This is a genomic window from Haloimpatiens lingqiaonensis (assembly GCF_901447495.1).
GTDB classification, from domain to species: domain Bacteria; phylum Bacillota; class Clostridia; order Clostridiales; family Clostridiaceae; genus Haloimpatiens; species Haloimpatiens lingqiaonensis.
Map to the genome: position 1 here is coordinate 1 of NZ_CABDWS010000002.1, position 103,880 is coordinate 103,880.

The 103,880-nt window shown below is 36.1% G+C and carries 100 protein-coding genes, 1 other RNA gene, 1 pseudogene and 1 riboswitch; of the genes and pseudogenes, 92 read left to right on the plus strand and 10 right to left on the minus strand.

Annotation, left to right across the window (positions count from 1 at the left end; translation table 11 throughout):
• Window positions 1-181 precede the first annotated feature (181 nt).
• The 4 genes from rnpB to FGK85_RS00555 all read left to right on the plus strand — a co-directional run bounded on the left by rnpB (window position 182) and on the right by FGK85_RS00555 (window position 5,198).
• Window positions 182-552: RNase P RNA component class A (gene rnpB / locus FGK85_RS00540), an RNA gene on the plus strand.
• 108 nt (window positions 553-660) lie between these two features.
• Window positions 661-2,439 (plus strand): MutS-related protein, encoded by a 1,779-nt coding sequence (locus tag FGK85_RS00545; protein ID WP_138202782.1) that lies wholly within the window; start codon window positions 661-663, stop codon window positions 2,437-2,439.
• Between the two features lie 20 nt (window positions 2,440-2,459).
• Window positions 2,460-4,727: a type IA DNA topoisomerase gene (locus FGK85_RS00550; protein ID WP_138202784.1), complete on the plus strand. Its 2,268-nt coding sequence runs from the start codon at window positions 2,460-2,462 to the stop codon at window positions 4,725-4,727.
• 84 nt (window positions 4,728-4,811) lie between these two features.
• Window positions 4,812-5,198 carry a DUF6762 family protein gene (locus FGK85_RS00555; RefSeq protein WP_138202786.1) on the plus strand — a complete coding sequence of 129 codons (387 nt, stop codon included), beginning with the start codon at window positions 4,812-4,814 and terminating at the stop codon, window positions 5,196-5,198.
• 222 nt (window positions 5,199-5,420) lie between these two features.
• Here the strand turns inward: FGK85_RS00555 and FGK85_RS00560 are convergent, their stop codons facing one another.
• Window positions 5,421-7,409: a fructose-1,6-bisphosphatase gene (locus FGK85_RS00560; protein WP_138202788.1), complete on the minus strand. Its 1,989-nt coding sequence runs from the start codon at window positions 7,407-7,409 to the stop codon at window positions 5,421-5,423.
• A gap of 219 nt (window positions 7,410-7,628) precedes the next feature.
• Entirely contained in the window at window positions 7,629-8,648 is a 1,020-nt protein-coding gene (locus tag FGK85_RS00565; RefSeq protein ID WP_138202790.1) for a PTS sugar transporter subunit IIC, read from the minus strand.
• A 383-nt stretch (window positions 8,649-9,031) separates the two neighbouring features.
• Here FGK85_RS00565 and FGK85_RS15220 point away from each other — a divergent pair, with 383 nt between their 5' ends.
• Both FGK85_RS15220 and FGK85_RS00570 read left to right on the plus strand, forming a co-directional pair.
• Window positions 9,032-9,208, plus strand: a complete 177-nt coding sequence (locus FGK85_RS15220; protein ID WP_171011286.1) for a hypothetical protein — start codon at window positions 9,032-9,034, stop codon at window positions 9,206-9,208.
• A gap of 444 nt (window positions 9,209-9,652) precedes the next feature.
• On the plus strand, window positions 9,653-10,198 hold the full coding sequence (locus FGK85_RS00570; RefSeq protein WP_171011287.1) for a 50S ribosomal protein L25: 546 nt from the start codon (window positions 9,653-9,655) through the stop codon (window positions 10,196-10,198).
• A 274-nt stretch (window positions 10,199-10,472) separates the two neighbouring features.
• Here FGK85_RS00570 and FGK85_RS00575 read toward each other — a convergent pair whose 3' ends face one another.
• A complete protein-coding gene (locus tag FGK85_RS00575; RefSeq protein WP_138202794.1) occupies window positions 10,473-11,540 on the minus strand; it encodes an NAD(P)H-dependent flavin oxidoreductase in 1,068 nt (355 codons plus the stop codon).
• Window positions 11,541-11,849: 309 nt separating this feature from the next.
• Here FGK85_RS00575 and FGK85_RS00580 point away from each other — a divergent pair, with 309 nt between their 5' ends.
• The 3 genes from FGK85_RS00580 to FGK85_RS00590 all read left to right on the plus strand — a co-directional run bounded on the left by FGK85_RS00580 (window position 11,850) and on the right by FGK85_RS00590 (window position 18,819).
• On the plus strand, window positions 11,850-12,323 hold the full coding sequence (locus tag FGK85_RS00580) for a hypothetical protein (protein ID WP_138202796.1): 474 nt from the start codon (window positions 11,850-11,852) through the stop codon (window positions 12,321-12,323).
• A gap of 533 nt (window positions 12,324-12,856) precedes the next feature.
• On the plus strand, window positions 12,857-14,191 hold the full coding sequence (locus tag FGK85_RS00585) for an alanine/glycine:cation symporter family protein (RefSeq protein WP_138202798.1): 1,335 nt from the start codon (window positions 12,857-12,859) through the stop codon (window positions 14,189-14,191).
• Between the two features lie 836 nt (window positions 14,192-15,027).
• Window positions 15,028-18,819, plus strand: a complete 3,792-nt coding sequence (locus tag FGK85_RS00590; protein ID WP_138202800.1) for a phosphoribosylformylglycinamidine synthase — start codon at window positions 15,028-15,030, stop codon at window positions 18,817-18,819.
• Here FGK85_RS00590 and FGK85_RS00595 read toward each other — a convergent pair.
• Window positions 18,812-19,123, minus strand: coding sequence for a hypothetical protein (locus tag FGK85_RS00595; RefSeq protein ID WP_138202802.1), 312 nt, complete (start codon window positions 19,121-19,123; stop codon window positions 18,812-18,814). The two genes, FGK85_RS00590 and FGK85_RS00595, sit on opposite strands and share 8 nt — an antisense overlap.
• A gap of 648 nt (window positions 19,124-19,771) precedes the next feature.
• Window positions 19,772-19,873, plus strand: a riboswitch (purine riboswitch).
• Between the two features lie 197 nt (window positions 19,874-20,070).
• Between FGK85_RS00595 and purE the strand changes: the two genes are divergently transcribed.
• The 13 genes from purE (at window position 20,071) to FGK85_RS00660 (ending at window position 34,080) form a co-directional block, all read left to right on the plus strand.
• A complete protein-coding gene (gene purE, locus FGK85_RS00600) occupies window positions 20,071-20,550 on the plus strand; it encodes a 5-(carboxyamino)imidazole ribonucleotide mutase (protein WP_138202804.1) in 480 nt (159 codons plus the stop codon).
• The gene (gene purC / locus FGK85_RS00605) at window positions 20,550-21,266 is read left to right on the plus strand and encodes a phosphoribosylaminoimidazolesuccinocarboxamide synthase (RefSeq protein WP_138202805.1); all 717 of its coding nucleotides are present in this window, start codon (window positions 20,550-20,552) and stop codon (window positions 21,264-21,266) included. The genes purE and purC overlap by 1 nt, the downstream gene beginning before the upstream one ends.
• Window positions 21,267-21,330: 64 nt before the next feature.
• A complete protein-coding gene (gene purF, locus FGK85_RS00610) occupies window positions 21,331-22,731 on the plus strand; it encodes an amidophosphoribosyltransferase (RefSeq protein WP_138202806.1) in 1,401 nt (466 codons plus the stop codon).
• A gap of 141 nt (window positions 22,732-22,872) precedes the next feature.
• Window positions 22,873-23,871 carry a phosphoribosylformylglycinamidine cyclo-ligase gene (purM, locus tag FGK85_RS00615; protein WP_138202807.1) on the plus strand — a complete coding sequence of 333 codons (999 nt, stop codon included), beginning with the start codon at window positions 22,873-22,875 and terminating at the stop codon, window positions 23,869-23,871.
• Window positions 23,859-24,449, plus strand: a complete 591-nt coding sequence (gene purN, locus FGK85_RS00620) for a phosphoribosylglycinamide formyltransferase (RefSeq protein ID WP_138202808.1) — start codon at window positions 23,859-23,861, stop codon at window positions 24,447-24,449. The genes purM and purN overlap by 13 nt, the downstream gene beginning before the upstream one ends.
• Before the next feature lie 18 nt (window positions 24,450-24,467).
• Window positions 24,468-25,967, plus strand: a complete 1,500-nt coding sequence (gene purH / locus FGK85_RS00625; RefSeq protein WP_138202809.1) for a bifunctional phosphoribosylaminoimidazolecarboxamide formyltransferase/IMP cyclohydrolase — start codon at window positions 24,468-24,470, stop codon at window positions 25,965-25,967.
• Window positions 25,968-26,166: 199 nt separating this feature from the next.
• The gene (gene purD, locus FGK85_RS00630; RefSeq protein ID WP_138202810.1) at window positions 26,167-27,423 is read left to right on the plus strand and encodes a phosphoribosylamine--glycine ligase; all 1,257 of its coding nucleotides are present in this window, start codon (window positions 26,167-26,169) and stop codon (window positions 27,421-27,423) included.
• A 281-nt stretch (window positions 27,424-27,704) separates the two neighbouring features.
• Window positions 27,705-29,003 carry an ATP-binding protein gene (locus FGK85_RS00635; protein WP_138202811.1) on the plus strand — a complete coding sequence of 433 codons (1,299 nt, stop codon included), beginning with the start codon at window positions 27,705-27,707 and terminating at the stop codon, window positions 29,001-29,003.
• Window position 29,004: 1 nt separating this feature from the next.
• A complete protein-coding gene (locus FGK85_RS00640) occupies window positions 29,005-29,868 on the plus strand; it encodes a response regulator (RefSeq protein WP_138202812.1) in 864 nt (287 codons plus the stop codon).
• A 407-nt stretch (window positions 29,869-30,275) separates the two neighbouring features.
• Complete coding sequence (locus FGK85_RS00645) at window positions 30,276-31,343, plus strand: PTS sugar transporter subunit IIC (protein WP_243122767.1); 1,068 nt, start codon at window positions 30,276-30,278, stop codon at window positions 31,341-31,343.
• A 298-nt stretch (window positions 31,344-31,641) separates the two neighbouring features.
• Window positions 31,642-33,219 carry a hypothetical protein gene (locus FGK85_RS00650; protein WP_138202814.1) on the plus strand — a complete coding sequence of 526 codons (1,578 nt, stop codon included), beginning with the start codon at window positions 31,642-31,644 and terminating at the stop codon, window positions 33,217-33,219.
• Window positions 33,220-33,467: 248 nt separating this feature from the next.
• Window positions 33,468-33,713, plus strand: a complete 246-nt coding sequence (locus FGK85_RS00655; protein WP_138202816.1) for a hypothetical protein — start codon at window positions 33,468-33,470, stop codon at window positions 33,711-33,713.
• A gap of 109 nt (window positions 33,714-33,822) precedes the next feature.
• Window positions 33,823-34,080, plus strand: a complete 258-nt coding sequence (locus tag FGK85_RS00660; protein WP_138202818.1) for an ATP cone domain-containing protein — start codon at window positions 33,823-33,825, stop codon at window positions 34,078-34,080.
• A 264-nt stretch (window positions 34,081-34,344) separates the two neighbouring features.
• On the opposite strand, the gene FGK85_RS00665 is transcribed toward FGK85_RS00660, so the two are convergent.
• Together FGK85_RS00665 and FGK85_RS00670 are read right to left on the minus strand one after the other, a co-directional pair.
• Window positions 34,345-35,097, minus strand: a complete 753-nt coding sequence (locus FGK85_RS00665) for a TSUP family transporter (protein ID WP_138202820.1) — start codon at window positions 35,095-35,097, stop codon at window positions 34,345-34,347.
• A 237-nt stretch (window positions 35,098-35,334) separates the two neighbouring features.
• Window positions 35,335-37,224 carry an LTA synthase family protein gene (locus FGK85_RS00670; RefSeq protein WP_138202822.1) on the minus strand — a complete coding sequence of 630 codons (1,890 nt, stop codon included), beginning with the start codon at window positions 37,222-37,224 and terminating at the stop codon, window positions 35,335-35,337.
• A gap of 536 nt (window positions 37,225-37,760) precedes the next feature.
• Between FGK85_RS00670 and rlmD the strand changes: the two genes are divergently transcribed.
• From rlmD to FGK85_RS00690, 4 genes are all read left to right on the plus strand, one after another.
• The gene (rlmD, locus tag FGK85_RS00675; RefSeq protein ID WP_138202824.1) at window positions 37,761-39,122 is read left to right on the plus strand and encodes a 23S rRNA (uracil(1939)-C(5))-methyltransferase RlmD; all 1,362 of its coding nucleotides are present in this window, start codon (window positions 37,761-37,763) and stop codon (window positions 39,120-39,122) included.
• A 286-nt stretch (window positions 39,123-39,408) separates the two neighbouring features.
• Entirely contained in the window at window positions 39,409-39,585 is a 177-nt protein-coding gene (locus FGK85_RS00680; RefSeq protein ID WP_138202826.1) for a sucrose-6-phosphate hydrolase, read from the plus strand.
• 13 nt (window positions 39,586-39,598) lie between these two features.
• Complete coding sequence (locus FGK85_RS00685; protein ID WP_138202828.1) at window positions 39,599-40,687, plus strand: DNA adenine methylase; 1,089 nt, start codon at window positions 39,599-39,601, stop codon at window positions 40,685-40,687.
• Window positions 40,677-41,516: a DNA-methyltransferase gene (locus FGK85_RS00690; RefSeq protein ID WP_138202830.1), complete on the plus strand. Its 840-nt coding sequence runs from the start codon at window positions 40,677-40,679 to the stop codon at window positions 41,514-41,516. Before FGK85_RS00685 ends, FGK85_RS00690 begins: the two co-directional genes overlap by 11 nt.
• A gap of 72 nt (window positions 41,517-41,588) precedes the next feature.
• Here FGK85_RS00690 and FGK85_RS00695 read toward each other — a convergent pair whose 3' ends face one another.
• Genes FGK85_RS00695 through FGK85_RS00710 form a run of 4 tightly spaced genes read right to left on the minus strand, consistent with a single transcriptional unit; the run spans window position 41,589 to window position 44,568 of the window.
• Window positions 41,589-42,476 (minus strand): hypothetical protein, encoded by an 888-nt coding sequence (locus FGK85_RS00695; protein WP_138202832.1) that lies wholly within the window; start codon window positions 42,474-42,476, stop codon window positions 41,589-41,591.
• A complete protein-coding gene (locus FGK85_RS00700; protein ID WP_138202834.1) occupies window positions 42,476-43,678 on the minus strand; it encodes a hypothetical protein in 1,203 nt (400 codons plus the stop codon). The genes FGK85_RS00695 and FGK85_RS00700 overlap by 1 nt, the downstream gene beginning before the upstream one ends.
• Window positions 43,678-44,328, minus strand: coding sequence for a hypothetical protein (locus tag FGK85_RS00705; RefSeq protein WP_138202836.1), 651 nt, complete (start codon window positions 44,326-44,328; stop codon window positions 43,678-43,680). The genes FGK85_RS00700 and FGK85_RS00705 overlap by 1 nt, the downstream gene beginning before the upstream one ends.
• Before the next feature lie 30 nt (window positions 44,329-44,358).
• Window positions 44,359-44,568 carry a helix-turn-helix domain-containing protein gene (locus FGK85_RS00710; RefSeq protein WP_138202908.1) on the minus strand — a complete coding sequence of 70 codons (210 nt, stop codon included), beginning with the start codon at window positions 44,566-44,568 and terminating at the stop codon, window positions 44,359-44,361.
• A 195-nt stretch (window positions 44,569-44,763) separates the two neighbouring features.
• Between FGK85_RS00710 and FGK85_RS00715 the strand changes: the two genes are divergently transcribed.
• The 66 genes and pseudogenes from FGK85_RS00715 to FGK85_RS01035 all read left to right on the plus strand — a co-directional run bounded on the left by FGK85_RS00715 (window position 44,764) and on the right by FGK85_RS01035 (window position 103,767).
• Window positions 44,764-46,635 (plus strand): helix-turn-helix domain-containing protein, encoded by a 1,872-nt coding sequence (locus FGK85_RS00715; protein ID WP_138202838.1) that lies wholly within the window; start codon window positions 44,764-44,766, stop codon window positions 46,633-46,635.
• A gap of 470 nt (window positions 46,636-47,105) precedes the next feature.
• Window positions 47,106-47,639: an ECF-type sigma factor gene (locus FGK85_RS00720; RefSeq protein ID WP_243122768.1), complete on the plus strand. Its 534-nt coding sequence runs from the start codon at window positions 47,106-47,108 to the stop codon at window positions 47,637-47,639.
• 45 nt (window positions 47,640-47,684) lie between these two features.
• Window positions 47,685-47,903 (plus strand): hypothetical protein, encoded by a 219-nt coding sequence (locus FGK85_RS00725; protein ID WP_138202840.1) that lies wholly within the window; start codon window positions 47,685-47,687, stop codon window positions 47,901-47,903.
• The gene (locus FGK85_RS00730) at window positions 47,878-48,201 is read left to right on the plus strand and encodes an rRNA biogenesis protein rrp5 (RefSeq protein WP_050355253.1); all 324 of its coding nucleotides are present in this window, start codon (window positions 47,878-47,880) and stop codon (window positions 48,199-48,201) included. The genes FGK85_RS00725 and FGK85_RS00730 overlap by 26 nt, the downstream gene beginning before the upstream one ends.
• Window positions 48,194-49,342 carry a DUF2800 domain-containing protein gene (locus tag FGK85_RS00735; protein ID WP_138202842.1) on the plus strand — a complete coding sequence of 383 codons (1,149 nt, stop codon included), beginning with the start codon at window positions 48,194-48,196 and terminating at the stop codon, window positions 49,340-49,342. The genes FGK85_RS00730 and FGK85_RS00735 overlap by 8 nt, the downstream gene beginning before the upstream one ends.
• Window positions 49,335-49,883 carry a DUF2815 family protein gene (locus FGK85_RS00740; RefSeq protein WP_138202844.1) on the plus strand — a complete coding sequence of 183 codons (549 nt, stop codon included), beginning with the start codon at window positions 49,335-49,337 and terminating at the stop codon, window positions 49,881-49,883. The genes FGK85_RS00735 and FGK85_RS00740 overlap by 8 nt, the downstream gene beginning before the upstream one ends.
• 78 nt (window positions 49,884-49,961) lie before the next feature.
• Window positions 49,962-51,896 (plus strand): DNA polymerase, encoded by a 1,935-nt coding sequence (locus FGK85_RS00745; protein ID WP_138202846.1) that lies wholly within the window; start codon window positions 49,962-49,964, stop codon window positions 51,894-51,896.
• A gap of 93 nt (window positions 51,897-51,989) precedes the next feature.
• Window positions 51,990-52,742, plus strand: coding sequence for a phage antirepressor KilAC domain-containing protein (locus FGK85_RS00750; protein ID WP_079413288.1), 753 nt, complete (start codon window positions 51,990-51,992; stop codon window positions 52,740-52,742).
• Window positions 52,742-53,176, plus strand: a complete 435-nt coding sequence (locus tag FGK85_RS00755) for a DUF7768 domain-containing protein (protein WP_138202848.1) — start codon at window positions 52,742-52,744, stop codon at window positions 53,174-53,176. The genes FGK85_RS00750 and FGK85_RS00755 overlap by 1 nt, the downstream gene beginning before the upstream one ends.
• A complete protein-coding gene (locus tag FGK85_RS00760) occupies window positions 53,173-55,539 on the plus strand; it encodes a virulence-associated E family protein (protein WP_138202850.1) in 2,367 nt (788 codons plus the stop codon). Before FGK85_RS00755 ends, FGK85_RS00760 begins: the two co-directional genes overlap by 4 nt.
• A 219-nt stretch (window positions 55,540-55,758) precedes the next feature.
• Entirely contained in the window at window positions 55,759-56,040 is a 282-nt protein-coding gene (locus tag FGK85_RS00765) for a VRR-NUC domain-containing protein (RefSeq protein ID WP_138202852.1), read from the plus strand.
• Entirely contained in the window at window positions 56,021-57,382 is a 1,362-nt protein-coding gene (locus FGK85_RS00770) for a DEAD/DEAH box helicase (protein ID WP_035150319.1), read from the plus strand. Before FGK85_RS00765 ends, FGK85_RS00770 begins: the two co-directional genes overlap by 20 nt.
• The gene (locus tag FGK85_RS00775; RefSeq protein ID WP_171011288.1) at window positions 57,379-57,600 is read left to right on the plus strand and encodes a hypothetical protein; all 222 of its coding nucleotides are present in this window, start codon (window positions 57,379-57,381) and stop codon (window positions 57,598-57,600) included. Before FGK85_RS00770 ends, FGK85_RS00775 begins: the two co-directional genes overlap by 4 nt.
• Window positions 57,597-58,007, plus strand: a complete 411-nt coding sequence (locus FGK85_RS00780; RefSeq protein ID WP_035150326.1) for a DUF1492 domain-containing protein — start codon at window positions 57,597-57,599, stop codon at window positions 58,005-58,007. The genes FGK85_RS00775 and FGK85_RS00780 overlap by 4 nt, the downstream gene beginning before the upstream one ends.
• Before the next feature lie 154 nt (window positions 58,008-58,161).
• Window positions 58,162-58,521, plus strand: coding sequence for an HNH endonuclease (locus FGK85_RS00785; RefSeq protein ID WP_048718009.1), 360 nt, complete (start codon window positions 58,162-58,164; stop codon window positions 58,519-58,521).
• A gap of 111 nt (window positions 58,522-58,632) precedes the next feature.
• Complete coding sequence (locus FGK85_RS00790; RefSeq protein ID WP_035150331.1) at window positions 58,633-59,184, plus strand: P27 family phage terminase small subunit; 552 nt, start codon at window positions 58,633-58,635, stop codon at window positions 59,182-59,184.
• Between the two features lie 2 nt (window positions 59,185-59,186).
• Window positions 59,187-60,380 carry a methionine adenosyltransferase gene (gene metK / locus FGK85_RS00795; RefSeq protein ID WP_243122769.1) on the plus strand — a complete coding sequence of 398 codons (1,194 nt, stop codon included), beginning with the start codon at window positions 59,187-59,189 and terminating at the stop codon, window positions 60,378-60,380.
• A gap of 165 nt (window positions 60,381-60,545) precedes the next feature.
• Window positions 60,546-61,139, plus strand: a complete 594-nt coding sequence (locus tag FGK85_RS00800) for a hypothetical protein (RefSeq protein WP_113802185.1) — start codon at window positions 60,546-60,548, stop codon at window positions 61,137-61,139.
• Window positions 61,140-61,218: 79 nt separating this feature from the next.
• Window positions 61,219-62,460 carry a site-specific DNA-methyltransferase gene (locus tag FGK85_RS00805; RefSeq protein ID WP_138202853.1) on the plus strand — a complete coding sequence of 414 codons (1,242 nt, stop codon included), beginning with the start codon at window positions 61,219-61,221 and terminating at the stop codon, window positions 62,458-62,460.
• Window positions 62,461-62,561: 101 nt separating this feature from the next.
• Window positions 62,562-63,350, plus strand: coding sequence for a virulence protein (locus FGK85_RS00810; RefSeq protein WP_138202855.1), 789 nt, complete (start codon window positions 62,562-62,564; stop codon window positions 63,348-63,350).
• Entirely contained in the window at window positions 63,350-63,577 is a 228-nt protein-coding gene (locus FGK85_RS00815; RefSeq protein WP_019155121.1) for a DUF4314 domain-containing protein, read from the plus strand. Before FGK85_RS00810 ends, FGK85_RS00815 begins: the two co-directional genes overlap by 1 nt.
• A 135-nt stretch (window positions 63,578-63,712) precedes the next feature.
• Window positions 63,713-64,612 carry an amidoligase family protein gene (locus FGK85_RS00820; RefSeq protein WP_138202857.1) on the plus strand — a complete coding sequence of 300 codons (900 nt, stop codon included), beginning with the start codon at window positions 63,713-63,715 and terminating at the stop codon, window positions 64,610-64,612.
• A gap of 38 nt (window positions 64,613-64,650) precedes the next feature.
• On the plus strand, window positions 64,651-65,109 hold the full coding sequence (locus tag FGK85_RS00825; RefSeq protein ID WP_018664387.1) for a gamma-glutamylcyclotransferase family protein: 459 nt from the start codon (window positions 64,651-64,653) through the stop codon (window positions 65,107-65,109).
• The gene (locus FGK85_RS00830; RefSeq protein WP_018664388.1) at window positions 65,102-65,290 is read left to right on the plus strand and encodes a DUF5049 domain-containing protein; all 189 of its coding nucleotides are present in this window, start codon (window positions 65,102-65,104) and stop codon (window positions 65,288-65,290) included. The genes FGK85_RS00825 and FGK85_RS00830 overlap by 8 nt, the downstream gene beginning before the upstream one ends.
• Before the next feature lie 88 nt (window positions 65,291-65,378).
• Complete coding sequence (locus FGK85_RS00835) at window positions 65,379-66,983, plus strand: terminase large subunit (protein WP_041700827.1); 1,605 nt, start codon at window positions 65,379-65,381, stop codon at window positions 66,981-66,983.
• A 50-nt stretch (window positions 66,984-67,033) separates the two neighbouring features.
• The gene (locus tag FGK85_RS00840; protein WP_138202859.1) at window positions 67,034-68,278 is read left to right on the plus strand and encodes a phage portal protein; all 1,245 of its coding nucleotides are present in this window, start codon (window positions 67,034-67,036) and stop codon (window positions 68,276-68,278) included.
• Window positions 68,279-68,968, plus strand: coding sequence for a head maturation protease, ClpP-related (locus FGK85_RS00845; RefSeq protein ID WP_067839158.1), 690 nt, complete (start codon window positions 68,279-68,281; stop codon window positions 68,966-68,968).
• Between the two features lie 19 nt (window positions 68,969-68,987).
• On the plus strand, window positions 68,988-70,193 hold the full coding sequence (locus FGK85_RS00850; RefSeq protein ID WP_106062426.1) for a phage major capsid protein: 1,206 nt from the start codon (window positions 68,988-68,990) through the stop codon (window positions 70,191-70,193).
• Between the two features lie 12 nt (window positions 70,194-70,205).
• A complete protein-coding gene (locus FGK85_RS15685; protein WP_092561614.1) occupies window positions 70,206-70,586 on the plus strand; it encodes a head fiber protein in 381 nt (126 codons plus the stop codon).
• Between the two features lie 19 nt (window positions 70,587-70,605).
• Window positions 70,606-70,923, plus strand: coding sequence for a head-tail connector protein (locus FGK85_RS00860; protein ID WP_012102982.1), 318 nt, complete (start codon window positions 70,606-70,608; stop codon window positions 70,921-70,923).
• Window positions 70,924-70,926: 3 nt separating this feature from the next.
• Window positions 70,927-71,262, plus strand: coding sequence for a head-tail adaptor protein (locus FGK85_RS00865; RefSeq protein ID WP_012102981.1), 336 nt, complete (start codon window positions 70,927-70,929; stop codon window positions 71,260-71,262).
• A 5-nt stretch (window positions 71,263-71,267) separates the two neighbouring features.
• Window positions 71,268-71,699 carry an HK97 gp10 family phage protein gene (locus tag FGK85_RS00870; RefSeq protein ID WP_035150353.1) on the plus strand — a complete coding sequence of 144 codons (432 nt, stop codon included), beginning with the start codon at window positions 71,268-71,270 and terminating at the stop codon, window positions 71,697-71,699.
• A complete protein-coding gene (locus FGK85_RS00875; RefSeq protein WP_035150356.1) occupies window positions 71,696-72,037 on the plus strand; it encodes a hypothetical protein in 342 nt (113 codons plus the stop codon). Before FGK85_RS00870 ends, FGK85_RS00875 begins: the two co-directional genes overlap by 4 nt.
• A gap of 3 nt (window positions 72,038-72,040) precedes the next feature.
• Window positions 72,041-72,631 carry a major tail protein gene (locus FGK85_RS00880; RefSeq protein ID WP_012102978.1) on the plus strand — a complete coding sequence of 197 codons (591 nt, stop codon included), beginning with the start codon at window positions 72,041-72,043 and terminating at the stop codon, window positions 72,629-72,631.
• An 11-nt stretch (window positions 72,632-72,642) separates the two neighbouring features.
• Window positions 72,643-73,029, plus strand: coding sequence for a hypothetical protein (locus FGK85_RS00885; protein ID WP_012102977.1), 387 nt, complete (start codon window positions 72,643-72,645; stop codon window positions 73,027-73,029).
• Between the two features lie 202 nt (window positions 73,030-73,231).
• Entirely contained in the window at window positions 73,232-75,652 is a 2,421-nt protein-coding gene (locus FGK85_RS00890; protein ID WP_138202861.1) for a phage tail protein, read from the plus strand.
• Between the two features lie 13 nt (window positions 75,653-75,665).
• A complete protein-coding gene (locus FGK85_RS00895) occupies window positions 75,666-76,517 on the plus strand; it encodes a phage tail family protein (RefSeq protein ID WP_138202863.1) in 852 nt (283 codons plus the stop codon).
• A 2-nt stretch (window positions 76,518-76,519) separates the two neighbouring features.
• Window positions 76,520-78,436 (plus strand): siphovirus ReqiPepy6 Gp37-like family protein, encoded by a 1,917-nt coding sequence (locus FGK85_RS00900; RefSeq protein ID WP_012102973.1) that lies wholly within the window; start codon window positions 76,520-76,522, stop codon window positions 78,434-78,436.
• Window positions 78,437-78,453: 17 nt separating this feature from the next.
• The gene (locus tag FGK85_RS00905; protein ID WP_012102972.1) at window positions 78,454-78,957 is read left to right on the plus strand and encodes a hypothetical protein; all 504 of its coding nucleotides are present in this window, start codon (window positions 78,454-78,456) and stop codon (window positions 78,955-78,957) included.
• Window positions 78,958-78,968: 11 nt separating this feature from the next.
• Window positions 78,969-81,440: a phage tail protein gene (locus FGK85_RS00910; RefSeq protein WP_138202865.1), complete on the plus strand. Its 2,472-nt coding sequence runs from the start codon at window positions 78,969-78,971 to the stop codon at window positions 81,438-81,440.
• An 84-nt stretch (window positions 81,441-81,524) separates the two neighbouring features.
• Window positions 81,525-81,965 (plus strand): phage holin family protein, encoded by a 441-nt coding sequence (locus FGK85_RS00915; RefSeq protein ID WP_035150373.1) that lies wholly within the window; start codon window positions 81,525-81,527, stop codon window positions 81,963-81,965.
• Window positions 81,962-83,356: a hypothetical protein gene (locus FGK85_RS00920; RefSeq protein WP_138202867.1), complete on the plus strand. Its 1,395-nt coding sequence runs from the start codon at window positions 81,962-81,964 to the stop codon at window positions 83,354-83,356. Before FGK85_RS00915 ends, FGK85_RS00920 begins: the two co-directional genes overlap by 4 nt.
• Window positions 83,357-83,373: 17 nt before the next feature.
• Window positions 83,374-84,075, plus strand: a complete 702-nt coding sequence (locus FGK85_RS00925) for an N-acetylmuramoyl-L-alanine amidase (protein ID WP_138202869.1) — start codon at window positions 83,374-83,376, stop codon at window positions 84,073-84,075.
• A gap of 184 nt (window positions 84,076-84,259) precedes the next feature.
• A complete protein-coding gene (locus FGK85_RS00930; RefSeq protein ID WP_138202871.1) occupies window positions 84,260-84,496 on the plus strand; it encodes an SHOCT domain-containing protein in 237 nt (78 codons plus the stop codon).
• Between the two features lie 61 nt (window positions 84,497-84,557).
• A complete protein-coding gene (locus tag FGK85_RS00935) occupies window positions 84,558-86,123 on the plus strand; it encodes a recombinase family protein (RefSeq protein WP_138202873.1) in 1,566 nt (521 codons plus the stop codon).
• Window positions 86,124-86,537, plus strand: a complete 414-nt coding sequence (locus FGK85_RS00940; RefSeq protein ID WP_000510187.1) for a recombinase family protein — start codon at window positions 86,124-86,126, stop codon at window positions 86,535-86,537.
• Between the two features lie 3 nt (window positions 86,538-86,540).
• On the plus strand, window positions 86,541-88,112 hold the full coding sequence (locus FGK85_RS00945) for a recombinase family protein (protein ID WP_138202875.1): 1,572 nt from the start codon (window positions 86,541-86,543) through the stop codon (window positions 88,110-88,112).
• Between the two features lie 429 nt (window positions 88,113-88,541).
• Window positions 88,542-89,771, plus strand: coding sequence for a macrolide efflux MFS transporter Mef(A) (mef(A), locus tag FGK85_RS00950; RefSeq protein WP_138202877.1), 1,230 nt, complete (start codon window positions 88,542-88,544; stop codon window positions 89,769-89,771).
• Window positions 89,772-89,884: 113 nt separating this feature from the next.
• Window positions 89,885-91,348 carry an ABC-F type ribosomal protection protein Msr(D) gene (gene msr(D) / locus FGK85_RS00955; RefSeq protein ID WP_138202879.1) on the plus strand — a complete coding sequence of 488 codons (1,464 nt, stop codon included), beginning with the start codon at window positions 89,885-89,887 and terminating at the stop codon, window positions 91,346-91,348.
• 231 nt (window positions 91,349-91,579) lie between these two features.
• Window positions 91,580-92,419 carry a nucleotidyltransferase domain-containing protein gene (locus FGK85_RS00960; protein WP_138202881.1) on the plus strand — a complete coding sequence of 280 codons (840 nt, stop codon included), beginning with the start codon at window positions 91,580-91,582 and terminating at the stop codon, window positions 92,417-92,419.
• Window positions 92,416-93,054: a Vat family streptogramin A O-acetyltransferase gene (locus FGK85_RS00965; RefSeq protein WP_138202883.1), complete on the plus strand. Its 639-nt coding sequence runs from the start codon at window positions 92,416-92,418 to the stop codon at window positions 93,052-93,054. The genes FGK85_RS00960 and FGK85_RS00965 overlap by 4 nt, the downstream gene beginning before the upstream one ends.
• A gap of 198 nt (window positions 93,055-93,252) precedes the next feature.
• Window positions 93,253-93,747, plus strand: coding sequence for a nucleotidyltransferase domain-containing protein (locus FGK85_RS00970; RefSeq protein ID WP_123779059.1), 495 nt, complete (start codon window positions 93,253-93,255; stop codon window positions 93,745-93,747).
• A gap of 62 nt (window positions 93,748-93,809) precedes the next feature.
• Complete coding sequence (locus FGK85_RS00975) at window positions 93,810-94,067, plus strand: cell division protein MraZ (RefSeq protein WP_138202885.1); 258 nt, start codon at window positions 93,810-93,812, stop codon at window positions 94,065-94,067.
• Between the two features lie 143 nt (window positions 94,068-94,210).
• On the plus strand, window positions 94,211-95,089 hold the full coding sequence (locus FGK85_RS00980; RefSeq protein WP_138202887.1) for an AraC family transcriptional regulator: 879 nt from the start codon (window positions 94,211-94,213) through the stop codon (window positions 95,087-95,089).
• Between the two features lie 725 nt (window positions 95,090-95,814).
• Window positions 95,815-96,228 carry an NAD(+)--rifampin ADP-ribosyltransferase gene (gene arr, locus FGK85_RS15795; protein WP_341472458.1) on the plus strand — a complete coding sequence of 138 codons (414 nt, stop codon included), beginning with the start codon at window positions 95,815-95,817 and terminating at the stop codon, window positions 96,226-96,228.
• 639 nt (window positions 96,229-96,867) lie between these two features.
• Window positions 96,868-97,413, plus strand: coding sequence for a toll/interleukin-1 receptor domain-containing protein (locus FGK85_RS00990; protein WP_138202891.1), 546 nt, complete (start codon window positions 96,868-96,870; stop codon window positions 97,411-97,413).
• 1 nt (window position 97,414) lies between these two features.
• Window positions 97,415-97,612: a hypothetical protein gene (locus FGK85_RS00995; protein ID WP_138202893.1), complete on the plus strand. Its 198-nt coding sequence runs from the start codon at window positions 97,415-97,417 to the stop codon at window positions 97,610-97,612.
• Between the two features lie 199 nt (window positions 97,613-97,811).
• Complete coding sequence (locus FGK85_RS01000; protein WP_138202895.1) at window positions 97,812-98,432, plus strand: nuclear transport factor 2 family protein; 621 nt, start codon at window positions 97,812-97,814, stop codon at window positions 98,430-98,432.
• Window positions 98,433-98,987: 555 nt separating this feature from the next.
• Window positions 98,988-99,602, plus strand: a complete 615-nt coding sequence (locus tag FGK85_RS01005; protein WP_207670507.1) for a nucleotidyltransferase family protein — start codon at window positions 98,988-98,990, stop codon at window positions 99,600-99,602.
• Complete coding sequence (locus FGK85_RS01010; RefSeq protein WP_138202897.1) at window positions 99,574-99,798, plus strand: DUF6718 family protein; 225 nt, start codon at window positions 99,574-99,576, stop codon at window positions 99,796-99,798. Before FGK85_RS01005 ends, FGK85_RS01010 begins: the two co-directional genes overlap by 29 nt.
• A gap of 251 nt (window positions 99,799-100,049) precedes the next feature.
• A complete protein-coding gene (locus FGK85_RS01015) occupies window positions 100,050-100,445 on the plus strand; it encodes a recombinase family protein (RefSeq protein ID WP_138202898.1) in 396 nt (131 codons plus the stop codon).
• A 101-nt stretch (window positions 100,446-100,546) separates the two neighbouring features.
• Complete coding sequence (locus FGK85_RS15225; protein ID WP_171011289.1) at window positions 100,547-100,711, plus strand: hypothetical protein; 165 nt, start codon at window positions 100,547-100,549, stop codon at window positions 100,709-100,711.
• 1 nt (window position 100,712) lies between these two features.
• Window positions 100,713-101,291, plus strand: coding sequence for an ATPase (locus FGK85_RS01020; RefSeq protein ID WP_138202900.1), 579 nt, complete (start codon window positions 100,713-100,715; stop codon window positions 101,289-101,291).
• Window positions 101,292-101,653: 362 nt separating this feature from the next.
• Window positions 101,654-102,247 (plus strand): helix-turn-helix domain-containing protein, encoded by a 594-nt coding sequence (locus FGK85_RS01025; RefSeq protein WP_138202902.1) that lies wholly within the window; start codon window positions 101,654-101,656, stop codon window positions 102,245-102,247.
• Between the two features lie 13 nt (window positions 102,248-102,260).
• Window positions 102,261-103,364: pseudogene (locus FGK85_RS01030) on the plus strand (N-6 DNA methylase).
• Window positions 103,354-103,767, plus strand: coding sequence for a DUF1016 N-terminal domain-containing protein (locus FGK85_RS01035; RefSeq protein WP_171011290.1), 414 nt, complete (start codon window positions 103,354-103,356; stop codon window positions 103,765-103,767). The pseudogene FGK85_RS01030 and the gene FGK85_RS01035 overlap by 11 nt, the downstream one beginning before the upstream one ends.
• The last annotated feature ends 113 nt before the right edge of the window (window positions 103,768-103,880 follow it).

Sequence of the window (103,880 nt, forward strand, 5' to 3'; positions counted from 1 at the left end):
TAGGGGTAAGTGTATCTATTTTTGCGACCTATCGGTCTGCGGGCTTACCAGCCCTTTAAGTAAATGTAAAAAGATACAATTCCAGTAAAAATAAAATTTTTACTGGAATTTAGGTGCTAAATCTCTGATACATTTAAAAATAACTTGATTTAATTTTTTTACTGTGATAATATAATATTTGCGAGTAAGCTAGACAGTCGCTGCCAGATAGTATCTGGGAGAGGAAAGTCCGGGCTCCGTAGGGCAGGGTGCTGGGTAACCCCCAGTCAGGGTGACCTGAAGGAAAGTGCAACAGAGATATACCGCCAGAATGAAGTTTACTTCATGAGTGCAGCTTAGCTGCCTGGCAAGGGTGGAAAGGCGAGGTAAGAGCTCACCAGCGCAATGGCGACTTTGCGGCTATGTAAACCCCACTTGGAGCAAGATCGAATAGAGAGACATATGGAGTTGCCCGCTCTGTCTCCGGGTAAGATCGCTTGAGCCTATTGGTAACAATAGGCCTAGATAGATGACTGTTCACGACAGAACTCGGCTTATCGGTTTAGTCGCACATTTGAAACACTAGGTTTTGAACTTGGTGTTTTTTATTTTGCCACCGTTTCGCCACAAACAAGTGATTTTGATATATAATATATATTATATACATTGGGGAGGTGCTTTATGGTAAACGGTACTAATAAAGGAACAAAGGAAAATGTATTTAGATTACTTTCAATGATTTCAATAATTTTGGGAATTGTAATAGGATACACTTCAATAATAAATATAGGAATTAATAAATTGTATGCTATTGGAATAATTTTATCGGTGGTATTAATATGTTTAGGTATTTATTTTTGTTTAAAAATGAAAAGTTATAAAAGAATAAGAGAATTAAGTAATAACTGGGGAAATGAAGTTAATAAGAAAAGAAAATTTGAACATATTAGGAAATTACATGATGTATTAAAAAGTAAAGAAGAATTTTATGTGGATGAGCAAACTTGGTTAGATTTAGATATGGATAAGGTATTTTTAAAATTGGACAGGACTCTGTCTACTCCAGGGGAGCAATATCTTTATCATATGCTTAGAAAGCCATGTTTTAGCCAGGATAAACTTAAAAGAACTGGGGAAAAAATAGAGTATTTTACAACAAATAAGGATACAAGGGATAAAATAAGATTTTTCCTAGATAAATTAGGCAGGGATAGAAAGGCTACCCTTGTTGAATTTTTAAATGGTGAATTTCAATATTCAAAAGTTCTAAAGGTAGTATTGAATTTGCTTGCCCTATTAGCATTAATAGCGGTTATATATGCTGTGGAGAAAAATCCTTCTATAGGTGTTTTGGAAGTATTTGGTATATATTTTATAAATTTGTCTATTCACTCAAGGGTTAAAAGAAGGATAGGAGCAGATACCTCTTGTATAAAGTATATGTACAGGGTTTTAGCTGCTGCAAAAAATATATCCTCATTAAATAATTGTAGTAAAAATATTGAAGAGATAAATGTTCTAAAGGAAGAGATGGGCAAATGTAATAAACTTATAAAGAGTTCTGCCTCTATTGCAATGGCTGGAACTGAAGGAGTAGATGTATTTTTAGATTACATAAATATATTCTTTTTAATGGAAATTAGATCATATTTCTCCGTAGTTAAGGAAGTAGAAAAACAAAGGGAAAGTATAAAAAGAATATATGAAAATATAGGTAAAATAGATGCTTTAATTTCTGTAGCATCTTATAGAGAAGGTTTGAAAGAATATACAGAACCTGTTTTTGTAAATAATGATAATAAGCTTTTATTAAAGGAGGTTAGTCACCCATTAATAGAAAATCCTGTATGTAATTCTTTGAATATGGACAATAATATAATAATAACAGGATCAAATATGTCTGGTAAATCTACATTTTTGAGAACTGTAGGAATAAATGCTCTCTTTGCTCAAACAATATATACTTGTATTTGTAAGGAATATAGGGGAAGCTTCTTTAGAGTTATAACCTCTATAAGTGTAAATGACAATATAACTGAAGGAAAAAGTTATTATTTAGGTGAAGCAGAAGCTCTTCAAAGAATAATAAACTCTTCTGGTTTTGATAAATATCCTATACTTACATTAATAGATGAGATATTTAGAGGCACAAATCCTGTGGAGAGAGTAAATGCAGCTGCAGAGATTTTAGATTATTTAGCTAAAAATAATTGTTTGGTTATGGTGGCTACTCATGATTTGGAAATAACCAATATGGTAAAGGAAACCTATTACAACTATTACTTTACTGAAAATGTAACTAAAGAAGGGTTGAATTTTGAATATAAAATAAGAGAAGGGATATCACCTACTAGAAATGCAATTAAGATACTTGAGTATTTAGGATATCCAGATGAAATAATAAATAATATAAATAAGAGAATAGAACATAAGGAAGATAATATAAATTTGGGACTTTAATTAGATTGCGAGGATTTTTAATGGGTAAATCGTTATTTGTAGCAGAAAAGCCTTCTGTGGCCATGGAGTTTGTAAAACTTTTAAATGTAAAAGGAAATAAGAGAGATGGATACTGGGAAGGTGATAAGGCAGTTTTCACCTGGTGTGTAGGTCATATGGTTACCATGAGTTATCCAGAAGTCTATAATCCAGAGCTTAAAAGATGGTCTTTGAATACATTGCCTTTTTTACCTGAGGAATACAAATACGAAATAATTCCTGCGGTGGCAAAACAATTTGAGATAGTTAAGGAACTTATTTTAAGAGAAGATATAGAAAAAATATATGTGTGTACAGACTCAGGAAGAGAAGGAGAATACATATATAGGCTAGTGGACATGATGGTTGGAAATCCTAAAAAGGAAAAGAAGAGGGTTTGGATAGACTCTCAAACAGAAGAAGAAATAAAAAGAGGAATAAAAGAAGCAAAGCCTTTAGAGGAATATGATGCATTGGCGGACTCAGCTTATTTAAGGGCTAAAGAGGATTACTTACTTGGAATTAATTTTTCAAGGCTTTTGACAATTATATATGGAAAAACCCTTTCCAATTCTATAAATGCAGATAATTCAGTAGTGGCAGTGGGAAGAGTAATGTCTTGTGTTTTAGGCATGGTAGTAGATAGAGAGAGAGAAGTTAGAGAATTTAAGGAAACACCCTTTTACAGAATAATAGCTTCATTAAATATAATTAAAGATGAAAATTCAAATTACGAAGGTGAATGGAAAGCAGTAGAGGGATCTAAATATTATAGTTCCCCTAAGCTATACAGTGAAGTTGGTTTTAGAGAAAAGGAAGAAGCAGAAAAATTCATAAAGGAAATTTTAAATAGTTTAGAGGAAGGTAAAAAGGCATTTATTGAAAATGTTGAGAAGAAGGTTGAAAATAAGAATCCACCTCTTTTATTTAACTTAGCAGAACTTCAAAATGAATGTTCTAAAAGGTTTAAAATAGATCCGGACAAGACTCTTAGCACAGTTCAAAGCTTGTATGAAAAGAAGCTTCTAACCTATCCTAGAACCGATGCTAGGGTTTTATCTACTGCAGTGGCAAAGGAAATTCATAAAAACCTAAAAAAGCTTACTTTATTTAAATGGGATGAAGAGGCAGCGGGATTTTCAAAGAAGATTTTGGAAGAAAAGTGGAATAGCAAGATTATAAAGAGTAAATATGTAAATGATAAGAAAATTACAGATCACTATGCTATTATTCCTACAGGAGAAGGTTTTGAAAACTATAATACATTAAAACCTTTAGAGAAGGATGTTTATAAATTAGTACTTAGAAGATTTTTAGCCATATTTTATCCTAATGCCAAGTATACAAAGTTTTCTCTTACAACTAAAGTAGGAGATGAGAGGTTTTTTACCAATGCAAAAACCTGTACTTCTAAGGGATACTTAGAGGTTTTAGGGGAAGAAAAAGAAAATAAAAATACTATTTCCCCGGAGTTTTTTAAAAACTTAAAAAAAGGTGAAGAAGTAACTGTAGATGCCATGGATATTAAAGAGGGAAAAACCTCTCCGCCTAAAAGATATACATCAGGAACCATGATAATAGCCATGGAGAATGCAGGTAAACTAATAGAAGATGAAGAACTTAGAGAGCAGATAAAGGGCAGTGGTATAGGTACCAGTGCCACTAGAGCTGAAATACTGAAAAAGCTAAATAGAATAGAATATATAAGAACCAATAATAAGACCCAGGTGGTAACTCCAACAGTTAAGGGAGAAATGATATACGAAGTTATAAAAAAATCCATTCCATCCTTATTGAACCCTAAGCTTACTGCTAGTTGGGAAAAGGGGTTAGGTATGGTGGCAGAAAAAGAAATTCAGCCAAAGGAATTTATGGATAAATTAGAGAACTACATACGAGGCAATGTAGAAAAGGTATTAAAGGGAAGTAGAGTAATAGAAGGCGAAAGGCTCTTTGGGAGAGTTTTACAGGACAATGATTTAAAATTAGATAAAGAAAAAGTTCAACAGGTATTGGGTATATGCCCCTTTTGTCACAATGGACATATAGTTAGAAATAAAAAGGGTTATGGATGCAATAAATGGCAAGAGGGCTGTAACTTTTTTATAGGAGAAATTTGTGGGGTTAAAATACCTAGGCAGCAGGTTCAAAAGCTTATACAAACTGGCAGCACAGATGTAATTTCGGGATTTAAATCTAAAAAAGGAAATATATTCAGTGCCAAATTAATATTGGAAGGTAACAAAATAAATTTTAGTTTTGAAAAATAATAAGAATAATGTTAAATATGGAAATATAGCCATCACAAGGGGCTCATTACCTTGTATACTAGATATAAAAGGAGAGAAAATTTTATGGAAGAAACTACTATAATTTTAATGGAAAGAAACAGTGAAACAGGATATTTAGAAAGAGAAGTAAATAGCTATACTCTTGAGGAAAATGGAAATTTAATAGAGGGTATTTACTTAGTAAAGGAAGAGGATGGGGAAGTAGTAAATTTAAAGTTAACTACAGATAGAGATGTGGAAGACGATGAATTTGATTCTATATATGATAATTACAATATGGAAGAGTTTGGAGAAATGATAAATTCTATAGAAGAAGTAGATGACACATATAATCCTACTTGGGAAATTAAATTACCCTTTATAGAAAATAGAGATATGTTTCAAGATAAGCTTCAACAGCTAGTAAACAAACATAAAGAAATTTTAGATAAAGCAGAAAAATCCATATAATAATATAAATAATAATATAAATAATAATATAAATAGTAATCCCCAATACATAAGTAACAGCTAATTAGTAGTAACCATAGGTTCCTTATGAGGCATATGAGTGAGATACCTACAACAGGTATAAAATGGTTCACTAAAATTAGTTTTACTCTATATTGGGGATTAATGTTTTGAAATTTATGCTTTAAAGTTTAGAATATTTTCTTAAATTTGCAAGTTGCATTATTTCTTTTCTTTTATAAGACCTTTTCTATAAGCAATTAATAACATTTCTAAATCTTTAATTTGTTTTTTTAATTCATTTCCTATGTCCGTATCCGCAACTCTCTTTCTGCTATTTACATGTTCTAATATTATAGTAGAAGAAAGAATATCTTTATTTTCCTTTATAGCCTTTTGAGTAGATTCAAAAGGTTCGTGTGACGTAAGTAGTAAGCCATAAGAATTATATATTAATGTGTAACCAGCTATACCAGTTTGAGGTTGATAAGCTCTACAAAAACCTCCATCAATTACAAAAAGCTTGCCGCAAGCCTTTATAGGACTTTCACCTTCCTTAGATTTCACTGGAATGTGTCCATTGATTATATGAGATGAATCTGGTTCTAAATCAAATTCTTTTAATATATAACTACAGATTTCTTCGCTATCTCTATATTTATAGTAACTATCTTTTTTCTCTTTATGAGTGCTCTTATCATCTATAAAGTATCTTTCAAAAGTAGTCATTTTCTCTTTGCCAAACAATGGAGAATCAGGACCACACCATAAATACCATAATATATCCATACCATAGGCTTTAGACTTTTTATCGTTTTTAAAGAAATAAGCTTCTCTTGCGTATCTATCTAAAGTGTCTAATAAATCCTTACCTTTATGTTTACCATGGGCAATTTCTACTTCCTTGAAAGAACCATCTTCATTAAGAGGTATGCATCCATGGTACAATAAGTTGGAATTATAAACTGTATACATGCTTCCTTTGCTATACATAAATCTTATATGTCTTTCTAGTTTTTCACTATTTACAAAGGAATTAGTCAACTTATTTATCAAACATTCTTCTTCTTTAGTTAGTTTATAAGGATCCTTCCAGTTTACTGTAGGGAAATTAGTATCATTAATTTTATAGTTTTTTCCATACAAGTTGATGGTTCCCTTTTCAATATCTATTTTATCCAAAAGCAATCGATCATCCATTAAAAATTCAGGATGAGATTTTATTAATTGACCTTCTAGTTTAAATTGTATTATAGATATAGCTTTATGCATTCTAGAAAATAAAATAGTATCCGTTTCTGTAAGAAGCTTGTCTAAAGTTTTAGGTTTGAAGCCTTTGCAATCATCTTTTTCATATTGGTTCATGGCAAAGGTAGCTAGTGGAAGAAGATTTATTCCATAGCCATCTTCTATGGTAGCTAAATTAGCATATCTTAAAGAAATTCTAAGCACATTAGCAATACAACATTTTGAACCTGCAGCAGCACCCATCCAAAGAATATCGTGATTTCCCCACTGAATATCTAAAGAATGATGTTTCATAAGTTTATCCATGATTATATCTGCTCCAGGACCTCTATCATAAATGTCACCTACAATGTGAAGTCTATCTACTACCAACTTTTGAATTACCTTTGAAATAGCTGTGATAAATTCATCTGCTCTATCTATATCGATTATAGTTTCTATGATTCCATTATAGTATTCTAGTTTGTTTACCTTTTTATTTCCCTCGTGTAATAACTCTTCTATTATATATGCAAAGTCTTGAGGTAATGATTTTCTTACCTTGGAACGAGTATATTTTGAACAAACCTCTCTGCAAAGCTCTATAAGTCTATAAAGAGTTATTTTGTACCAATCTTTTAAATTGGTTTCATCTTTTTTTATAAGCTCTAATTTTTGTTCTGGATAGTAAACTAAAGTTGCTAGGCTTTCCTTTTCTTTTTCTCTTAAGGAATTGCCGAATACATCATTTATTTTTCTTTTAGTAACACCAGAAGCATTTTTTAAAACATGAATAAAAGATTCATATTCACCATGTATATCACTTATAAAATGTTCTGTTCCCTTTGGTAAATTTAAAATAGCTTGTAGATTTATGATTTCTGTACTAGCAGCACATATGGATGGATATTGTTTTGCTAGTAATTCTAAGTATCTTAATTCTTCTTTTATTAAATCTATGTTATTTTCGTCACAGAAGGTCATGACTTTTCCCCCTCAAAATATTATTAAAATAGCACATAATAATTATACCATTTAATTATATTTTGTACACTATTTATGCTAAAAAAATTAATAAGTAGACATATATAACATATAGTATACAATTTATAATGGGTAATTTTAATATATAATATGAGACTTTGGGAAAAAAGTTCTAAATATAATAATAAAATATTTAGTTAAAAAGTATTTTTATAAAAATTAAAGATTTAACTTCATGTCATTTTCCTTTATTAAACCTTTTTTTCTCATAAAAGTAGAGAAAACAATAGTAAGTATTGCCGGTGCTATAAATTGAAGAAGTGCTATGTATATTATCAATGTAATTGGGGATTTGTAGGAATTCATAGTGGCAAAGGTTCCAATAGGACCTACTAGTCCGCTAGTACCCATACCAGCCCCCAAAGGATTATTTTCTAATTTAAATATTGTTGTGGAGAGTGGTCCTAATATAGCACCTGCTAAAGTAGGTGGTATAAGTATTAAAGGATTTTTCATAATGTTAGATATTTGTAACATGGATGTACCAAGCCCCTGGGATATTAAGCCACCAATTTTATTTTCTCTATAACTAGCTACTGCGAAACCAATCATCTGAGCACAACAGCCTACGGTAGCGGCACCAGCTGCCAGACCCGACATGTTTAAGGAAATAGCAATGGCTGCACTGCTAATAGGAGCTGTAAGAGCAAGACCCATGAGTGTTGATACAGCTATGCCCATAGGAATAGGGTGAAGTGTAGTGGCCAAATTTATCACATGACCTAAATCGCCCATAAAATTAGATATATATGGACCCACAAATTTGCCTGCAATACATCCAAAGATAATAGTAACAAAAGGAGAAACTATTATATCTACTTTTGTTTTACCGGAAACTAGATTACCCATTTCTGATCCAATTACGCCAGCTATGTAAGCACCAACAGGACCGCCTAAAGTGTAGCCAAAAGCACCAGTAGCTGCAGAAGAAAATACCACAAGAGGACTGCATTTAAAACCCCAAGCTATGGCAACAGCTATAGCAGAACCAACTACAGGGGATTTAGCAGATATAACTGTGGTAAATTCACCTATAAAATTTAAACCAGGAATTTTAGAAATTTGAGATAGTATAAGTCCTATTATTAATGAAGAAAATAACCCTAAAGCCATGAAACTTAATGCATCAATAAAATATCTTTTTAGAAGCTTTTTTAATGAGATTTTTAAATTGTTCATTTTTATTCCTCCATACACTAGTAAAATAATTTAATTTTAGTTTTAAATCTGCAAAAGTTAAATAAAATAATTAATTATAAATGTATAGCATAATACCATAAAACATATATTTATTTATGAAAATTCATATAATTATGATATATAGTTTAGCATAATTATATTGCTTCGTAAATCACAACTAATAATTATTATTGAAAGTATGGAAGGGAAGAACTTATGGCCTTTATATATAGATAATAAGCTAGAAATATGATATAATAATCCCATGTTAGTGATAATAATTATTTTTTACAGAAATTAAGGGTAAAATAAAATTATTAAAAGAGATGATGAAAATATTTAAAAAAACAGGAACAAATTTAAAAAAGAGGAGAAGTAAAATTATGAATGAAAAATACTCAAAAGTAAAAGACATGATAAAAGATACTATTGATAAAATAGAACACATAATAGATGAGGAAAGTCCAACAGGCTTAGAAGCAGGCATAACTTGTAATGAAATTGATGAACTTATAGCTGCTTTAGATAAGATTTCTGAAATAATAAATAAGTACGAATAATAATTACAATAACTTCTGATTTTCAATATATTTTTAGTTATCAAATTTGAATATATAAAAGTGATTTGAATATATAAATTAAATACAGTTGGGAAATGGGCTGTGGCACTAAGAATAAATACTACCATATATTGTACTAGATTTAAATTTTTAGAACAATATAGCGTATGTAAATTCTTTAATGCCACAGTCCTATTTTTTGTAATTTGAGCCCGTAAAACCTCTTACCCTTATGGTTGGGTAAGTTCACAAGAAATTTAGTATTAAAAAAAGTTCACATTATTTATGTGCATATTATAATCAAGATAGGTAATTCATTTACAAATAGTTCATAAAGTTATAGGTGATTGACATAAAAGTAATGCATTGACAAAAATGTATCCCATTGATACAATGAATTCAAAGGATAATTACATATTGATAATTATGGGGAGGTATGTGGACATGAATAGTGTTACTGCTTTAAAAAGAAATGAAAAGGGTATAAAGTCAAGAAAGGCTGGATACATACCAGGAGTTTTGTATGGTACAGAGGTTAAAGAATCTTGCCCAGTAAAATTTCAAAAATCTGAAATGATGAAAATACTTAAAAATAGTGGAGATAGTGCAAAATTAATTGTAAAATTGGAAGATGAAAAAAAATATGGAGTTATAAAAAATATTCAAAGAAATTCAATGAATGTGGAAGAAATATATAACGTGGATGTACAATTAGTAACAAAGGACGAAGAAATAAAACAAGCTGTTCCTATTATATTTGAAGGGAGAGCTAGTATAGAAAATAGGGGGCTTACTATACAAACTCAACTTACAGAAGTGGATGTAATAGCTAAAGCTGTTGATATTCCAGAAAGTTTCATCATAGATATAAAAGATAAAAAAAATGGTGATGTAATTACTGTAAAACAAATAGAAGAAAATGAAAAGTTTAAAATAGTTAACGATCCTGATGGAGTTATAGGATCAGTGTTTTATGTAACAAAGGAATAAATGTATCTATGTGAGCTTTAATTGTAAAGTATTCAACTTTCGCAGTTATAGAATACAAATATAAAATTTACAGGCAAATAATACTTAGTTAGGTATTAAATGTTAGGTACTAAGTGCTAGGTGCTGGAATTAAAAATTTCTAGGTAAGTAATACTCTTTACTTTCTTACCTTGTATAATGTAGAACTTAAAATTTATATGCGAAAGTTTAGTAAAGTATTAATATAGAGATTGAAAAGTGTAGAGATTAAAGGGGGCTGAATTTTATCAGCCTCTTAATTTTCTTCTGCTTCTATTAATAAAGTTTGTATAAGATCTTTAACTGGCACTATTTCCTTTAATCTATAAGCATTTTCACCGCAAAATATAAGTCCTTCATCTAAATTCCCATTAGCAGAGTTAATAAGTGCTTTAGATATACAATAAGGGGCAGTTTTAGGATTGCAGTGACTTAAACATCTGTAACATTTATCAATAGGTAAATTTTCATTTTTAATTGAATTTATAAATGAATTTTTAATAGCTCTTCCTGGCATACCTACAGGGCTTATTACGATATCTAGGTCTTCTTTTTTTGAATTTATATATGCTCTTTTGAATTTTATATGAGCATCGCACTCTTCTGTTGCTACAAATCTAGTTCCCATCTGAACTCCCGAAGCTCCTAACTTTAGAAATTTAGGAATATCACTTCCGTGAAATATACCTCCAGCAGCTATTATTGGTATACTTCTCTTAGCTTCCTCTTCAAAAGGTTTAATAGCCTTAATTACTTCTTCTAATATATTTTCTAATTTTTTATCTTCTCTAAATAAATCCTCTTTAGAAAACCCTAAGTGACCTCCAGCCTTAGGACCCTCTACTATTAAAGCATCTGGTATATAGTTGTATTTTCTTTTCCAAAGTTTAGTTATTATCGAAGCGGCTTTTCCAGAGGAAACAATAGGTATTAATTTAGTTATTTTATTTTTCACCAATGCAGGTAAATTTGTTGGAAGTCCAGCACCACAAATTATTAAGTCAGCCTCACACTGGGAAGCGGTAGTAACTAATTCTTCATATTCATTTGAGGCAGTTAAAATGTTAACACCTATAATTCCATTGGAGCTTAAAGTTTTAGCTTTTACAATTTCTTTTTTTAATGCTCTTATATTTGCTTCTTTAGAATTAACAGAAAAATCACTTTCTCTAAAGCCTATACCTACACCAGAAATTATTCCAATGCCGCCTTCCCTGGCAACAGCAGAAGCTAGGCCGGATAGTGATATTCCTATGCCCATACCGCCTTGAATTATTGGCAATTTAGCTTTTAAGTTTCCTATAATTAAACTAGGTAATTTCATATTAAAATCTCCTTTTATTTGGATTATCAAATATTTTGATTCTCAAAGTATTTTATAAACAAAGTATAAATAAATATTATTTTCATGTCAAGGGAAATATATAGTTATTAACTCAACTTTCGCATGTGAATTTTAATTTCTACATTAACTCTTACTTCTTAGCTCTTACCTATTATTTACCTATAAATTTTATAACTGCCAAATTTGAATTATTAAATAATAATGTTAATATTCAGATTAATTCAGTATTTTATACATTAAGTGATATTATATTTAGGTGATTTTATTACATCAATACAGGAGGAAATTATGTTTAAAGGATATAAAGCAGAAAGCAGTTTAAGTTATTTAATAGCGATAATTTTTATAATAATAATTTTTACAACTATAGGAACCAATGTTTCATCAATGATAGAAAAAAATAAAGAGAGAAAATATGTATCAGTATCAGTAAAAGATATATCAGCTAATGAAGGGAAAAATATTTCTGAAGCTCAATTAAAAAGAAATATGGTAAAATTTTATGAAATAAATAATGGTAAATATGTTAAATGGACACTAAAGGTAGCAGAGGTAAATGAATTTTTTGATACAGTTAAATGCCCTGTAAATATAGATGGGGTGGTATATAATGAGCTTTTTATAAAGTGCAAGTTTGAAAAAGGAATTGCAGGTAAAATAAAAAAAGGTGATGAGATAACAGTATCTGGTCAAGTAATAGGATATTCAGAATTCTATAAGGCTATAGAATTAAAGCACTGTAGAGTAGAAAATATAAAGTAAATTTCAAAATTTAAAATGTAGAATTAAAAATGGAGGAAAAAACTCTTTTGGAAGTTTTAAAATTAAAAAATATTGTAGATATTGAAGTTTATTTATGAAAATTAATTGATGTAGAAAAGCATTTATAATATGAAATAAAGAGAAATAGTTATGCAAAAGAAGCTATTTCTCTTTATTTTTTTATAGAAAATGCCCTAAAACCTCCGTTGTTTATATGGCAGGTGGTTCACATATAAATGGGAAAAACAATTTACAATAAATATTTTTATATTTTAAATGGTAATTGAATATTTAGGTTAAATTACCAAAAAATTATTGATATAACTATAATTAAATAAAAATAAACTAGGAAACAATGTAAGTGGCATGTGAAAAAGTTCATTAAAAGAATAATAAATGTCAAAAAAGTTTAAAAAAAATTAAAAAGTATCAAAAAGTAAGGAAAAGGAGAAGGAAAAAGTAAGTGGGTATAGAATATATAAATATAGGTAGAATGTACTATTATTATTACAAATAATAAGGAGGTAGTTTTTATGCTAGAATTTGTACAAAATATTAACAAAGTGCTTTGGAATTATATTTTAATATTCCTGTTATGTGGAACAGGTATAGCATTTACTTTTGGATTAAAATTTGTTCAAGTAAGAAAGTTTGGCGCTGCATTTAAAAAAGCATTTGGCGGTATATCTTTAAGGGGTAAAAAAGCAGGTGAGGACGGTATGTCTTCATTCCAAGCATTAGCAACAGCAATAGCTGCTCAAGTGGGAACTGGTAACTTAGCAGGTGCAGCAACAGCTATAGCAGCAGGTGGACCAGGAGCAATATTCTGGATGTGGCTAAGTGCCTTCTTTGGAATGGGTACAATATTTGGAGAAGCTGTTTTGGCTCAAGTTTATAAAGAAAAAGTTGATGGCCAAATAACAGGTGGACCAGCGTACTATATAAGAAAAGGTTTAAATAGTAAATTTTTAGCAGGTTTTTTCTCTATTAGTATAATAATAGCATTAGGTTTTATAGGAAATATGGTACAAGCAAACTCAATTGGAACAGCTTTTTCAAAAGCATTTAGTATTCCAACTTTAGTAGTGGGTATAATTACTGCAGCTTTGGCAGGACTTATATTTGTAGGTGGTATAAGTAGAATAGCAGCTGTTACTGAAAAAATAGTTCCTTTAATGGCTCTTCTATACATAATAGGAAGTTTATTTATCGTAATAGCTAATTGGGCACATATTATTCCAGCTTTCAAAATGATATTTGTGGGTGCATTTAATCCTAAAGCTGCTACTGGCGGACTTATAGGTGTAGGTGTAAAGGAAGCTGTAAGATATGGTGTAGCTAGAGGATTATTTTCAAATGAAGCTGGTATGGGTTCAACTCCTCATGCACATGCTGTAGCAAAGGTTAAACATCCAGAAGATCAAGGTTTAATGGCAATAGTTGGAGTATTTATAGATACTTTTGTAATATTAACTTTAACAGCACTTGTAATACTTACTACTGGTGCATTGGATGGAAAGACTACAGGAATAGAATTAACTCAAAAGGCTTTTGAATTAGGTTTAGGTAACTTCGGAAACATATTCATTGCAGTATCATTATTCTTCTTTGCCTTCTCAACTATAATTGGATGGTATTTCTTTGGAGAATCTAATATTAGATATTTATTTGGAAATAAAGGATTGCCTGTATATAGACTGCTTGTTTTAGCATTTATTGTTGTAGGTACTACTATGGAAGTTAAATTAGTTTGGGAATTAGCAGACACATTTAATGGTTTAATGGTTATACCAAACGTAATTGCATTATTAGGATTAATGGGAGTTGTTAAGAAATCCCTTAAAAAGTACGAAGAACTAGAATCTTAAAGCATAAATTGCGATGCAATTTATGGCTTTAGTGGGCTAGGGTGCCAGTGGGCTAGAGGGCTAGTGAAGGATAACATAATTTCACAATGTGAAATTATGTTATCTTTTTTTGGGGGGTAATTTATTTTGATACTATATAGACATTATATAGGTACTAGGTACTAGGTGCTAGGTACTAGGAAGGATAAAACGCTTGAGGAGTTTTGAGAAATAACTATAAAATATATAAATTTAAGAAGTTTCATATGGGGATTAGGGATTGGTAACTAAACCAACGGCTACGCCTAAAAAATATTATGAGCGTTCTCTTTTTATAAATTAAAGATTTTCCGTAACGTAGTGGAGGAAAATCATCCTTTAGTAGGCTGCTCTCTCCCAGTGATGATTTGCGCATGAACTGAAAAATCTGCTTTTAAGGGAACAATAAATATATTTTTTAGACTATTGAGCTAGCTTTAGAAATTCTTTGTTTTTAAATTTGAAGACCCGTTAAGAAGCTTTCACTGCTTGAGCGAGGAACGAGTGAGTTTGAAAGCTTTAGGGTATTTAAATTTAAAAACATTAGAATTTCTTAGCGTATTGCGAACAGTCTAAAAAATATATTTATTGTGGACTTAAAAGCAGATTTTTCCTATACAGCCTACATCACAATTTTTTTCCGAATAAAAAACTTTCAAAATTCTTTAAAGTGTATTATAATTATAAATATAACGTATAATTTTGATTTGAAATATAAAAATATTCGTTAGTTGACAGTTAGTTGTTTTAATTTAATAAAGTTAGTTAGTTTTTCAGTTAGTTGTGTTAGTTTCATAATTTGAAAAGGGGATGAAGGCATGATTAATGAAGTTTTTAGAATCTATGTTGAAAAGAAAAAAGGTTTTGATGATGAGGCTAAAAAATTATTAACAAATATTATTAATGACTTAAATTTAAAAGAAATAGAAGGTTTAAGGATATTAAATAGATATGATGTATGTGGCATAGATAAAGAACAGCTTAAGAAATCTATAGACACTGTATTCTCTGAACCACCAGTAGATAATGTTTATGAGGAAGAAATAGAAGTGGCAGAGGGAAGTAAGGTTTTTGGGATACAATATTTAGATGGACAGTATGATCAAAGGGCAGACTCTGCAGCGCAATGTGTTCAGCTTATTACTGAGGGAGAAAGACCTATAGTAAAAACAGCTAAAATTATAGTTATAGAAGGAAATATAAGCCAGGGGGAATTTGATAAAATAAAAAATTACTGTATAAACCCTGTGGATTCCTGTGAAGCTAAATTAGAAAAACCTTCATCTTTAGAAATGCAAGTAACTGAACCTAAAGATATAGAAAAAATAGAAACATTCATAGACATGAATGAAAAGGAATTAGAAGGCTTAATAGAAAAATTAGGTTTAGCTATGAATTTAGATGACATGCTTTGCTGTCAAAAATATTTTTCAAGTGAAAAGAGAAATCCTACACTTACAGAAATAAAGGTATTAGATACTTATTGGTCAGATCATTGTAGACATACTACTTTTAACACTATTATAAAAAATGTAGAAATTAAAGATGGAAAATACAAAGATGTATTGGAAGAAGCTTTTGAAGAATATAAAAAATCAAGAGAGCTTTTATATAAAGAAAAAAATAAAGAAATGTGCTTAATGGATATGGCGTGTATAATAGCTAAGGAACTTAGAAAAAAGGGAATGCTTGATGATCTTGAAGTTTCAGAAGAGATAAATGCTTGTAGCGTAGAAATAGATGTGGATGTAGATGGAAAAGATGAAAAATGGCTTTTAATGTTTAAAAATGAAACTCACAATCACCCTACAGAAATTGAGCCTTTTGGGGGAGCAGCTACTTGTCTTGGAGGAGCTATTAGGGATCCACTATCAGGAAGAGCTTATGTATACCAAGCTATGAGAGTTACAGGTTCAGGTGACCCAACAGTGCCTATAAGCAGTACACTGCCATCAAAACTTCCTCAAAGAAAGATAACCACAGAGGCGGCTAATGGATATAGCTCTTATGGAAATCAAATAGGACTTTCTACAGGTCAGGTAACAGAAGTTTACCATGAGGATTTTAGGGCAAAGAGAATGGAAGTAGGGGCAGTAATAGCAGCAGCACCTAAGAAGAATGTAAAAAGATTAGAACCTGAAGAGGGAGACGTAATAATACTTTTAGGTGGAAGGACCGGAAGAGATGGATGTGGAGGAGCCACAGGATCCTCTAAAGAACATGATGAAAATTCCATATACACTTGTGGAGCAGAAGTTCAAAAGGGAAATCCTGTTGAAGAAAGAAAAATTCAAAGATTATTTAGAAAAGAAGAAGTGGCATCGCTAATTAAAAGATGTAATGACTTTGGCGCTGGCGGTGTTTCAGTGGCTATAGGAGAACTGGCAGATGGGTTATATATAGATTTAGACAAGGTGCCTAAAAAATATGAAGGATTAGATGGAACAGAGCTTTCTATATCAGAGTCTCAAGAAAGAATGGCAGTGGTGATTTCAAAGGAACACCAGGATGAATTCATACAATATGCAAATAAGGAAAATATAGAAGCTGTTGTAGTAGCTAAGGTAACTTCTAACAATAGATTGACTATGAATTGGAGAGGAAAAAACATAGTGGATATAGATAGAGATTTCTTAAACTCCAACGGAGCTTCTAGATACACAGATATAGTTGTAAATGAGCCAGAAGAAAGCGAATTCTTAGATAATTTCAACTGGGATTTATATAAGAATTTATCTTTAGAAGATGCATGGATTAAAAACCTTCAAAATTTAAATGTATGTAGTCAAAGGGGGCTTACAGAGAAGTTTGACTCAACTATAGGTGCGGGCACAGTTCTTATGCCTTTAGGTGGTAAATATCAATCTACACCAATAGAAGCTATGGTAGCAAAAATACCTGTGCTTAAGGGAGAAACAGAAACTGCCAGCATAATGAGCTTTGGATACAACCCATATATTGCTAAATGGAGTCCTTTCCATGGAGCTATTTATGCACAACTAGAAGCTATAACTAAAATAGTTGTAACAGGAGGAGAATACAATAAAATAAGATTAACTCTTCAAGAATACTTTGAAAAACTAGGAGAAGATAAGGAAAAATGGGGCAAGCCATTTTCAGCTTTACTAGGAGCTTTATATATTCAAAAGAAATTAAATATACCAGCTATAGGTGGTAAGGACAGTATGTCAGGAAGCTTTAAGGATTTAAATGTACCACCTACACTTGTGGCTTTTGCTGTGGGAACTTCTAAAATTAATAATATAGTTTCTCCAGAATTTAAAAAGGCAGGAAGTAAAGTTATTATTTTAGATTTACCTATAGATGATAAGGGCATGCCAAACTTAGAAATATTAAAGGAAAATTATAATATAGTTACAAGCCTTATAAATAAGGGTAGTGTACTAGCTGCATCTTCTGTAAAATTTGGCGGCATAAGTGAAACTATATCTAAGATGTGCTTTGGAAATAAAATTGGATTTAAATTTAATGATAATGTAGAAAAAGAAGAATTATTTAAATTTAAATATGGCTCTATAATATTGGAATTAAAGGATGAAAGCCTTTTAGAAGGAGTAAATTCAGAAAGATACAGAGTTTTAGGTAATACTATAGAAGAAGAAAAAATAGAAATAAAAGAAACTCATATAAATTTAGCAGAAGCATTAAAGGCTTGGGGAGAAACTTTAGAAAAAGTATTCCCAACTAAAACAAATAAAGCTGAGGATATAAGTGGAAAGATAATAGAAACATTGTACAAGGATGGAAGTAAAAACACATTAGATAAAACAATATATTTAGGTAAAAATATAAAACCTACAGTGCTTGTACCTGCTTTCCCAGGAACTAACTGTGAATATGACAGCCAAAGGGCATTTGAAAAGGCTGGAGCTAATGTAGAAACCTTTGTATTTAGAAATTTAACTCCTGCATATATTAAAGAATCTGTACAGGAACTATCAAAAGCTATAGATAATAGCCAAATAATAATGCTTCCAGGAGGATTCAGCTCAGGAGATGAGCCAGATGGTTCAGGAAAATTCATAGCTAATATATTTAGAAATCCTTTAGTTAAGGAATCTGTAATGAATCTTATAAAAAATAGAGATGGACTTATGATTGGAATCTGTAATGGCTTCCAAGTGCTTATAAAGCTAGGTTTGGTGCCTTTTGGAGAAATAAAGCACATAGATGAGGAATGTCCAACACTTACTTACAATAAAATAGGAAGACATATGTCTAGAATAGTAAGCACTAAGGTAGTATCTAATCTATCTCCATGGTTTAGCAATGTAAATGTGGGAGATGTTCACAGCATACCTGTTTCCCATGGGGAAGGAAGAATTGTTATTAAAGAAGATTTGGCTAAGAAGCTTTTTGAAAATGGTCAAATAGCTACTCAATACGTAGACTTTAATGGAAACCCTACTTATGACATAGAATTTAACCCTAACGGTTCAGCTTATGCCATAGAGGGTATCACAAGTCCTGATGGAAGAATTCTTGGTAAAATGGGCCACAGCGAAAGAAGAGGCAATGGCGTTATTAAGAATATTTTAGGAGAAAAGGATCAAAAGATATTTAAAGCTGGAGTAGAATACTTTAAATAAATTTTTTAAGCCTTGAAGCTATCTCCTGCTGCTTCATCATTCTCTGTTGTATAGTCCAAGTATTTTGGGGCATTTTAGAAGGAGTCTTTAGGATTTCATTATCAAAAAATAAATATAAATCTTTTTCTAGGGAAGATATGAAGAGCTTTTTCTGTTGATCGTTTAGCTTTTCATATCTTTCTTTTAATGTTTCATTAAAAGCATTAAAATTATCAGAAAGATAGTTTGTTCTATTAATATAATTTTTTCTAGAAACTATAAACACTAATATAAAAATAAAAGCAATTATAATTATTGGCCACATTTTTTAACATCCTCTCTGTAAATAAAGTTATTTTAATTAATAGTCACCAATTCTAAGTCCCTAATCACCAATTTCCAGTCATTAATTTATAGTAATAGTTATGGTTAGGCGTATTTACTAGGTACTAGGTGCTAGGCGTATTTAGGTACTAGGTACTAGGTGCTAGGTACTAGGAAAGAGAGCATAATATTTTTTAGAGGGAGACTTTGTTTAGTCATTAATGGTCAAGCTTCAGTCTCTAATTCCAGTTTGTACTTATAAATATATTCAATTATACAACAAAAATAAATATATTATAAGGTGGATTTAAGGAGGGCGTTGTATTTAAGGGATATTAAGAATTGAGAATTGAGAATTAAGTATTCAACTTTCGCAGTTATAAAATAAAAATATAAAATTTGCAGATAAGTAATGGGATTAGCTAAGAAGTAAGTGTGAAAGATAAAACTCTTAAAGGAGTTTTTTAAAAAATGGCACATAACTTGAAAGCTATGTACAAAAGTTTAATTGTTTACTAAGAAAACACGAATGATACAACTATAAAATCGAAGTAACATACAGTATTAATACGAATAATTAAAAATAAATTTCATAAATTGTATTGATTTTTATAAAACATAGTGTTATTATTTAAATATGATAAAAAACTAAAACTAACACTAACTAACTCATATATGCTTGATGATATGGATCAAGTGTTTCTACCGGAAAACCGTAAATTTTCTGACTATGGGTAAGTTTTATAGGGATAACTATCTTTTAATAGAGTATATTTCATCCGTTATAGAGCTTACTTATGGCTGTATAACGGATTTTTATATGTAAAAACAAATCTTAATAAAATTTAGAAAATAATTTATAGAATGAACTTTTAGAAAAGCTTCTTAATTAAATTTTTGCTTAATGCTAAGCATGGAAGTCAATTAAAAAAAGAGAGGAGAATAAAAGTGAAAGTAGCTATAATATTTGGAAGTAAGTCAGATATGGAAGTTATGAAAAAAGCTTCTGAAATTCTAAAGGAATTTGGAATAGAACATAAAGGATATATATTGTCAGCTCATAGAGTGCCGGAAAAACTTTCAGAAACCTTAAAGGAATTAGAAGCACAGGGAGTTGAGTGCATAATAGCAGGAGCAGGTCTTGCAGCACATCTTCCAGGGGTTATTGCCTCTCAAACAATCCTACCAGTAATAGGGGTGCCTATAAATGCCGCAATAGGTGGCATGGATGCACTTTTATCTATAGTACAAATGCCAAAATCAATTCCAGTAGCAACTGTAGGTATGAACAATAGCTTTAATGCAGGAATGCTTGCGGTGGAAATATTATCTTTGAAATACCCAGAATTAAGAGTAAAACTTTTAAAATATAGAAAAGACATGAAGGAAAAATTTATAAGAGAAAATGAGCAGGGGGTAGAATTCTAATGGAAAACTTAAAATTTGAAAAAAAGGAACTTATGTATGAAGGAAAGGCTAAAAAAGTATACAAAACAGAAAATGATGATTACGTAATAGTACATTATAAGGATGATGCCACAGCTTTTAATGGGGAGAAAAAAGGAACTATAGAAGATAAGGGAATTTTAAATAACAGTATAAGTTGTGCACTTTTTAATATGTTAGAGAAAAATGGAGTTGAAACTCACTTAGTTGAAAAGTTAAATGAAAGAGATCAGTTATGTAAGAAAGTAAGCATAGTTCCTCTAGAAGTAATAGTTAGAAATGTGGCAGCAGGAAGCATGGCAAAGAGATTAGGTGTTGAAGAGGGAACAGAATTAAAAACTACAATTTATGAAATATGCTATAAAAATGATGACCTAGGAGATCCACTTATAAATGACTACCATGCAGTGGCATTAGGATTAACTACTTTTGAAGAATTAGATAAAATATATAAAGCTACAGAAAAAATAAACAACTTGTTAAAAGAATTTTTCATAGAAAGAGGAATAAAACTAATAGATTTTAAAATAGAGTTCGGAAGATTCCATGATGAGGTATTATTAGCAGATGAAATTTCACCAGATACCTGCAGATTCTGGGATGCTAAAACTAATGAAAAGCTAGATAAAGACAGATTTAGAAGAGATTTGGGCAATGTAAAAGGTGCTTATGAAGAAATAATGAGCAGAATAAAATAGGCAACAGTGCTTGGTGATTATTAACCAGTAGCTGTTACCCATTAAGGAGGGGAACAACTTGCATATGGAAGGCTTTAACTTAGAGGAAGACAAACTAAAAGAAGAGTGCGGTGTATTTGGTATATATTCAAATGAAATAGATGAGGAAATAAGCCATTTAACTTATTATGGATTATATGCTCTTCAACATAGAGGTCAAGAGAGCTGTGGTATATCAGTAAAAAATGGAGAAGAAATTAAATGTCATAAAGATATTGGTCTTGTAAGTGATGTTTTTAGTAAAGAAAATTTACAAGATTTGAAAGGGAATATATCCATAGGACATGTGAGATATTCTACAGCAGGAGGCGCAGGAAGAGTAAATGCTCAGCCACTTGTAAGTACATTTAAATTGGGCTCTATTTCTATAGCTCATAACGGAAACCTTGTAAATGCAGATGTGGTAAGAGAACTTTTAGAAGAAACAGGATGTATTTTTCAAACATCCGTAGATACAGAGGTTATAATAAACCTTATTGCCAGAAGCTATAAAAAAGGCGTAGAGAGATCTATAGTGGATGCATTAAAGTTTGTGAAAGGATCCTATGCTATGCTTTTAATGGCAGAAAACAAGCTTATTGGAGCTAGGGATCCAAATGGTATAAGACCTCTTTGCCTTGGTAGGATGGGAGAAAAATATATATTGAGCTCTGAAAGCTGTGCATTAGATTCTATTGGAGCTGAATTTATAAGGGATGTAGAACCAGGGGAAATAGTCATAATAGATGAAGAAGGCGTAAGAACCATAAAGTTTGCAGAAAAGACAGGCTGTGCCACTTGCTCTTTTGAATATATTTATTTTGCAAGACCAGATAGTGTAATTGACGGGGTTAATGTATATGAATCAAGAATTAAAGCTGGAGAAATACTTTATAAGGAAAGTCCAGTGGAGGCGGATGTGGTAATTGGTGTACCGGATTCAGGAGTGCCAGCAGCTATAGGATATTCCAAGGCTTCAGGCATACCATATGCCATGGGAATAATTAAAAATAAATATATAGGAAGAACATTTATATCGCCTACTCAGGAAATGAGAGAAAGAGATGTTTCCGTTAAATTAAATGTACTTAAGGTGAATGTAGAGGGAAAAAGAGTTATTATAATAGATGATTCAATAGTTAGGGGAACTACTAGTAAGAGATTAGTAAATATACTTAGAAAAGCAGGAGCAAAGGAAGTTCACTTTAGAGTTTCATCTCCTCCAGTAAAGTTTCCATGCTATTTTGGAATTGATACCCCTTACAGAAATGAGCTTATAGGAGCTTTTAGTAGCTTAGAAGATGTAAGGGAAAGAATAGGTGCAGACACTTTAGAGTATTTAAGTATAAATGGACTTTTAAAATCTTTAGGAAAAGATAAGGGCTATTGCTTAGGGTGTTTTTCAGGAGAATATCCAGTGTCAACACCAAGTGAAGACTTTAGATAAAACCTTAGTTCACAGCACATAATTTTTAGTGCAGGTTGGAATTGGATTTTAAAATAGTTATAGTGGAGTTATGTGCTGTATTAAGGATTGGGGATTAGAAAATAAGGATAAATACAGGTGGAAATATAGGAGGGAATATAAATGATAGATTATAAATCATCAGGAGTAAACATAAAAGAGGGATATAAGACTGTAAGCTTAATTAAGGAATACACTAAAAGAACTCAAAACTCAAATGTTTTAAATGGCATAGGAAGCTTTGCAGGAATGTTTCAATTAAATGGAGAATACAAAAATCCAGTTTTAGTTTCTGGCACAGATGGAGTAGGTACAAAGCTTGACATAGCTTTTAAAATGAACAAATACGACACCGTGGGTATTGACTGTGTAGCCATGAGTGTAAATGACATATTGTGTCATGGAGCAAAACCATTATTTTTCCTAGACTATATAGCTTGTGGAAGATTAGAAGCAGAGGTGGCAGCTGGCCTTGTTAAAGGGGTTTCTGAGGGATGTCTGCAATCAGAATGTGCTTTAATTGGCGGAGAAACTGCTGAAATGCCTGGATTTTATGATGATGGAAAATATGATATAGCAGGTTTTGCTGTGGGAATAGTGGACAGAGATAAAATAATAGATGGCAGCAGCATAAATGAGGGAGATATATTAATTGGAATAGAATCTTCAGGAGTTCACAGTAATGGATATTCTTTAGTTAGAAAGGCAATCAAGGACTTAAATGAAGATTTTCAAGGTAAGAAAATAGGAGAAGTTTTATTGACTCCTACTAATATATATGTAAAAACTATTTTAGGCCTTTTAAAGGAATTTAATATAAAAGGAATGAGTCATATAACTGGTGGCGGTTTCTATGAAAATATTCCTAGAATGTTTAAAGATGATTTTACAGCAGTAGTGGATAAAAATAGCTTCAATGTACCTGATATATTTAAGCATTTAATGAGTCTTGGAGTGGATGAAAAAGAAATGTTCAACACATTTAACATGGGAATAGGTTTTGTATTATGTGTAAATAAAGAGGATGAGCATAAAATTATAAATAAAATAAATAATTTTGGATTTAAAGCATATAAAATAGGTCATGTAGAACGTGGAGGCAAAGAAGTATGTTTAAAATAGCAGTACTTATATCCGGAGGAGGAACAAATCTTCAATCTATAATTGACAATATAGAAAATGGATATTTAGAAAACTGTGCTATAGAAATGATCATAAGCGACAGAGAGGGTGCTTATGGTTTAGAAAGAGGGAAAAAAAGTGGTATAAAAACCTACTGTGTGGATAGAAAAAAACATAAGGGAAATTTATCAGAAGAAATATTAAAAATAGTAGATGGTAAGGTTGATTTAATAGTTTTGGCAGGGTATCTTTCAATACTAAAAGGGGATATAATTAAAAAGTTTAAAAACAAAATAATAAATATACATCCATCTTTAATACCAGCCTTTTGTGGAAATGATATGTACGGAATTAAAGTTCATGAAAGGGCTTTAGAGTATGGAGTTAAAGTTTCTGGATGTACTGTCCATTTTGTAGATGAGGGTACAGATACAGGTTCTATAATAATTCAAAAGACAGTGCCAGTATACGTAGAGGATACTCCAGAAGAACTTCAAAAGAGAGTGCTAGTGCAGGAACACAAAGCATTATCAGAGGCAATTAAGTTGATTTCACAAGGAAAGATATCTATTAAATAAAAAAGGGGAGGAATAATAATGTTAAAAAGAGCTTTAATAAGTGTATTTGACAAAAATGGGGTACTAGATTTAGCTAAATTCTTAGTGAACAGAGGCGTAGAAATAATATCCACTGGGGGAACATATAGATACCTAAAAGAAAATGGCATAGATGTAATAGAAGTTAATCAAGTTACAGGCTTTGATGAAATACTAGATGGAAGAGTTAAAACATTAAATCCATATATTCATGGTGGAATACTTGCCATAAGAGATAAAGAAAGTCATATGGAAACAATAAAAGAAAAAGGCATAACTCCAATAGACATGATAGTTGTAAACTTATATCCATTCTTCAATAAGGTTCAAGAAGATTTAGCTTTTGAGGAAAAAGTAGAATTTATAGATATCGGCGGACCTACTATGCTAAGATCTGCAGCTAAAAACTTTAAAGATGTTATAGTATTAACTAAAGTAGAGGATTACGAAAAAATAATAAGTCAAATAGAAGAAAATGGAGATGTTTCTTTCAAAACTAGAAAAGAATTAGCAGGAAAAGTATTTAATTTAACATCTGCTTATGATGCAGCTATAAGCAATTTCTTATTAGATGAGGAATACCCAGAGTATTTATCTCTATCTTACAAAAAAATGATGGATTTAAGATATGGAGAAAATCCACATCAAACCTCGGCTTACTACGTGTCTACTTATGAAAGAGGCGCTATGAAAAACTTCCAACAATTAAACGGAAAAGAATTGTCTTATAACAATATAAAAGATATGGATATAGCTTGGAAAACTGTATGGGAATTTGATGAAATTGCCTGCTGCGGTTTAAAGCATAACTCACCTTGTGGAGTGGCTATAGGGGAAACTGTTTGCGATGCATATAAAAAAGCTTATTCCTGTGACCCAGTATCTATTTTTGGTGGTATAATAGCAGTTAACAGAACTTTAGATAAGGAAACTGCTGAAGAAATTGTGAAGATATTCTCAGAAATAGTAATAGCACCAGACTTTACTGAAGAAGCACTTGAAGTTCTTAAAACTAAAAAGAATTTAAGAGTTATAAAGGGAGAACAAGTTCCTAAGGATAAAGTTGAGTTAGTAAAAGTAGATGGAGGAATTTTAGTTCAAAGTGCTGACGATAAATTATTAAATGAAACTAAAGTTGTTACAGAAAAAGCTCCTACTGAAGAGGAAATGAAGGATTTAATATTTGGAATGAAAGTTGTTAAATATGTTAAATCTAATGCAATAGTAGTAGTTAAGGATGGAAAAGCTGTAGGAATAGCTGGAGGCCAAGTAAACAGAATATGGGCAGCTACACAGGCTTTAGAAAGAGGAGAAGAAGGAGTTATATTAGCATCAGATGCATTCTTCCCATTTGGCGATGTAGTGGAAGAAGCGGCTAAACACAATATAAAAGCTATAATTCAACCAGGCGGATCTCTAAAGGATCAAGAGTCTATAGATGAATGCAACAAAAATGGAATATCCATGGTATTTACAGGAATGAGACACTTTAAACACTAAACGAGGAGAATATTAGTGTACTAGATGTTAGTGTGCTAGTTGGCTAGTGTGCTAGTGAAGGAGGATTTTCCTTCGCGATGCTACGGAAAATCTTTAAATTAAAAGTTTTTGAGAGTGAAGCGAACAAAAACAACTTTATCTAGCCCTCTAGCCCTCTGACACCCTAGCCCACTAAATTAAATCGGGGGGGGGGATATAAATGAAGCTATTAGTTATTGGTAGCGGTGGAAGGGAACATGCTATAGCATGGAAGCTTTCAAAAAGTAATAAGGTAGATGAGATTTATTGTGCTCCTGGTAATGGAGGAACGGCTTTAGAAGAAAAATGTATCAATGTAAATTTAAACAGTATAGATGAGTATCTTTCCTTTGCAAAGGAAAATAAAATAGATGTAACAGTGGTTGGGCCAGAAGCACCATTGGTTGAAGGCATAGTTGATACATTTAAAAAAGAAGGACTAAAAATATTTGGACCAGATAAAAAAGGCGCTCTTTTAGAAGGAAGCAAGGCCTTTGCTAAAGAATTCATGAAAAAGTATGGAGTTAAAACTGCTGAATACGAAACATTTACTGATTTTGAAAAGGCAAAGGAATATATAAGAAACTGTGCTTACCCTGTAGTTGTAAAGGCAGATGGCCTTGCAGCTGGAAAAGGCGTAGTTATTTGTGAAGAAGAAGCAGATGCTCAAAAGGCTTTAGAAGATTTTATGGTTAAGGATGTATTTAATGGTTCTGGTAAAAAGATAGTAATAGAGGAGTTTTTAAATGGAGTAGAAGCTTCCATACTTTCTATAACAGATGGGGAAACCATAATACCATTTATATCTTCTAAGGATCATAAGCAAATTTATGATGGAAATAAGGGACCAAACACTGGAGGAATGGGTGTTATAGCACCTAATCCATATTGCAGTGATGAGGTAATAAAGGAGTTTAAAGAGAATATATTAGAGCCAACGCTTAAAGGAATAAAAAATGAAGCTATGGACTATATTGGGGTTATATTCTTTGGAATAATGATAACAGAAAAGGGAGTTTATCTTTTAGAATACAACGTTAGAATGGGAGATCCAGAAACCCAAGCAGTGCTTTACTTAATGGAATCGGATTTGATGGATATAATAATGGGGGCTTTAAATAAGGATTTAGCTAATATAAATATTAAATGGGAAAATAAGCATAGTTGCTGCGTAGTAGTTGCTTCAGAAGGCTATCCTTCCTCATACAAAAAAGGTTATCCTATAGAAATAGAAGATAATTTAGAAAGCAAGGTAATAGCAGCAGGTGCAAAACTTGAGGAGGGCAAATTAGTAACTAACGGAGGAAGAGTTCTTTGTGTAGTTGCTAAAGGAGACAGCTTAGATAGTGCTAGAGAAAAGGCTTATAGAGATGTGGAAAAGGTTAAATTTCAGGGAAATTATTATAGAAAAGACATTGGGGAATTAATTAACAATTAACAATTAATAATTAAGAATTAATAATTAAGAATTGAAAAGTAAGAGCTAAGGAGTAAGTAAGAAGTAAGTTAACTTTTGTAGTCATAGAATAAAAATGTGTGCTTTGTGTTATTGATACTTTGTAAAATTTGGGTATTGATAGTGCAAGGCACTTTTTTCGGTGTAGGAATTTGTTAGAAAAGGATGTTGATAATGTTTACTTTTTATTGGATAATGTGTTTTAATATAAATGAAAAAGTAAAAAATAAAATTCTAAATTACTATAGAAAGGGGATATTTTCTTGGAGCAGATTAAAAGGGCAAAAAATAGGGATATGTTTAAAAAGATGATATTTGTAGTTTTAATAGTTTCTCTTTCTTCACAAATTTATTTGGATTTATTTATAGCAAACTTTAGAATCTCCTTTGCTATAATATTATTTGGGGTGTTTATGTATTCCTTTGAGGAATTAAACTCCGTAATAACAGGGGCATATACATCCATAGGAGTTTATATCCTTAGAGTATTTGTACACACTACAAGAGGGGGTAAGATGGTAGATGGAATGCAATTTTACTTCCCAGAAATATTTTTCTACTTTTCTTACGCAGTATTTTTTTATTTAGTACTTAAAAAAGTTTCTAGAAGAAATATAAATAGGATGTTTATTTATATAGTATTCAGTGATTTTTTCGCAAACTTTATAGAATTACTTATAAGGGATATAAACAATATTAAACCCTTATATAATTATCATATTAAATGGACTTTATTTATAGTGGCCATAGTTAGAACGGTAATTTTGTGGCTTAGCTTAAATTTTATTAAATATTATAAAATGCTATTATTAAAGGAAGAACACGAAAATAGATATAGAAAGCTATTACTTATGACTGCAAGACTGAAAACTGAAACCTATTGGATGAAGAAAACCATGGATAGTCTTGAAAAAGTAATGGCAGAGGCCTATGATTTATTTGAAAAAATAACTTTAGACAAGGAAAGAGAGCTTTGGGCTTCAAGAGCAGTGAATATAGCAAAGAACGTTCATGAAATAAAAAAAGAATATGGCATAGTAGTAAGAGGCGTTGAGGAAGTTACAAGTTCTCCAGATGAAGGAAGGGGAATGTATTTTAAAGACTTAATAAACATATTAGAAATAAGTATGAAAAATGAGATAAAGTATAAAGAAAAAGATATAGGTGTGGAATTTAAAATAAGAAATAATTTTTATACTGAAAAGCACTACTTTTTAATGTCTATATTTAGAAATTTACTTATGAATGCCATAGAAGCTTTAGAGGGCAAAGAAAAGGGATTTATATACTTTCATCAGGACAAAGAAGGAGAAAATTATATATTTATTATAGAAGATAATGGATGTGGTATAAAAGAAATAGATAAGGAATACATATTTTCTCCTGGATACTCTACCAAGATAAACTACGGCACTGGAGAAATAAACAGGGGTCTTGGACTTAGTATAGTAAAGCACATAATTGAAGGTGAATTAAAAGGTAAAATAACCATAAGTTCTGGAGAAAATAAGGGAACAACTTTCAATATAGCCATACCTAAAAAAGTATTGGAGGAAGAATAAAATGAGAATTATTATAGTAGAAGACGATATAAGCGTAATTAAAATATTAGAAAAAATAGTATATGATAGAGAATTAGGAGAAATTGTGGATTATGCCATGGACGGCCAGGAGGGTGTTGAAAAAATAAACAAATACAAACCAGATATAGTTTTGGTGGATCTTTTGATGCCGGAAAAGGATGGTTTGTCACTGGTAAGAGAGGTTACAAAGTATAATAGTAAAGTTAATTTTATTATGATATCTCAGGTTATGTCTAAGGAAATGATAGGAAAGGCCTATGAATACGGAGTGGAGTACTACATAAACAAGCCTATAAATGCAGTAGAAGTGGAAAATGTAATTAAAAAGGTACAAGAAAAAATTAAATTAAATAAAACCTTAGAACAAATACAGCATATATTTTCAGAAAATATTTCAATAAATCCTGTTAAGAATGATATTACTGCAGAGATACAAAATAAACCTTTGGAAAACTATGAAGAAAAAATAAGAGAGGTAATGAGTAAAATAGGAATAATGGGGGAAGTGGGCAGTGAGGATATAGTAAAGATAGTTTCATTTTTAATAAAATCCAAAAAAACTATGAATGAATACAGCATTAAAGATTTATGCAGCAAGTTCACAAATAATCCTAAATCCATGGAGCAAAGAATAAGAAGAACTGCCACAGTAGGAATGGTAAACTTGGCTAACATAGGCATAGAAGACTATATGAATGATGTGTTTGTGGATTATTCTAATGGCATATATAATTTTGAACAAATAAAGAAAGAAATGGACTTTATAAGAGGTAAAAGCAATGAACGTGGAAAAGTGAGTTTGAAAAAATTCATACAGGGAATGGCCTTTTATTGTGAGAAATAATAAAATAGTTAAAAAATTAAAAAAATAAAAAATATATTTTGATACTTTCCTAAGTTTTTAGAAACTTAGGATTTATTATTATATACAAGAAGAAAATAGTGGTATCTCCATTTTAAATGTAAACGAATTGAATGTTAAAACTTTATCTTATAGAAATGTAAATATTAATTTTAAAAGATATATTAAGGTAATTGTTTTATTGATAGGTTTAACGGAATATTAAAATTTATCAATTGGGTGGGACTGTTGGTAAATTTTATTATATAAATTAAAAGATTCTATTAGCTAATGTGGGAAAAGGTTAATGGAATTGTCAACCAGTTTGTTAATAAAATATATTTTAAATTGTGGGAATTTAAATTTATTTTATTGATGGACTTATAAAATTGAAAAATGGAGGGATAAATTTGTTTGTTATTGTTAAGGGATTAGGTTTATTGATTTTTGCATTGGTATTATTTTCAATTTTTAGCCTTAAGGCTCCAAAGGGAGATAAAGCCATGTCTGGGTTAGCTAATGCAGCAGTGGCAAGTTTTCTTGTAGAAGCTATTCATAAGTATATTGGTGGAAATTTCCTTGGACTAAAGTTTATAGGAGAAGTGGGAGCCACAGCAGGAAGCTTAAGTGGTCCTGCAGCAGCTATACTTGTGGCATTAAATATGGGAGTAAATCCAGTGTATGCAGTAGTTATGGGTGTTGCAGTGGGTGGTCTTGGAATATTGCCAGGATTTATAGCTGGATACCTAGTAAGTTTAATAGCACCAAAGGTAGAAGAAAAATTACCAGAAGGATTGAATATAATTTTTGGAGCACTACTTTTAGCTCCTTTGGCTAGATTTATAGCTGTGGGAGTTAATCCAATAGTAAATTCAACTTTACTTACAGTTGGAGACGTAATTTCTGTGGCAGCTAACCAATCTCCAATAGTTATGGGATTCCTTTTAGGTGGAATAATGAAGATAATATGTACATCACCATTGAGCTCTATGGCAATAACTGCCATGTTAGGACTTAAGGGACTTGCTATGGGTATAGCAGGTATTGCCTGTGTAGGTGGAGCATTTGCCAATGGAGTTACATTTAAGAGACTAAAATTAGGTGAAAAAAGTAAAGTAATAGCAGTTATGTTAGAGCCACTTACTCAGGCAGATATTGTAACAGCAAATCCATTGCCTATATATGGTGGAAGCTTCTTAGGAGGAGCATTGGCAGGTTTATCTGCAGCATACTTTAAAATAGTAAACAATGCACCAGGAACAGCATCACCAATACCAGGTTTTTTAGCATCCTTTGGATTTAACAAGCCATTGACAGTTCTTATGGCAGCTGCACTTGCAATAGTTGGAGGAATAATAGGTGGCCTTGTGGTATCACAGATATTTAAGATGATGGGATACCAAAAGAGAACTCATGCTACAGCAAAACCAGTAGCAAATGAAGAGATTAAAGAAGGAAAAGTTCAAGAAGCTATTTAATAAAAATTTAATTTGATCACAAGATGGTAATTAATTTTGCCATCTTTTTTTACTTTATTATCATTATTAATAGAGGAATTATGACTTTTGTATTGAATTCATATAGAATAACTTTAAACAAATTTTTAAGTTTATCCGATGACTACCTGCCGTAAAACCCTACTTCTAACAAAGTGGGAGATAACGGCAGCTACGTCCCTGGATAACGATCTCTAACCTTCAGTTGGAGTAAAAAAAACTCCATCTGAAGCTAAGAGCTCTGTTTATAAAATTTAATTTAGTATAGGGGGCTTTCAAAATGACAAAAAAAGTGAGACGTATTTTTCTATTAGTTACAGTAGTGTTAGCAGTGGCTATATTAGCAGTGCAATATAAAATAAATTATGATATAAATAAAGAACCGCCTTCACAAAAGTGGGGAAAGGGGAAATTCTTAGGTCAATATAAAGTGAATTCATATCCTAAGATACAAATAGAAGGAGATAAATATCTTTTAGCTATAGGAGATAAGAGCAAAGTAAGAGTAATAAAAATAGATAATATGGGTAATAAGGTAGGAGAAAAGGAAATACCAGTTAAGGATGAAATCATAAATAACGTTACTTTTCTAAAAGCTAAGGGAGATAATTATTTCCTAAGCTGGGACTCTAGAAAGTTAGAAGCAAATGAAGAGGGCTATGTTATTTTGGATAAGGATTTAAATAAAGTAAAGGATGGAAAAATTTCAGGGGTAAACCAAACGGTTCAACTGGATGACAGTACTTTGATAAGAGCTTACGATGGATGGATAGAGGTTGAAGATTTATTAACTGGAGATAGACAAAAATCAAACATAGCTAAATCAGACTTTATAAGTGGTGCAAAAATATCTAAAGATAATTATTTAATTATGAGTGTAACAAAAGACGGCATGATTAAATATTGTACTTCCAAGGGAGGAAATTTAGGAGAACCTAAGGTAGCAGCAAGCTTAAATTTATCCACAGGGCAAGCTATATTAAATACAACTGTGGGAATAGATAATAAGTATGCATATTTGATACTACACAAGAAAACAAAGTTTGGTTTTGAAGCTGAAAAATACAACTTCCCATTGGAGGACATGGCAAAGTATTCTAGAGGAAAAATGGAGTTACCAGGAATAGATGAAGTAAGAGATGTAACATATGTTTCCACAGAAAATGGCACAGCTAAATTTTTAGCTGGAGTATCAAGATATTTTGGAATAAAGAAGCAATATGAAGATATAGCAGAGTTTTATATAAAAGAAAACAAAATAACCATGGGGGATTTCGTAAGTAAATCTAGAAATGTATCTTCCTACGGTTCTTCCAAGGGGGACGTAGCTGTATATTGTGATTACATGCCTAAAAATGAAGACTATAAGGTATACGTCACATCCTTAAAGGATGCATTTAAAAATGAAAATAATGGTTTAAAACGAGAAGAAAAAGATATAGCTTTCCAAGATACACTACAGGGCTTTGTTTATAGCTTTGTTTATATAATCGTTTTGGGAATAAAATGGATTTTGCCAGCATTGATGTTAATAGGCTTAATAAGCTTTCTAGAATATAAATTCAGTAAAAAAACTAAGAAATTGCTTTATATAGGTACAGCTATTATCACATTTTTGATTAAATATGAAGCTATATATTCAACAAATTATAAAAAATATGCTTACTACTTACCTGAGAAGTTTTCATCTGTCACACTAGGATTTTTCATATGTTTAATTCTAAGTGTTACATTCTATTCATTTGGATATTTAAGTTATAAGGATGATTTAGATGCTATGCCAGTAGCTAAATTCATACCATATTTACTTTTAGATTCTATTTTTACATTGATGGTGTTTGCACCATTTATGCTTTAATATAAAGTAGGGCTGTTGAATTAAAGGGCTGTGGTACTAAAAATAAATAATACGATATATTGTGCTAGATTTAAAAATTCATGACAATATATCGTATTATTTATTTTTTATTGCAACAGTTATTTGGTTTAACAGTCTTATTTCAAAGTTTAAATATTCTAAATTTTTTGAGAATGAGAAGGAAATAGCAATATATTATAGAAATATTAATATAAATAAACATTGAGTATTTGAGAGGGGGAAAAAATTTGAGTAAATTGTATTATTGTAATGATTGTAAAAGGGTGTTTAAAAATGCGGATAAGTGTGATTTCTGCAATAGTTTTTATGTAAAAGAATTAAAGGTGGGTAAATCTGTAAATGTAATAGGTACTAAACAAAAGGGCAAGGTTTTGAAGATTAAGGGAGATGATGTTACACTAATATTAATAGATGAAATGAACAATAAATATACAAAGGATTATAAAGTAGAGGAACTTAGGAAAGTACTATAGTTAAAGGAGTTTACTTAAAATATAGTTTTTAGTGGTGCAATAGCCTTTAATAAATAAAATTTAGGTAGACTTTAATTTAAAATAATATACTAATGAACGGAGGGATAAAATGAAGGTAGTTAAGAGAGATGGGAGATTACAGGAATTCGATATAAACAAGATAATGATTTCCATAGAGAGGTCTTCTGATGATGCAGGAAATCCTATGAACTCTTCAGACATACTGAACTTATCAGGGGATATTAAGAATAAGTTATGGAAGGATTTTAATGAAAGCGTAAGCTATAAGGACATAAGAAAAACTGTTATAGAAGTGTTACAGGATGCTGGTTTTAAAAGTGTTGCAAAGGCTTACGAATCACAATAATATTTTTGTTTAGTGATAAAAGATTATGGAAGTAAAAGGTAAGAAGTAAGAAGTAATAGGTAAAAAGTAAGAAGTAAAAGTGGGGCTGTGGCATTAAGAATAAATACTACTGACTACCTGCCGTAACACTCCCACTTCTAACAAAGTGGGAGATAACGGCAGCTACGTCCCTGGATAACGACATCTAACCTTCAGTTGGAGTAAAAACTCCATCTGAAGGTTAGATGTCTGTTTATTTTAATGTATTTACTTTGAAGTTTTAGTCTATGTAAATAATTTGAAAACCATTTTTCCCGCAACAGCTAAAGACATGGTTATAAAAATAGGTTTTATGAGCTTAGAGCCTTTTTTTAAGGCTACCTTTGTTCCAAACTGAGCACCCAATATCATAAATATTGCCACAGGTATTGCATAGGCATAAAAAATCCTTCCATGTATTGCAAATAGAACTAAGGAAGATATATTGCTCACAAAATTTAAAATTCTAGCATTTCCACTGGCATTTACAAAATCATATCCAAATATGTTTATAAATCCAAATATTAAAAATGAACCAGTGCCGGGACCAAAAAATCCATCATAAAAGCCTAAAGAAAAAGCCAGAAGTATTCCAAGAGACATATTCTTTTTATTTATGCCTTTAAAATTATTAGTAAGTCCTAAAGACTTAGAAAATAAGCTATATATACCTATAAATAATATAAGGACTAAAACTAAAACATTTAGTATTGCTTCATCAATAGAAAGTACCGTATTTACCCCTAAATAAGCACCTATTAAAGTAAAAGGTATAAGGAATTTTAATATTTTAAAGTTTACTTTTTTAGAAGTAATAAATTTAATGGAGCTGGTAAGTGATGCAGTGGTGGCAGAAAATTTATTTGTTCCAAGTACATAAGTAGGTGAAAGGCCTGCTAACATAAAGGCAGGAACACTAATAAGTCCTCCTCCGCCTGCAATGGAATCCACAAAGGCAGCTAAAAATCCCGCTACACATAAAAACACAATATTAAACATAAAAGATCTCCCCCAAATAAAAAGTATAATACTCACGTTTTTATTATACATCATAAACCATTTAAAACATAGTGCATTTAACACTTATGTGAAATTAAAATATTTAATAAGAAAAAAGGGGCTGTGGCACTAAAAATAAATACTACGATATATTGTGCTAGATTTAAATCTTTATAATAATATATCGTATGTAAATTTTTTAATGGGACAGTCCCTTTTTACCTATTTATTGATTTTTTATTTGCTCATTTCATTATTTTCCGTAAATTTTTTGATTAAGTTGTGGTCTAATAGGGTATCACTGTAATCCAATTGCTTTAAAGCTTCTTCCTTTTTCTTTTTTAAAGCATCGGTTTCTGCTACTTCTTCGCCGGTTTTTAAATCATAGTATTTTTTAGAGGAAGAGGAGTAGAAAACTTTATTATCCATAAAGGAACCAGTTCTAAATACTACTAGCCTATCCTTAACATTAAACAGATCTCGTCCAAACTTATATGGAGTTTTAAGGTCAAACATATTACATAAAGTAGGGAATATATCCATTTGACCAGAAACTACACTATTAACTCCCTTATGGGCATCCTTAGGGAAGTGCATTATTAGTGGAACCTTTTGATGTCTCATCCATGCAAATTCATCATTACCGGTTTCTCCTACAAAGGAAAACAGTTCTTCAGAGTGATTTCTTGGTATTGCAAAGTGGTCACCATATAAAACTATTATGGAATTGTCCATTGTGCCGTCTTTTTCTAATTGGTCTAAAAACATTCCCAATTGTTTATCAGTATAATGTATGGATTTTAGGTAATTTCCCATAAAGGTTCCTTCTAAATTTCCAACATTAAAATCTCCATATTTATCCGTAGCTTCAAAAGGAAAATGGCTAGTTAGGGTTACTAAGAATGAATAATATGGTTCTTTAAAGGATTTAATCTGTTCTAAAGATTGTTTAAAGAAGGATTCATCACTTAGTCCAAGCCCTATTTGCTCATCTAAATTAAAGCTTTTTTCACCATAAAATTTATCAAAGCCTTCTTTTACATACATAGCATTTCTATTCCAAAAGCCCTCTTTATATCCGTGGAAAGCAGCAGAATAGTAACCTTTTTTATCTAAAAGTTTTGGAAGAGAATTAAATTCGTCTCCACTGTATATGTAGTAGGCAGCTCCTGAAGATGCAGGATAAAGTGAGTTATTGGACATAAACTCCGCATCAGAAGTATTTCCGCCAGCTACTTGATAATAGTAGTTATCAAAATACAAGCTTTTCTTCAACCATCTATTTAAGTTAGGGGTAATTTCTTCACCTTCAACCTTTTTGTTTATTACAAAGCTTTGAAGGGCTTCAACTTGTATCATTATTAGGTTTTTGTCTTTACCTATATTCTTAAATTTACTGCCAGAAGTCTTTGTATTTTCAGTTAAATAAGTTTTTATTTCATTAGCCTTTTCATCATCCAAAGATTTTTTATCAAAAAGGCTTTTTTTAGCAAAGTTATACACGTCTAAGGCATGACAGTTTAAATTCCCAAGGGCATTGGTTATATAAATTTTATTATACATACCCTCAATAAGTCTTGGCTGTTCTACATTTAGTTTATGTATGAAGTATCCGTCATAAGAAACGGATAAAGCTAAAACTAATGCAAAACTTAAGGCTCTTAATTTAAACGGCATAGAAACATTTTTTATTTCCATATAGTTAGAGTATATATTATTAAACTTAAGCTTTAATATTTTCTTGATTATAGGAATTAGAAGTATATCTATAAGTAATAATAAATCATGAGGCTGTAATATACTTTTTACCGCTTGGTTTACAGCTCCTAATAAGAGACCATTTTTAATAACTGGTATAGATATAATATCTTTATAATACCTAAAATAGTTTATATCAGCTATAAGAATGCAAGTAATTACTATATTACATATATATAAGTATCTGCTTCTTCCCTTAGGCTTAAATAAAAGGGATATAGATGCAAGCACCAACAAAGAGGCTATAGTAGGGTATAGGATACCTTTAAGAGTAAAATATGGATTAACCATATCGCCATAAACTACTAGCTTTACAGTGACTAAAACTAAAAAGAGAACTAGGTCTAAATAACCCAATAGTTTTTTCATTGTCTTCAATCCTTTCAACAATATTTTTTATTAGACAAAAGAAAATTTATTTGATAACATTATAGTCGATAATTTATATTTTTATGCCTATAAAAGTATATCACACTGAGGCATTTTTTCAATAAATATAGAGGAAAATTAATTGGAAATTAACAAAAAGTACAGAAAAAAATTACAATATAAGGATTAAACTACAAAGGGGACGATGTGGTAGAATTATGAAATTTCTCTTCCATGACTTGCATAAAAGCTCAGAACAATAAATTTAATTTAAGAAATTCTAATCTTTTAGCCAGATAAAATTATCTAACGCTCACATTCAGCGTCCTGCCTCAGGTTCACTAGCCTGGCGTCCTTGCCAGACTTACGATAATTTTATCTGTCTAAAAGAAGAATTTCTAAAATTAAATTTAAATAGTTCCTTCGCTTTTTATGCAAGTCATTTCAGAGAAATTTCATAATTTAGGTACTTTCATGATTTTGCAGGTTAATCATTGTAATACATTAAAATAAAACATAAGTAGAGGAGATTTTTTATGAGAAAAGGAAAAGAATACATATTCGATATAGTGGATACAGAATTTCCAGGCATGGGTGTTGCTGAGTATGAGGGAGAAAAGGTATATGTAAAAGGCACTCTTCCAGGACAAAAGATACTTGCCCAAATAACTAAGAAAAAAGGCGGCAAAATAGAAGGAAGATTAAAAGAAATAATAGAGGATGTGGACTACAAAATAGATGCAAAATGCCCACACTTTAATTACTGCGGCGGCTGCTCTCACCAATTCATATCCTACGAAAAGCAGCTAGAATTTAAAAAGGATCAGGTGTTAAAGCTTTTTAAGGATGCAGGAATAGAAAACTTTGAATTTCTAGGTATAGAGGGAAGTCCAGAGATTTGGGAATACAGAAACAAAATGGAGTTTACTTTTGGAGACCTAGAAAAAGGCGGAGAGTTAAACCTAGGAATGCACAAAAAAGCCTCAGCTTTTGGCATAATCAACACAAATAGCTGCCAAATAGTAGATGAAGACTTTAGAATGGCTCTAGATGCGGTGGTAAATTACTTTAGGGGAAAGGATTTTCCTCACTACAGAATAATGAGTCACCAAGGCTATTTAAGAAATCTAGTTATAAGAAAAGGAAAAAATACAGGGGAAATACTTATAAATTTAGTAACAACCTCTCAAATAGATTTCAATTTAGGGGAAATAACGGAAATATTAAAGGCACTGCCATACGAAGGCAAGCTTAAGGGAATAGTTCACACTATAAATGACTCTCTTTCCGATGTGGTTCAAGCGGACTCCATGGAAACACTATATGGTGAAGATTACATAATAGAGGAACTTTTAGGCCTTAAGTTTAAGATAAGCCCGTTTTCATTTTTTCAAACTAATTCTAAGGGTGCAGAAAAACTATATTCAATTGTAAAAGATTTCCTGGGAAATGCTGAAAATAAAACTGTTTTTGATTTATACTGCGGCACCGGCACTATAGGCCAAATAGTAGCCCCTAGTGCCCAAAAGGTAATAGGCGTTGAACTTATCGAGGAAGCCGTGGAAGCTGCCAAGGAAAACGCCAAACTAAACGGTCTAGACAACTGCCAGTTTATTGCCGGCGATGTGGCCAAGGTGATCCAGGATATAAAGGATAAACCAGACATAATAATCCTAGATCCACCAAGACCAGGAGTGCACCCAAAAGCCATGGAATACGTAATCAAATTCAATGCCCCAGAGATCGTCTACGTATCCTGCAACCCTAAGACATTGGTCAATGACTTGAGGGTATTGGAGGAGAATGGGTATGTGGTTGAGAGGGTGAAGGTGAAGGACATGTTTGCGCATACGCCACATGTTGAGACGGTCGTATTGATGTCAAGGGTTGAGAAATAGGAGTATTCAAAATACTGATAAATAAAGGGTTTTCAAGGTTGGAAGATTTTATGCCTGATGTCTGGCAGTGCCTTTTAACCTCGGAAATCCTTGTTTTTGTTTATGAGGAAATAGGTCAACTATAAAAAATGTGTGTAGGGTTGAGTTGACAGGTTAGATATTTTTGCGGGGTTGTGGAGACAGGCTGGATGCGAAATAATGTTATGCATTTATCACGTTGATATTGACATCAGACTAAAAAAATGCTAAAATTAGTCTAAATACAGACTGATTTAAGGAGTAAAAAATGCCAAATAAAAAGTGCATCTATTTAGATACTTATGTTCTTCAAAAAGATATGCGTATACGTTTACCCAAGCAGATACTTACTAATCTTGATGTTAAGAAGGGGGAAACGTTATTTGATGTTTATGTTGATACAAAAACCAAAGAAATAATTTTACGTATTTCTAATAAAAACTAGGAAGGAAATAGAGATGAAAGCAAGGAATCCAATTATACATTTTGAAAAGATAGACAGTGTTAATAATCCAAATTCAATGCATGGGATTTATCCATATAGAGGGAAAATTTCTGCTATAGATGCGCAGAATATAATTAGACAATTACCATCAAAAGGAACTATTTTGGACCCGTTTTGTGGTTCAGGGACTATAGTGTATGAGGGACAAAGGCATGGCTTGAAGGCTATAGGAGTTGATAACAATCCGCTTGCAGTTCAGTTGTCTAAAGCCAAAATACATAAAGAAGTAGGAAATAGTATCGAAGAATGTAAGTATTTGATCGAAATGGCTAAGAAAGATTTTGACTCTAAAAATTACGAGAAAATGCCAGAAGGACCTTTAAAATCTTTTCATGAGCAAACAGCTTCAGAAATTATGTGCATGAAAAACTATTATGAATCCATGAACGATTACCTTAAAGGTGTCTTTTTTGGTGCTATTGCACTAGCTGCAAGAGGTTGTAATGGATATGTTTGGACTTCAAGTACAGTAGGAAAAAATATTGAACCAAAACGATATATTAATTTCTTTGAGAAAATGTTATCAAAGGCAAAGAAACACTCTAAGTATTTTAATCCTCTTGAATGCGAAGCTGCTAGAATTATTCAGGGTGATAGTAGAAAATTATCAGAAATGATAGAACCACATAGTATCGACTTTGTTTTTACAAGTCCACCATATTTTGATGGATTAGACTATACAGCATATTATGGAAAGCTTGTGTATGAAATTTTTGGAATAGATAGAGTTGAGGTAAAGAAAAATCTAATTCAATATGTTGATACATATGAAGCTGATATGAGAGCTGTTATTGAAGAACTAGAGAAAGTTACAACTGAGAATGCGTTAATCATATTTGTAGTTGGCGATAAAAAGGTTAAAGGTGGAGTTATTAATGGTGGAGACTTTTTTAGAAATATAAGAGAGGCTTCATATGTTGAAGAACGAAGTTATAGTGGTAGTTCAAGTCAAGTATTTGATGTTTTAAATAGAACTAAAAGGAAAGAGCAAATTGTTGTTTGGGATAAATATAAAGGAGAAGTAATTAAACATGAATTTTAAACCGAAAGCTGATATATATATAGGTGATAGTAGAAATATGAAAGAAGTTGCGGATGGAAGTGTACAATTAATTATTACAAGTCCTCCGTACGGTGATTTGAAAGATTATGATAATGAAGGCCAGATTGGTCTAAACCAATCATATGAAGATTATATTAATGACCTTAATGAAGTTTGGAAAGAGTGCATAAGAGTCCTTGGGCCAGATGGAAAGTTATGTATAAATATTATGCCTTTATTTGAATCTGGGAAAGCAACCCCTTTTAATAGAAGAGTTACGCATACAGTAATCTCAGATATTGAAAAGTTCATGGATTCAACAGGTGAAATGTTCACATTAGCTCTTTATATATGGGATAAGAGAAAGATTGCAAGATTTAGCTCTTTTGGAAGTTACCCATATCCGACTAACATTTTTTCAACATTCCCATATGAATGGATTATTGTATTTTGTAAAAAGGGGAAAAGGGCTAAAGTAAGTGAAGAAATTAAAGAAAAATCAAAGTTAACACAGAAGGAATGGGCCGATTGGGCAGTTAATTCATTTTGGGAAATGCAACCAGCAAAAGCAAAGTCAGAAGGACATCCAGCTCCATTTCCGAAAGAACTTCCATATAGGTTAATCAAATTGTACAGTTTTTATGGAGATACTGTGTTAGATCCATTTATGGGAACTGGTACAACAGCAGAGGCAGCATTAGAATTAGGTAGAAATGCTATAGGATATGAAATAAATCCTGAATATAAACATCTTATTGAAGCAAAATTAGACAGAGTAAGGAATGAATGTCAACAAGTGTCGCTTTCAGAAATGCTTACTGAAGATTGAAGCGGTCAGATTATATAATATAATAAAAAACTAGGATTGTAAGTATATTCTAATACTTGCAATCCTAGTTTGCTAGAAAGACTCAATGGAGATGATGTCATTACGATTAACAACTTTTCCAGCAGATAGTAATCCTATACAGTGAGATTCAGAAAATAATTTACTAATAAAGATATCCCAAGAATATTTATCACCATGTTCAAGATACCGGCAACATAAGCACCAAAGAGCGTTTGCAGAAATGAACTTAATATTATTCGTAGTAACAATTTCGTAAAAACGTTCTGATTTTGAACCAATTTTTCCTGTACAATATGGGCTTGTAGGGGGATATAAATCAGTCTCTTTACCACCAAAAAGTGTGATATAGTTATAATCTGTTATCGACTTTTCAATTTCTGTTGTGTATTTATAATGTTGTTCAATAAATCGTTCATCTTTTAACGCATCATCTAATGAGATTTTTGTTTCAATTGCAAGTAATTTATCTGAAGTCATAGAACACACATCTAAACGGCCATTGCGATCATAATCGTTGTTATAAATTGGAACTTCCATACCGACTCTATTAGAAGTTGAACACATGTGATTAATTATGCCTGAAGTCCATGGTTGTATATTTGAAGTTTCATCGACTCCTGTAAATTCTTCAAGGTTTTTTATTGGGTTTTTTAAGGATTTTTTTGCAGTTGGCATAGTTACAGGTTTACCTTGGAATGATTCTTTTGAATACTTATTAATGAAGTCATCACCCCAAAAAACATTGAAATATTTTATAATTTCATCATTATTAAAAATGCAAAATAGACAACCGAAGCATTTTTGTGTAAATGGATTAGGTTTTGAAAAATCTAATCCATTACATTTATAGACAATTGTATATTCTTCATCATTCTTCGTTTTTGGGATGTTTTTTATAAAAGAATCAATGTCTTTGTATTTTCTAAATTTATATATCATTAGTTAACCTCCATTTCTTCTATTATTTTTTTGGCCAATTCTATTGATTCCTTGGGTGCATCTTCAATAAGGACATCATTATTAATAGTTGTTTTAGGAACTAGCATACCATAATCATCTATATCAAACGGTATTCCTGCAATATCAGCGATATCACTTTCCGATTCCATTATAGTGGTAGGATCATTATTCTCTGAAAAGAATTCATCTGAGTATTCACTCATTGCAGCTACTAGCTTTTCAAAATCTAGAGATTTATTTAATTTACTATAGTAGTTCAATGCGTATACAAAAACAAAACGTCTATTTAATATATTGTTGTTATACTCCAGTGTAGCATTTCTTAAATCTTCGCCCCCATTCTCTCTTAAAGAAGCGACATTTTTGTGTAATCTCGAATAAGAAAGTGGATTGCTAACATAGGGTTTTGAATTGAATAGATTTATACAATGATCGGTTTTTTTATAGTTGCGTACTGTAAGTGTTTCTGAATTTACGAATTCTCTATATTTTATATGAGCAAGCGGAGAATCGTTAGCAGGGAAGTCTAAGGGCTCAATCAGTCCTACAGTGACGCACCAGCCAATTAATCGGGACATTGTTCTCGTATTACTATCACGTTGGCTATCTGTGGAAATATCAATATATACTGTATTGCCAGAACTATCAGTATACTTTACTATTTCTGTAGTATGAGGGTAGCTTAAATAAATGCCTGAATAGGAAAAGTTTGTAGGTAGCTTTGCTATTTTATTCAAGAATCCAATTGTAACCCCGTATGATAATACACCTTTTCTTGCGATAGCTTCCCATTCCGATGAATAAAAATCACTATTAACCCACTTTTCACCCTCTGAAGAAATTTTAAATTTCCTTTTATTACGGGAAACAAAGCCAAGAGCTTCAAGTGAACCGGCAATATCGCTTACAGCTTTTGATTTTGTAGAATCACTATCAACAGACTGAGTAGCATAGCATTTAGATAAATTAAGTGGATTGACTAAATAGGGGCAACATTTCCTGCCAACAATATTTTTCAAGAGGTTACAATAATTATGAACATTGTACGCATCATTTGGATCAAATTTTAAATCTTTAAGATTAAATTCTTTTGTAACACCATACTTTTTATAACATGATGTTAATATGTAATAAAGGCATTCAAGACGACTACCATATTTTCTATTAAGTAATAAAGCCATTAGTAATTACCTCCTACTTTAATAAATAACTGTTCTAGATCGTATGTTTGAGCATCAAAGGGCAATTTGACGTTCAGTTTAGATGTTGGAATTAGATTACCATAAGTAAAATTTATATTAGGGTAAAGTTTATTATATGTATCAATTACTTCACCATATGAACGAGAATAAAACGGTATCTTTTCTAAGTTCTTTATTAGTTTTATAAGGTAAGCAGTTTTATTTAAAAAGATTACTAAATCAATACGTTTTGTTCGAAAATTCCCTTTGACTTGTACCTCAGATGCTACAATTGCAGACGGAAATAAGGATTGAAATAGAATGCTTGCTTTTCCTAAGTCACGAAAAAGGACACTTTCTAATTTTCTATTGAATAAACTAGTAATTGCAGCTGGAGTTTTTTTACAACATGCAATTTGGCATAATCCGCAGTCGTCACATGCTGGTGTAATAACAAGTTTATTGTTTTCAAAACCCTGAGCAAACTTGTGGCAGATAAAATATTCTGAGTATTTTAACTCTGAATTTTCGATAATATCTTCTATGTAACTATTGCTAGGTATATTTTGAATAATACATTTTGGCATGTCTTTTACTTCAGGACAACCAATACAAAAATTTTTATCCATTGATATCCTTTCTTTTGACAATTTGCTACCCCCTTAGTAAATAAAAACTAATTAGTTATCATCATCTACGATTTCCATAATATCTGAAATATCACAGTTAAGAGCCTTACATACTTTTATTAAGATATCAGTATTAACATTTTCATTTTTTCCGAGTTTAGCCATCGAGGCAGTACTAATACCAGCGGCTTCTCTTAAGTCCTTTTTCTTCATGTCTCTATCAATAAGAAGTTTCCATAGTTTTTTATAACTTATGGACATAATTGCCACCTCGCTTTTGTTACACATATTAGTTACAAATAAAAGTGTATCACAAAATCAGTGTTGGTACAATTAAAATTTACGAAAGCAAAATAAATATTGAGATGATCATAATATATGCTATAATTTACCTATGAGCTGATTTTTATCTATTTAATTAAGATGCATTTTCATATGGGGTCAGGAGGGAGTGTTTTGGCAAGCAATCGTTCATTTAAAGACTATGTGGCAGATAGATTCTATAATGAAGTATTTGCTGCTATACAAAGTTACACCACGGACAACTACGATGATTTGGACTTAAGGCTATATAGGGTTCGAAATATTGGAGGCATAGAATTATCAGATATAGAGGTAAAGTTTGTATCTGTTAATGACTTGCCAGATATGAAAATAGAATTTGATATTGTTGTGGAAGCCGAATTAGAAGTCCGTGAGTCGGACTATCATTATGATGAATCGGAAAACTGTAGACAGTGGTTTATGCTGAAATGCACAGGTGATTTAGATTGCAATTTAGATGATTTCACAATCTCCAGTGTAACTGAGTATTCCAGCAAAAATAGGCAGCCCAAACCTATGTCAGACTCTCTGGTACCTATCATTTACAAGGAACAACTGGAATCTGTTGCTACAGACTTCCTTCGCAGACATTACCCAGAAGCATTAAAAACCCCAATGGCAATTGAACCACAAGTACTAGCAGAAAATATGGGTCTTACAGTGGAAATGAGAGAAATTACAAAGGATTTCTCTGTTTTTGGACAGCTATACTTTCATGATTGTGATGCAGTATTCTATGATAAAGACAGTAACGAAATGGTGCAGACCCATGTAGATGCCAGAACTATCATAGTTGATCCAAAAGCGTTCTTCCTACGTAATCTAGGATCGGTAAACAATACCATTGTCCATGAGTGTGTTCATTGGGATCAGCATAGAAAAGCATTTGAATTGGAGCGGCTCTATAACAACAGCTTAACACGAATTAAGTGTCAGGTAGTTGGTGGCATAAAGGACAATAGCAGAGATGCAACTGATTGGATGGAATGGCAGGCAAATGCTCTCACTCCAAAGATACAAATGCCTCTTGCAATGTTTAAAACCCAAGCGTTTAAGTATATTAAGCAATTTCGTACGGAGTTAGGAACATCTGAACTTATAGATGTAATGGAGCCAGTTATTGACGCTTTGGCTACGTTTTTCTGTGTTTCTCGAACCGCTGCAAAAATCCGAATGATTGATGCTGGGTATGAGGAAGCAATTGGAACTTTTACTTACATAGATGGTCGTTACGTCAAACCTCATAGGTTTAAGAAGGGTGCACTTGAAAAAAACCAGACATTTTCCATTGGTGCGGAAGATGCGGCAATTCAGGGACTTACCAACCCTACATTAAGTGCTCTTGGAAGGGATGGTAGTTACCAATATGTTGATGCACATTTTGTTTTAAACCATCCCAAGTATGTAACTCAGGATATATTTGGGGAGACCGTACTAACTGACTATGCACGTAACCATATGGATGAGTGCTGCTTGATATTTGATTTATCAATAAAGTCGGGATGTAAGGAACGATATCATAGTGAATGTTTCTTAAATAGGGATGAAACTTCAGATATCGCCTTTGATATAGTATATGGAAGAGGATATCAGCATGCTTCGCCAGAAAAAAAGGCAGAAATGCTGGCAGCAAAACTTATGGAAGAGAATCGTATATATGGTGAACTGCCAACTAACTATCATACTAGTCTGAAAATAGTGCGTGAGTGGAAAGATGTAACATTTAAAGAATTAGCGGAGAGAACGATGGTTAACGAACGCACTATAAGGCGAATCGTTAATGGTGAAGAACAAGGGTCATTAAATTCAATCATTTTAATTTGCCTTGGATTACATCTCCCACCTAGAATCAGCTATCATATAATTAACAACTCTCCTTTTCGGTTGAATTTTCATAATAACAATAGTCATATCTGGTATGATTTTGCTCTAACATACCTTTACCCCCAAACGATGGACGAAATACGAGCTTTCTTGCTAAAGCAAGGTGCAGAACCATTATAAAATTCCAAAATATTTTTGAAAAAGCGGACACGGGATGTCCGTTTTTTTTTAGCTGTTAGGCACATGAGCCATACATGAATCCTTTTAAGGGTTTGTGTATGGCTTTTTTTATTGCTGTTTTTAGGTGTTTATGTGGAAAAAAGCATCATTTTGAGTCTGAAATTACCGGGCATGAGGTGTCCGCCAAGGCTGTCCATTTCTACCTTACAATAATATTAGACGAAGGAAAGGTCCTTCGTAAGTAGCTAGGTTAAGACCGTTCCTCGTCTAAAAAAATATCGAATGCCTGATTTGCAATAAGGGCAGAGGATACATATTGTTTCGCTTCAATCCGTAAGGATTGTTGCGGTGCAATAGAAGTACCTTACCTTATTGCGCTCATTTTCAGGATATAAAGGTCTGTGTACTTCTGGTACAGGCCTATTTTTGTATCCTTTGCCGCCAATGCAATCCGGCGGAAAGGATGCAAAATGAAAATTAGAATTCAGCACGAAAACAAATCAATCTATCTGGAGGTACCAGACGAGGACTTTACCTTAATGATTGAGGCGGATTATGAGGACAGGCTATCTTCTGCAGAGGACAAAGAAAGTGTGACTCGGCGTTCTCCACAGGAGATAATGGACGAACGTTTCAACAAGCCGGAATACAATAACTGGCATAAATATGACAGACACAGAGGTATGCCAAAGAAACCATTCCGCAAGGATGACCAAGAGGTTGATGAAACCGACCATATGGACTACTTCCCTGACTACTCAGATGAAATGGCTAGAGAGAAAAAAGAAGAGTATGAGCATATCTGTGAAATTATTCGCAAGGCTCTCAAGAAAAAACAAGCGGAGCTACTGATCGCTATAGTCTTAGATGGTGTTTCGGTAACAGAGTATGCAGAACGTGAGGGAGTAAGTGTAAGTGCCATTTCCCACCGTTTAGATACAGCAAAAAAGAAATTAAAAAAGATTTTTCCAAAATCCTCAACTTTCCCCTCTTGCCATGGCTAATAGTTAGAGGGCAGCACATAAACGCTCTCGGAAAGAGGTGAATACATGAAGCACAACTTGAAAATCAGTGTTTCAAAAAAACCACAGACTGGCGGGGTTGTTTCCTGTCGAAACGTCACCATTAGGGAGCGTTTCCTTCGTTTCTTACTTGGTGATAAGCAGAAACTAACCATCCTTGTTCCGGGTGACACCGTACAGGAACTCGCCATCAGTGAGATTAAGGAAGGAGGAATAAGCCATGAGCAAGATCAAGCTACTCCTTGATGTGGTTTCCGATATGCGCTCTTTGGCAGACAGCATACAAGCGGTTGCTGATGTAATGGCGGGCAATGAACCTGTCGAAACAAAAGAACCGACTACAACTGTAAAAGAGCCTGAACCAAATAAAAAGGAAATCACTCTGGAAGAAGTCAGAGCAAAACTCGCTGAAAAGAGTCAAGCCGGTCTTACTGCCCAAGTAAGGGAAATTATCCAAAAATACGGTGGCTCTAAATTAAGCGAAGTGGACCCAAAACATTATGCAGATATGTTAAAAGATGCGGAGGTACTTGGGAATGAGTGATCATGCAGTTCTTTCCGCATCAGGAGCCTATAGGTGGCTGAATTGCCTTCCGTCTGCACGATTGGAACTGGAGTTTGTAAATAACGAATCCAGTGCAGCCGCCGAAGGCACCGCTGCCCATGCTCTCTGCGAACATAAACTTAAAAAAGCACTTCATATGAGAAGTAAGCGTCCTGTCTCAGTTTATAACTCCGATGAGATGGAAGAACACAGTGATGCCTATGTGGAATTTGTAATGGAGCAGTTGGAGCTGGCAAAGCAGAGCTGCACAGACCCTTTAATACTAATCGAACAGCGTCTTGATTTTTCTTGCTATGTTCCACAGGGATTTGGAACCGGTGACTGCATCATTATTGCCGATAAGAAACTTCACATTATCGATTTCAAGTATGGCATGGGAGTATTGGTAGATGCGGTGGACAATCCACAGATGAAGTTGTACGCACTGGGTGCTTTAGAAATTTACGATAGTTTGTACGACATCGAGGAAGTTTCCATGACCATTTTCCAGCCACGCAGAGAGAATGTCAGCACATGGACAATACGGGTAGAGGATCTGAAAGATTGGGCAGAAAAAGAACTAAAACCAAGGGCTAAAAAAGCTTATGACGGTGAAGGTGAATATCTTCCGGGTGAGTGGTGTACTTTCTGTCGAGCGGCAGTTAAATGCCGTGCTAGGGCCGAGGAAAAACTGAAATTGGCACAATCGGAATTCAAGCTACCCCCACTACTTACGGACTCTGAAATCGAGGAAGTTCTATCTAAACTGTCCGATCTTACGAAGTGGGCAAATGAAATCATTGCTTATGCCACTGATGCAGCTGTTAATCATGGTAAAGAGTGGCATGGTTTTAAGGTTGTTGAGGGCAGATCTGTCCGCAAATACAAGGATGAAGATGCTGTGGCTGAAGTAGCCAAAGCAAACGGTTATAAAGATATCTTTCGTCAGAGTCTCATCACTCTTACGGAAATGGAAAGGCTGATGGGCAAATCAAAATTTGAGAAGATACTCGGTGATCTTATATACAAGCCACCGGGAAAGCCGACTCTGGTCCCGCTATCGGATAAGCGTCCGGCTATGAACGTATCAAACGCAAAAAACGAATTTAACGAAATAACGGAGGAATGTGAATATGAATAATAAAAACAGAACGAAGGTTATTACTGGTGTAAACACACGTCTCAGCTACTTTCATGGCTGGGAACCGGTATCCATCAATGGTGGGGCAGAAAAGTATAGTGTATCGGTATTGATTCCTAAATCGGATAAGGAAACCATTAATGCCATCAATGCAGCAGTTGATGCAGCTATTGAAGAGGGCATTGCAAAGTTTGGCGGTAAAAAACCAAATAAGGCTGCTATCAAGCTGCCGCTTCGAGATGGTGATGTAGAGCGAGATGATGAGGCTTATAAAGGACATTATTTTGTAAATGCCAACAGCACTACTCCGCCTCAGATTGTAGATAAAGCAGTCAAGACTATTCTGGATCGCAATGAGGTATACAGTGGTTGCTATGCAAGAGTGTCACTTAATTTTTATGCTTTCAATTCTAACGGGAACAAGGGTGTGGCCTGCGGACTTGGTAACATCCAGAAGATTAGAGATGGAGAGCCTTTAGGCAGCAGAACCACAGCGGCTGATGATTTCACCACAATTGAAGATGATGATTTCCTAGCATAACAGCTAAAGTATGAATACAAACGGGGTGGTGGAAGTTGTTCTTCTGTCACCTCGTTTGCATTGGAAAGGGTGTAATACATGAATTCTATTTCAATTGATATTGAAACATTTAGTAGTGCCAATCTTCAAAAATGTGGAGTCTACCGTTATGCCGAGAGTGATGATTTTGAAATCCTATTGTTTGGTTATTCGGTTGATGGCGGTGCAGTTCAGGTGGTCGATCTTGCCTGCGGAGAGAAAATCCCTAATGAAATAATCAATGCTCTTATGGATAATTCCGTTACCAAATGGGCCTTTAATGCTATGTTTGAGCGTGTTTGCCTATCAAAATGGCTTAACCTTACTGATTATCTTGACCCTACATCCTGGAAATGTTCAATGGTATGGTCGGCTTATATGGGACTTCCGCTTTCTCTTGAGGGTGTCGGTGCAGTCTTAGGATTGGAAAAACAAAAATTGACGGAAGGCAAAGACCTCATTAAATATTTCTGTACACCTTGCTCCCCTACTAAATCAAACGGAGGACGAGTTCGTAATCTGCCAAAACACGATATTGATAAATGGGAGCGATTTAAAGCATATAACCTCCGTGATGTGGAAGCCGAGATGTCAATACAGCAGATACTATCTAAATTCCCGCTTCCAGAGAATATATGGTCAGAATATCATCTTGACCAGAAAATCAATGATCGTGGTATCGCTATTGACATGGCTTTTGTAAAACAAGCCGTCAAGATGGATGAACAGTCGCGGGAAAAGCTAATGGCTTTAATGCAGGATATAACTAATTTGGAGAATCCAAACTCTGTACAACAAATGAAAGAATGGCTTGCTGATAACGGATTGGAAACAGATAGTCTTGGTAAAAAAGCAGTTGCTGAGATGTTAAAGACAGCACCTGAACCACTAGGCACCGTTTTGGAACTTCGTCAGCAGCTTGCAAAATCATCGATAAAAAAATACACGGCAATGGAGAATGCAGTATGCAAAGATGGTCGTGCAAGAGGAATGTTTCAGTTTTATGGAGCAAACAGAACTGGTAGGTTTTCGGGCAGGCTTATTCAACTACAAAATCTCCCTCAAAACCATATGCCTGATTTGGAACAGGCTCGTGCTTTAGTTCGTAGCGGAAACTTTGATGCTCTTACCTTACTTTATGATTCTATCCCGGAGGTACTGTCGGAACTTATCCGAACTGCTTTTATACCGAATGAGGGCATGAAGTTTATAGTTGCAGATTTTTCAGCGATTGAAGCCCGCGTTATCGCCTGGATTGCGGGAGAAAAATGGAGAATAGATGTATTCCAAAATGGCGGTGACATTTACTGTGCAAGTGCATCTCAGATGTTTAACGTACCTGTGGAGAAAAACGGTGTCAATGGACATCTTCGTCAGAAGGGAAAAATTGCTGAATTAGCCCTAGGTTACGGTGGATCTGTTGGAGCTTTGAAATCAATGGGTGCTTTGGAGATGGGAATTGAAGAAGAGGAACTTCAACCTCTTGTAATGGCTTGGAGACAATCCAATCCCAATATTACAAAACTATGGTGGGATGTTGACCGTGCTGTAAAAACCTGCGTTAAGCAGAAAATTCCTACAGAAACACACGGTATTAAATTTATATATCAAAGCGGAATGCTCTTTATTGTCCTTCCTTCCGGCAGGCGGCTTTCCTATGTGAAGCCTCGCATAGGAGAGAATATGTTTGGCGGTGAGTCGGTTACTTATGAAGGGATCGGCGGGACGAAGAAATGGGAAAGAATCGAAAGCTACGGTCCAAAATTTGTAGAGAATATTGTCCAGGCAATCAGTCGTGACATTTTGTGTCATGCCATGCAGGCATTAAAGAATTGGTCCATTGTGGCTCATGTACACGATGAAATTATAATCGAAGCGGATATGAGGATGTCACTTTCTACTATTTGTGAACAAATGGCTAGGACACCAACATGGGCAAAAGGCCTGTTACTTAGTGCTGATGGCTATGAATGTCAGTTTTATCAAAAAGATTAAATATATTTTTTCAAAATCCTCAACATTCATTACCTCCTGTGGCTATTAGGTAGAGGGGTTTCCTCTCTGACTATATTACAGGAGGTAATTCGTATGGACGAATTAGTAAGAATCAATTATGAAAATGACCGCCCCACAGTGCTTGGCCGTGATTTGCATGCAGTTTTGGAAGTGAAAACACCCTATGATAAATGGTTTCCAAGAATGTGTGAGTATGGATTTGTGGAGGGTACGGACTTTTCGACATTTCTGTCGGAAAGTACAGGTGGAAGACCAGCTGTTGACCACCAAATAACAATTGATATGGCAAAAGAGCTATGCATGATACAGCGTACTCCAAAAGGAAAACAATGCCGCGGGTACTTTCTTGAAATTGAAAGACGATGGAACTCTCCAGAAGCAATCATGGCAAGGGCATTACAGTTTGCCAATCAGCAACTAAATCAAGTAAGGAATCAAAATAAATTACTTGAAGGTACGATTGCTGTTCAGAATCAGCAGATTGCGGAAATGAAACCGAAAGTCTCCTATTATGATGTAGTTCTAAATTGCAAAGACCTCATTTCTACATCAGCAATTGCCAAAGATTACGGCAAGTCAGCTATTTGGATGAACCGCTATCTTAATAAAAAGGGCATCCAATTTAAACAAGGTGGTATCTGGCTTTTATATCAGAAGTATGCAGAAAAAGGCTATACCAGCACCAAGACACATAGCTACATCGGTAGTAACGGTGAACTGCATACAAAAGTCCATACATATTGGACTCAAAAAGGCAGACTCTTCATTTACGAACTGTTGAAGGCAGATGGTATTTTGCCGCAGATAGAAATGGAGGGTGTGTAATGGGAATTGATAAATTCAATCATGAAGGATACCATGACCCAACTCCCCATGAGGCACTGACCAACATAATAAGAAAGAAAAAGGCAGAGAAAAAATCTGCCTTTAAGCCGCTTGTATATATTTGTTCTCCCTATTCCGGTGATGTAGAAGGAAACGTTAAAAAGGCTCGCAACTTTTGTAGATTTGCCTTGGAGAATAATTGCATCCCAATTGCTCCCCACCTTATGTTTCCGCAGTTTATGGATGATGAAAACCCAGAGGAACGAGAGCTTGCCATATTTATGGACATCGTGCTTATGGGCAAATGCTCCGAGGTGTGGGTGCTGGGCAATACCATCTCAAGCGGTATGGCGAGGGAAATTGAAGTAGCCAAGAAACGCAGACAAATGGTCAGGTATTTTAGTCCGGAGCATGAGGAGGTTGATAGCTTATGAAAATTGCAGTAGGCAATAGCCGGATGGATAGAAAATGGAAAAACAAAGATATCTCGTGGGAGGATTTTTGTGCCCGAGTAAAGACAACACAACGTACTACGGAAACAGTAGAAGAATATCGGAAATTAAAAAGAGGTCAACAAGATGATATCAAAGATGTGGGTGGTTTTGTTGGAGGGCATTTAAAAGGAGGAAGGCGAAAGAAGGGCAATGTTCTGTGTCGTTCTTTGCTTACCCTTGATATGGATTACGGTAGACCGGATATCTGGGAACAAATCAGTATGCTTTTCGACTACAAATGTTGCGTTTACTCCACCCATAAGCACACACCCGAAAATCCAAGACTCAGGCTTATCGTTCCCCTTGCTCGTGAAATCAGCGAAGAAGAATATGCAGCCGTTGGACGTATGGTGGCAAAAGAAATTGGTATTGATCTTTTCGATGATACGACTTATGAAGCCCATCGCCTTATGTATTGGCCATCCACTTCCTCTAACGGTGAATTTGTCTATGAAGAGCAGGATGGAGAATTGCTTGACCCTGATGTTTATCTTTCAAAATATCAAAACTGGCGGGATACATCAACATGGCCAGTATCAAGCAGGCAGTCTGAAGTTATAAATCGCAGTCTTAAAGAGCAAGCAGACCCGCTTTTAAAGGAAGGTGTGGTAGGAACATTCTGTCGTGCTTACTCCGTTCGTGAAGCAATTGATAAATTCTTAGGTGCAGTTTATGCACCTTCTGCTATGGAAGGGCGATACGATTATATTCCAGCTGATAGTAGTGCCGGTGTGATTATCTACGATGATAAATTCGCATACAGCCATCATGCTACAGACCCAGCAAGTGGATTACTCCTCAATGCTTTTGATCTCGTTCGTATTCATAAATTCGGTTCTTTAGATGATAAAGCTTCTACCACTACAGCTCCTGGTAAGATGCCATCTTTTGTGGCAATGTGCGAGTTTGCTATAAAAGATGAAAGAGTAAAAGCTGAGTTTTCTAAGGAAAGACAGGCACAGGCTGAAGAGGAGTTTAGTGATGAGGATTGGCAGACAGCTTTGGAATTGGATAAGCAAGGCCGAATAAAAGACACTCTAGACAACATCGTTTTGATTATTCGTCATGACAAGGAATTACAGCATATAGCTTTTAATTGCCACCGTGATGGTATTGATGCCAAAGGTGGCCTGCCTTGGGAACAGATCAAGGCGGGTTGGAATGATTCAGATAATGCACTTCTTAAAGTGTATTTAAGCAGCAAATACGGAGTTTATTCACCTACCAAGACCAAGGATGCTGTGTTAGCTGTAGCGTCAGAACGAGCCTACCATCCTGTTAAGGAGTATCTGGACTCCCTGCCAAAATGGGATGGAATTAGGCGAGTAGATAATCTATTAATTGATTATTTCGGTGCAACAGATAATTCCTATACAAAAGCAGTCATCCGCAAAACGATGGTTGCAGCGGTAGCCCGCATTTATAGACCAGGCACAAAGTTTGATAGTGTCCTTATCTTAAACGGTCCTCAAGGTATCGGTAAGTCAACCTTCTTTGCAAAACTTGCTGGAGATTGGTTTTCAGATAGTTTGACCATTACGGACATGAAAGATAAATCCGGAGCTGAGAAACTTCAGGGATATTGGTTATTGGAACTGGGTGAGCTTGCTGGTATGCGTAAGACGGATGTGGAAATTGTGAAGTCTTTTATTTCGAGGGCAGATGATAAGTACCGGGCAAGTTATGGAGTCAATGTGGAAAGCCATCCCCGTCAGTGTGTGATTGTAGGTTCAACAAATGCAGAAAGCGGGTTTCTTCGAGATATAACTGGCAATCGAAGATTCTGGCCAGTCCGTATTAGCGGTAATGGTAAAAAGAAAGCTTGGCAGATGACTAAAGAGGAAGTACAGCAGATTTGGGCAGAGACACTAGTGCTATATGAGAAAGGCGAAAAACTCTACCTTGAAGGTGATGATGCATCCATGGCAACTAGTGAGCAGGCAGATGCCATGGAAACAGATGAACGAGAAGGATTGGTTCGTACCTATCTGGATACTCTTTTGCCGGATGATTGGGACACTATGTCTTTATACGAACGTAGAAATTTCCTCGGCGGTAGCGAATTTGGCGGCGGAACCCGTGTTGGAACAGTAAAAAGAACCCTTGTCTGCAATATGGAGATTTGGTGTGAATGTTTTGGAAAAGATGCATCCTCAATGAGAACATCTGATTCTTATGCCATCGGTGCCATTATGAGAAAGATCAGTGGGTGGAACAAGTACACCGGGAACAAGAACGGAACAATCAATTTTCCTATCTATGGAAAGCAACGAGCTTATTCCCGAGTCGAGGAACAAAGCTAGTTGTACCTTACCTTGTTCTCATACTGGTTCTTTCCCCAAAGCTAGTAATCAAAAGGAAAATCTACGGTTCGGAACAAGTGGAACAAGAAGTACCCTATTTATTTATAAATAGTAAAAAAGAGGAAAGTGTAGCCTGTGCATACACGCATACGCGCGCGTATAGGAAAAATGGGTCAAAGTTGTTTTCTTGTTCCGAGCCTTTTTATATGGGAGGTATTTATGCTTGAAAAATATATCGAAAAGAAACTGGTGGCTGAGGTAAAAAAGATGGGAGGCATTGCAGCAAAGTTTGTTAGTCCGGGTTTAGATGGGATGCCAGACCGCTTAGTGCTTTTACCGCTAGGGAAGATCGCTTTTGTGGAATTAAAGGCTTCCGGAAAGAAACCTCGACCACTACAGATTAGAAGAATAAAGCAATTACAAAAGTTAGGCTTTACCTGCTATGTCATTGATGATGTTGAGCAGATTGGAGGGATACTCTATGAAATACAATCCTCATAAATATCAAACATATGCTACGAATTTTATACTTGAGCATCCCATAGCAGCGGTGTTTTTAGAGATGGGTCTTGGCAAAAGCGTAATCACTTTAACTGCTATATTTGATTTATGCCTTGATAGTTTTGAAATTGGAAAGGTTCTGGTCATTGCCCCACTAAGGGTAGCAAGGGATACTTGGCCAGCTGAGATAAACAAATGGGAGCATTTAAAAGGACTGGAGTATTCAGTGGCTATTGGAACAGAACAGGAGCGGTTAGCAGCTCTTAGGAAACCAGCAAGTGTCTATCTTATAAACAGAGAAAATGTTGACTGGTTAGTAAACAAAAGTGGCATTCCTTTTGATTATGACATGGTGGTCATTGATGAATTGTCATCTTTTAAGTCCTATGGAGCAAAAAGATTTAAGAGTTTACTAAAAGTCAGACCTAGGGCGAAACGTATCGTGGGTCTTACAGGTACTCCATCCAGTAACGGGTTAATGGATTTGTGGGCAGAGTTTCGTATTCTCGACATGGGTAAAAGACTCGGCAGATACATAACTCACTACCGCAATTCCTTCTTTACTCCAGATAAACGTAATCAGCAGATTGTATTTTCATATAAACCGTTACCTGGGGCAGAAGATGCCATATATCGGCTAATTTCAGATATTACCATTTCAATGAAGTCGGTTGATTTTCTGAAAATGCCAGAATGCGTGATAAATGAAGTGTCGGTGTATCTAAATGATAAAGAACAATCAGTATACGATCACTTTCGTGAAGAGATGGTTCTTGAGCTTGCAAATGAGGAGATTGATGCCATGAATGCAGCAGTCCTTTCTGGCAAACTCCTTCAAATGGCAAACGGTGCTGTCTATGATGATGATAAAAATACTCATATTATCCATGACCGCAAGCTGGATGCTCTTGAAGATTTAATCGAAGGTGCAAACGGCAAACCTGTTCTTATTGCATATTGGTATAATCACGATTTAGAGCGTATTAAAGCAAGATTTAATGTTAGAGAAATTAAAACATCTAAGGATATCAAAGACTGGAACAACGGAGATATTTCTGTGGCGGTTATCCATCCCGCATCAGCAGGACACGGTCTCAATTTACAAAGTGGAGGTTCAACACTTATTTGGTTTGGTCTTACCTGGAGTCTGGAACTCTATCAGCAAACAAATGCAAGACTTTGGAGACAGGGACAAAATGAAACGGTGGTTATCCATCACATTGTTACTAAAGGCACGATTGATGAAGATGTGATGAGAGCCTTGAAACGAAAGGAAAAGACACAGTCCGATCTTATTAACGCTGTCAAAGCAAATCTGGGGAAAGCGAGGGGTGTTGTATGATGGATGCATTTGAAAAGCTGGCAAATGCCATTATTCTACAGGCGGTCAAAGATTATCGTTTTGCTCTGAAAAGACTAGCAAAATACCCTCGCAATGATTCTGCTAGATATACGAAACGTGAGATTGAGCGTTTCTTCCATTCCGGGTATTTCACTACCCTGACATCTCTCGATCCTGAGATGCTAATTAAAAAGCTACATGAGGAGGTGGTGCGATGACGGCAAAGGAATTCTTGAAACAAGCTTATCGCTTAAATGAGCTGATTAATTCCGATCTTGAGGAGTTGCAAAATCTAAGGGAACTCTCAAGAAGTGTTTCATCTCCTGTTCTTGAGGAAAAAGTCAGTAAAACAAAAAGTACTGATCCACCTTTTGAAAAATACGTGATTAGAATAGTAGATTTGGAGAAGCAGATACAACAAGAGGTGGAACGTTTAATAAAGCTTAAGTCAGATATTCGTGAAGCGATTAACCAGATGGAAAACGTGGATGAGAAGCTGCTTCTTCGCTACCGTTACATTAACTTTCTTAACTGGGAAGAAATCTGTGTCAACCTTAATGTTTCTATGAGAACTGTGCATAGACTTCACTCATCAGCCTTGCAGCATTTAAAGGTGCCTAAATAAAAGTTGGCACACTTTGTCACAGGTTGGCATACGATGACACTGTTTGTCCGTAGTGAAAGTTATATAATGGTAGTATGGAATAATAGCAAACAGAAGCCTTCACGGGAGCATTTCTCCTGCGAGGGCTTTTTCTATGGGCAAAAGGAGGTGTAGTATGCCAAGGAAACCTAAGCGACCATGCTCTTATCCTGGTTGTCCAGAACTGACTGACAGACGGTTTTGTGAAGAACATGCTAAAAAGGAAGCCGCACGGTATGAAAAGTATGACCGCGATCCAGCAACCCGTAAGCGATATGGTCGTGCATGGAAAAGAATACGTGACCGCTACATTGCGGCTCATCCTCTTTGCGAGGAGTGTAAAAGACAAGGAAAGCTGACCCCAGCAACCGAGGTGCATCACATTCTTCCTCTTGCAAGAGGTGGAACACATGATAGAAGCAATCTTATGTCCCTTTGTACTTCCTGTCACTCTACCATCACTGCAAAAGATGGAGACCGTTGGGGAACCCGGTAGGGGGAGTCAAATCTTCACAGCTTTTTTGATGTGCAACGGGCGTGGGGTAACGCGTGAAAATTCGCGGTTTCAAACAGGGTAATAGACCCATCAACGAAAAGAGGTGAGTGAATGGCCAAAGATGGAACAAATCGTGGCGGTGCCCGTATAGGCTCTGGTCAAAAAAAGAAACCACTTGCTGATAAAATTGCACAGGGTAATCCAGGTAAGAGAAAGCTAGAAATTATCGACTTCCAAAATACCGCTGATTTAAAGGGGCAGGAAATGCCAAAGCCAAGGGCCATGCTCTCAGCGGTGCAAAAGGACGGGAAAACCCTAGTAGCCAGCGAGATTTATGAAATTACTTGGAAATGGCTTGAGGAGCGAGGCTGTGCCCATTTGGTGCTCCCACAGCTTCTAGAACGATATGCCATGAGTGCGGCCAGATGGATACAGTGTGAGGAGGCGATAACTGAGTTTGGCTTTCTTGCCAAGCATCCAACTACCGGCAATGCTATTCAAAGTCCTTATGTAGCTATGAGTCAGAACTTTATGAGTCAGACAAACAGATTGTGGATGGAGATTTATCAAATCGTTAAAGAGAATTGTGCTACAGAGTATTCTGGTTTAAACCCACAGGACGATGTGATGGAGCGACTGCTATCTGCCCGCAGAGGAAAATAAAGATGAGTAGATATATAATGAGTAAAAGATATTTAACAGCTGAAAGTGTATGTGCTGGACATCCTGATAAACTATGCGACATCATAGCAGATAGCATTTTAGAAGCATGTTTACGTAAAGACAAAGCATCACGTGTCGCTTGTGAGGTAATGGCAACCAAAGGGAAAATTATCGTGGCGGGTGAGATCTCCTGCAGCGAGAAAATTGATATCAGATATATTGTGAAGAATGTGCTTAAACAACTGGGTTATAACCCTTTGAAATTTTTAATTTATGTATATGTACACAATCAAAGTCCTGATATTGCAGCTGGTGTGAATACAGCACTAGAAGCACGAAATGGAATAAACGAACAGTATGGTTCTATCGGTGCTGGTGACCAAGGGACTATGTATGGATATGCCACAAAAGAAACTAGAGAAATGCTACCTCTTCCCCTTGTTTTATCTCATAGGATTGTAAAAAGAATAGATGAAGCAAGAAAAGGTAAGCTCATTAAAGGGATCCTTCCTGATGGGAAGGCACAGGTTACAATTGAGTATGATGGGGAGCTTCCAGTGAGAGTTAAGACCATTGTAGTATCTGTTCAGCATGAAAATAATAAAAGCCAGGAAGAGTTAAAAGCGGATATTATAAATTATGTATTATGGCAGTGCTTTGAGGACTTTCCTTTTGATAACGAAACAGAAATCTTAATTAATCCATCTGGCCAATTTATATTAGGAGGACCTGCTGCAGATACAGGCTTAACTGGTAGAAAAATCATGGTAGATACTTATGGAGGTCTTGCTTCCCATGGTGGTGGCGCACTTAGCGGGAAGGATCCAACCAAAGTAGACCGAAGTGGTGCTTATATGGCCAGGTATATTGCTAAACATATCGTATGGTGTGGTTTTGCTGAGAAATGTGAAGTCAGTATTTCCTATGCCATCGGTAAGGCAAATCCTGTGGCTTTTTCAATAAATACATTTGGTACAGGAACTGTTTCAGATGAAGTTTTAACCCTAGCAGCTCAAGAGGTTTTCAACCTAAGGCCTGCAGCAATTATTGAAAAGCTTAGACTTAGAAACATTCACTACTCTGATACAGCGGTTTATGGACATTTTAATAGTTGTCTTTTCCCTTGGGAGGATGTTGATAGATACAATGAATTAAAAGCAGCGGTGGAAAAATATGTAGATAGGGAATATGTATAAGTAGTTATCTGCTAGAAAAAAATGCTCCAGACTTTTTATCTAGAAAGCACAGAATCAACTTTATCTAAATAACCATAATTTATCATTAATTTATCTAAATTTATCATTGACAAAAAATCAAAAATAACATATGATTAAATTAGATAAATTAAAGGAGGTGTTACGATGAATTATGAAAAAGTAATTCTTGAAATGCTTACACGGATAAAGGACCTGGAAGAAAAAGTAGATATGTTACAAGAATACCAGCAAGAGTTGCAAAACAAAGATGAGGGTGAAGATGATGTAACTAGCGGAGAAGAAAAAAAGGAAAGTGGAAGGAAACGAACCCGCAGAGAGATTATGGCAATTCTAGAAGAAAAGTATGGGTATAGTGTTCGAAAAGGAAATCGCTCTGAAGGAAGTGGTATTGTAGCAAGTAAGAATGGGAAATCATACAATATCAAGGTTTCATATAGTCGTTCATACACTGATAGCGATGAGGTAATTTGCTCTGGATGGCATACTGTATTTGATAAAGAAATAGATAATCCAGATTTCCCATATTTCATCTTTGTAGTTGAAGGCAAAGAGGGTGAATTCCATTACTTTATTTTTAAACGTGAAGACCTTATTAATGAGTTTGACGATAAGGCTTATGATGCCAACAAAAAACTCCACTTCTATTTCCGAGTAACAAAGGATGGTAAACCACTTGAGGTCAGAGAGACGGAAAAAGATATGTCTGCCTATTATAACAACTGGGATATATTCAAATAGTAAAAGCAAAACTTAAAGATTCATCAATCAATAACACGCTTCTATTAAATGAGGCGTGTTTTTATTTTGGGAGGTTAGCATGAATATAGATAAGATTTCTATCAAGAAGTTGATCCCTGCCGACTATAATCCTAGAAAGGATTTAAGGCCAGGAGATCCAGAGTATGAAAAACTAAAAAGGTCATTTGAGGAGTTTGGGTATGTTGAACCAATTATTTGGAATAAAACTACAGGTAGAGTGGTTGGTGGCCATCAGAGACTGAAAGTTCTACTGAGCATGGGTATGGATGTAGTGGATTGTGTAGTTGTAGAGATGGATGAGGAAAAGGAGAAGGCTCTTAATATTGCATTGAATAAAATAAGCGGAGAATGGGATAAGGAAAAACTGGCACTTCTTATTACAGATTTAAACGCTGCAGACTTTGATGTATCTCTGACTGGATTTGATCCAGGAGAACTGGATGATCTTTTCAAGGATTCTTTAAAAGACAAAATAAAAGAAGACGATTTTGATATAGATAGCGAGCTGAATAAGCCCGCTATTTCGCGTTTAGGGGATGTTTGGATACTTGGTAGGCACAGACTGGTATGTGGAGATAGTACAAATAAGGAGACATTCAATACATTAATGGATGGAAAAGTTGCTAATCTGGTGGTAACTGATCCCCCATACAATGTTAACTATGAAGGTACTGCAGGGAAAATCAAGAACGATAATATGGCAAATGATGCTTTTTATAAGTTTCTGTTAGATGCCTTTATAAATATTGAAACAGCACTGGCAACAGATGGAAGCATTTATGTATTCCATGCCGATACAGAGGGACTTAATTTTAGAAAGGCATTTGTCGATGCAGGTTTTTATCTTTCTGGTACTTGTATTTGGAAGAAGCAATCCTTGGTTCTTGGAAGATCTCCTTATCAGTGGCAGCATGAACCAGTACTCTTTGGTTGGAAAAAGAAGGGTAAGCATCTCTGGTATTCAGACCGCAAGCAATCAACTATCTGGGAATTTGATAAACCTAAAAAGAATGCAGACCACCCAACGATGAAGCCTGTTTCCTTAATTGCTTATCCAATTATGAACTCAAGCCTAACAAATAGTATAGTGTTAGACCCTTTTGGAGGTTCAGGAAGTACACTGATTGCTTGTGAGCAGACAGATAGAATCTGCTACACCATTGAACTGGATGAAAAGTACTGTGATGTCATTGTGAAAAGGTATATTGAGCAAGTTGGAAACTCAGACAGTGTGTTTCTTTTAAGAGATGGTTCGAAAATAAGATATTGTGACCTGCCAGACGTTGCTACCGCCGATTAATGGAAGAGTATTTTCTACAGAAAGATGCTCTAAATGACTTGATATTAACAGCCTTTAGAGTGATATATGTATGTACCGAAAATAGAAAGGCGGTATAAAAAATGCAGATAAATTATAATGTCACAGGAGCAAAAAGAAAAGAGCTAGTCAACGCAATCAGCCAAAAACTGAATGCTCCTGCAAGATATCTTGGAGCACCTACATTTGCATATGAAGTGGCAGACTACAACATTGACAAAAACGGGGTAGTCAGAGGACCAGATAATTCTGAACTGGTTAATAATCTATTAGGCCTTCATGACTTTAAGGCGGTTACAGTAGAATTTGACACACCACTTCCAGCAGCAGAGCCTGTTCTTGAAAATATTCAAGTTCCCAATGAAGCGGCTCTTGGGGGTAGGGTAAATCCAAATAGTGATTACGAAGAACCTCCCGTATACAACGAATCAAATGAAACCGAAGAAGCTATTAGTTTGATTATTCAAATGCCGAGGGAGGGTTTTAGCGAAACTGCACTTGGTAACCTAAAAGGATTGGTAGAAAGCAAAGAAACCCTTATAAAGAAAGCACTTGATACTGACTCTATTCCCATTATCATAAATGAGGAATTTATAACCTTCCCTTGGTTCCAGAGTGAGTGCTCCGCAGAGGAGGTTAAGGCTTATACCCACTTTGTAACAGCACTTTGTGAAATGGCAAAGAAACAGACCCGCGTCAACTCGACCGAGAAATCAGTGGAGAATGAAAAGTACGCTTTCCGTTGTTTCCTTCTAAGACTTGGCTTTATCGGGCCAGAATACAAAACAGAACGAAAAATTCTCCTCTCCAAACTGTCGGGTAGCTCTGCCTTCAAAAGCGGAAGTGCCAAGCATCAGGAGGTGAGTGAATAATGAATATCATTCATCCAGAAATGCTAAAGCAACTTAGAAGTTATTACACTCCAGGAACTCGTGTCATGCTACTTAAGATGAATGACCCTTATACCAAGCTTCAGCCAGGAGATAAAGGTACGGTTACTAGTGTTGATGATATGGGAACTATCCACGTCAGTTGGGATTCAGGCAGTTCTCTTGGAGTGGTCTTTGGAGAGGATTTATGCAAGAAAATCGAAGAATAAAAATACACATTTTAAGCCCAATATGGCAGTAAATATGTAGATTTATATTGCAGAATTGTCTTGCTATATAAGCCTTTTAGAGTGATATATGTACATGCCGAAAGGACAAACACACTTTAAAAGGAGCGAGATACGATGTTAAGTGCAAAATTCGGGATTGAGATTGAATTTACCGGGATTACAAGGGAAAGGGCGGCTAGAGTCGCTGCAGAGTATTTGCAAGGCATTTACAGTGAAGGCGGGACATACTACGACACCAAGAAGGTAAAAACTCCAGATGGTCGAGTGTGGAAGTTTATGTACGATGGGAGCATCAACTGCCAAAGAAAAGAAGGTAGAAGAAAAGTAGCTGCAGGTAGAGATTATAGCGTTGAGCTGGTTAGTCCAATCCTAACCTACCGGGAGGACATTGAAACTTTGCAGGAGCTAGTAAGAAAGCTTCGCAAAGCTGGAGCCTTTACAAATACATCTTGCGGAATTCACATTCATCTAGACGGTGCTGAACATACCCCACGAAGCATTCGAAACTTTGTAAATATCATTGCAAGCAAAAATGACTTATTTTATAAAGCACTTCAGATTGCACCGCAGAGAATGAGTTACTGCAAAAAGATGGACAGTATTTTGGTTGAGAAGATGAACCGTAAAAAGCCTAGAACCATGAGACAAATTGAGGACATTTGGTACGAGGGCTACAGCGAGAGTAGAAACACTCATTACCACAACAGCCGCTACCATTTCCTCAACCTTCACAGCTTTTTTACCGGAAACCATACAGTTGAACTTAGAGGGTTCAATAGCGAACTTCATGCAGGAAAGATAAGAAGCTACATTGTTCTAGCACTTGCCATCAACCACCAAGCCTTAACACAAAAGTGTGCATCAGCAAAGAAACCGCAGGTGGAAAACGAGAAATTTGCCATGAGAACCTATCTAAACCGGATTGGTTTCATTGGAGATGAATTTGCAAACTGCAGAGAACATTTGACAGCAGCACTTTCGGGTTCAGCTGCATGGCGGTTTCGGGCGGCCTGAGCTGCCCCTAACCCACAAAGCTAAGAAGGAGGATTACAATGAAGAATAAATTATACCTTGCCTATGGCTCCAACCTTAATCTAAAGCAAATGGCCGACAGATGCCCCACAGCGAAGGTGGTAGGAGCAAGTCAAATCAATGACCACCGCCTATTATTTAGAGGGGCACACGCGGGCGCTGTGGCGACAATCGAGCCTTTTGAGGGTGGCAACGTACCAGTTTTAGTTTGGGAGATTACACCGACCGATGAAGCGGCACTTGACCGTTACGAGGGATGGCCGTTCCTTTATCGAAAGGAAACAATAAAAGTGAAGTTGGGAAGCAAAACCGTCAAGGCGATGGTCTACATCATGAATGATGGTAGACCGCTTGGACAGCCGAGTTGTTATTATTACAGTACAATTTTAGAAGGCTATAAGAGTGCGGGCTTCGATGTGGAAATCCTGCGCAAAGCGACAACCGATTCAATAGAATCGGAGGAGGTAGCCAATGAATGAGATAATTAAGCAACAAATCCTTTCCATCCGAGAAAGTGGAGTCACAAATATGTTTGATGTGGACCGAGTACAGTATGAGGCAAATGAACGAGGGTTTTATGAATTGGTAGTCTATTTAATAGACCATAAAGCAGAATATGCCCATTTCATACTGACGGGTGAAGTGGATAAAAAGAAATAACTAAATCTAAATAGGATAGAGAAAAGGGCTTCATCTATAGGATTGAGGCTCTTTTCTTATGTCCTTTTCCATAAAAGGGGCGGTGTTTATGCGGAAACTGAAGAAATATAAGCCGACCGCCTTTATAGCTGAAGGGTCATATTACGATAAGGACGCTGCTGATTACGCTGTGGCTTTTATCGAAGCACTCTCCCATACGAAAGGTTCATGGGCAGGCAAGCCTTTTGAACTTATCGATTGGCAGGAGCAAATTGTCCGTGATTTATTCGGTATCTTAAAACCTAATGGATACCGGCAGTTTAACACGGCTTATATAGAAATACCTAAAAAGATGGGAAAAAGCGAGCTTGCAGCAGCAATCGCACTTCTCCTCACTTGTGGAGATGGTGAAGAACGAGCAGAGGTATACGGTTGTGCCGCAGATCGCCAGCAGGCATCAATTGTATTTGAAGTAGCAGCCGATATGGTGCGGATGTGTCCAGCGCTGAATAAACGAGTGAAGTTGCTGGCTTCAACTAAACGACTGGTGTACCTGCCGACCAACAGCTTTTATCAGGTATTGTCGGCTGAAGCCTATTCAAAACACGGCTTCAATATACATGGTGTTGTTTTTGATGAACTTCATACTCAGCCAAATAGGAAACTATTTGATGTTATGACAAAAGGGTCTGGTGATGCGAGAACCCAACCGCTATATTTTCTTATCACCACTGCAGGGACGGATACCCAGAGTATCTGCTATGAAACACACCAAAAAGCGGTTGATATTATTGAGGGCAGAAAATACGATCCTACTTTTTATCCCGTAATCTACGGTGCCAAAGAAGAGGATGATTGGACTGATCCTAAAGTATGGAAGAAAGCAAATCCAAGCTTAGGAATTACAGTAAGTATCGATAAAGTTAGAGCCGCTTGTGAAAGTGCAAAGCAGAACCCTGCTGAGGAAAATAGCTTTCGACAGCTGCGTCTGAACCAGTGGGTTAAGCAATCTGTCCGTTGGATGCCAATGGCAAAGTGGGATGCCTGTGCGTTTCCAGTAAAACCAGAGAGCCTTGAAGGTAGAGTATGCTATGGAGGACTTGATTTATCCTCTACCACTGACATTACAGCCTTCGTGCTGGTGTTCCCACCGGAAGATGAAACAGATAAATATACCGTTCTCCCGTATTTTTGGATGCCGGAGGATAATATTGACCTCCGAGTTCGACGAGACCACGTGCAATACGACCTTTGGGAGAAGCAAGGCTATATTTTAACCACCGAGGGAAATGTAGTCCATTATGGATACATTGAAAAATTCATTGAAGAACTGGGGGAAAAGTACAACATTCGAGAGATTGCTTTTGACCGCTGGGGCGCTGTTCAGATGGTGCAAAATCTTGAAGGGTTAGGCTTTACTGTAGTTCCTTTCGGTCAAGGTTTTAAAGATATGTCACCACCTACAAAGGAACTTATGAAGCTGACATTAGAAGAAAGAATAGCACACGGCGGGCATCCAGTACTACGGTGGATGATGGATAACATCTATATAAAAACAGATCCGGCTGGAAATATAAAACCGGACAAGGAAAAAAGTACAGAAAAAATAGATGGAGCAGTGGCAACTATTATGGCACTCGACCGCGCCATCCGCTGTGGACCAGGTAATAGTGGAGACTCGGTGTATGACGAGAGAGGTTTAATAATTCTATAAATTTCAATGATTGTTTGTGGTGTAATTCTTTCAATTTGGAGGTGAGGCCTATGAATTTATTAAAAGGACTGTTTCGTTCAAGGGACAAACCGCAAAACCGTGTGGGTAGCGCATTTTCCTTCCTATTCGGCGGTACATCATCTGGCAAAACAGTAAATGAGCGTACTGCAATGCAAGCAACAGCGGTGTATGCCTGCGTAAGAATACTAGCTGAAGCTATTGCTGGACTGCCACTACATGTATATAGATATCGTTCTGATGGAGGTAAAAAAAAGATTCCTTTCCACCCTTTGTATTACCTTCTTCATGATGAACCAAATCCAGAGATGACTTCATTTGTGTTTCGAGAAACACTGATGAGTCATCTTTTACTTTGGGGTAATGCTTATGCACAGATAGTTCGAAATGGTCGTGGCCAGGCAATTGCGCTTTATCCCCTACTTCCTAACAAGATGGAAGTAAGTCGAGCATCAAATGGTGAACTGGTTTATACCTACTACCGGGATACAGACGAAAGTGGCCTGAATCCAAAGGGAGGCTATGTCACACTTCGCAAAGATGATGTACTTCACATACCAGGTTTAGGTTTTGATGGACTCATTGGCTATAGCCCTATTGCTATGGCAAAAAATGCAATCGGTATGTCACTTGCTACTGAAGAGTACGGTGCGGCATTCTTTGCTAATGGAGCCAATCCCGGCGGTGTGCTGGAGCACCCGGGAGTAATTAAAGACATACAGAGAGTGAAGGATAGCTGGAATAGTGCTTACCAAGGCACAGCTAAGGCACATAAAATCGCTGTATTGGAAGAGGGCATGAAGTTTCAAGCCATCGGTATACCTCCAGAACAGGCTCAGTTTTTAGAAACACGGAAATTTCAAATCAATGAGATTGCAAGGATTTTCCGTGTGCCTCCCCATATGGTGGGAGATCTTGAGAAATCTAGCTTCTCTAATATCGAGCAGCAGTCTTTGGAGTTTGTAAAATACACTCTCGATCCGTGGGTGGTGAGATGGGAGCAAAGTCTCCAGCAATCGCTTATTTTGCCTTCTGAGAAAACATCAGTATTCATCAAGTTCAATTTAGATGGTCTGCTGCGCGGCGATTATCAAAGCCGAATGAATGGCTATGCTATTGGGCGGCAAAATGGCTGGATGTCAGCTAATGATATCCGTGAATTGGAGGACATGAACCGTATCCCAGCTGAGGAAGGTGGCGATTTATATCTGGTTAACGGAAATATGACGAAATTGGCTGACGCAGGAGCGTTTGCCAAAACCGAAGGAGGTCAGTAAATGAAGAAGTTCTGGAATTGGGTGCGAGATTCTGATGAAGGGCGCACTCTCTATTTAAATGGAGTGATATCCGAAGAAACGTGGTGGGGTGATGAGGTCACACCTAAGATGTTCAAAGATGAACTGCTGGCTGGCACCGGTGATATTACAGTGTGGATTAACTCTCCTGGCGGGGATGTGTTTGCAGCAGCTCAGATTTACAACATGCTTATGGACTATACAGGAAAGGTCACTGTAAAAATTGACGGGCTTGCGGCAAGTGCAGCTTCCGTTATTGCAATGGCGGGTGGAGATGTATATATGTCGCCGGTATCCATGATCATGATTCATAACCCTTCGACCATTGCCATCGGTGACAGCGAGGAAATGTTGCGAGCAAAGGCTCTATTAGATGAAGTTAAGGAAAGTATTATTAATGCCTATGAGTTAAAGACTGGTCTTTCCCGAACAAAGCTTTCTCATCTGATGGATGCAGAATCATGGATGAATGCAAATAAAGCCATCGAACTTGGTTTTGCAGATAAGATCATGTTTATGGAAAATGAAACACCGGATTTGGCAGATAGCCTTATCTTTAGCAGGATGGCGGTTACCAACTCACTTATTAGTAAACTACCTAAAAAACAAAAACAAAAAACAGGTACACCTATAGAGTCGCTGGATAAGCGGCTTTCTTTAATTTCTCACTAATTTAAAGGAGGAAATAACAATGAGTAAAATTCTTGAATTGCGCGAGAAACGCGCTAAGGTTTGGGATGCGGCGAAGGCATTCCTTGATTCAAAACGTGGCGGTGATGGATTGTTATCCGCAGAGGACACACAAACCTATGAAAAGATGGAAGCTGAAGTTGTTGCACTTGGTAAAGAAATAGAACGTTTGGAACGTCAGGCGGTTATTGACTTAGAACTTTCCAAAGCCACGAGTAGCCCTATTACAAACACACCGTCCAAACATGCCGATGATAAGACAGGACGCGCGTCTGCAGAGTACAAGAAAGCATTCTGGAATGCTATGCGTACTCGTGCAGGGGAAGGCCTTGATGTAAACGTAAGAAATGCCCTTCAAATTGGTACAGACTCCGAGGGTGGTTATCTTGTGCCTGACGAGTTTGAACGTACCTTAGTAGAGGCTCTTGAGGAAGAGAACATTTTCCGTTCACTGGCCAATGTTATCAATACATCTTCTGGCGATAGGAAAATTCCTGTTGTAGCTACAAAAGGTACTGCTTCCTGGGTGGATGAAGAAGGCACTATCCCAGATAGCGATGATAGCTTCGGACAGGTTTCTATAGGAGCTTACAAACTCGCTACCATGATCAAAGTTTCCGAGGAGCTTCTTAACGATTCTGTGTTCAATCTTGAAGCCTACATCTCTAAGGAGTTTGCAAGGCGTATCGGTAACAAAGAGGAAGAGGCGTTCTTTACCGGTGATGGATCTGGAAAACCGACAGGTATCCTTGCTTCTACAGGTGGTGCCCAAATTGGTGTGACTACTGCAGGTGCTACGGCAATTACTATGGACGAGGTACTTGATCTGTTCTATTCACTAAAGGCACCTTACCGTAATAAGGCTGTATTCGTTATGAACGACGCCACTGTAAAAGCAATCCGTAAACTAAAGGATGGTCAAGGACAGTACCTATGGCAACCTTCCTTACAGGCAGGTACACCGGATACTATCCTTAATCGACCATTGTATACTTCTGCATATATGCCAACTATTGCTGCAGCTGCAAAGAGTATCGCATTTGGTGATTTTAGTTATTACTGGGTAGCTGATCGTCAGGGTCGTGTATTTAAGAGGCTTAATGAACTTTATGCTGTTACTGGTCAAGTAGGCTTTGTTGCTACTCAGCGTGTGGATGGAAAATTAATTCTACCTGAAGCCATAAAAGTACTTCAGCAGAAAGCTTAATGGAGGTGCGTTATGAGCTATAACACTAAGAATTATACCGAACAAGGCGGAGAAAAAACTGTTATAGGCGGAACACTTGAAATCAAGGAAGGAGCCTCGGTAACGGGGCTCTCCGCCGATCCGCTTCTCGTGGCAACAGAGGAGACTCTTGGTGGTGTAAAAGCCGCCGCTGCTGATGAGGGTGATACTGTCGAAATCAAAATTGGTGAAGATGGTAAGCTGTATGCTCCAACATATCCTACCGATGCTACGGAGTCAGTCTCTGGGCTGGTAAAAATGGCTGCTAATCAAGCCGACAGCATAGCTGAGGATACAGCCACTCTTGTCACAGATTTTAATGCTCTGCTCGCTAAACTAAAAGCGGCTGGGTTAATGGCTACAGACGAAGAATGACCGGAAGGAGGCGGACGGCATGACAACTGATAATCTTCTCCCTAAAGTAAAAGCAAATCTGATCCTGACGCATGACGCAGACGATGGACTTCTGCTGCATTACATCAAAGCCGCCGTCTCTTATGCGGAAAGTTATCAGCATGTTGCTGAGGGTTATTACACTGAGAATATTATGCCCCCAACTACTGAACAGGCAGTAATCATGCTGTCGAGTCATTTCTACGAAAGCAGAGATGGCTCGACGGCTGGTTTCTTCGCCGATAGCGTACAGGCGGGGCAGCAGGTTTGGAACACGGTGAACCTACTTCTTAGGCTAGACCGGGATTGGAAGGTGTAAATTATGAGTTTTGGAAAGATGAACACCTTTATTGATATCATCAGTACAGAGCCTATTAAAGACAAGGATGGTTTCGCTGCTATAGGCGATAACATACTTGCCAGTGTACGTGCCTACAAGGAAGATCGGCATGGCAGTGAGCGGTGGGCAAATAGGGCATCATTTTCTTCTGCAACTTCCCTATTTAGGTTTAGAAAAATTTCTGGCCTTAGGGTGACCAGTGAAATGGTCATCGTTTGTGATGATGGCAGATATCAGATTTTAAGTGTTGATGATGTTAGAAACCGAGGTATGTATGTCGAGGTTTTAGCAGAAAAGATAGAACCAACTGTGAGGTGATGGATATGGCAAAAGTGAATATAAAGATGCCAGAAGAATTCCTTTTAAAGGTATCACGATTAGCTGACCAGACCGATGTAATTCTTCCTAAGGTTCTGGAAGTTGGCGGTGAAGTGGTACTGGATAAAGTTAAGGGGAATCTAAGTAAAGTAATTGGTAAGAACACAAAATATCCATCCAAAAGTACTGGGGAGCTACTATCTTCACTAGGACTTTCAAGTGCAAAGCAAGATAGAAACGGAAACTTCAATGTTAAAGTTGGCTTTGCCGAGCCGCGTTCTGATGGTGAGAGCAATGCTAAAATTGCCACAATCATTGAATATGGTAAACATGGTCAGCCTGCAAAACCCTTCCTAAAGCCTGCGAGAACTGCATCTAGGAAACCTTGCATTAATGCGATGATCGCAAAGCTTGAGGAGGAGATTGATAAAATATGAATATCTTAGAGGAGTTAAATACACTTCTGACAGCAATACCTATCCCCGTAGAAACCGGGGTTTTTTCAGGTTTGGCACCGGATGAGTACGTGGTGATACTCCCACTTTCGGATGTTTTTGAAGTTCATGCGGATAACCGCCCTGGCTTTGATGTGCAGGAAGCACGGATATCACTATTTTCCAAGAGCAACTACTTAGAGCGGAAGAGACAGATTACAACGGCTTTGTTAAACGATGATTTTACAGTGACTGAGCGTAGGTATATTGGTCACGAGGATGATACTGGATATCATCATTACGCCATCGACGTGGCGAAAAACTATGGAATGGAGGAATAACATATGGCAACTATCGGTTTGGATAAACTGTACTATGCAAAAATAACCGAGGACTCAAATGGCGAGGAAACCTATGGTGTGCCTTCGGTACTCGCAAAAGCCATTACTGCCGAACTTTCGGTAGAATTGGTGGAAGCAATTCTGTATGCCGATGATGGTGCTGCCGAGGTTGTGAAGGACTTTAACAGCGGTACACTCACTCTCGGTGTAGATGACATTGGCCCGACAGTAGCAGCAGATCTAACTGGTGCGTCTACCGACGACAATGGGGTATTAATTTCTGCAAGTGAGAGTGTAGGTACACCTGTTGCAGTGGGGTTTCGTGCGCAAAAGGCCAATGGAACATACCGATATTTTTGGTTGTATCGTGTTAAGTTTGGACTACCAGCAACCAACTTACAGACAAAGGCGGATTCCATTACCTTTTCTACACCTACTATTGAAGGAACAGTTATGCGTAGGAACAAGCTGGATGGGTTGGGCAAGCACCCATGGAAAGCAGAAGTCACAGAAGGTGACCCCGGTGTTTCATCGTCCACCATAACAGGCTGGTTCACTGAAGTTTATGAACCCGTATATACACCTGAACCATAGGAGGAGAAATGATGGATAATGAGAGAAGTGCCACAATCAAAATAGGTGACAAAGAGTATGAACTGGTTTTAACTACACGTGCAACAAAGGCAATTGCTGGTCGTTACGGTGGTCTTGAAAATCTTGGAGAAAAACTGATGAAATCAGAAAACTTTGAGATGGCACTGGACGAGATCGTTTGGCTAATCACATTGCTTGCAAACCAGTCCATTTTAATTCGTAATCTTAAGAATAAGAATGCACCAGAAGAATTGTTGACAGAGGAAGAAGTGGAGCTTCTTACCTCACCGCTTGATTTGGCGGAATATAAAAGTGCAATCACCGAAGCAATGTTCAAAGGTGCAAAGCGCAACGTGGAAAGTGAGGAAGAAACTCCAAAAAACATGGAAGTCGGGTAACGGACGCTGAAGTCTTTACCCGACTTTATTATTATGGAACAGTTCAGATGGGCATGGACGCAGAGGAATTCTGGCTTATGCCAATTGGACTGTTTTTTGATTTATGGGCTTGCCACAAGCAATGGCATGGGATCGAAAAGCCGAAGAAAACTCGAACGATTGACGATATTATCCCACCAGGCATATAGGAGGAGGTGAAGGTATGGCGGACAATTTTGGATTGAAAATAGGCGTCGAGGGCGAGCGTGAGTTTAAGAACGCCCTACGAGATATCAATCAGTCCTTTAAGGTGCTGGGCAGTGAAATGGCACTTGTGACCAGCCAGTTTGATAAAAACGATAAATCCATCCAGTCGGTCACTGCTCGTAATGCGGTTTTGAATAAAGAAATCGACGCACAGAAAGAAAAGATTTCAACCCTTAAGGCCGCTCTTGATAATGCCACCTCCTCTTTCGGTGAAAATGACCGCCGCACTCAAAACTGGCAGATTCAGCTGAACAGAGCTCAGGCAGAACTCAATAATATGGAGCGTGAACTTCAGCAGTCTGCGGTTGAAGCAGATAATCTCGGTGAAGAGTTGGACAACTCAGGCAAAAGTGCGGAAGATTCTGGAGGTAAATTTGAAAAGCTTGGTGGTATACTCAAGGGCATCGGTGTGGCTATGGGCACAGTTGCAGTTGCTGCTGGAGCTGCTGCTATAAAATTGGGTAAAGAGGTAGTTACTCAGTTTGGGGAATTGGAGCAAAACCTAGGTGGCTCAGAAGCAGTCTTTGGAGCATATGCTGCTTCAATTCAAAAGACCGGTGAAGAAGCCTATAGAAATCTCGGAATTTCCCAAAGTGAGTATTTGGCAACAGCTAATAAAATGGGTGCATTGTTCCAAGGCTCTGGCATTGAACAGCGAAAAAGTCTTGAATTGACAGAAAAAGCGATGCAACGTGCAGCAGATATGGCATCCGTTATGGGTATAGATATGTCTTCTGCCATGGAAGCGGTTACGGGAGCGGCAAAAGGCAACTTTACCATGATGGATAACTTAGGTGTTGCCATGAATGCTACAAACATCGAAGCTTATGCTCTTGCTAAGGGACTAGATTTCACTTGGAATACCGCTACACAAGCGGAAAAAGCGGAAGTCGCAATGCAGATGTTTTTTGAGAACACACAGCAGTATGCCGGAAACTTTGCGAGAGAGTCAACTGAGACCATTTCTGGTTCTATTGGGTTATTACAAGCTGCACTTGGCTCTTTTACAGCAGGACTCGGTAACGCTAATGCAGACATGACAAATTTGACGGAAAATCTTGTGGATGCATTCCGTGCAGTCGTTAAAAATATCGTGCCTGTTTTAGAAAACATCGTAACCGCACTACCGCCTGCGTTCGATGCGATATTAACAGCAATAGGTGACCTGCTTCCGATGTTGTTGGAAACTGTCACGAGCCTGTTCACGCAGGTGTTGGAGACACTCTTGAACTTACTGCCTGAACTGATTCCAGCGGCAGTAGATGCAGTAATGACGATTGTCGGTGCGTTGATTGATAATCTGCCACTGCTCATAAATGCAGCAATAGAACTGGTAACCGCACTTGTGGAGGGTATTGGCATGGCTCTACCGCAACTGATACCCGCGGCAGTTTCGGCAGTCACGCAGATTGTCCAAGGATTAATGGATAACCTACCACTTATTTTGGATGCCGCTTTGCAGTTGATTATAGGATTAGCACAGGGATTGGTAGATGCAATACCTCAACTAACAACTGCCTTACCTGTCATCATAAAAGCAATAGTGGATTTTATAGTGGAATCCATTCCACAGATTATTGATGCAGGTATTCAATTATTGACTTCACTGGTTACAGCACTACCTACTATCATCACAGCAATCGTGGAAGCAATCCCGCAGATTATCGACAGTATTATCAGTGCAGTTATTGGGTCAATTCCATTGATTATAGATGCGGGCATACGTCTATTAATATCACTCATACAGGCACTCCCGCAAATTATCACTACTGTGGTTGGGGCGATTCCGAAAATAATAACATCTTTGGTAAACGCTATTGTAGGTAACATCGACAAGATCATCTTGGCCGGTGTTCAGCTGTTTGTGGCATTAATTGCGAATCTTCCAAGGATAATAGTAGAGATCGTCAAGGCTGTTCCTCAGATTATTTCAGGATTGGTCAATGCTTTTACCAGTTATATAAGCCAGATGGCTAAAGTAGGTGGAAACTTAATCAAAGGTCTGTGGCAAGGTATTTCAGATGCAGGTGCATGGCTATGGAGTAAAATCTCTGGATTTTTCGGCAATGTTGTATCAAAGATTAAGAATTTCTTCGGCATCAGTTCACCTTCAAAGCTATTTGCTGGAATTGGCCACAATATGGGTGAAGGTATTGGTGTAGGTTTTGAGGATGCAATGATAGCAGTTTCAAGGGATATGCAAAATGCTGTACCAACTAGTTTTGATTTTAATTACAGAGGTTTATCTGGGCAAGGGAATGCCAATGGTACAAGTATCACTCAAAATATCTCTGTTGTGTCACCAAAGCCTCTATCTGAAAAAGAATTAGCCAGGGAATTCAAAAATCTGTCTCGCAAACTGGCACTAGAATATTAAAGGAGGTCTGGCAGTGGAACTTACTTATATTAACTCAAACGGTGAGAGTATCACCCTAAAACAAAGCCGCCCGTATTTTCTTACCAAGATAGACGGCACAGGCAACATACGCCAGACCGTTAATACATTTAAGGCACCGGATCAAGACGGTGCTTTTTATATTTCCTCCACACTGGATATGCGTAATATCACGCTAGAAGGTACGGTCGTAGCGGATTCTCTTGACGAGGCTTATGTACGGAGACAGAGATTTCTTAAGATATTTACTCCAAAAATGCGAGGGACTCTTTTGTATCGTGGACGGCAAATTACTTGTGTGGTAGAGGAAGCAGGATTTACTGTTTCTACTAGGCAACGCATACCAAACTTCTTTGTAAGTTTACTCTGTCCATCCCCTTTCTTCGAAACATTGGATGAGGTGAGAGAGGAGCTGGCGTCATGGATACCTCTGTTTGAGTTTGAACTGGAGATACCAGTAAGTGGTATGGAGTTAGGAATGCGTCAGCCGAGCCAAATCATCACAGTAGAAAACATTGGTGATGTATCTTGTGGATGCGAAATCGTATTTCGAGCACTGGGTACGGTTACCAACCCTGAACTACTAAACATAGACACGGGAGAATATATCCGGCTTCTCACTACAATGAGTGCTGGTGATGAACTTCGTGTATATACCCATTTCGCTGGTAAGCGTGTGGTCCAGGTTATAGGGTCAACGGTTACAAATGCTTTTTCACTATTGGACACCAATTCAACGTTTTTCCAGCTTGCTGCAGGTACTAACACACTGCGCTATGACGCTTCAGTTAATATGGAACTGTTGGAGGTCAGTATTTACTTTCGTCCACAATTTCTGGGGGTGTGAGTATGGAACTATATATCTTTAATACAAACCGGGAGCTTGTGGGCATCGTGGAATCTTTCGAATATCTTCGATGGACACGGCGTTATTCTCAGTGTGGTTCATTTGAACTAAAAGCCATCGCCACACAAGAGAATGCCGAACTTCTAAAAGAAGGAAATATCATTTGGAAGAACGATGATGAAGAAGCTGGGATTATTGAGCATCTTTCCTTGTCTCAGACGGATCAGGAATTTATTACAGTAAGTGGTCGCTTTGCCACGTCCTTTCTTGCTAGACGCATTGTATGGCAAACGGAGAAATTGTCCGGTGACATTTCTGATTGTGTGGAGCAACTTATAGAAAATAACCTTATCAATCCTTCTGATGTAGCAAGAAAGATCAGCGGTATATCCTTTTCATCCCCAAACCTGGGTATACCCATCAGCACCCAAATTTCGTACCGCAACTTGATGGACGCAGTGACGGAACTATGTGAAGTTTCGGAGGTTGGTATCAAGACTATTTTTACTCCTGAAACAGGGGTTTTTACAATAATGCTGTATAAGGGGACTGAATCACAGGCAGTGTTCTCTAAGGAGTATGAGAACCTAACTGAGCAGGTTTATACAGTAAGTGCAGCAGATTTTGCTAACACTGCTCTTATAGGTGGAGAGGGTGAAGGTGCAGAGCGGACATTTGTAGCAATTACAAGTGGATCGGGAGAAACTCGACATGAGATTTTTGTGGATGCTAAAGACCTACGGGCAGAAGATTTTGGAGTGGATTATATCAATACGCTGATTTTTCGTGGGCAGAGCAAGCTAAATGAGCAAGTAATACGTTATTCCTTTGATACATCAGTTAACCCACATGGCAACCTGACTTATAAGGTAGACTTTGACCTTGGGCAGGTTGTTAAGGTTATTTCCAAAGCATGGGGTGTATCTATGACAACACGAATCGCTGAAGTGGAGGAGACATATGACGCGGACGGTCAAAGCATCAGCGTAGTATTCGGAAAGAGCGAGCTAACAATAGCTCAAAAAATTCGCTCTGATATGAGTGAGGTTAAAACGGCATTATCTGCCCCAACTGGCATCTCTGATATTGCAGAAGCATTAGGTAATGTGTCAGAAACACTTGGAGATATTCATGACCTTGACCCCAATATCCAAGGAGATACTGTTACCGATAGTATTAACAATCTGTTTGGGAAACTGCCTTCACTTGAGGTAATTGTTGGAGAAGGAACTATATCGATCGGCCAGTATGCTCTGCACCATATGAGTCCTGGAGATGCTTTTTATTTCACCTCGTGGAGCGGCAACAAATTCAGTGATCAGCCAAGCGATGACGGGCATGTCTTTTTGGTAAAGCATAGCGGGGATAACACGGGAAACGGATATCAGCGGGCAATGGGATTTTTTATATCACGCAATACCATGACGTTTTATGTGATATCTGTTTTTGTGTTTAACAATCCGTCTGGTGAAGCGAACTGGTTAAATATTAATAACGATCCAATAACTACAGCACGGATTGCAAATGGAGCGGTCACTGGTACAAAGATTGCAGAACGAACGATTACAGCAACTAAAATCTCCTCTGCGTTTACTGATTACTCTATGACAGAACAAAACACAGGGCGTCTATGGGTAGATGGTAAGGTAATATATCGAAAAGTAGTAAACCTCGGCTCCCTTCCCAATGCTACTCCTGGGAGCGTAGCCCATGGTATTGCAAACCTAAGTACAGTTGTTAGTTTATCTGGCTTTGCAACAAATGGCACTAACTTCTTGCCACTACCGCTTGCACGGTATAACAACTTCGCTTCACAAATCGGTCTTTATGTGGATAAAACAAATGTCGTTGTTGAACCTGGTATTGACCGGACAGATTATACGGGCTACGTGGTTATCGAGTATACGAAAACCATCTAGGAAGGAGGAATTTTTGTATGGAGAAAAGCGGATTTTTCAATTCATCCGATGGAGATAGAGTCTATGATGCCACGGATTTTGCAGCATACTTTGGAAGTCTTGTTTCAAACGGGATATTTTATAAAACAGCTACAAATCTGCAGGTATCACCAGGGATGGGATTGGCAGTAAGCGTGGCGGCTGGAAGTGCGTGGATTAATGGATATAGATATGAGAATACAGATGCGTTAAATATGCCTCTCGCTACAGCGCACGGTAGCAATCCACGCATTGACCGGATTGTTGTTCGCTTAAGCCAAATCAGCAGGAATATTCAGCTTGCAGTTGTTACAGGGACTCCAGCTGCTACACCAGTGGCCCCAGACTTAACAAGAACCAGCGATGTATATGAACTCGGTATTGCAGACGTTCTGGTACCTGCTGCGGCTACATCAATTGCAGCAAATAACATTACTGATACCAGATTAAACACCAGCCTTTGTGGGTTAGTGAACTCATTGGTATCGGCGGTTTACGAGTGAGGTGAATTTCTATGGCAACCTATCAAGCGATAAATGCTTGTACATGGCGTAATGGCAGTTGGATTGCGGGTGTAACCGACTACGTTCGACAAGGGGTTTATGCCCCAGCCAATAATTATGAGAATGTTGGTGCCATGTTATTTGACCTTACAAGTATTCGAAATACCTATGCAAACTATTATCCTACCTCTGCCAGTATTCGTCTTGTTAGGATAGCTGCAGGTGATTGGGGTTCAGCCAGAACGATAACACTTTATGCTGGAAATGCATATGGTTTGCCATCTCCTAGTTCGGGTACCAGCATATCCGGGAGTAGACCTACGAAAGTTACTTCTGGATATAGCTATACTGTTTCTGCCGGACAGGGTACAAAGGATATCGCAATTTCCACCGCACTCATTGATTCCATCGGTAGTGGAGCTAGTAATTGTTTATTCATGGATGCTGGCTCCAGCACACTAAACTATATGGGATTTCGAGCTAGAGATGATTTAAGCCAGATAGTGTTAACCATTAACTGGGCAATAAGAACCACAGCTTGTAGTGCTCCGACATCCTGTTCATTGAGTGCAACCCTCTCGGAGGACAATGTTACATTATCATGGAGTGGTGCTTCCGGTGGTACAAATAATGCCATCTCCTCCTACGAGATACAGTATAGTGATTCTGCTGACAACTTGAATTGGGGATCGTGGACAGCACTAACTACAGTAACCACCACGGCCACTAGTGGCAGCTTGTCAGTTGCACCACCATCAACACGGGGTAATTATCGTAGGTTTCGGGTGCGAACTCGAGGTACAGCAGGAGCAAGTTATTATTCAGGCTGGAGAGTATCGTCGAACTCTGTTCGCAGAAACACAGTTCCTAGCCCACCAACTACAGTAACTGCTACTCCAATCAATTATAGTGATGAAATAATTACACTTACTTGGAGCGGAGCTTCTGGAAGTACGAGTGCAATCAAGGGGTACCAGATTGCTAGTCGAACATCTACGGATAACAGTACATGGAGTTCATGGAATGTTCTAACCATATTGGCCCTATCGGCTAGTGGAGGTAGTTATAACCCTAACGTGTCACGAGTTCCAGGAACATATACTCAATTTGGTGTATGGACGATAGATAATCTCGATGTCTACTCATCGGAAAAAATCAGTAATAGTATTTACTGTGATATCACGGCTTGTGGAGCACCTACTGCTTGCTCGGTAAGTTCAACTTTAGCTGAAGGAAATGTTACTCTTTCATGGAGTGGTGCATCCAGTGGAGCAGGCAACACCATCACATCCTATGAGATTCAATATAGTGACTCGGCAGATAACAGCACATGGGGAGCATGGACAGCATTAACAATAACGGTTACCTCAACAACAAGTGGCAGCGTAATTGTTAGCCCACCGACAACTCGCGGTTATTACCGTAGGTATAGAGTTAGGACACGTGGTACGGCTGGAGAGAGTTTTTATTCTGACTGGACTATATCTAGCAACACTGTCCGCAGAAATACACTGCCCATTCCGCCTACTTCTTTTACTGCAACTCCTTCAATATATGAGACGAATACAGTAACTCTTATGTGGAGCGGAACAATACCGGGAACCAGTGCTATCAAGCAATATGTTATTCAACAAGCTACATCAGCAGACGGTATAAATTGGTCGGTATACGAAGCATTGACTACTATTATTTCAAGTGCTACTTCAGGTACCCATCAGGTAAATGCTTCCCCGGTACCTGGAATGTATACCCGCTATCGAATAAGCGTAACAGATACACTTGATGCAGTTTCAAGCCATGTGGTTAGTAACACGGTAAAGAAAAACAGTCCGCCTGCTGCTCCGATCATCGTCAGTCCTATGACCGGAAAGTCTACTTATAACACTACACCACGCTTTATGATTACTACAGGCACTGAACCAGACGGTCAGACACAGATTGTGGAAGTAAAGATTGATTCAGGTGAGTGGGTTAATAGTGTGGATAATCCTGAGAGATTTTCTACGAGTGGCTATCTGGGAAATGGTGTTAGTACGGTGTACCAAGCGGAACCGCTTGCAGTAGGAAACCATACTGTAACCTTCCGCTGTCTTGATAGTGATATTGAGTCGGCAAGCACAGAAGTTGTCCGGACATTTACTATATTACCGCCACCTTTTGAAACGATTACTGCAAATGAGACTGTCGTAAAGGCAGCACATATTCAGACGCTTCGAACCGCTTTAAATATAGTGCTAAGTTATTACAACTTATCCCCTGTAATTTGGAGTGAAGAGATTATTGCTGGAAGAACAACAGTTAAAAAATGGCCATTTCACATTACTGAAATCCGAAAGGCTATTGATACTATCATTACAGTGGTTAATGGTTTTGACTCTTCTGCAGCATTTGATATACCACCTGTGACATGGCTCCCTATTGGAACAGGGCGTCCAAAGGCGGATGTGATGCAACAAATCCACGATCTTATACTGATGCTGTAAGGTGTGTGATACGGCAACAGCACTCTTGTATTTTACAGGGGTGCTTTTTTAAATACACAAATTAATGTAATGGAGGTGTTTACAGTGAAAGAGATTTGGAATTGGATACAGTTAGCTTTTGCGGCTGTTGGTGCTTTTCTTGGATGGTTTCTCGGCGGGTTTGACGGATTTCTATATACACTGGTCACTTTTGTAGCAATTGATTATCTGACAGGAGTCCTTTGTGCGATTACAGATAAAAAGCTGTCCAGCGAAATTGGTGCCAAGGGAATTTTCAAAAAGGTGCTCATCTTTGTAATGGTAGGTATCGCTCATATTCTTGATACACAAATTTTAGGGAGTGCAGGATACAATGGCAGCGCTTTGCGAACGGCGGTAATCTTTTTCTATCTAAGTAACGAGGGTGTATCCATTTTGGAGAATGCAGGTCATATTGGGCTACCCATCCCAGAAAAACTAAAGGCGGTTCTTAAGCAACTACATGGTCGTGATGAGGAACCTCCTAAGCCAGGTGATGAAATATGATTGACTTAACAAAAGCGGTAACGGTATTCATTGGTCGACGCGGTGAACACAATTACCGAAATATTGAGTTTGATGTATCAAGCCTACTGGAAAATAACTACCCAAGTGCCTCCTTAAATGCGATTTACAAAAGGCCTGATGGGGTTGCATATCCGGTAGTCACGAACTACGCTGATGGTGTCCTTACATGGCAGCCCAATGCAACGGACACATCATTTGTTGGTGTTGGTCGGCTTGAAATAAGGGTTACTTATGGTGATGTGGTTGGAAAGAGTGCAAGAATACTAACCATAGTCGAGGATGCTCTTGTGGATGGAATTGTTGAACCACCAGAACCTCCTGCACAGGAATGGTTAAATAAAGTGCTTTCGGCTTTAGCTGAACTGGATATTGATGAAATAAATAATCTGCTCAACCTCACTTATAATCTTTTAAACAACAACTATGATTTGCTAAATACAACACACAATTTGGTTGAGGATACCCGCGAAAATCTATATAGGAGGACAGGTATTCTACTCAATCATTTGCATCCAATAGAAACAGCTAGTGCACCGGATATGATTAGCCGGAGGGCAGCCATCACATTTAGCAATATGGCAAATGGAAACAATGTAGTAATTGGCACGATAACATATACTTTCGTTACAGCTTTGGGCAGTCCAGCTACAAATAATGTGCAGGTTCTAATTCAAGACACCCTTCGTAATACAGTTAAGACACTTGCTAGAGCTATAAGGGGCATTGATGACGAAATGAATATTGCCTATGGAACTGGGACTGATCCAAACCCAATTTGTACAGCTTACTGGACAAGTCAAAGGTTTTCCATAGGTAGTACTACCGTTGAGGCAGGTGAGAGCCTTTTTCTACTTGAAAGAGCAGAAAATGTGACTTCCGCAATACCTCTCTCATCCACAGCAACGGCTATTATTAGTGACTTCACCCGGTCGGCCTATTCAAGATATATTTTGTCGGGTAATGTCTCGGGTTCAGGCGGTGCAAACAGTGTTCGTGGTCCTTTGCACACGATATTACCTATTAATAGTGTGGTTATTGGCGGTCAGGGTGGAGAATTGTATACGACGGCTTATGATTGCCATTTGATAACTCTTTGTCGTCAATCGGATACTAGTGAAAAGGAACTGGACTTGTATATTTCCAATGATGAGGAGACATTCACTAGAATTCAACGGAGTACACCTGTCGGATCGAATACTTCAGCAGAATCCTTGCACATTCATATTCAAATGCGGCAGGCCAGAGTTCCAGCAGGTTATGGACTGTATATCTGTATGGGAAGTGATGGAACATCATCAAATGCTTATTGTGATTTAAAGTTTACCTATCACCTGTACCCTGTCCATCTTACACCTGAGCCAAATGATTAAATGTTGAGGTGATTATAATGAAATTATACAAACTAATACTTACGAACAATGCCTGCTACAAAGCAGGCAAAACAATAAAACCGAAGGGTATAATGGTTCATTCAACAGGGGCTAACAACCCATGGTTGAAGAGATATGTTGGTCCAGATGATGGTTTGCTCGGAAAGAACCAATACAATAATCATTGGAATCAGGATAAACCTGGAGGTCGTCAAGTTTGCGTCCATGCTTTTATTGGTAAGTTAGCAGATGGCTCCATTGCCACATACCAAACATTGCCTTGGAATCATCGTGGTTGGCATGCTGGAGGAGATGCGAATAACACGCATATAGGATTTGAGATTTGCGAGGACGGTCTAACCGCTGCCTCGTATTTTTCTGCTGTTTATAAGGAAGCAGTAGAGCTTTGTGTACATCTTTGTAAACTCTATGGACTAAGTGAGAAGGATATCATCTGTCATAGTGAAGGCTATAAGCAAGGTATAGCCAGTAACCATGCGGATGTTATGCACTGGTTTCCTAAGCATGGCAAGACTATGGATGCCTTTAGAGCAGATGTTAAGAAACTTCTAAGCGAAGAAGAAAAATCAGCAGAACCAGCGAAAAAGAAATACTATCGTGTACAAATAGGTGCATACACTGTCAAAGCAAATGCTGAGGCACAGCTTGCTAAAGCTAAAAAGGCAGGCTTTACGGATGCATTTATTAAGTATGATTAACAAATGGGGCGAGTTAAAAATCATCGAGATTCCTAAATAAAATATTAAACTGTTAGATTATCTAGCCTGTAGGGGTTCTTCCCTTGCAGGCTCTTTTTTTATGCTCTGATTTTATTTTATTTTATTTTTACAAATCCTCAACTTCGACCTGTTCCCGCGGCTATTAGGTAGGAGGTGATTCTACGTGAATCAGCATGAGGATAAAAAAGTTATGAAGATCTCAGATGGGGTTATAGACAAAAGCATCGAGTTAAAGAAAATGTCACAGGAGCAGCTACAGCGTGAGTTTGATTATATTCAGGCAGAGAAATTACTTAGAAAGATGCTCCAAAAAGGTTTAATAACGGAAGCAGAATTCAACAAGATAGACGCACTCAATCGCCAAACTTTCTCTCCTTTTTTAGCAGAGATAATGCCCTGAATTCGTTGATATATAAGGGTTTCAGAGGTAATATGTGACCTACCAAGAAGGAGGTGAGGCGATGAAAAAGATAACGAAAATAGAAGGAAATAAGGTTGCATCGATTATCAAACCTAAACTACGAGTGGCCGCATACTGTCGTGTTTCTACGGGTAGTGATGAACAGTTAGTAAGTCTACAAGCACAAAAATCCCATTATGAGACTTACATAAAGGCAAACCCAGAATGGGAGTATGTTGGCTTGTATTATGATGAGGGAATTAGTGGCACCAAAAAAGAAAACCGAACGGAACTTCTCAGAATGCTGTCAGATTGTGAAAATAAGAAGATTGACTTAATTATTACAAAGTCCATTAGTAGGTTTGCGAGAAACACTACGGATTGTTTGGAGATGGTTCGTAAACTGTTGGACCTAGGGATTTATATCTATTTCGAAAAAGAAAATATCAATACCCAATCAATGGAAAGTGAGTTGATGCTTTCTATATTAAGCGGGCTTGCAGAAAGTGAGTCAATCTCCATTTCAGAAAATAACAAGTGGGCAATTCAAAAGAGATTTCAGAACGGAACTTTTAAGATTTCATACCCACCATATGGTTATGACAACATTGACGGTCAGATGATAATAAACCCCAAGCAAGCTGAAATTGTGAAGTATATTTTTGCAGAGGTATTATCGGGCAAAGGCACACAGAAAGTTGCAAATGATCTTAATCAAAAGGGTATCCCTTCAAAAAGAGGTGGTCGTTGGACAGCTACTACGATTAGAGGGATTCTGACCAATGAAAAATATACTGGCGATGTTATTTTGCAAAAGACTTATACTGATAGCCATTTTAACAGGCACACCAATTATGGTGAAAAAAATATGTATCTAGTAGAAAACCACCATGAGGCAATTATCAGCCATGAAGATTTTGAAGCTGTAGATGCCATTCTCAATCAGAGAGCCAAGGAAAAAGGAATCGAAAAACGCAACAGTAAATATCTAAACCGATATTCCTTTTCTAGCAAAATTATCTGCTCGGAATGTGGCAGTACCTTTAAAAGACGGATTCATTCATCTGGTACAAGAAAATACATTGCTTGGTGCTGCAGTAAGCATATCAGCAATATAACGGAATGTTCCATGCAGTTCATTCGAGATGAAGATATAAAGACTGCATTTGTTACGATGATGAATAAACTCATATTCGGTCAGAAGTTTATATTAAGACCACTTTTTCATGGGTTACGTAACCAAAACAATGCAGCGAGTTTTCGTAGAATTGAAGAGTTGGAAACTAAAATTGAAAACAACATGGAGCAGAGCCAAGTACTGACAGGTTTAATGGCCAAAGGGTATCTGGAACCTGCTCTGTTTAATAAAGAAAAGAATGCACTGGAGGCAGAAAGAGAAAGGCTTCTTGCCGAAAAGGATCAACTTACTCGTTCCGTCAATGGCAATTTTGCTAAAGTAGATGAAGTTGACCGTCTGCTTAAGTTTGCCACTAAGTCCAAAATGCTCACAGCTTATGAGGATGAGTTGTTTGAAGATTACGTAGAGAGGATTATTGTCTTTTCACGGGAGGAAGTAGGTTTTGAATTAAAATGTGGAATCACATTGAAGGAAAGGTTGGTGAATTAGATGGGTCACACACCCTATGGATATAGAATTGAAGATGGAAAAGCTGTTGTGGATGAAAAGACTTCTGAGCAGGTAAAAGAATTATTTTCCGGATACTTGGCAGGCCTTTCTTTGAAGGAAGCTGCTAAAAAAGCTGGGATAGATTGTTATCATGCCACAGCAGGTAAGATGTTGCAGAACAAGCACTACCTAGGCGATGAGTTTTACCCTCCCATTATTGATGAGGAGACATTTGAAAAAGCCAGAGAAGAAAAACGAAAACGAGCAGAAAAGCTCGGGAGGATAAGGGAACCTAAAGATGAACCGAAAACGGATTACCCTGTAAAGTTCAAAGCAAAACCTCTGGTGCAAAAATATGAAGACCCATACAAGCAGGCGGAATATGCCTACAGTTTGATAGAAAGTGAGGTGTAACAAGTGGCAGTGAGTAGAAATGTCACAGTGATTCCGGCAATTAAACGAGTCGGAAATAATAAAACTAGTGAGAGCAAACCCAAAATACGAGTGGCTGCTTACTGTCGTGTTTCAACGGATAGTGAGGAGCAGGCTTCAAGTTATGAAATTCAGATTGAACATTATACAAACTATATTAAGAAAAACAAGGAATGGGAATTGGCAGGGATTTTTGCGGATGATGGTATCACAGGTACAAATACCAAAAAGCGTGAAGAGTTCAACCGCATGATTGAGGAATGTATGGCAGGAAAAATAGACATGATCATTACAAAATCCATCAGCCGATTTGCCAGAAACACGTTAGACTGCCTTAAATACATCCGTCAGTTAAAAGATAAAAACATCGCTGTATTCTTTGAAAAAGAAAATATCAACACCATGGATTCCAAGGGTGAAATTATGCTGACTATTATGGCTTCCCTTGCCCAACAGGAAAGCCAATCCTTAAGTCAGAACGTTAAGCTGGGCATTCAGTATCGATATCAACAAGGTGAAGTCCAGGTCAACCATAAGCGTTTCCTTGGATACACCAAGGATGAAAACAAGCAACTAGTCATCGACCCCGAGGGTGCAGAGGTTGTTAAACGGATTTATAGAGAGTACCTTGAAGGAGCTAGTCTTTTACAAATATCAAGAGGACTAGAAGCAGACGGTATTCTTACAGCGGCAGGCAAAGCCAAATGGAGACCAGAAACACTAAAAAAGATATTGCAGAATGAAAAGTACATCGGTGATGCCCTTCTACAAAAGACATATACGGTTGATTTCCTTTCTAAAAAGCGGGTCAAGAATAACGGCATCGTTCCCCAGTATTATGTAGAAAACAGCCATGAGCCGATTATTCCAAGGGAGCTTTTTATGCAAGTTCAAGAAGAGATGGTTCGAAGAGCAAATCTTCGTGGCCGCAAAGGCGGTAAAAAGCGAGTCTATAGCAGCAAGTATGCTTTATCGAGTATTGTTTACTGCGGTCATTGCGGCGATATTTACCGACGAGTACACTGGAATAACCGAGGTTACAAGTCTATTGTTTGGAGATGCGTCAGCCGTTTGGAAGAAAAAGGGTCTGAATGTACGGCCTCTACCATAAACGAGGAAATATTACAGACAGCAGTGGTCAAGGCTATTAACGAACTTTTGGCTAACAAAGAACCCTTCCTCTCAACGTTACAGAAAAATATAGCCACCGTACTTAATGAAGAAAATGATAATGCCACCGTTGATATTGATGGCAAATTGGAAGAATTGCAACAACAGCTTCTAATCCAAGCAAAGTCCAAGAATGACTATGAAGATGTGGCTGATGAAATTTATCGGCTTCGTGAATTGAAGCAAAATGCACTAGTTGAAAATGCAGAGCGAGAAGGAAAAAGGCAACGAATCGCTGAAATGACTGATTTCTTGAATGAACAATCCTGTGAGTTGGAGGAATATGATGAACAGTTAGTAAGGCGACTTATTGAGAAAGTAACGATATATGAAGATAAGCTCACCGTTGAATTCAAGTCTGGGATTGAGATTGACGAAGAGATATAGAATATTAACCGCCAATTAGGGGCTAGCACCCTTTGGCGGTTAATATTGGATTTTTTTAATTTTAAAGTTGCTTAAAACGACTTGTTGTGTTAAAATATACGCTGATACAAATAAGAATTTAGGAGGAACCGAAACTATGACAGCCTCAATGCGTTTAAGATAAGCTGGCAATAAAAAAAGCAGAATCTATCCCCGATGATAGGCTTTTTTGTTGTGCTTATTTATACGATATTGAGCATTCATTAGTTACGGTGAGATATAAGTTATTTAACTATAACTTTATTTAACTATGTCTTAAATATGAATGTTTCCAAATTGTATGTATGCAGACCAAAAGCCACATTGTGGATTTAGGCCTGCATTTTTTATTGCCTAGAATGCTATTCAAAATAGAAATTCAAGCAAAATAATATGCAGGAGATAATATAAATGGAAAAATACAACAATTGGAAACTTAAGTTTTATACAATATGGGCAGGGCAGGCAGTATCATTAATCACTAGTGCCATCCTGCAAATGGCGATCATTTTTTACCTTACAGAGAAAACAGGATCTGCGATGGTCTTGTCTATGGCTTCACTTGTAGGTTTTTTACCCTATGCGGTCTTTGGACCAGCCATTGGTGTATTAGTGGATCGTCATGATAGGAAGAAGATAATGATTGGTGCTGATTTAATTATCGCAGCAGCTGGGGCAGTGCTTGCTATTGTTGCATTGTATATGGAGCTACCTATCTGGATGGTTATGGTAGTATTGTTTATCCGTAGCATTGGAACGGCTTTTCACACCCCGGCTCTCAATGCGGTTACGCCACTTTTAGTACCAGAAGAACAGCTTACGAAATGTGCAGGCTATAGTCAGTCTTTGCAGTCTATAAGCTATATTGTTAGTCCGGCGGTTGCAGCACTCTTATACTCCGTTTGGGAACTAAATGCTATTATTGCCATCGATGTATTGGGTGCTGTGATTGCATCTATTACGGTAGCAATTGTACGTATTCCTAAGCTAGGCGATCAAGTGCAAAGCTTGAAACCAAATTTCATAAGAGAAATGAAAGAAGGAATGGCTGTACTACGGCAAAATAAAGGATTATTTGCTTTATTACTCGTTGGAACATTATATATGTTTGTTTATATGCCCATAAATGCATTATATCCTTTAATCACTATGGAATATTTTAATGGTACACCGATGCATATTTCTATTACGGAGATTGCTTATGCCTCTGGTATGTTGATAGGGGGTCTATTATTAGGGTTATTTGGGAATTACCAAAAGCGAATCTTATTAATAACGGCATCCATTTTTATGATGGGGATAAGCTTAACCATTTCAGGATTACTTCCTCAAAGTGGTGGATTTTTCATATTTGTAGTCTGCTGTGCAATAATGGGGCTTTCGGTGCCATTCTATAGCGGTGTGCAAACAGCTCTTTTTCAGGAGAAAATTAAGCCTGAATATTTAGGACGTGTATTTTCTTTAACTGGAAGTATCATGTCTCTTGCTATGCCAATTGGGTTAATTCTTTCTGGATTCTTTGCTGATAGAATCGGTGTAAATCATTGGTTTTTACTATCAGGTATTTTAATTATTTGCATTGCAATAGTTTGCCCAATGATAACTGAGATTAGAAAATTAGATTTAAAACAAAATTCATAGGAGGGCCATTTTTATGTATTTAATTTTCATGTAATTTTTCCTGCTAAAATCGCAGGGTTTTCCCTGCGTACAAGCAAATGAAAACATGCGATTATAGACAGGAGGAAAATGTTATGGAATTGATATTAAAAGCAAAAGACATTCGTGTGGAATTTAAAGGATGCACTTGTTTAGATATAGATGAATTAGAAGTGTATGATTATGACCGTATTGGTTTAGTAGGAGCAAATGGTGCAGGAAAAAGCACGTTACTCAAGGTACTTTTAGGAGAATTAACTCCCCCAGGATGTAAAATGAATCGTCTGGGTGAACTTGCCTATATCCCTCAGTTGGACGAAGTAACTTTGCAGGAGGAGAAAGATTTTGCACTTGTGGGTAAGCTCGGTGTTGAGCAATTAGATATACAGACCATGAGCGGTGGTGAAGAAACAAGACTTAAAATAGCACAGGCCTTATCGGCACAGGTTCATGGTATTTTAGCGGATGAACCTACGAGCCATTTAGACCGTGAAGGAATTGATTTTCTAATTGGACAGCTAAAATATTTTACAGGTGCACTGTTAGTTATTAGCCATGACCGCTATTTTCTTGATGAGGTAGTAGATAAAATATGGGAACTGAAAGATGGCAAAATCACTGAGTATTGGGGAAACTATTCTGATTATCTTCGTCAGAAAGAGGAAGAACGCAAGAGCCAAGCTGCAGAATACGAACAATTTGTTGCGGAACGTGCCCGATTGGAAAGGGCTGCGGAGGAAAAGCGAAAACAGGCTCGTAAAATAGGACAGAAGGCAAAAGGTGCTTCAAAGAAAAAAAGTACTAAAGGCGGAGGGCGTTTAGCTCATCAAAAATCAATGGGAAGTAAGGAAAAAAAGATGCATAATGCCGCTAAGTCCCTAGAACATAGGATTGCGGCCTTAGGAGATGTAGAAGCTCCGGAAGATATTCGCAGGATTCGTTTCAGGCAAAGTAAAGCATTGGAGCTCCACAATCCATACCCTATTGTCGGTACGGAAATTAATAAAACATTTGGAGATAAGGTATTGTTTGAAAATGCATCTTTTCAAATTCCGCTTGGAGCAAAAGTGGCTCTAACTGGTGGTAATGGAACAGGTAAAACAACGTTAATCCAAATGATCTTAAACCATGAAGATGGAATTTCTATTTCACCTAAGGCAAAAATAGGTTACTTTGCACAAAATGGTTACAAGTACAACAGTAATCAGAAAGTCCTGGAGTTTATGCAGGAGGATTGTGATTACAATGTTTCAGAAATTCGTTCCGTGCTAGCATCAATGGGGTTTAAACAAAACGATATTGGAAAAAGTTTATCTGTTTTAAGTGGCGGCGAAATTATGAAATTATTGCTAGCTAAAATGCTTATGGGTAGATATAACATCTTACTAATGGATGAACCCAGCAATTTCCTTGACATACCAAGCTTAGAGGCTTTGGAAATACTAATGAAGGAGTATGCCGGAACTATAGTGTTTATCACCCATGACAAACGGCTGCTTGATAATGTGGCTGATGTGATTTATGAAATCAAAGATAAGAAATTAAACTTAGTCCGATAATTATTTTACTTTTCGTATTTGACAGATCGTAAGTAGGCCAGTGAAAGAGGTTATTGATTTTATCTAAACGTTAAGTAGGTTAGACCTCTAATCAGGGAAAATAAGGCCTTCAAGATGAATTTTGAAGGCCCCCTTTCCATAGAAATATACGTAAAGCATAAGGAACACATGGCAAAAAAGGCGTTTCTCAGCATGGGATATAGCTTTTGATATTGAAAGGAGTGATTCAGTATGATAGATAATATTATTCAATCAGTGACAGAAAAATTATCCTCTTTGCCTTATATAGAAGGCATCGTATTAGGGGGTTCCCGTGCAAGAGGCACCCATACAGAGGATTCTGATATAGATATCGGAATCTATTACAAATCAGAATCATTTGACCTGACAGCGATTAACCAAATTGCTACAGAGTTGGATGATGAGAATAGAAATAACCTTGTTGTACCTCCCGGAGCGTGGGGTGATTGGGTTAATGGCGGCGGATGGTTAGTTATAAATGGGTATCATGTTGACTTGATTTTACGTGATATAAAACGGGTGGAACAAATAATCAAAGATACGGAGCAAGGAATTGTTACTGCTAATTATCAGACGGGGCATCCCCATGGATATATAAGTGCTATGTATCGAGGAGAATTAGCGATTAGCAAAATACTATATGCTAAGAATGAAAGCTTATGCGAATTAAAAAATCAGGCAGAACGTTATCCAACCGCTTTGCAGAAAGGATTAACCGAATTTTTTATGTTTGAGGCAGGTTTCTCATTAATGTTTGCTGAGAACAATATAGATAAAGACGATGTATCCTATGTTTGCGGGCATTGCTTTCGAAGCATATCTTCCCTTAATCAAGTCTTATTTGCAGTAAATAAAGAATACTGTATAAATGAAAAAAAGGCTGTTAAGATGATCGAGGATTTTAAGATCAAGCCAAGCGATTACAAGGAAAGGGTCGATAAGGTTATTTCCTTAATATCAACTAATGTAGATTGTACAAGAAAAGGAATAGAGATTCTTCAAAGACTAGTAAATGAGGTTGAATACCTGAAAGGAGCCCATATTCAATGACGGGGCCAGATAAGAAAAAACTTTATCCGAATGAAAATATAAAGACGGTTTGCTATATAAGCAATCTACCTAAAAGACCAAATGTTGAGATTAGTGAATACACTTATTACAGCGACAATAAAAAATCTCCTGAGAAATTTTATGATAATATTGAGCACCACTACGAATTTCTAGGGGATAAACTTATAATTGGAAAGTTCTGTGCAATTGCAGAGGGTATTAAGTTTATCATGAATGGTGCGAATCATAGAATGGATGGAATTACAACCTATCCCTTTAATATCTTTGGCTGGGGATGGGAAAAGGTTACTCCTACAATAGAACAACTTCCTTTTAAGGGGGATACTGTGATTGGTAACGATGTTTGGATAGGTCAAAATGTAACCATTATGCCAGGCATTATAATTGGTGATGGTGCGATTATTGCCGCTAATTCAACAGTAGTGAAAAGTGTTGAGCCATATACAATATATGGTGGGAATCCAGCTAAGTTTATCAAAAAACGCTTTAGTGACGAAAAGATTGAATTCCTGCTAAAGCTTCAATGGTGGAACTGGAGCGAAGAGAAAATATTTGATAATCTTGAAATGCTAACATCCGAAGCAGGGTTAGAGCAATTCATGAAAAATTCCTAGACTTGGGGCCTTTCTACCACGGCACAAAAGGGAACTTAAATCTAGGGGGTGCTGGAACCTCGATTTAGCTCTAATTATTGCGAGCTAAAGAAGGCAAGCTTCATCTTTAGCTTTGATTGGAACAATAAACATTATATTATTAGGAGAAATAGCTTTGAGATTTATCACTTATAGATTTAATTTGAACGGAGGGATTACATGGTAAGTAAAACTGATGCCATTGAGATAATAACATACGCTGAAGAAAATGGAATTAACATATGGATTGATGGCGGTTGGGGAGTAGATGCACTATTAGAAGAAGAAACAAGAGCACACAATGATATTGATTTATTTGTGGAAGAAAGTAATAGTAAAAAGTTTATTGAAATAATAAAAGAAAAAGGCTTTGCGGAAGTTACAGAAGCATATACCACCACATCTCACACGGTTTGGAAGGATACTAAAGGTAGGGTAATTGATCTTCATATATTTAATTTCAACGAAAAAGGATACATTGTTTTTGAAGGAGAAGCATATCCACCAAAAGTGTTTAGTGGCATTGGGAAAATAGGCGATAAAATGGTTAGATGTATTGATGCTGAAAATCAAGTATTATTTCATCTGGGCTATGAGTATGATGAAAATGATATGCATGATGTAAAACTATTGTGCGAGAGATTTAATATTCCTGTTCCGAGTGAATACAAGTAACTGACAAATTCCAATTTGTCTATCAATAGTGCAATAAATTAGAATTTAGAGGAGGAATAGATATGGCACGTTCAATTAGAGGTTCCCTTTCGGGATTTGGAAGTGAACTGTTGGAACGAATAAGAGAAGATAGCAATGCATGGCTAGATGAAGCTGCCTTTGAAGAAAGAGTCATTGGGATTGAAAAGGCAACTGCGGCTCTGAAGGAAGCCAAAGTTGAAGATGAGAAAATCATTTACCTTTTGCAAAAATATTGGGATTTACGCCTTAGAGAGGCAAAGGAATTTTTACAGCAAGAAAGATACACTGAAGAAAAGTAAAGGATTCCTGTGGTAAACATCCCAAAGTTAAATTCAGTTTAACGATACTAATTACATGAAAGAGAATCGACTGAACTGTGCACAGAATGTCGGATGAGTAAACGCACCCTTTGATAATATTGATGATGAAAGGAGGTTGTTCAATGGATTCTTTAAGAAGTATGAATAATGCATTGGCATATATTGAAGAGCACTTAACAGAGGAAATTGATTATATTGAAGTATCCAAAATCGCTTATTGTTCAGAGTATCATTTCAAGCGGATGTTTTCTTTTTTAGCAGGCATAAGTTTATCAGAATATATTCGGAGAAGAAGACTGACGTTGGCTGCACTTGATTTGAAAGATAGGGATTTGAGAATAATTGATGTAGCCGTCAAATATGGCTATAATTCGGCTGATTCATTTTCCCGTGCTTTTCATTCCCTGCATGGCATTCTCCCTTCTGAGGCAAGGAGTGAGAATACACAATTAAAAGCTTATCCTCGAATGACCTTTCAATTATCAATTAAAGGGGGATGCGAAATGAACTATCGTATTGTTGAGAAAGGACCTTTTAAGTTAGTAGGATTTAAGAAGAGAGTTCCAATTATGTTTGAAGGTGTCAATCCAGATATTGCAAAAATGACTGAACTTTTAACCCCTGAGGTTATTAAAGAATTAAAAGCACTTTCAAATGTAGAACCAACAGGGATTATTAGTGGATCTATTAATTTCTCGGAAGGAAGAATGGAAGAAAAGGGTGAGCTGGATCATTACATCGGGGTGGCAACATCAAGTGATGAGACAGCGGAATTTGATGTATTGAAAATAGATGCTTGTACCTGGGCAATATTTGAATCGATTGGACCATTTCCGGAAACACTTCAAAATGTGTGGGGTAGGATATACTCAGAGTGGTTTCCATCCTCAGGATACGAGGCGGTTGAAGGTCCTGAAATTTTATGGAATGAGAGTCCAGACACTGGAAATCCAAAGTATCGAAGCGAAATCTGGATTCCAGTAAAGAAAAAAGACTATTAATGACATCAATGTTTATGATTGAGGGCGCTCCTAGTAAGAGTGCCCTTTTCGTAAATGGTACGATTGGTGAATGTTTGGCGTAGCTAATTTCGGGTTGTGCTAGGCACCCCCGAAACAATAAAAGCTTAACTTCACTGATAATATACTCTTCCTCACTTTAATTATAACATATACAAAATTGCAAATATAGACTGTTCGTTCTGAATTTCAACTGCTATACTTCGATAGTATATTAGTGAGATTTGTTGGGGGATTTGGGATAGTGATTATTTTGGTCTGCTTCATTAATCGACGAATTGGCAAAAGGCAAGCCAATGGAGAAGATCTTGAGCAGTTGAAGTTCTGGATATACTCATCATAACATTCAATTAATTTGGAGGTAAGATTAGATGAATAAAAAATTTGATCCAAATAACGTTATTATTAAAATCTGCATGAGTGGGATGGGATTGGAGGACTGTGGAAACAGTGAGGGTGCGATTGCGATGTTTCATAAAGCATGGCACGAAGCAACGGATGACTATGAAAGATTTATCGCAGCTTATCATTTAGCTCGTATACAAGAAAATATTACAGATAAATTAAAATGGATGGAAACATCCTTAAAGTGTGCACAAAATATAGATGATGATAACGTTAAGAGTGCTTACTCCACGTTGTATATAAACAATGCCAACTGTTATGAGGAGTTGGGTGATTCTGAACAGGCAACTAGAAATTATGAATTGGCCAAATCATATAATGGTGCACTAACAGATAAAGGCCCATTTTACCATGGGACAAAGGCAGATTTGAAAGTTGGTGATTTTCTGATAGCGGGTGGAAATTCAAATTACAAACCTGGGCTTAAAATGAACCATATTTATTTCACTGCTAATGTCAATGGGGCAGGTCTTGCAGCAGCATTAGCAAAAGGAAAAGGAAGAGAACGCGTTTATATAGTAGAACCTACAGGTGAATTTGAAAACGCCCCAAATGTTACTGACAAAAAGTTCCCTGGTAACTTAACGCGTTCTTATCGCTCACAAGAACCTTTAAAAATTATTGGTGAAGAAACAGAGTGGACGAAACCGACAGCTACTAAGCGACGAGAATGGCATGAAAATTTAGCTAAAAACAAAGGCGATATTATTAACTAAACACATTTAATGGTGTGATAGTTGAAGGTCGATATGTTCCCGCCTACCGATAGTGCCAAAAACGTAGTGGATATGTTTCCGAGAACGGATACGCTCAAATGACATTCATTCTGTCCTCTCGAGCCACGTGGAAACAGTAGTAGGAATACGTCGCAAAGATACCTTATAATCCTTGAATTCATGCACTTTACGAGCTTTTTTAACTTCACTACACAAAGTGATGATTTTAAGAATAAAGAGCAAATTAATGGTGTAAAAGTAAGAGTTGGAATTTGATATGGTGTAAGGGGACACGTTATTACAAATTTATACAAAGTAGAAAAAGACTATGAAGAGCTAGTATAGCTGAAACTTCATGGTCTTTTTGTGTATTATAAGATTGTATAGTGGTAAATAATTATTTATTTTATATGTTGGTGATAAAATATAAATAAAATGGATATTTACTGATATTTTAAAGGTATGATTGGAAATTTGTAAAATATTACGATGAATTGTTATTTTTAAGAAATAAGTTAGTGGGTAAAATTATCAGTTTTAGATAGTTGTTCAGTTATGTTTAAAATGGGAAGAAGTATGCGCAATATATTTTGATTATAATTTGAAAGAATACAAGTTCTACGACAGGAGTGAATAAATATGGGGGAAGAAAGAGATTTTTTTATCAGTTATAATAAAGATGATAAGAGCTGGGCGAAATGGATTGCTGGAACTCTAGAGGAAAACGGCTATACCACTTGTATTCAGGCATGGGATTTTAGCCCTGGAAATAATTTTGTTTTAGAAATGCAAAAAGCACTAAAAGTCTGTAAAAGAAGCATAGTAGTTTTATCGCAAAGCTATCTAAATTCTGATTATTGCCTTCCTGAGTGGGCAGCATTGTTCATCAAAGATCCATTGGGGCAAAAGAAATCGCTCATACCAGTAAGGGTTGATGAAAAGAAACCAGAAAAAGTTTTTCGCTCCGCTACAACCTTTTTCTGGCAGTACCCCAGGGGTCGTTACATAAACTGGAAATTTATGTTTGCTAATGCCAAATTGGTTATATTTGATTCTAAGAGAGAAACTATAAAATTTATGGCACAAGATGGATATACTGTACTAAACTTTGATGATAAACTTATTACTGCCGTGCCACAAAAATGGAGAAATAAATATAATAAGTATTTAGAGGAGGGAGAATAGCATGCCGTCAGCAGATAGTATGAAATACTGTCCATTATTAAAAAGAAAGATTTGCAGAGCTTATTGTATGGAAATTGGTGATGTGAGAAATGATGATATGGACATGGAACATATAGAAGATAAATTTGATAGCAACCAGAAAAAGTTTTTCGCTCCGCTACAACCTTTTTCTGGCAGTACCCCAGGGGTCGTTACATAAACTGGAAGTTTATGTTTGTTAACAATATGAGATTACTAATAATTTGATGTTTGTTAATATGTGGTATATAATCTATTAATAAGTAATAATAAGATATTACGTTAAATATAAAAGAAAAATTCACGAAGTAACGTCGTAAAGTTTTAGAAGACACTGTTGAAATTATGTTTTGTAGAATTTTATATTAGGGGGATTTTTTATGTTGATTTATGATAATAAAAGCAGAGTAGCAGTTAAAGGTAACGCTTGTGAAGAAGTGCAAAAAAATGTTAGGTTAACATTAACACGATTTCAAGAGGGATATGGAAAGAGAGACTTGGATGCATTGGATGAATTTGTTGAGGAGCTTTTTGTAAATGACGCTGATTCTCTAATAGTTGGAACAGCAGATTCTGAATGGTGTAACGGAAAAGATGAAATTAAGAATTTAATTGGTTCAGACTGGAAGTATTGGGCGAATGTTGTCCTTGATATTGATGGAGCTACAGTTTCTTCACTAGGAGATGTTGCTTGGGTTACTACAGAGGGGTTCTTACATAGTGCACTTAAAGAAGCTAGAGCATATGAGAAATGCCTAGATAAAATAAAACAAAGTATAGATTCAGATATCAAATCAAAAGATAAAGTGCTAGATACACTAAGAAATATTTCAATGAGTTTGTTTGATCTTAATCTAGGTGAAGAAGTAATAAGACCGTTTAGATTTACTGCAGTCTTATTGAGATGTAATAATTGCTGGAAGTTTCATAGTATACATTTCTCACATCCAACAAATTTACCAGCAGATGTAAGAATAGTTGGAGATATGAGAATCAGCTAACTTTGGGCATCGTCTAACAATACACTCCCATTTGCTGTGGCAGGTAGTGCAATTTTTATAGATTTATGTATTAAAATATGGTTTGTAAACAAAATTTAGTATAACTAAGAAAGCTACAGCCAACCTGCGAGCCTAAGAAACGAGCTTTCTAAGGCTCACAGCTGTGGAAGTTTGAGACGTTAGCAACCATAAAAAGTTTTTCGTTCCGTTGCAACCTTTTTGTGGAAATACTCCAGGGGTCGTTACATAAACTGGAAGTTTATGTTTGCTATCTCATACATAAACAATGATTTTGATACAATGGAAAACCTTGAATTCAGGGGTTTTCGTTGTTTTTTTGGAGAATTTACAGCTGGTTAAAAGTAGTTTTGAAGTTAAGAATATAGAAATATGATGGGAAAAATGCACATCCCTATGAATTTTGAAGTGAGGGGTGTGCATTTTTAGGTTGGGGGTGTGCACAATTTAGCGATAACAACATTTAAAAAAGTTTTGATAATACTAATAAATAGAATTATAATAATAGTAATCACCATAAAGAGAGAGGGTGTTAATTTGAAGTTTAGTCTTTATGGTATAAGTGAAGAATTACTTGGTAAATTAAGTTTTGAAAGTAAGTTTGGCAAAAGTTTAAAGAATACTCTAAGAAAATTTGAAAAAGATGATTTATTTAATGAAATAATTGATTTAAAAGAATTTTATGAAAGTACTGATTTACTAAAAGGTGTGAATTTTGCTTACAGGGTAAAATCCATACAATCATGTTTGCTAAAATATGATAAATATTATCCTTCTATAGAGGCTAATAAATGCTTCAATGATATACTTGGGATTAGAATTATAATAAATAATTATAGTGAAGTTTTAGAACAAGATTTAAATATTTTTAAAGTTGCAGATATGATAAATGGAAAAGCTAATGATGATGGATATCGAGGAGTTCATTTATATTATCAGAAGACAAATAGACACTATCCTATAGAGATACAAATAAATACTAGGCATGATAGAATTATGAATGATTGGCTTCATGTACATTTATATAAGTATGAAAAAAACAGTAATATAGGTAAATTGTTAAGAAGAAAATATGATAATGGAGAAATTAAAAATGAATTTGATTTTAAGGAGGTATTGAAAAATGTGTTATCTAGTAGCGAAGAAATTTGATAAAGAGGGTAGTTTGGTATTAGAAGTAGAGCAAGGGCAAAGACTGGCATCATTATCAAAATATTTAACATTAACAACACTTGAAAAGGGCGTACAAATAGTAACACTTAATGATTTAGAAAGTTTTAAAGAGTATTTCCCATATACAGTAATTAATGATGAAGTAGAGTATATTTCTAAAGTGGTAAAAATGTAGGCGTAATAAAACTAAGAAAATATTCTTTTTATTTGGTTGTGGGTAGCAACCAGAAAAAGTTTTTCGCTCCGCTACAACCTTTTTCTGGTTGCTAAAAAGCGTTTCTATTGTTGTATGCATTTCTACCCCCAACATATATATCTTCCCCTTTGTAGTATTTTAATTATATTAAACTACAAAGGACTTATATTTTTCCATATAGGTGGGGAATTTTCTTTCCCTTAAGTGGGTAATTTTATTTTACCACTAACATGGTAAGAAGAATTTTTCATTTGTACTTAAGTGGATATAGTGTAGATATGATTATGAAAGAATTAGTAACTGAAAGTATAAAGTCTCCAACAGGAAAGGATAAGTGGTCAAAACGTACAATTCAGAGAATGATTACAAATGAAAAATACATAGGGAGTGTAATACTAGGCAAGACGTATACAGGTGCATATCCAAATAACAAGCAGAAAGTAAATATGGGAGAGCAAGAGCAGTTTATAATGCAAGATGCTCATGAGCCTATTATTAGTGTTGAGATATTTGAAAAGGTGCAAGAAGAGATAAAACGTAGGAGTAATATTGAAATAGTAGGTGGGAAAGATAAAAGGAAAAGTACACACTACAGTGCAAAGGAGAGAGAGGGACGTAAAGATTAGTTATATTTACAGTTATAGCCAATTTGAATTAAAAATAATTGATACATATATATTATAGTAGTATAATCATAGTAATATACAATTTTGTTTGGAGGTATGAAATGAATACAGAAAAGGAAACTTTATATGATATATTTCTAACCTACTCATACAGGGAGTTAAAGGAATTATTCAAAAAATCTAAGACAAAAGAAGAACAAGATTTTTACATGAATTTAGCTAATGTAGTGTTACAAAGAGAACAGAGAAGGATAATAGGTAATTAGTATGCCTAGTTATACAATATTTGCTGGCGTTAATGGAGCTGGAAAAACTTCTATATATAAGTCTATATACTATGATGAAAATAAGGATGAAAAGAGAATAAATACTGATGAAATGGTAGCTAGACTTGGATCATGGGAAGATAAAAATCTTCAAATTCAATGTGGCAAAGAGGCAGTAAAGCTTATAAAAGAATATATATCAAAAGGAATATCTTTTAATCAGGAAACAACATTATGTGGAAAAAGTATTAGTAGAAATATAATAAAGGCTAAAGAGCAAGGGTTTTATATAACAATGAATTATATAGGGGTAGAAACACCTGAAATTGCTGAGGCTAGAGTTATGCATAGAGTTGAAAATGGTGGGCATGGTATACCATCTGATACAATTAATAGAAGATACTATGAGTCAATAAAAAATTTAAAAGAAATTATAGCGGTATGTAACGAAGTAAATATTTACGATAATACAGAAATATTTAAGGAAATAGCCTTTTTAAGTGATGGGAAGCTTATATGGAAAGAGCTCAATACCCCTAAATGGTTTAAGGAAGTTTTGGAAAAGTATGAAGAAAACTAAAGCGTTGAGACTAGAAGAGGAACTTGAAATTACAGGATTAATTATATTGTCTAGAGTAATTCAGGAGCTTTTTTCTATTGTATAGGAATATATTTGCGTATTTATTTAGACTAACTATTACACGTGGAGACGGTAGTTAAGCTACAAAGGAAACACAGTTAGAACCTTGAGAAATCAAGGTTCTTTTCCTATGCAAAAATTTATATGTTTCTATATACAAGGTTAGGCAATAAAATCTTGATTTTTTAACAAAAAATATTGACCAAGTCAATAAAAAGGGATACAATATATGTATATTGACTAAGACAATTGATTATATACTAAAATTTGGTATATAAAATAAATTCCTAGGGGGTGATTTTTTGATTGGTCTTGAATATATTCTTAGTTTATATAATATGCAGCATATAGAACTTGCAGAAAAACTAGGAATAAAAAAGCAAAACATTAATATGTGGATTAAGGGTAAGCAAAACATACCTAAAAAATATCTCCCCATATTAGAAGGGCTCTTTGGAATTAAACAAGAATATTTTATGAAAGAATTAAATGAAATAGAGAAACTTGAGATACAGAAAGAAAAGTTAAAGGAAGATTTAAAACCTGTTATAAAAAAGCATGAGCAGCAATTTCTTATTGGTGAAGCAAATAATCTTGTGGAAGTTCCTATATATGATAAAGAAGAAATCAATACCATGGAGAGAACGATAGAAAAAGCCAAACTTATATCTAGATTTAAGGAAGCTATGGATATTGTAGATGATAATCCTTATATGGATACCTATAAATTAATAGTAGAACTTATGGAAAAGGTGCAACATGAATCACTTGTTCATAAAACAATAGAGGCATTAGGACATTACTTTGAAATATTGCCTGATTGGGTATCTACAGGCCCGGAACAAGATGAGTTTGAAAGTGAAATATTTGAAGTATTTGATGATAATAATTTTTAGGAGGAATACCAAAATGGCAACAGCAAATATCGGTTTTGAAGAAACCCTATGGAAAGCAGCAGATAAATTAAGAGGAAGTATGGATTCAGGTGAATATAAGCATGTAGTATTAGGACTTATATTTGTTAAGTATATATCAGATAAATTTGAAACAAAGTATAATGAACTTTTAGAAGAAGGAGAAGGCTTTGAAGAGGATAGAGATGAATATACTTTTGAAAATATATTCTGGGTGCCAAAAGAAGCAAATTCAACAACTTGGAAGCTTTGTAGAATGAACCTTGCAATAAGATGATTAGATGGAAACATAGGACCACATCATGCTGATACATTCCATGATGATCTTCATAAGACATTAAAGGCAGACTATATATTAGCTAATCCTCCATTTAATATAAGTGACTGGGGTGGAAATAAATTAACCGAAGATGTTAGATGGAAATATGGTACACCACCAGAGGGAAACGCAAACTATGCATGGCTTCAACATATGGTATATCACTTAGCACCAAATGGATGTGCAGGTATAGTTTTAGCAAATGGAGCTTTAAGTTCAAATACTTCAAATGAAGGTAAAATTAGAAAGAATTTAATAGAAGGAAAATTAGTAGATGCTATAGTTGCATTACCTGATAAACTATTCTACTCAACAGGTATTCCAGTATCCTTATGGATATTAAATAGAAATAAAAAAGACAATCCTAAATATAGAAGTAGAGAAGATGAAATACTATTTATTGATGCAAGAAACTTAGGAGAAATGGTTGATAGAAGACATAGAGAATTAAAAGATGAGGATATTAAAAAGATAGCTGAAACTTATCATAATTATAGAAACTTCAATAATAGAGAATTGAAAATTGAGAATGGAGAATTAAAAGAGTATAAAGATATTCAGGGATTCTGCAAAGCAGCAACATTAGATGATGTAAGAGAAAATGAATATGTTTTAACTCCAGGTAGATATGTGGGAATAGAAGAAGCAGAAGATGATGGAATTCCATTTGAAGAAAAAATGGAAAAACTAACAAGTGAGCTAGGAGAATTGTTTGATAAGTCAAGAAACCTAGAGGAGGAAATAAGAAAGAATCTAGGAGGGATTGGGTTTGAGTTCTAAGAAAATTGAGAATGAAGAATTGAGAGTTAAGAATTTAAGTAATAATAAACTTCTAACAGATATTATTTATGAAAATATAAAAAATACATTGGATGAAGCTCGTGCTAAGGCATATTCTTCTGTGAATTTTTATATGGTTCAGGCTTATTGGACAATAGGTAAAATAATTAATGAAACACAAGATGGGAGTGAACGAGCAGAATATGGAAAAGAATTAATAAATGAATTATCAAAAAAGCTTACAGGTGAGTATGGAAAAGGCTTTGATAAAAGCAATTTATCAAGAATGAGAAAGTTTTATGTGCTATTTAATAATGTTGACGCAGTGCGTCAAGAATTAAGTTGGACTCATTATATATTACTACTTAAGGTGACGGCTATGACCCCAGCAGATTGTGCGTAAATTAACTTTATAAAAAGATTACTTAGAAACTTTATTTCCTTTTTTAAGCGACTATAGTAATCTTTTTGTTCTTTCTCAGAAAATATATATAAATATTAGCAAGAAGGGCTCCT

Excerpts from the sequence above, each read along its gene's own strand:
- FGK85_RS00545 (WP_138202782.1), top strand. The coding sequence starts at position 661 with ATGGTAAACGGTACTAATAAAGGAACAAAGGAAAATGTATTTAGATTA.
- FGK85_RS00550 (WP_138202784.1), top strand. The coding sequence starts at position 2,460 with ATGGGTAAATCGTTATTTGTAGCAGAAAAGCCTTCTGTGGCCATGGAG.
- FGK85_RS00555 (WP_138202786.1), top strand. The coding sequence starts at position 4,812 with ATGGAAGAAACTACTATAATTTTAATGGAAAGAAACAGTGAAACAGGA.
- FGK85_RS00560 (WP_138202788.1), bottom strand. The coding sequence starts at position 7,409 with ATGACCTTCTGTGACGAAAATAACATAGATTTAATAAAAGAAGAATTA.
- FGK85_RS00565 (WP_138202790.1), bottom strand. The coding sequence starts at position 8,648 with ATGAACAATTTAAAAATCTCATTAAAAAAGCTTCTAAAAAGATATTTT.
- FGK85_RS15220 (WP_171011286.1), top strand. The coding sequence starts at position 9,032 with ATGAATGAAAAATACTCAAAAGTAAAAGACATGATAAAAGATACTATT.
- FGK85_RS00570 (WP_171011287.1), top strand. The coding sequence starts at position 9,653 with ATGAATAGTGTTACTGCTTTAAAAAGAAATGAAAAGGGTATAAAGTCA.
- FGK85_RS00575 (WP_138202794.1), bottom strand. The coding sequence starts at position 11,540 with ATGAAATTACCTAGTTTAATTATAGGAAACTTAAAAGCTAAATTGCCA.
- FGK85_RS00580 (WP_138202796.1), top strand. The coding sequence starts at position 11,850 with ATGTTTAAAGGATATAAAGCAGAAAGCAGTTTAAGTTATTTAATAGCG.
- FGK85_RS00585 (WP_138202798.1), top strand. The coding sequence starts at position 12,857 with ATGCTAGAATTTGTACAAAATATTAACAAAGTGCTTTGGAATTATATT.
- FGK85_RS00590 (WP_138202800.1), top strand. The coding sequence starts at position 15,028 with ATGATTAATGAAGTTTTTAGAATCTATGTTGAAAAGAAAAAAGGTTTT.
- FGK85_RS00595 (WP_138202802.1), bottom strand. The coding sequence starts at position 19,123 with ATGTGGCCAATAATTATAATTGCTTTTATTTTTATATTAGTGTTTATA.
- purC (WP_138202805.1), top strand. The coding sequence starts at position 20,550 with ATGGAAAACTTAAAATTTGAAAAAAAGGAACTTATGTATGAAGGAAAG.
- purF (WP_138202806.1), top strand. The coding sequence starts at position 21,331 with ATGGAAGGCTTTAACTTAGAGGAAGACAAACTAAAAGAAGAGTGCGGT.
- purM (WP_138202807.1), top strand. The coding sequence starts at position 22,873 with ATGATAGATTATAAATCATCAGGAGTAAACATAAAAGAGGGATATAAG.
- purN (WP_138202808.1), top strand. The coding sequence starts at position 23,859 with ATGTTTAAAATAGCAGTACTTATATCCGGAGGAGGAACAAATCTTCAA.
- purH (WP_138202809.1), top strand. The coding sequence starts at position 24,468 with ATGTTAAAAAGAGCTTTAATAAGTGTATTTGACAAAAATGGGGTACTA.
- purD (WP_138202810.1), top strand. The coding sequence starts at position 26,167 with ATGAAGCTATTAGTTATTGGTAGCGGTGGAAGGGAACATGCTATAGCA.
- FGK85_RS00640 (WP_138202812.1), top strand. The coding sequence starts at position 29,005 with ATGAGAATTATTATAGTAGAAGACGATATAAGCGTAATTAAAATATTA.
- FGK85_RS00650 (WP_138202814.1), top strand. The coding sequence starts at position 31,642 with ATGACAAAAAAAGTGAGACGTATTTTTCTATTAGTTACAGTAGTGTTA.
- FGK85_RS00660 (WP_138202818.1), top strand. The coding sequence starts at position 33,823 with ATGAAGGTAGTTAAGAGAGATGGGAGATTACAGGAATTCGATATAAAC.
- FGK85_RS00665 (WP_138202820.1), bottom strand. The coding sequence starts at position 35,097 with ATGTTTAATATTGTGTTTTTATGTGTAGCGGGATTTTTAGCTGCCTTT.
- FGK85_RS00670 (WP_138202822.1), bottom strand. The coding sequence starts at position 37,224 with ATGAAAAAACTATTGGGTTATTTAGACCTAGTTCTCTTTTTAGTTTTA.
- rlmD (WP_138202824.1), top strand. The coding sequence starts at position 37,761 with ATGAGAAAAGGAAAAGAATACATATTCGATATAGTGGATACAGAATTT.
- FGK85_RS00680 (WP_138202826.1), top strand. The coding sequence starts at position 39,409 with ATGCCAAATAAAAAGTGCATCTATTTAGATACTTATGTTCTTCAAAAA.
- FGK85_RS00685 (WP_138202828.1), top strand. The coding sequence starts at position 39,599 with ATGAAAGCAAGGAATCCAATTATACATTTTGAAAAGATAGACAGTGTT.
- FGK85_RS00690 (WP_138202830.1), top strand. The coding sequence starts at position 40,677 with ATGAATTTTAAACCGAAAGCTGATATATATATAGGTGATAGTAGAAAT.
- FGK85_RS00695 (WP_138202832.1), bottom strand. The coding sequence starts at position 42,476 with ATGATATATAAATTTAGAAAATACAAAGACATTGATTCTTTTATAAAA.
- FGK85_RS00700 (WP_138202834.1), bottom strand. The coding sequence starts at position 43,678 with ATGGCTTTATTACTTAATAGAAAATATGGTAGTCGTCTTGAATGCCTT.
- FGK85_RS00710 (WP_138202908.1), bottom strand. The coding sequence starts at position 44,568 with ATGTCCATAAGTTATAAAAAACTATGGAAACTTCTTATTGATAGAGAC.
- FGK85_RS00720 (WP_243122768.1), top strand. The coding sequence starts at position 47,106 with ATGAAAATTAGAATTCAGCACGAAAACAAATCAATCTATCTGGAGGTA.
- FGK85_RS00725 (WP_138202840.1), top strand. The coding sequence starts at position 47,685 with ATGAAGCACAACTTGAAAATCAGTGTTTCAAAAAAACCACAGACTGGC.
- FGK85_RS00730 (WP_050355253.1), top strand. The coding sequence starts at position 47,878 with ATGAGCAAGATCAAGCTACTCCTTGATGTGGTTTCCGATATGCGCTCT.
- FGK85_RS00735 (WP_138202842.1), top strand. The coding sequence starts at position 48,194 with ATGAGTGATCATGCAGTTCTTTCCGCATCAGGAGCCTATAGGTGGCTG.
- FGK85_RS00740 (WP_138202844.1), top strand. The coding sequence starts at position 49,335 with ATGAATAATAAAAACAGAACGAAGGTTATTACTGGTGTAAACACACGT.
- FGK85_RS00745 (WP_138202846.1), top strand. The coding sequence starts at position 49,962 with ATGAATTCTATTTCAATTGATATTGAAACATTTAGTAGTGCCAATCTT.
- FGK85_RS00750 (WP_079413288.1), top strand. The coding sequence starts at position 51,990 with ATGGACGAATTAGTAAGAATCAATTATGAAAATGACCGCCCCACAGTG.
- FGK85_RS00755 (WP_138202848.1), top strand. The coding sequence starts at position 52,742 with ATGGGAATTGATAAATTCAATCATGAAGGATACCATGACCCAACTCCC.
- FGK85_RS00760 (WP_138202850.1), top strand. The coding sequence starts at position 53,173 with ATGAAAATTGCAGTAGGCAATAGCCGGATGGATAGAAAATGGAAAAAC.
- FGK85_RS00765 (WP_138202852.1), top strand. The coding sequence starts at position 55,759 with ATGCTTGAAAAATATATCGAAAAGAAACTGGTGGCTGAGGTAAAAAAG.
- FGK85_RS00770 (WP_035150319.1), top strand. The coding sequence starts at position 56,021 with ATGAAATACAATCCTCATAAATATCAAACATATGCTACGAATTTTATA.
- FGK85_RS00775 (WP_171011288.1), top strand. The coding sequence starts at position 57,379 with ATGATGGATGCATTTGAAAAGCTGGCAAATGCCATTATTCTACAGGCG.
- FGK85_RS00780 (WP_035150326.1), top strand. The coding sequence starts at position 57,597 with ATGACGGCAAAGGAATTCTTGAAACAAGCTTATCGCTTAAATGAGCTG.
- FGK85_RS00785 (WP_048718009.1), top strand. The coding sequence starts at position 58,162 with ATGCCAAGGAAACCTAAGCGACCATGCTCTTATCCTGGTTGTCCAGAA.
- FGK85_RS00790 (WP_035150331.1), top strand. The coding sequence starts at position 58,633 with ATGGCCAAAGATGGAACAAATCGTGGCGGTGCCCGTATAGGCTCTGGT.
- metK (WP_243122769.1), top strand. The coding sequence starts at position 59,187 with ATGAGTAGATATATAATGAGTAAAAGATATTTAACAGCTGAAAGTGTA.
- FGK85_RS00800 (WP_113802185.1), top strand. The coding sequence starts at position 60,546 with ATGAATTATGAAAAAGTAATTCTTGAAATGCTTACACGGATAAAGGAC.
- FGK85_RS00805 (WP_138202853.1), top strand. The coding sequence starts at position 61,219 with ATGAATATAGATAAGATTTCTATCAAGAAGTTGATCCCTGCCGACTAT.
- FGK85_RS00810 (WP_138202855.1), top strand. The coding sequence starts at position 62,562 with ATGCAGATAAATTATAATGTCACAGGAGCAAAAAGAAAAGAGCTAGTC.
- FGK85_RS00815 (WP_019155121.1), top strand. The coding sequence starts at position 63,350 with ATGAATATCATTCATCCAGAAATGCTAAAGCAACTTAGAAGTTATTAC.
- FGK85_RS00820 (WP_138202857.1), top strand. The coding sequence starts at position 63,713 with ATGTTAAGTGCAAAATTCGGGATTGAGATTGAATTTACCGGGATTACA.
- FGK85_RS00825 (WP_018664387.1), top strand. The coding sequence starts at position 64,651 with ATGAAGAATAAATTATACCTTGCCTATGGCTCCAACCTTAATCTAAAG.
- FGK85_RS00830 (WP_018664388.1), top strand. The coding sequence starts at position 65,102 with ATGAATGAGATAATTAAGCAACAAATCCTTTCCATCCGAGAAAGTGGA.
- FGK85_RS00835 (WP_041700827.1), top strand. The coding sequence starts at position 65,379 with ATGCGGAAACTGAAGAAATATAAGCCGACCGCCTTTATAGCTGAAGGG.
- FGK85_RS00840 (WP_138202859.1), top strand. The coding sequence starts at position 67,034 with ATGAATTTATTAAAAGGACTGTTTCGTTCAAGGGACAAACCGCAAAAC.
- FGK85_RS00845 (WP_067839158.1), top strand. The coding sequence starts at position 68,279 with ATGAAGAAGTTCTGGAATTGGGTGCGAGATTCTGATGAAGGGCGCACT.
- FGK85_RS00850 (WP_106062426.1), top strand. The coding sequence starts at position 68,988 with ATGAGTAAAATTCTTGAATTGCGCGAGAAACGCGCTAAGGTTTGGGAT.
- FGK85_RS15685 (WP_092561614.1), top strand. The coding sequence starts at position 70,206 with ATGAGCTATAACACTAAGAATTATACCGAACAAGGCGGAGAAAAAACT.
- FGK85_RS00860 (WP_012102982.1), top strand. The coding sequence starts at position 70,606 with ATGACAACTGATAATCTTCTCCCTAAAGTAAAAGCAAATCTGATCCTG.
- FGK85_RS00865 (WP_012102981.1), top strand. The coding sequence starts at position 70,927 with ATGAGTTTTGGAAAGATGAACACCTTTATTGATATCATCAGTACAGAG.
- FGK85_RS00870 (WP_035150353.1), top strand. The coding sequence starts at position 71,268 with ATGGCAAAAGTGAATATAAAGATGCCAGAAGAATTCCTTTTAAAGGTA.
- FGK85_RS00875 (WP_035150356.1), top strand. The coding sequence starts at position 71,696 with ATGAATATCTTAGAGGAGTTAAATACACTTCTGACAGCAATACCTATC.
- FGK85_RS00880 (WP_012102978.1), top strand. The coding sequence starts at position 72,041 with ATGGCAACTATCGGTTTGGATAAACTGTACTATGCAAAAATAACCGAG.
- FGK85_RS00885 (WP_012102977.1), top strand. The coding sequence starts at position 72,643 with ATGGATAATGAGAGAAGTGCCACAATCAAAATAGGTGACAAAGAGTAT.
- FGK85_RS00890 (WP_138202861.1), top strand. The coding sequence starts at position 73,232 with ATGGCGGACAATTTTGGATTGAAAATAGGCGTCGAGGGCGAGCGTGAG.
- FGK85_RS00900 (WP_012102973.1), top strand. The coding sequence starts at position 76,520 with ATGGAACTATATATCTTTAATACAAACCGGGAGCTTGTGGGCATCGTG.
- FGK85_RS00905 (WP_012102972.1), top strand. The coding sequence starts at position 78,454 with ATGGAGAAAAGCGGATTTTTCAATTCATCCGATGGAGATAGAGTCTAT.
- FGK85_RS00910 (WP_138202865.1), top strand. The coding sequence starts at position 78,969 with ATGGCAACCTATCAAGCGATAAATGCTTGTACATGGCGTAATGGCAGT.
- FGK85_RS00920 (WP_138202867.1), top strand. The coding sequence starts at position 81,962 with ATGATTGACTTAACAAAAGCGGTAACGGTATTCATTGGTCGACGCGGT.
- FGK85_RS00925 (WP_138202869.1), top strand. The coding sequence starts at position 83,374 with ATGAAATTATACAAACTAATACTTACGAACAATGCCTGCTACAAAGCA.
- FGK85_RS00935 (WP_138202873.1), top strand. The coding sequence starts at position 84,558 with ATGAAAAAGATAACGAAAATAGAAGGAAATAAGGTTGCATCGATTATC.
- FGK85_RS00940 (WP_000510187.1), top strand. The coding sequence starts at position 86,124 with ATGGGTCACACACCCTATGGATATAGAATTGAAGATGGAAAAGCTGTT.
- FGK85_RS00960 (WP_138202881.1), top strand. The coding sequence starts at position 91,580 with ATGATAGATAATATTATTCAATCAGTGACAGAAAAATTATCCTCTTTG.
- FGK85_RS00965 (WP_138202883.1), top strand. The coding sequence starts at position 92,416 with ATGACGGGGCCAGATAAGAAAAAACTTTATCCGAATGAAAATATAAAG.
- FGK85_RS00970 (WP_123779059.1), top strand. The coding sequence starts at position 93,253 with ATGGTAAGTAAAACTGATGCCATTGAGATAATAACATACGCTGAAGAA.
- FGK85_RS00975 (WP_138202885.1), top strand. The coding sequence starts at position 93,810 with ATGGCACGTTCAATTAGAGGTTCCCTTTCGGGATTTGGAAGTGAACTG.
- FGK85_RS00980 (WP_138202887.1), top strand. The coding sequence starts at position 94,211 with ATGGATTCTTTAAGAAGTATGAATAATGCATTGGCATATATTGAAGAG.
- FGK85_RS00990 (WP_138202891.1), top strand. The coding sequence starts at position 96,868 with ATGGGGGAAGAAAGAGATTTTTTTATCAGTTATAATAAAGATGATAAG.
- FGK85_RS00995 (WP_138202893.1), top strand. The coding sequence starts at position 97,415 with ATGCCGTCAGCAGATAGTATGAAATACTGTCCATTATTAAAAAGAAAG.
- FGK85_RS01000 (WP_138202895.1), top strand. The coding sequence starts at position 97,812 with ATGTTGATTTATGATAATAAAAGCAGAGTAGCAGTTAAAGGTAACGCT.
- FGK85_RS01010 (WP_138202897.1), top strand. The coding sequence starts at position 99,574 with ATGTGTTATCTAGTAGCGAAGAAATTTGATAAAGAGGGTAGTTTGGTA.
- FGK85_RS01015 (WP_138202898.1), top strand. The coding sequence starts at position 100,050 with ATGGTAAGAAGAATTTTTCATTTGTACTTAAGTGGATATAGTGTAGAT.
- FGK85_RS15225 (WP_171011289.1), top strand. The coding sequence starts at position 100,547 with ATGAATACAGAAAAGGAAACTTTATATGATATATTTCTAACCTACTCA.
- FGK85_RS01020 (WP_138202900.1), top strand. The coding sequence starts at position 100,713 with ATGCCTAGTTATACAATATTTGCTGGCGTTAATGGAGCTGGAAAAACT.